The organism is Paenibacillus sp. FSL R7-0189 (assembly GCF_037969925.1).
Classification (GTDB): domain Bacteria; phylum Bacillota; class Bacilli; order Paenibacillales; family Paenibacillaceae; genus Paenibacillus_AQ; species Paenibacillus_AQ odorifer.
In genome coordinates this window covers 5363447-5478789 of record NZ_CP150223.1, presented here as the reverse complement: position 1 = coordinate 5478789, position 115343 = coordinate 5363447, and the positions used below count along the sequence as shown (strand labels likewise).

The following is a 115343-nucleotide window of genomic DNA, read 5'->3' as shown; positions in this document are numbered from 1 at the left end:
ACATCTCAGCCGCTCAGTTTCAAGACTTAGCCAGTCGTTCCCCGGAAAAGGCACTAAATACGCTCCACCCACGCCTCCTCGCAGAGAACGGGACTCTAACAGTTCAAAAGGCAGTAACGTATTACTTTTCTTATGAACAGCTTGGACAAGTGTACGTTTTTCCCTCTACATTCATATTTCCGCATCTGCTTGTTGGCTGGTACGAAGATACTTTATTTTTACCACTCACGGTGGATGTTCCCGGTCTTGCCTTTAGTGAAGGACCGCCGAGTGACCTGTTGCGCCAACTCAAAGCTTTAAGTGATGATACGCGGATGCGAATTCTGAAACTACTGTGGAAAAGTCCACATTGTACCAAGCAGCTTGCGCCAATATTGGGTATTTCTGAAGCTGCGGTCTCTAAACAGCTAAAACAACTAAGTGAAGCAGGATTTACCCAATCACAGCGAAAAGGGAATTATTTATTTTATTCAGTGAACAAAGAAGTCTTTGATAATCTTCTCGTTCTGCAAAGGCAGTACCTTGAACAATAAGGTTAATGAAAGGTGTGAGTACAGTTGTGGCATATCGCTATCGCAACTCTAAAAAGAAACCAAAAATCTAATCTTAGAGCCTTTCCCTGGACCTTTACATTCGGGCACATTATTGATGGAGTTTATCTAGTCATCATCTCTTATTTTTCTTATGTGTATCTAATCAATGGGGATATAGATTCAAAATTCGCTATCTATAGTGGCAGTGATGACTATCTGACCTATGTAATTATTGGAGGTATGCTCAGTATATTTTCCGTCAGTATGATGATGAATGTATCCAGGGCACTTATTACCGAATGGAGAGAAGGTACACTTGAGGCACTGTTGCTCTCCCCTTCAAGCCGGAGCGGTTATTTTCTAGGAAACGCAGTCCAGCAGTTGTATCGAAGCGGGGCGGAATTGCTGGTGGTTCTCTTCTTTGGCCTTTTGGCAGGACTTCGACTCCCCTCTGTCGATTTCATATCTGTCCTCGTGGGAATTTTGCTGTTTTTACTATCGTGTTATGCGATGGCGCTGGTGCTAGGAAGCATTATGCTTTATACAAGGGACACCTTCATTGTTCAAAATACTCTATTTACGATAACTGCTCTACTATGTGGATTTCAGTTTCCAAGGCAATACTTGCCTGACTACTTGCAGGCTATAGGTGAGATTTTCCCATTGACCTATGCACTACAACTGCTACGAGGCACGCTGCTAACTGGAGAATCAATAGAATTAATTGATGCATTGCCTATCATACTACTTAGTGTTGTATACATAACGGTTGGTCAATGGACAAATCGGCGCATAGAGCGCGGGTTGTTCGAACGTTTCTAAAACCTTGGAGGGTGAAAACCATTGATAAACATGCATGAAGTTACTAAAATTTACGAAAGCAAACATAGACTGGGCTGGTTCCGTTCGGAAAAAAGATCAGTGACTGCAGTGAAATCACTATCTTTAGATATCGCTGCGGGGGAAATCGTAGGTCTTCTCGGTCTAAATGGCGCTGGAAAAACCACTACAATCCGTATGCTCTCTACTCTCCTAGAGCCAACCTCAGGCAGTATTGAAGTCGATGGAATGTCACTGCACAAGAATCGACAGGCCATTCAGCAAAAAGTAAATATGATCGCCGGAGGAGAACGAATGTTGTACTGGCGACTCACTGGTAGAGAGAATCTTCAATACTTCGGTAAACTCTATGGAATGAACAGCCCTCAAATCGCTAGAGAAGCAGAACGTCTTCTGGAGGAAGTAGGTTTGACCCAAGCTGCTGACCAACCCGTTGAACAATATTCTAAAGGGATGAAGCAACGGCTGCAAATCGCCCGCGGACTTATCAACGATCCACAATACTTATTTCTAGATGAGCCCACACTTGGCCTTGATGCCCCCATTGCCAGGCAGCTTCGCGGTACGATAAGAAAGCTTGCACTGGACAGTGGAAAGGGTATCCTTCTGACCAGCCATTATTTGCAGGAGGTCGAAGAACTCTGTGATCGGGTTTATGTACTGAATCGAGGCGAGCTTCTGCTCTGTGACAAACCTGAGCGGATTGTCCATCAGGTTGCAGGCTCGCAAACTGCTCATTTAGAGGTTACAGGCTGGCATGAATCACTTCGTCCCAAGCTACTAGAGCATCTACGAACATATACTCAGCCTGCGGAATTAATGGGTGTCTGCGCAACAGAAAAACTCGAACTTCGAAATGATGGACTGCAGCGCATTTCTGTAAAGACACCTTCGGCTGATAGGATCATTACAGAGCTGCTGCCATGGACTACGGAGCATGGGCTTAGCATTAAAAGCTTCGCATCCGAAAAACCTAATTTGGAGGATGCGATTATCCTCCTTTCGGAAGGAAGGGTATCATGAACTTACATAGCTTATGGTTTACCCTTAGCGCGGAGATCACTAAGCAGCATCGAAATAGAGTTAAAGGACGCGCAGTGTTTTTTTCACTTCTACTCTGGCCGGCGCTCACCTTTTTAACCACCTACTTTACTATGCAGCCCTTTAGAACAGGAGTAGGATCAGCACTCTCAAAAGTAATACCAGATGGACGGATTCCCCTTTTTCTGCTGAGCGGATATCTCGTCTTTCAGTTATACTGGACGGTTGTGCAAGCCGCATGGTTATTCGAACAAGAACGTAAAGGGGGCACACTTGAGGTAGTGTTCCTAACCCCAGCGTCAAAAATGACCTTCCTGTATGGACGTTCCATATATTCACTATTTCACGGAATATGGAGGTTCGCTTGTTTCTCCATCCTGACTTTCATTTTTCTTGCGGATGCAACGACTGTTAACTGGGGCGCCTTATTGCCTGTATTAGTACTTATCATGATATCAGCGGTTATATGGGGAGCTTTGCTGTGTGCGATATCTCTATTCTCAAGGGATTCAGGGCTACTCTATTACATCTTTCAAGCACCAATGGAGCTGTTTGGTGGGGTTCGTATTCCACCAGCGGTATTCCCAGCATGGGCAACGGGCCTATCCCTTCTGTTTCCACTCACATATAGTCTGATTCTCGTGCGCGGGGCGTTATACGATAATATCGGGATTAGCTGGTGGTGGGCTCTCGGCGCTTTAATCGTAGGTAGTTCTTGTCTTGTCATTTGTACCCGCTATCTTCTGGTTAGGGCAGAACAACATGCAAGAGTAAAAGGGAATTGGACTTTATTCTAATTGTAAATGACCAAGTCTTTAACACATAGGACCTAAATGACGTTATTTGCCGGTTCTTAGCTTTTTCAGAAGTTTCGCGGACTCCAGTGACACTATTCCTTCAAAAAGGGCTCATATTGGGAGTTTTTAGGGCCGATAACTGCTATGCAGTCCGTTAGAATTCCAAATGGGAAAGAAGACTGTGTTTAAGGTCAGTGGTGTCCGAAAACTGTTTCTTACGCGCAAATGCTCCCTAACCACAAAAAACCCGGCAGACAAATCTGCCGGGTTTTTTCATATTTTATATGCTGGAGATAAACACATCTTATAAGTCAGGATGTTCGTGTTTTGCCTTGAGACGATTCCAACGGCGCTCAACTTCTTCTTCGAAGCTGTGCAAAGCTGGCTCATTCTCAGGTTTCAACAAGTGACGAGTTTTACCCATTGTCTTCAGCCATGCTGAGAGCTCGACACGTTTGCCCTTGTCTTCGGGATTATATGTGATATTCGTAGAACCATGCTCTACTTCATATAACGGGAAGAAGCAAGACTCAACAGCTAATGAAACGATGTTAGTGCCTTCCTTATCATCAGACATCCAGTTTAGCGGACATGCGATCAGGATTTTACCATACACCAAACCTTCGTTTTGTGCGTACCACTGTGCTTTTGCCGCTTTTTTCACCAGATCCTGCGGATAAGCCTCCGAACCCGTGAAGACATAAGGAATGTTAGTAGCCGCCATAATTTGTGCTGTATCTTTATGCTGAGTCACTTTACCTTGCTGCTGCTTGCCGATACTGGAGGTTGATGTACGATGACCCAGTGGTGTCGAATAGGACTGCTGTGCTCCAGTATTCATGTAACCCTCGTTATCGTACTCTACAATAATCATTTTGTGACCACGCAGCGCAGCTCCAATTGCCGGTCCCATCCCGATGTCCATACCGCCATCTCCGGTTACCATAACAAACGTAAAGTCCTCTTTAAGCCCTAGTCCATCCAGCTCACCGCGACGTTTGCGTTCCCAGAACATCTCTACGACACCGGACAAGGTAGCCGCTCCATTTTGGAAAAGATTATGGATAAACGTTGATTTATGGGAGGAATACGGGTACCCCGTAGTCGTTACCATGGCACAGCCTGTATGATAAAGTGCGACGATATCCCCTTCAATCCCTTTGAAGAAAGTCTCTAGTCCTGAGAAAATCCCACAACCCGGACACGCACCATGACCTGGGGAGAGCCGTTTAGGTTTCTTCGTCAAGCTGCGCAGCGGCGGAATCCGTACGCTTAATTTGCCCGTTGCTTCATCCTGTTTCACAGTGATCAAGCCTGTCTTCAGTGAGTCAAAGTCCATTGGCTTCAGAAGACGTTGTGGAGCTTTTTCTGGTGTACCCGGATTGTGGCCGTAATAATCAAATGGTATGTCTACTCGATCTGCAGCAACAGCATCAATTGCTAATTGGAAAAATGCATGACCATCTTCTGCGTAGAAGTCCTTACCACCCAAACCGTAAATACGGCTTATTACTTTAGTCGTAGTGTTGCCATATGTGAACAGGGCTGCCTTAATTTCATTGACCATGTTACCACCGTGTCCGCCAACAGAATCTGCGCGGTCACCAACGGTGATTGCTTTAACGTTTTTCAGCGCTTCAGCAATTTGCTTCTGTGGGAAAGGACGGATCATATTCGGCGAGATTGCACCGGCTTTGATTCCTTGCAAACGAAGCTGATCTACAACATCCTTAATAATCTCAGAGGCAGAATTCATCAAGAATACGGCTACTTCAGCATCTTCCATCCGATATTCCTCGATCATTGGATAATAACGTCCGGTTAACTCAGCAAATTCCTTCGCGATTTCTTCAAAAACTTCACCCGCATTGTACATAGCTACGGACTGTTGATAACGGTTGTTAATATAGTCAGGTTCGTTCATATAAGGGCCAACGGTTACCGGATTATTGCGGTCTAAAGTATCGGTGAAACCTGTTGGAGGTTGTGCTCCAACAAATTTATGAACATCCTCCCGATGAGTAAAGGCCTGTACGCGGCGCTTCTGGTGGGAAGTGAAATATCCATCTGAGGCCACCATTACCGGAAGACGAACTTTAGCATGTTCAGCAAGCTTCAATGCCATTAGATTCATATCATAAACAGATTGTGGATCCCGGCACATTAAAATTGGCCAACCTGTATTCAGGGCAAAATACAAATCAGAATGATCCCCGTGAATATTCAGCGGTCCAGAGATCGAACGGCAGATTAGATTCATAACCATAGGCATACGCGTACCAGCTTGTACAGGCAATTGCTCAAGCATGAACATATAACCTTGGGCACTGGTAGCATTAAATACACGTCCGCCAGCCGTTGAAGCGCCATAACAGATTCCAGCAGAGCTATGCTCGCCATCTGACGGAATCAGCATAATATCATGCTGGCCGTTCGCTTTCATCGTATCAAGAAATTGCGCTACTTCTGTCGATGGAGAAATCGGAAAATACCCCATTACATGATAATTAATCTGATGAGCAGCATAAGCTGCCATTTCATTGCCGGATTCATATAGGAATTTCTGCTCTACTTTAGCAGAGCCTACTTCTTTTTCATAATCTATTGCCACGTGTATTCCACCTTTCCTCCGTTAATTAGGCCTCAGTAACGAGATCAAAAATATGCCGGACCGTATGACTCTCTGCGTAGCCTTCTTCCTCACGTTCGCCAGACAAGGCAGTTGTAGGACAAGCTTCTACACATTTTAAACAGCCTTTACAGTATTGGTAATCAATACCTTGCAGGAACATTTGTGGACGCCCCTTCTTATCAGGCTGCTCATCCCAAACAAAACAGAGATCAGGACACACCGTATCGCACTGCGCACAATGAATACAATCCTCCTGCTTAAAATGAGGCAGCAAACCGGAGCGAGAAATGCTCAAGTTCTTTAAAAAGCTACTGCCAGGATTCGTAATGGTACCGCCGATAGGCTGTGTTTCATAACCCAATGCGGAAATATCAGACCGCACGAATTCAGGCATTGTCACGCCCGCAGGCAGTGGAAAATGCATAAACTTAACTTCATTAAATCCACGGTCGAAAGTAGTCAGCGCTGACTGTACTGCCTGTGGATACTTTTTGCCTAGTGATTTCTCTATAACGCCTTTCATAATTTCAGGGTCCAAGAAATCACACATCCGGAACAACGCGCCCAGCATCGCCATATTAACACGGTTTTTCTCATCTAAGGCGATAGTTGTAGCATCAACGACTGCAATAGTTCCTGCCATCATATTCAGGGAGGATTTCAATTCCTCCGGCGATTTTGCTGAGTTTACCAATACTGTGCTATGTTCATAAATTCCGCTAATTACGTTAACTGTCTTTGCTAGTGCTTCGTGAAATACCCCAACAACATGCGGGCGCTCAACCGGAGACGTGTCACGAATAGGTGTGTTCAAATCACAAAACCGGATATGCGCTTTTACCGCTGATCCCTTCTTCTCCGAACCATATGACGAAAAGCTGACCCCATTCATTCCAGCACCGACAACACCTGCTTCCGCAAGCATTTTACCAGCCAGGTTCGCACCCAACCCTCCAATTGACTCCAGACGAATCTCAAAAAATCCGAGCTCGTTCACTTTTGGTAACTGTACCACCGACATAGCCCCTTTCAGAATGTCATCTAGTATAATATCCTTTTGACTTTTTCAACGATTGTAACTTGATTTCGCAAGACGCGAAGTGACAAATCTTGCATTTTCCAAGTGTTGCCTAAGCTTATTTATCTACTTTCATTTAGCAATAAAATTAAAAATTAAGATGTTAAATTCATCACATTGTTCATGATAAATATCACACACCGATGAAAAATCACCTCTATTTCTGCAAATGTGTATCATTTATACTTTTCAACTAGTCCATTTCAGGATAAACTGATTCTTGGTGTAATTTTTTGAACCTACTTAGGAGGCATTAAATGTGAAGTCAAACGAAGCATCATTACAGAAAAAATTGCTTCCACGGCATATCAGCTTTATGGCGATGGGCGGCGTAATCGGTACGGGGATTTTCAAAGGAAGCTCTGAGACGATAAGCATTGCTGGACCAGGGGTTGTTCTCTCCTATGTATTGGCAGGCTTGCTGCTACTAGTCGTTATGGGTGCAATTGCCGAAATGGCCACGGTATACCCGAACAAAAATATGAAGGAATTCATTCGCGAAGCTTTTGGAGAACGGCTTTCCTTTATCGTGGGTTGGCTCTATTGCTTCATGTGGTTGACTGTCTGCGTGATCGAAGTGCTGGCGGCAGGAAGCTTCTTGCAATACTGGTTACCGGATGTTCCGTTATGGCTACTGAGTCTAGCAAGTGGTGCTTTAATTATTGGCATCAATATGATGAGTGTAAGCGGTTATGGAGAGACGGAGTTTTGGTTAGCAGGAATCAAAATAGCTATGATTATCATCTTTATTATCCTGGGAGCTGCATTATTGTTTGGGCTATTGCCTATGTCTGAAGGGACTCCCTATTTAAGTAATTTTACGGATTATGGCGGATTATTCCCACAAGGCTGGACACCTATCTTCTCTGCCCTTCTGGTCGTCATGTTCTCCTACGGCGGATCTGAGCTGATTGGACTAACTTTAACAGAAACTCAAGATGCAGAAAAAGTGTTGCCTAGAGTTGTCAAAAGCTTCATTTTGCGCGTTATTCTGTTCTATACGATTCCAATTCTGATCATCTGTGGGTTAATTCCTTGGAATCAGCTTAACGAGCATACCAGCCCCTTTGTGCAGGTTTTAGCAGCTACAGGACTTAAGGGTGCTGACCATGTTATGAACTTCATACTGATTACAGCTGTGCTCTCTGCTGCTAACTCCGGTATCTATGGCGCCACACGGATGTTGCACTCTTTGGCTTCACAGGGTGAAGCTCCACGTAGCTTAGCAAAGACCTCAGCAAAAGGTGTGCCGATCAACAGTCTTAAACTTTGCGCTATAGTTCTTTTTGTTGGTTCTATGTTAGCGTACTTCGCACAGGATGGACTTTTCCGGCTGCTGATGGCTGTTCCCGGCTTCGTAGTAAGCTTGGTATGGATCAGCATCTGTCTATCACAGCTGAAGCTGCGGAAAACCTATCCTAAAGAGCCAAGCTTTAAAGTGTGGGGGTTCCCTTATATAACGATTTTGACGCTTATCTGTTTGTCGGTTATTACGATTTCCTTCCTTTTCGACACTCAGAACCGGATCAGCATAGGCACATGTCTGGGCTTCCTGCTGATGCTTACCATCTGGTCATTCGCGAAATTCCGGAAGAAGAACTAAATTAAATTGCTCGCATTGACATGTAAGAAGGTGTATCCATTGTTCCACGCGATAGCGTAGAACGGGGATACACCTTTTCTTATGGGACCGTTGATTTGCCTACTCGCACCGGATTCGCCCCATTCTGCGGGATTTATACCGTTGATTTGCCCACTCGCACCGGATTCGCCTCATTCTGCGGGATTTATACCGTTAATTTGCCTACTCACACCGGATTCGGCTCATTCTACGGGATCTAAACCGTACATTTGCCTACTCGCAACGGATTCGCCACATTCTGCGGGAGATATACCGTAGATTTGCCCACTCACACCGGATTCGCCTCATTCTACGGGATTTATACCTTTGATTTACCTCCTCCCACCGGATTCGCCACATTCTACGGGATTTATACCGTTGATTTGCCTACTCGCACCGGATTCGTCCCGTTCTACGGTATATATACCGTTGATATGCCCACTCACACCGGATTCGGCTCATTCTACGGGATTTATACCGTAGATTTGCCTACTCGCACCGGACGAGCCACATTCTACGGGATTTATACCGTTGATTTATCTACTCGCAACGGATTCACCACATTCTACGGGATTTATACCGTAGATTTGCCTACTCGCACCGGATTCGCCCCGTTCTACGGGATTTATACCGTTGATTTGCCTACTCGAACCGGATTCGGCTCATTCTACGGGATTTATACCGTTGATTTACCTACTCACACCGGATTCGCCACATTCTACGGGATTTATGCCGTTGATTTGCCTACTCACACCGGATTCGCCACATTCTACGGGATTTATACCGTTGATTTGCCTACTCGCAACGGATTCGCCACATTCTGCGGGAGATATACCGTTGATTCGCCTACTCGCACCGGATTCGCCTCATTCTACGGGATTTATACCGTAGATTTGCCTACTCGCACCGGACGAGCCACATTCTACGGGATTTATACCGTAGATTTGCTCACTCACACCGTCGCCTCATTCTACGGGATTTATACCGTTGATTCGCCTACTCGCACCGGATGCGCCTCATTCTGCGGGATTTATACCGTTGATTCGCCTACTCGCACCGGATGCGCCTCATTCTGCGGGATTTATACCGTTGATTCGCCTACTCGCACCGGATGCGCCTCATTCTGCGGGATTTATACCGTTGATTCGCCTACTCGCACCGGATGCGCCTCATTCTGCGGGATTTACTTATTCTTTTGGGTTTATGGTAATTTGTCGATATACTTTAACTAGTGTTCTGCTGCACAAAATGCAACGAAAGCCAAATCAGATATACGCAGACAAGCTGGCTTAATATACTTTCAGAAATAAACTCGCGGCGTTCGAAGTTAACAAACGCAAGCTTCATCCAAACGTCGGCTTCACCCAAACGCAAAAAAGCACGGGAATCTAATCCTCCCGTGCTTCTTTCCATCGAAACTACAAAATCTACTCGATCTCCGGCTGAATATGCTCCGCGATCAATTGTTGCTTGTTGGTCCAGACCTTCTCACTCAGATTCACCCGGTACACCTCAGGATTGAGCTTACGCAGATATTCCGGCCAGAACAGATCCTTCTGCTCCCGATGGTAACGGCGAACTTCATTCAGATCCGGCAAAGTATAGACCTGGAAGCCGTTCACATAGATCGGCTCAAGCATAGGCAGCGCTTCATAGCGCTCCACATACTTGTGCATGTATGGATGCAGCGGATTAAACAGCTTCACCCGACCGCCGTTGCGCGGAGCTTCCTCTTCCGGGAAGCAGATATAATCTGCTAGCGCTTTGCCATTTTTCCCGATAATCCGGAATACGTCCTTGCTGCCTGGCGTGGATACTTTTTCAGGGTTAGAAGAAATCTTGATCGTCGGTACCATTTCTCCCGTTGCGGACTCAATTTCTACCAGCTTATAGACCCCACCCAAAGAGGGTTGATCCGAAGCCGTAATCAATTGTGTGCCTACGCCCCACGTGTCGATGGCTGCACCTTGCAGCTTCAGATCCATGATTGTATTCTCATCCAAATCATTGGATGCCACAATCTTCACATAATCGAGCCCAGCTTCATCCAGCATGTTCCGCGCCTGCCGGGATAGATAGGCTAAGTCACCGCTGTCTAAGCGGATACCGATCATCTTTTTACCTTGAGCTTCAAGCTTTTTGGCGGTTCTAATCGCATTCGGCACACCACTGCGCAACGTATCGAAGGTATCAACTAATAGTGTAACTTCATCAGGCATCACCTTGGCATAAGCATCAAAAGCTTCCTGCTCGCTGCTGAAGCTCTGAACCCAAGAATGCGCATGTGTACCTTTGGTAGGGATGCCAAACATTTTACCTGCTAGCATGTTAGAGGTTGCATCAAAGCCGCCGATATAAGCCGCTCTAGCGCCCCAGACCGCCGCATCCGCTTCTTGTGCCCGTCGGGTACCAAACTCCAGCAGAATATCATTCGGAGCCACCTGCTTAATTCGGGAAGCCTTCGTAGCGATCAGCGTCTGGTAGTTCATGAAGTTCAGAATGGCGGTCTCCACCAGCTGCGCTTCCATGATCGTCCCTTCCACACGGATTAGTGGCTCATCCGGAAAAATCAACGCCCCTTCTTTCATCGAATAAACGTTGCCCTGAAAATGAAATTGCAGCAATTCTTCCAAAAAAGCGGGAGCGTAATTTTCTTCTTGCTCCGACAAGTAACGGATATCATCTTCGGTGAAACGCAAACCGCCGATGTACCCAACGATACGCTCTAATCCTGCGAACACGGCATAGCCGTTTCCGAAAGGTAACTTGCGGAAATAAGCTTCAAATACAGCTTTTCGCTTATGGCTTCCATTCACCCAGTGAGCATACATCATATTGATCTGATATTTATCTGTATGTAGCGCAAGTTCTCTCTTCAAGTCCTCATCTCCTAATATCCACGTTGCTGTATGTGTATGTTTTTTATAGTATTATGCCTTAACAACGTCTGCTCCTAAACTTCCCCGGAAATGATTTAGTGCCCATTTATGTCCATCCGCGTTGAAGCTGGCGACCGCATCTTCGTGCACAGTAATAGTAAAACCTTTGTTATATGCATCCACCGCAGTGTGCAAAACACATATATCTGTACATACACCAATCAAATGAAGGTCAGTAATGCCACGTTCCCGCAGCTTGATCTCTAGATCGGTTCCACTAAAAGCGCTATATCGAGTTTTGTCCATCCAATAGATGGAATCCTGGTCAGCTTCATAAACAGTTTTCAGACTTCCATAAAGCTCCCGCCCCTCAGTCCCTCGTACATTGTGAGGTGGAAACAGTTTACTCTCAGGATGATAAGGATCATTGTCTTCATGTAAATCTACAGCCATTACAACATAATCGCCATTTTGGACAAACTCAGATGTTAATTGGCTGATTCTTGGCTCGATGTCGATTGCAGGCTGCCCAACCGGTAAATTCCCATTGACAAAATCATTGGTAAAGTCAATTACTATTAGTGCTCTCATGAGAATCGTCCCTCCCCTGATTTAAGACACTACGTATAAATGGACAACAATGGCTCGTGATCTGTAAACATATACAGCTGAGCCGGGCGTTGTGAGTATTGATTGGAGCTGAGTGCATTGCCCTCTTCATCTCTCACTTCTTTTAATATACCCTGACGGCTGCGTGTTGACGTGATTTTACGAATAAAATTTGGCTCTTTAAATTCCGGCACTACTGTCTGAATCACCTGATAAAGCTCACTTAGCGTAAAATGCCTAGGCAAAAACTGTCTTGCTATCGTTGTCTGCAGCATTTGCTGTTGGATACGTACGTATGCATCCTTTATGATTTCATGGTGGTCAAAAGCGAGCTCCAGTTCTTCTAACGCTTCCTGCAACGTAAATAAACCCACTTCACCCGCATCGTCGGAAGCTTGTCTTTGTTCCAGCATCCACTCTTCTACTAAGGCGAAAAAGGCATGGCTGATTATCCATCCCCGAGGGTCGCGGCCAGGTGTACTATAAACTCCAAGATATTCTAAGTGACCTCCATCGACACCGGTCTCTTCTTTCAGCTCACGAGTTGCAGCATCATAAATAGACTCATCTTCCTGACAGAATCCGCCTGGTAGAGCCCACATGCCTGCACATGGCCATTTTTTCCGTCTAATTAACATTACCTTCAATTCACGTAAAGGCAGCGTCTTAGTGACCGTCTTCCGTTCGCGTTTGGTCAGTGTAAACATTACAATGTCGGCCGGAACACCATCCGGTGTACGATATTTTTTGGCGTTATAGGTTAATTCCCCATTGTCGCTCATAATTGCCCCATCCTTTTCCGAAGCTGTAGTTTTACTTATTCGTATCTTTAAATGTACCAAACATGTTCTTCATAAATCAACAGCTAAATTCCATTATTTTACATTATCCTACAAAAAAGACGATATGAGAAACGACCTTGTCGTTGAATTATAAGGATTATGTATATTCTTGAATCTTACTTCTACCTCTTATATTGAAATAAAGGGACGGATCTGCATCCGCCCCCTGAACTGAGTGTGGGTTATCCGCATGTGGTCGGAGGCGCTTCGGTGCCGGCTTCCACATTTATTTTTTCCGAAACGGTATCTCTAATCACGGAAATTACTAGCTGGAGCAAATAATTAATATCGCTCTGGCTTTGCTGAAATTCATTGACGACAGGAATACCGTCGATCTCATCTTGCAGCACTTCAATTTCACGTTCAATTTTGGCGACCATATCTTTATTATTGAAACTTTCGAAGGCCACGATTTCTTTTTGTTTTTTCTTAATGGTTGCAATCAGTCCTTGCACACGCTCGTGATTAAGAATTTTTTGCTCCGCCTGCTGAAAATGGCGAACCTCTTCGCTGGTTGAGATTAATGACGCTAATTCTTTAGCTTTGCCCATAATATCCTCGCGAACGATCAGATCACGGGTATTATAAGTCTTCATTCCATATTTATTTAACCGTTGTTCTTCTGTACTCATTAGTCATCTCCCCATTCGTATGTGATTAATGAACAGCTGCGGCCTCAACCACAATATCCCCTTTAATGTACCATGTTTTGGTATCTGTAATTCTCACGTTTACAAATGTGCCGATAAGCTCCTTCGGACCTTCAAAATGGACCAGCTTGTTAGCGCGGGAACGGCCAGAAAGGACTTCGGAGTTATTCTTACTCTCCCCTTCTACCAGCACCTCTACAACTTCACCCAGCATCCGGTCATTAATGATCCGGCTGTTCTCCTTGATGAGATCATTTAATCTTTGCAGACGTTCACTCTTCACCGACATCGGTACATTATCTTCCATAGCGGCTGCTGGTGTACCCTCCCGCGGAGAATAAATGAACGTATATGCCATATCATACCCAACCTCACGCACAAGCGATAGGGTATCTTCAAATTGCTCATCAGTCTCCCCAGGGAAACCAACGATAATATCGGTACTTAATACAGCATTCGGCACACTTATCTTAATCTTACGCACTAATTCCAGGTAAGCTTCCCGGGTATATTTACGGCTCATTTTCTTAAGAACGGCAGTACTTCCCGATTGTACCGGCAGATGGATATGCTCCACCAAGTTGCCGCCTTTGCCTAGAACCTCAATCAATTTATCGTCAAAATCCCGCGGATGCGATGTCATGAAGCGAACGCGCGGAATATCAATCAGGCGCATATCATCCATCAGGTTACCGAAAGTGTAATCAATGTCTGTAAAATCTTTACCGTAAGCATTTACGTTCTGCCCCAGCAACGTTACTTCCTTGAAGCCTTGGCGGGCAAGCTCTCTCACCTCAGCGATAACGTCCTCTGGACGACGACTGCGTTCTTTACCGCGTGTAAACGGTACGATGCAATACGTGCAGAACTTATCACAGCCATACATAATGTTCACCCAAGCGCGCATGCCTTCCCGCTTCTTCGGCAAGTTCTCAATAATGTCGCCTTCTTTAGACCATACCTCAACCACAAGCTCTTTACTAAATACCGCTTCTTTAATGAGGTGTGGCAATCTGTGAATATTATGCGTACCGAAGATCATATCCACGAAGCCATGCTTTGACATAATCCGGTTGACTACGCCTTCCTCTTGGGACATGCAACCGCATACCCCTAACAACAGACCCGGCTTCTCGATCTTCAGGTTCTTAAGATGTCCTAGCTCTCCAAATACCTTATCCTCGGCGTTCTCCCGAATCGCACAAGTATTCAGCAAAATGAGATCCGCGTCATTACGGTCAGTGACACTGCGGTAGCCCATCTGTTCCAATAGGCCCTTCATCGTTTCCGTGTCATGCTCATTCATTTGGCAGCCATAAGTCGTTATATGATAATATTTGCCCACTCCGAAATTCTGCATTTCTTCAGGAATTTCGAAATCATAATGCACTTCTATTTCTTCCTTGCCGCGCCGTTTTCCTTCTTTATAGTCAGGCTGGCTATTAATTTGCACATTTCTTCCTTTAATCCGGTAAGTAACCTTACCTTCTTCTTCACTAATTACCTTTGCATCACTAAAATCAAAATATTTCGAATAATCCTTAGAACCCTTGCCGGATTTTAAGTCCGGTGAGTTGTGGTTCCCCTTTGTCATGCTGTTTTCACGTCCTCTATTGTTCAACAATTATTTTTATACTTTGCTAATTTAAAATTATAACATAATGCTGGCCTAACATAGAAGTGCCCGATCTATTAATGATGTAAAGGAGCGTTGCATATCGACAAAAAAATACCCCGCCAACGTTTGGCAGGGTCAAGTTCTATCATATTAAGGGGGGTATGCTACTATTATAAGCAGATACACTACTCTTGAAACAGTTACACAACCTCTTACCTAAAAAAATAGTCATTGTATATTCTGCTAGTTTTAGTAAAGAGTATTCGTCGCTTCAGGAGTAAATGGGATGATTTCGTCTATCGCTCCGCTTTGTACTTTGGCAGGCCAAGCTGGATCGCTAATAAGCGCTCTGCCCACTGCAACCAAATCAAACTCCTCCCGACCGAACCTTTCAGTTAACTCATCAATATTATCCTCAGGCTTCAGAGCTTTATCTTCTACGAAGAAATCGCTTTGCAGGCCAATAGAGCCCACTGTAATACACGGCTTCCCGGTAAGCTTCTTAGTCCAACCAGCTAAATTAAGATCAGAGCCAGCAAACTCAGGTTGACTGAAGCGACGGGTCGAGCAATGAAAGATATCTACACCCGCTTCGCTAAGCGGTGCTAGGAAACTCGCAAGTTCTTCTGAAGTCTTCGCCAGCTTCTCATCATACGCCCCCAACTTCCACTGGGAAAAGCGCAGCACGATTGGGAAGTCTGGTCCAACCGCTTGACGGCATGCTTTAATGATCTCGACAGCGAATGTTGTTCTTCCTACCAAATCGCCACCGTAACGATCGGTACGTTTATTCGTTCTATCCCAGAAGAACTGGTCTATCAGATACCCATGAGCGCCATGCAGCTCGATGCCATCAAAGCCAACGCTTTTGGCATTTGCCGCCGCTTGAGCGAAGGCTGTTACTAAACTTTCAACCTCTTCTGTGGTCAGCGGCTCTGTCACCGGCTCACCTGCTAAATTCAGACCCGAAGGGCCTACAGGAAGGGCTTCAACGTTAGGATACTCGCCGATTGTACGCGCCATCCCCACATGCCAAAGCTGCGGGATGATCTTGCCCCCAGCTGCATGAACCTCTTCCACAACCTTCTTCCAGCCTTCTAAAGATGCTTCTTCATGTATATTAGGAATATCTTGGTGACTGACAGCCGCTGGATGATTTACCGCAGTACCCTCAGTAACAATTAATCCCACTCCACCCTCTGCACGTCTACGATAATAAGCGGCAACATTGCTTCCCGGCACACCATTCGGAGACTGCGCGCGTGTCATCGGCGCCATTACAAATCGGTTCGACAGCGAAAGATTCCCCACTTGAAAAGGTGAAAATAGTTGCTCTGTATTCATATGTTACCTCCAATTTATTAATTGATTACTTTAAGTAAGCTTATTATCTACCCAAAAGATGGGAAATGCAAATTTTAAGAAAAAGACAAAAAAAACCGGACCTCGCAGAATCTACGAATGCCCGGTTTTCACCAAATTATAATGACTCTCTAGACTTCAAGAATCCCCGCTTTAGGTGTAACTCCAAATGCTTTAGCTAAATCCCATAGCTGTTGGTCTGTGATCTTTTGTTTGATTTCTCTACCGCCAATCAAGTTGTAGATCGTTGCAGCCTTTTCAACCGTTTCTACTAGACCAAAGGTAGCATCCATGGTGGAGCCCGTGCCAAAAATCCCATGCTGCGGCCAGATGACTAAACGGTGATCCTTCATTTTTTTGGCAGTCTCACGGCCGATCTCACTGCTGCCCGGAACAATCCACGGAATAACGCTGACCCCATCAGGGAAAACAACAAGGCACTCTGTGCACATTTCCCATAGTGTTTTGGTAAACTTTAGTTCGTCCAGATCATGCGTGAAGGTCATCGCGATAACATTTGTAGCATGTGTATGCAGCACGATACGGTGTGTGGGATCTACTTTCAAGCGTTCAATATGACTCATAAAATGCGAAGCGAGCTCACTCGTAGGAACTGCCCCATTCCGCAATCCCCACAATACTTCCACACTTTCGCCATTGCCGCTAACCCTTAACACACCCAGATTCGCTTCAGGGTCTTTAATCACATTTCTGAAATATTTGCCCGAACCTGTTACGATAAAATACTTGCCTGCTAATTCTTTTACCGGAAAGGTGAGTTTGATCGTGCGCAACGGCTCCAGTACATTAATATACTTAGCCACCTCATTCTCATCCAGCAAATAGCTGACATTCCCACCATTCAGTTCATCCCAGCCAAGCTCCCACATATGACGGGTGATCTCTGACATTTCCTGAATAAATGGAGCTTCACTGCTGGCAATATAACCTTTTGACTCTAACAAGGATGTACTCATAGTCTATTCTCTCCTTTGTATTTGCTGCTCTCCGTATCCACTTTTATCTTAAAGACAAAACGTCCTGTTCATAATTTTTCACTTCAGTAAGCCATTGCTCACGCACCGGTGTACCTTGTGATGCACAGTAGTAATCCCAGACCGCTCCAAACGGATACGATTTGAACTCTTCTACCAGAGCAAGACGTGAAGTATAATCCCCGGACTGCTCGATTTGCTTAAGTTCTTCCACGGGTTCCAGCATCGCACGCAGCAACGCCTTAATAGTGTTGCGGGTGCCAATGACCCATGCCGCGAGATGATTGATACTGCCATCAAAGAAATCCAATCCAATATTCGTACGAGGAAGTAAGTCCCCACGAACTAATTCACGGGCGATTTCCAGCAGCTCATCATCCATCGTTACCACATGGTCACTGTCCCAGCGGACAGGTCTGCTAACATGCAGCAGCAGCTGCTCACTGAACATCAGAATCGAAGATAATTTATTCGAAATCACTTCTGTAGGATGAAAATGTCCCGCATCCAGACAGATTGCTTTTCCATTTGTTAAACCATAACCCATATAGAATTCATGAGAGCCAACCACATAACTTTCAGAGCCAATTCCAAACAGTTTACTTTCCAAGGCATCCATATTATAAAGCGGATCTATTTCCTGACTAAAAATCTCATCCAGCGACTCTTTTAAACGTACTCTTGGAGCTAGCCGATCTACTGGCGTATCTTTATAACCATCTGGAATCCAAAAATTCGTCACACAAGGCTGACCCAGCTCCCGCCCAAAATGCTCAGCGATCGTACGTGAAGCTTTACAGTGTCTGATCCAGAAATCCCGAATCTCCGCGTCCGAATGACTGAGAGTGAATCCATCGGCTGCTTTCGGATGTGAGAAACAAGTAGGGTTAAAATCAAGCCCTAAGCCCTGCTCCTTCGCCCAATCCACCCAGGATTGAAAATGTCGTGGCTCTAGTTCATCCAAATCTACAGGTTCATCTGTATCTGCGTAAATAGCATGCAGGTTAACCTTATGTTTACCAGGAATAAGCGATAACGCCTTTTCTAAATCTTGACGTAGTTCATCTGGTGTACCCGCCCGGCCCGGATAACTTCCCGTTACCGCAATGCCCCCGCTTAGTTCTTTTCCCTTAAAAAGAAAACCTTTTACATCATCACCCTGCCAGCAATGTATGGAAATTTTTATTTGCGCGAGTCGCTCCAGCACTTTATCCACATCAATACCGTGGGCTGCGTATAGTTTTTTGGCTTCGTTATAGCTAGTGATAATGCTCTGATCCATGCTGTTTATCCTCCTAAAATAGTGCAATGTCTGTTTCGCTTAGATAAGCTCATTCACCTTGGACAGATGAAGACTTCTCCAGCGATTTAGAATGTTATCAAAATGCTTGATCGGCTGCGGAATGTAGGATGTTATTTCAAAAGATTGTTCGATAATAGCTCTTGCCTCAGTTATGTCTGCAATGGAATCTGCGCTAATCATCTGCACTACTATATTTCCTAGAGCAGTCGCTTCCGTTGGTCCAGCCTTTACTTCCCTGCCGATAACGTCAGCTGTTAGTTGGCATAAAAGCCGATTGTTCGCCCCTCCGCCGACAATTTGCAACCCCTCGATCCGACGTTCTGTCAGCTCCTCCAACTCTTCCAAATAAGTTAGATAGGATAACGCCAAGCTGTCAAAAACACAACGTGCTAACTGTCCAGGTGTCTCCGGAACGGGCTGCCCACTCTCCATACAGGCACTGCGGATTTCTTCTATCATGTTGGATGGATTTAGAAACCTTGGTGCATTACAAGGGATCAGGCTGCGAAACCCCTCTTCTCCCTGTGCAAGCTCTGCAAGCTCCGCAAAACTATAACAATTGTTCAGTAATCTGCGAACCTCTTGAATAAGCCATAAGCCCATTACATTTTTGAGGAATCTATAAGTTCCGTAGGCTCCCCACTCATTGGTGTAGTTAGCCTGCATGGCTTTTAGAGAATTTAGAGGCTCCGTTCTTTCTACACCGAGTAAAGACCAAGTTCCACTGCTGATATAAGCTGAGCCTTCTTGAAGTGGAGCACCTAGCACTGCAGAAGCCGTATCATGGGATGCCACACAGATCAGCTGGCATTCAGGCAGGTCATATTGTTGGATTAAAGCTTCGTCAAGAGGACCAACCACTACACCAGGCTCAGTTAATTTTGCAAATTGATCTTTCCTGATATTCAAAAATTCTAATAGGTCATCGTCAAAATCCCGGCTTTCCAGATTTAACAGCTGTGTTGTAGATGCAATCGTAACCTCGTTGATTTTGCGGCCAGTCAGTCGGTAATATAGATAATCTGGTACAAGTAAAATCTGATCCGCTTGCGCTAGCTCTTCTTCTTTATGAACATATAACTGATTCAAGGTATTGATGGATAACTGCTGGATTCCTGTCTTTTCATAGACGGTTTGTGGTGAAAGCTGCTGTGCCACCTGATCCACAGCCAGATCCGTTCTGCGGTCCCGGTAGGCGTATACTTCCTGAACACGATTCCCGTCCGCATCTACCAGCACATAATCTACACCCCATGTATCAATACCGAGCGTACAGGTAGTAATTCCATCGGTTTTAGCCTTCCGAAGCCCGATCATAATCTGCTCTACTAAATAATCAATGTCCCAGAAACAGGAACCCTCTTGTTCCGTAAAGCTATTGCTAAAGCGATGAAGCTCTTCTAAGGAAAGAATACCTTCTTGCAATATTCCGCGCACCAGCCGCCCACTTGAGGCACCGATGTCAACGGCGATGTGATTATTCATAAACAATCTCCTATGATAAGGGGTGATTTATAATATTTTTTTGAACAGTGTAATAACTTCTTCTTTAGTAGGAATAAAAGGGTTCCCTGGTGCACAAGCATCCTTCATCGAATTTTCAGCCAGAAGATCAAGATCTACTTCTTCTACGCCAAGCTCGGATAATTTGGCTGGAATCCCTACTTCTTTAGATAACGCCTTGATCGACTCAATTACGAAATCTGCGCATTGTTTATCTGTTTGGTTCTCTACATTTAATCCAATCGCTTTAGCAATGGATCTGAATTTCTCAGGCACATATTTGGCATTTTCTTCTTCCACAAAAGGCAGTAGCATCGCGTTACATACGCCGTGCGGCAGATCGTATACGCCGCCCAGCTGATGCGCCATCGCATGCACATAACCAAGCCCCGCATTATTGAAAGCCAATCCGCCAAGGAATATCGCGTATACCATCTGTTCACGCGCTTCGATATCATGGCCATTCTTCACAGTACGAGCCAGATTAGCAAAAATAAGCTCCACTGCGGCTAGTGCCGTAGCATCGGTTACCGGATATGCTCCCGGCGTCACCAGCGCTTCAATCGCATGAGTCAATGCATCCATACCCGTGGCCGCGGTAAGTGCAGCGGGTTTATCAACCATAAGCTCAGGATCGTTGACTGAAATCGTCGCAAGGCTGTTCTTATCTACCATAACCATCTTCACTTTGCGTTCTTCGTCTGTGATTACATAGTTAATGGTCACTTCAGCCGAAGTACCAGCAGTGGTATTCACGGCGACAATCGGCAGTGATTTATGCTTAGACTTGTGTACACCTTCATATTCTTTGATATGACCGCCATTTGTGGCAATGATACCAATGGCTTTGGCAGTATCCTGTGGTGATCCACCGCCAATGGAAATCAGATAATCACAATTCTGCGCTTTGAGATAATCAACGCCATCGTGGACATTTTTACAGGTCGGATTGGGTTTCACTTCATCATAGATGGCATATTCAATCCCCGCTTCGTCCAATACCGCCAGCAATTTACCAGCAATGCCACTTTTCATAAGGAATTTGTCCGTAACAACAAGCGCCTTTTTTAATTTAAGCTCTTGGATGTATGGACCAATCTCCTGCAAGCATCCCTTGCCCATAATATTGATCGATGGAACATAATACACATGCGTGCTCATGCTTGACCAGCCTCCTAAAGTTAATTTATCAACACCAAAGTTTTACACACAACTCTGCAAGCTAGAGCGTAGTATTCCGGCTGCAGCGCCTCAGGCTGGCCTCTGAATCGCAACTGGGCCGGCTCTGGTATCTTTCAAATCTAATTACCACTACAGGACTTATTTTCTCCTTCATCGTATTCCTCCAAATCTTTGTTGTCAACATTTTAAATATTATTTATGTTGTTTTTATTTGTTTTATATCCGTTTTGTGAATATTATTGGAAAACAAACATGATTTTACGTTGATTTTATTGCAAAACACAGATATTTGGAGCTATGATTAAGGAATATAAAGATTTCGGAAAGGTGATCCCTATGCTTGCAGCTGAAAGACGCAAAAAAATAATTGATCTTGTTCATCAGGATAAACGAGTATTAGTCTCTGATCTAAGCCGGATGTTTGAAGTTACAGAAGAGACGATACGCAGAGACTTGGAGAAGCTGGAGAAGGATGGCATTCTAAGCCGAACCTATGGCGGGGCCATGCTGAATCGTCACACGAACGAGGATTTGCCTTTTGTTACACGCAATGCGCTGAATACAGATATCAAACGGGGAATCGCTCTTAAGGCGCTAGATTTAATCAATGATGGAGATACGTTAATGGTGGATCCTAGCTCCACAGCCTTTGAGTTTCTAAAACTGCTTGGCAATAAAAACAATCTGACCATTATTACGAACTCGATTAATATTTTGCATGAGTTCTCGAATTCTGGAATGGATATCATCTCCACCGGAGGTTCTTTACGTTACCGATCCATGTCACTCGTGGGTCCTGTAGCACATGACACCATTCAAAGATACAATGTGGACACTGCGGTTATCAGTTGTAAAGGAATAGATATGGAGCGAGGCATCACAGATTCTAATGAACCGGAGTGTGAGCTCAAGAAATATATGCTACGTCAAGCTAACAAGGTCATACTCCTGGCCGATCACACCAAATTCGATAAGACCGCCTTTACGAAGCTGATCGAGCTTGGCCAAATCGACTTTTTGATCACAGACCGCCAGCCTTCTGAGGTTTGGTTGAAGCGCCTGAACAAAGAGAATATTGAGCTTCTCTATTAATCGGGCTCAAACGCCTTCGCAGCCCATTTAAAAATGCCGTTCCCCAATGAGTAATGGGTGACGGCATTTGTTGTATGGAGATGATTATCTTTTTGTATAAACCTGAGAGATTGGGACTACGTTGACTGTTGATTTGGGATTTTCGCGTTGCACTTGCGTTGTGGTTTTTTTCCTGCAAATATATATAAGCGCTGGTGGAAAATTCAGCAGCACCCACTTCGTGTGTAGGATCTCAAAATGCTGGCTCAACTCTGTTTTCATCCGCGGAAAATATTCATAGGTTATAAACCACCCTCCTTCTTTTAAAGAAGAAATGATCTGTTCCATAAACCTAGTGCGGTCTGGCTTCGAGAAATTCATCAAAGACAAACTACTCACGATACAATCCAGCTTCTCCAGACTGCTGTTATGAAGCGCAAGACGCAGCCGGAGACAATCGTTGTTGCAGAAACATCCGGGGAATTCCTCTCTTAACTGACTGCGAAAATCAGGATCTATTTCAAATAGAAGAACATTCATACCGGTCTTTTCTCCACGCGGAATAAACCTTGTGATTGCACCAGTCCCCGCACCCAACTCAGCCATAGAATGCACTTGGTTCCAAGGCACTGGATCAAGCAACGTCTGGGCCAGCCAATGTGAACTGGGAGTTACACTACCATATTGTCGGGGCGCATGCAGAAATTTATTTAGAAAATGAAGTCGCTCACGAATTCCACTTTGCATGAAATCTCCCCCTTACTTCCTAACTTACCCTTCTACCCCTAAAATATGTAAACTGCATTAAATTCGTACTCCATCTATACTTCCCATTATCTATTCCCCTTAAAATAAAAAGCCCAAATTTCTCCGCAACATAAATTGCGAGAAATTCGAGCTTGTAAACACTCAATTCAGAGTCGGCCAATCTTATTTAGTTTCCACAGCGTGTCCGCCGAACTCGTTCCGCAGTGCAGCAACTACTTTTCCAGTGAATGTGTCGGTCTCAAGGGAACGGTAACGCATCAATAACGCCATAGCGATAACCGGAGTCGCCGCTTGTAAATCAAAGGCGGTTTCAAGCGTCCATCTGCCTTCACCAGACGAATGCATAATGCCCTTAATCTCATCTAGTTTAGCGTCCTTCGAGAAGGCGCGTTCCACAAGTTCCATCAGCCACGAACGGATTACAGAGCCGTGATTCCACACCCGAGCTACTTCCTCAAAGTTGTAGTCAAATTCACTCTTTTCAAGAACCTCAAAACCTTCACCGATAGCAGCCATCATGCCGTATTCGATACCGTTATGCACCATTTTTAGAAAATGGCCGCTACCTGCTTTACCAGCATATAAAAAGCCGCTTTCTACAGCTGTATCACGGAAAATAGGCTCCACAACTTCCCAAGCTTCGGGATCTCCGCCAACCATGTAACAAGCGCCATTACGCGCCCCTTCCATACCGCCAGAGGTACCTGCATCCATAAAGTGAATTCCGTGCTCCTTCAATTCCTCATACCGACGAATCGATTCCTTATAATGCGAGTTTCCTGCTTCAATAACGATATCACCTTTAGACAACTGTGGAGTAAGTTCAGCGATTACAGAATCAACGACCTGATGCGGAACCATGATCCAAATGATTCTTGGTGTTTCCAATTGCTGTACCAATTCTGGAAGCGTTACTGCTCCACTAGCGCCTTTAGCTTTCATTTCTGCTACAGCAGGTGCATTCAGATCAAAAGCAACAACCTCATGTCCATGATCCAGCAAATTTTGACCCAAATTAAAACCCATTTTTCCTAACCCAACTAATCCTACTTTCATGTAAATTCCCTCCGATTTATAGATTCTTGTGATGTATTTTAGCTAAATTGGCAAAAAAAACAGGCAGGGGCTTAAGCCCCTGGCCGTATAGATTCCTGCGCTGCTGCAACTTCTGCTTGAGCGTCGAGAAGATCTGACTCCTGATCTGTATCATCAAACCACCAGCGGTCTTCACCCAAAAGCTCCATAGCCGCATCTGGACCATAAGAACCTGAAGCATAGGTATGAAGTGGCATTAGCCCCTCTTCCATAGCTTCCTGGATTGGTGTAACCCATTGCCATGACAGCTCGACTTCTTTCCAATGAGCGAAGAAAGTGGCGTCACCACGAAGTGCATCAAAGATCAGATTTTCGTAAGCTTCTGGTACGTCTGAAGTTCCGGCTTCATAAGTAGCGAGGACAGGTTCAAGTTTCCCTTTTTGCAGCTGATCCTTCGTATTCAACTGAAGCGTAATGGCTTCATTCGGACCGATCTCGATGATGAGTAGATTTGGAACGTCATTTCCTTTATTTTTGTTATTGTTATCATTAAACGGTTCTTTAAATTCTATAACAATTCTTGTTGATTTCTCTTTCATTCTCTTGCCGGTACGGATATAGAACGGAACTTCATTCCACAATGGATCATCTATAAACAAACGCGCTGCAATAAACGTCTCATTTTGTGAGGATTGGCTAATTCCTGGTTCATCTAAGTAGCCTGCAACAGATTTACCTTTAATTTCACCTTCAGCATATTGTCCGCGGACAACATATTGATTAACTTCGTCTTTACTTAGCGGAATGAGACGCTCCATGACATATCTTTTCTTCCCACGGATCTCTTCAGGTGTACTGCCTTTTGGAAGCTGCATCGCCATCATCATGAGCAATTGCAGCATATGGTTCTGGAACATATCACGAAGTGCCCCAGCTTTATCATAATAGCCTGCCCGTTCTTCAACGCCAACAATCTCACTCGCCGTAATTTGCACATTTGCGATATACCGATTTTTCCACAGTGCTCTAAGCACAGGATTTGAATATTTTAGAACTTCCAGATTCTGAACCATCGGTTTACCCAAGAAGTGGTCAATTCGGAAAATCTCCTCTTCAGTAAATACGGCATTCAAGCTGTCATTTAACTCTCTTGCTGTTTGCAAGTCTGTACCAAAAGGCTTTTCAATTATCAGACGCTTCCAGCCCTTCGTAGATCCCAGACCACTGGAGTGAATATTGGCGGCAATTTCCTTGAAAAACTCAGGACCCACCGATAAATAGAACATCCGATTCTCCGGAATGTTAAAAAATTGCTCACGACGTTTAACATGCTCCAGGAGCTTCAAATAATCCTCTGTATTACCTACATCTAGAACGCTATATTCAAAAGCTTCCAAGAAAACCTGCAACTGTGGAGATTCTACTGCCGGCTGTCTAGAAAATGTCTGCAAAGATTGCAGGACTTGCTTACGGAAAGCTTCAGTTGAAACTTCTCTTCTTCCTAATCCAATCACTGAGAGAGGACCTGAAATTTGACCATCTAAAAAGAGGTTATATAGTGCAGGATAGATTTTACGTTTTGCTAAATCTCCTGTAGCGCCAAAAAGCACAAATGTTGATGATTCCACTTTCATTCCTCCCGCTATTATATATTATTTATTAACTTACTTTTAATTACTAGCATACTCAGTAGAATCAATCATACGACTGATATTTTTATTCGTCAACCTCATTTCGACATTTACGAAAAGTTATTATTTTCACAAAGCTTCGAATTGGTAATTATGATTAATGTCACACCAATTATCTTATTGGATTATTCGTATTAATTTACTAGGAAATAATCCGCAAATAAGATAACAACCCGCTCCCAGCATGGCTTTTGGCGTTCTGACTTTACACACTCTGATTTAAAATTCTTCATCCAAAGCTGTTTACAACATAAACAAAATTCCCAGTCGCTTAAATAAGCTCATCCTTCCCCTGTGTTTCAAACTAACTTTAAGTAATAGAGTGGTTTGGTCTCGCGCGCCTTGATGAAGACTATGCGATTTGATTCCAAGTTTGGGAATTAAGCATAAAAAGTGACTGCTTCGAGGAATATTACTTGAGAATACTTCAAAGGAATTTTTGCTGAGCACATTGGAGTGACTTGGAGTCTGTGAAGAGAACGATTGGGGATGAGATGACGTTTGCAAAGAGTACCATTGGGGATAGGTTAATGTTGCTAAGAGTACCCTGTGAATGTCTTGAGTTTGCTAGGTGAACCATTGGGAATGTCCTGAAGTTTGCTAGGTGAACCGTGTGGATGTCTTGAAGTTTGCTAAGTGTGCGCTTTGGGGGATCACTTTAAAGTTCGCATAGAGCGTCTTTAGTTTCAGTTTGGAGTAACATTTATGTTTACCCGCATCTCCGGCTGCGGCGATATCGGACCTTGGAGTCCTTATACGTCGATTCGTACTCGTCTGCCGTGGCCTTATGTCCACACAACTATGGATCGGACTCAGGTGACATTATACGTCGATACTTACTCGTCTGTGGAGGCTACATGTTCTTGCCATCGATGGTCCTGACTCAGGAGACGTTATTTCGCAGATTTAGCCCATTTCGCCATGCTATTGGACTCAGATGCAGCTATTCGACCAAATGTACTCTTCTCTGGAGCAAAAAACTTGGCTATAAGAGCTATGTGGTCCGATACTTCTGAATAATGCTCCAAAAACTCTAAATAGCTGCGATACAGTCCGAACGGTGATGTAGTATCTTCAATCTTGACTAGTCCGGACTCAGATGACCATAAACATCGATTCATACTCGTCAACCTAGACTGTATGTCCACACTAACTATGGGTTCGGACTCAGATGACATTATACGTCGATTCGTTCTCGTATACGGAGGCTGCAAGTCCTCGCCATCGATAGTCCGGACTCAGGAGACGTTATTTCGCAGAGTTAGCTCATTTCGCCATGCTATCGGACTCAGATGCAGCTATTGAACCAAATCCACCCCTCTTTGGAGCAAATACTTGGCAATAAGAGCTATGCAGTCCGATACTTCTGAATAATACTCCAAAAAATCTAAATAGCTGCAATACAGTCCGAACGATGCTGTAGTTTCATCAATCTTGGCTAGTCCGGACTCAGGTGACCTCAAACGTCGATTCGTACTCGTCAGTTGAGGTTGCATGTCTTCACTAACTATGGGTTTGGACTCAGATGACGCTATACGTCGATTCGTTCTCGTATACGGACGCTGCAAGTACTCGCCATCGATAGCCCGGACTCAGGAGACGCTATTTCGCAGATTTAGCCCATTTCGCCATGCTATCGGACTCAGATGCAGCTACTCGACCAAAAAGTGACCTCAAACGTCGATTCGTTCTCGTATGCTAAGATTGCAAGTCTTCACCATCTAGGGATCGGACTCAGGAGACCTACACGTAGATATCTCGTCATCCCCATGGATCAATCAGATCCGGAAGTCCTTATATCGCAGATTCAAACCACCTCACATTAGACTAGTTACCTACCAAGTTTACAATGCATTTGTTTAGAGCCGGTACATTAAGTGTTATAGTTAATGAACATAAGATTTTTCATTCAGTTCACGAAAGGAAGGAGTATTTTCATGAATATGGAGCAATGGGAAAGAATTCGGACGGGACAGGGATTTATAGCTGCCTTGGATCAAAGTGGTGGCAGTACACCAAAAGCGCTGCTGCAATATGGTGTTGCAGAGGACAGTTACTCTAATGAAGATCAAATGTATGGGTTGGTTCACGAGATGAGAACGCGCATTATCAAGAGCCCTGCATTTGATTCAAAGCATATACTGGGTGCAATCTTATTTGAGAACACAATGGATCGTTCCATAGACGGGCAATATACTGCCGATTTTCTATGGGAGAAAAAAGGGATTGTGCCTTTCCTGAAAATCGATAAAGGGCTTGCCGACCCTGAAGACGGAGTACAACTAATGAAGCCTATTCCCGGCTTGAGTGATCTTCTGAAGCGGGCCAACGAACGTAACATCTTTGGTACAAAAATGCGCTCGGTGATTAAAGAGGCTAATCCTTCCGGTATCAAAAAGGTGGTTGAACAGCAGTTTGAAATCGGTAAGCAGATTTTAGCAGCGGGACTCGTACCTATTATAGAACCGGAAGTTGATATCCACAGTGCTGATAAAACGGCTTCAGAGAAGCTGCTAAAAGAAGAACTATCGGCCCAATTGTCTACGCTGGGCAAAGACGTGAAGGTCATGCTTAAGCTCTCCATCCCAACGGAGAATAATTTCTACCGCGAATTAGTGGATGATCCTCATGTTTTGCGAATTGTCGCTTTGTCCGGCGGTTACACACAAGCGGAGGCCAACGATAAGCTCGCCCATAATCAAGGACTGATCGCCAGCTTCTCACGTGCGTTATCACAGGGACTAAGCGCTGGGCAGTCAGAAGAAGAGTTTAACGCGCTCCTCTCCAAATCTGTAGAAGCGATTTATGCAGCCTCTATTAAATAAGATCCTCATTTAAACCAGACACATAAAAAGAGCTGTTTCCCTGACAGGTGTTCCCTGCTGGGTAGCAGCTCTTTTTTTATGATGAGAATTTACTTTAAAAGTCTAGAACTTTCAGATTAAACGCCATTTCATCTACTCATTCAGCCCACACAAGCATGCAATGGGTTTGTTAAAGTCCCTTACATCTTATCTAAGGACCACACCTGTACCTAAAACACATTAATCAACCAATTCTCTGTTGTTTCTTGGTACACCATCCATAATTCCTGTTTTTAATCCAGCGCATTTCATTACCCAATAATTTCTTGATCTTACGCAAAAAAGGCTTCCACCACGCAAGTACGCGAGGTAGAAACCTAATCGATTACTTCTATGTTATCTTAAATCGAAACCACGAGGATTAATGCAATTAAAGCTGGCAGTCCTTGCATAAATAAAATAGACTTTTTCACCGTCAGTCCGCCATATAACGCTGCCACTATAACAGTTGATAAGAAGAAGATTTCAATTTGATGGCCGAAATTTACATTCGGATGAACCAATCCCCAAATTAAACCTGCCGCCAAAAATCCATTGTATAACCCTTGGTTCGCTGCCAGTGTTTTAGAAGCATCCGCAACTTCCTGTGTCATTCCAAAGACTCGAAGCCCTTTTGGCTTTGACCAAGCGAACATTTCTAAATAAACAATATAGATATGTATTAACGCAACAACACCGACCATAATATTAGCTACCCATACCATCAAAATAACCACCTTAATTTAATTTGTGTACAATTTAATTGTATCACATTAAAACTCAAAAGTGTATACAACATCTCAAAAACAATTCGACACTAAAAAAGAATAGCCATAATCTTCAAAAAAAAGACTATCGCTATTCCATACGTAATGTTTTATGAAATTCTAAAATACTTTTGCAGCAATATAAACGGTTACGCTATTGTAAAAACCATAAAGAGAGCCATTGCTCCAGACGAAATTGCTAGGATCTGAAATTCCCGTATTTTGAGACGCTTGATGTCCATGTTTCTCTGACCATAGACCTGAGCTATTTTGAAGCATGAAGTGGTAATCAACGTTATCCTCAGGAATATCGACTTTACCATTACCATTTGAGTCGATCCATCCCACTCTTAGTGCAATTCGATGTTCATCGGAATTAATCGCTGCAGTTCGGCCCGGAAGTATCCGCCAACCCGGCTTAAAGTATAAAGGATTCGTATTGCCATCCTGAACTACAAGACCAGCAGTATAATACACGTTAGTAAAATAGGCAGGATCTCTGACATTTGAGACCCCGTCACCATCACCAGGGTTAATTGCCCCTGGAAATCTTAAGGCATAACCATAACAGTTAATCCCATAACTATTTTCGGCTGTATACGGCCACGCATGACCATAAGCGGAAGCTAGAGTTACTTGCGGAGCATCAGGTTCAAAAGTAGGTGTTATTAGCTCCGGTGCCAACAATTCATTATTAATAAGATTGTCATCTGCTGGGGGTACAAAGCTTGAAGACTCTTTGAGTTCTCCAACTGTAGTAACATTTCCTTGTGTGTCCACAATAATCGTATCGTCGCCCTTCCATTCTCCAACCCAAACCTTTTCCGGTCCAGAAGTTTGGACTTCTTTCAAATTACTTACGTCGACGTCGATTGGTGCGGCCATTGCAGCAGAGGACAGGGCCAGATTCAGTAAGAGCGTGCAGGTTATTGCGACTTTATAAGTCTTCTTCAAAATCACAAACATCCCTTTCTATGTAAGATAAGTAAAAATTAACATTTTATCCTAAAATAGAATATGAAGAATGTTATGGTTTTTCCAAACCCCTATAAAGCTTTATATTCAAAATAGTCAAAATAAGCCGGCTTCGCTTGCTGATCCAAATCCTGAGCACATACCCCGACATAGGAACCGGTAAAGCCAAGCTTGCCGCCATATTCATCCGAAAGCGTACCAAAATCTAAGGGAGTACAGACAGCTGTCCAATTCACCCCGTCTGATGAAGCATAAAACAACAGATCACGTCCATGAATATCCGCCTTCAGGTAATAACGATCCCAATCTTTCACAGATAGCTGCATAGAGGAAATCTCATCGTATTTGCCACCTCTACACAGCACAACTCCCAAACTAGTTCCACGAATCTCATCTGCGGTAACACGCAAATAATAGTAATCACTGTCATCATAATAGAGGACTAACCCAGCCATTTGCAGGAAGCTATCCGGCTCGAATTCCAGACAGGTTGTAGCTGAGCATTCAAAATGTTGAATCGGTCGGGCAATTAAACTCTGATCATGCAGTGAAGCTAATGACTCTCTGCCGCGCAGACGAAGAAAACCCGGACGTTCCTTCAAGCTAACCCAAGATTCATCAAAAGGCACACGCAAGCTTTGGTATGGAAATCCAAGAACCTCTCCATCAAATTCATCTCTGTTTGGCAGCTCCTCAAAAGTGAATATCGGCAGGTCAGGAGCCATGGTCTCCAATGCAGGCAGCTTCCCTCCGTGGGCCAATCGCAACCAGCCATCCTCTGTCCATTCACAGCGTTGAATAGCAGTTTCCCGGCCTAACGGATTCATCGTTGACGTTCTCGGAATCGGACGTGTGCATAAATGCGCCATGTACCAGTCCCCATTCTGAGTCTCTACGAGCGATCCGTGCCCTGCTTGCTGAAACGGGTAGGTCAGATCATGTGCCGTGGTCATAATCGGGAAATCCGGATCAGTCTCATAAGGACCTGTGAGGCTTCGGCTTCTAGCTAAGGTGACCATATGGTTGATGCCGGTGCCCCCTTCTGCTGTCAGCAAATAATAGTACCCATCCTTCTGGTACAATTGCGGACCTTCGGTCACTCCGATAGGTGTCCCTTTATAAATTTCATGGATAGGTCCCGTTAATTTGCCAGTCTCCGGGTCATATTGCTGCATAATGATGCCAGAGAAGTTATTGTGATTTTTACGGAAATCCCAACGCATATTAAGCAGCCATTTGGTCCCTTCCAGATCATGGAACAAAAATGGATCAAATCCGCTGCCATTAAGTCTAACCGGCTCACTCCACGGGCCCATGATATCCGTCGCTGTAATTAAATAATTATGCAGATCTTTATATACACTTTTGCGAGATTTCACATCTGTAAATAGCAGATAAAATACGCCTTGATCATAAGAAAGCGCTGGTGCCCAAATGGAACCAGAGCTTACGTTACCACGCAGATCTACTTGTGAGGCTTCTGTCAGCACACGTGAAATGGAATGCCAATGAACTAGATCCTTGGAATGATGGATTTCTACACCGGGAAACCATTCAAAAGTAGAGGTTGCGATATAATAATCATCCCCTACTCTAATAAAAGACGGATCTGGATGAAAACCCGCCAACACCGGATTAACAATTTTTTGCGTCATAATGTTACCCTCCACTACCGGATTTTTCATAGTTTAACGTATTTATTGTATCGCTTTCATAACGATTAAAGTTATAATGAGATATAAGAAAATGTTTGTATTTTGTCATCTTGGAGGGCCTATGAAGCAGCTGTTCGAACCTGTTGTTTTTGAAGAACATAAGACCTTGATTTGGGATTATAAAATATATACCGACGACTATTACAAAGGTTATTATCACTGGCATCAATGCTGTGAAGTCATGTTCGTGTATGGCGGACAGGGAAACGTTGTTGTGAATCAGCAGATGTACGATATCCGCAGGGGAATGTTATTCTTTTTCCAGCCCTATCAGCTGCACCGGATCTATTCTGAGGTTTCTCCCGAATGTCCTTTTGAACGAACTATCTTCTACATTGATCCACATGTTGCTGAACACCTGCTGGAGGGTTTTGCGAAAAGGAAGGCTTTATTCACAGCGCTTTGGCAAGGGAAAAATACACATTGTGCCTTTGATCTTAAGGATCACGTTGAGTCTGTGGAGTGGATTCTGGAGCAATATAATCACAATAAAAAAGTCAGTCTGACTGAGGATACCGAAGACATTTCACTGTTAATTCTTCAATTATTGAGCAATATAGGAACTGAAGATCAGCATGTATTCCAATCAGGAGAACGGCGAACCTTGCGCTATTCTGAGAAAATCATGAGTTTTATCGAAGAGCATTATCATGAGGAGGTTAATCTGGATCAGTTAGCTGAGGAGATTCACTTGTCCAAATCCTATATCTCCAGAATCTTTCATCAGGAAACCGGAGGAAGGCTTGTTGATTATCTGACTGCCCGCCGGATCAAACAGGCCTGCCGCTTGTTAGGAACGACAGACCTGCCTGTGGAGCAAATCGGAATCACTGTTGGTTTTCCAAATGCCTCATATTTCAATCAACTGTTCAAAAGAGTCCTAGGGACGACGCCATTAAAATATAGAAAAAGTAATTAAATCTAATCTACACAACCGTATTTTTTTCAGTAACGAAGAGTATATTTTTAGCAAAATGATTAATATCTATCAGCTCTGGGCGGGGGGCGTCCACCAGTTCACCATTGATCCTTAAATTGACAAAGGTCACATTTTCAACAGCTCTCTCTTCGTCATATCCATAAATTCGTGAAGGGTTGGCCGTCCCGCTATAGCTGATGTCGCGAAATGTAATGTTCCGGATGCTTGTCCCCGGCTCTGGATTGTAGTCCTTGTTATAGACCACCCGCATATCAATTAGCTGCCCCTGCTCAATACGCTCCACACGTATATTTTCATATAGAACATTACATACCCTATTTCGATCCCCGGCATTAATCGCCAGTGCCCCCCAATAGTTCTCTTGCGGTTCGTGATGATTCAAGATATCAATATTTGCAAAAACAATAGACTCGATGGTGTCTCCGTTCTGTTCATGGTCCCCATGTGTACCAATCATCAATGGATGAGCGACATCCGCCCACAGAATGGAATCACGAACGCTAATATTACGGGTATCCCCATAAAAATCCCATCTCGAGCCGTAAATAGCAATACAATCATCCGAATTACGCATAAAAACATCCTGGATCCTAACCTCGGAACTAGACATAATATCAATGCCATCAGACCACCCCCGAGTGCTAAACGATTTGAAATTATCAATCACAATCTGCTCAGACTGCCCGATGAAAATGCTGTAATGTGGCGGATCAATCACGGTAATACCTTCCACATTTATAGATCGTGAAAAAACAATTCGTATCCCTCGAAAGGCCGAGAATCGATGAAAATCCGCAAGATAAATTATACCGCGACCACGAATGGATACATCATGAACTCCCTCGCATACCAAGGAACCTACAAGCACTGAACCTCCCGCAAGATACACCGTGGTTTCCGAAGGGACCGGCAATACTGTTTCTTCTATATAATGTGTGCCTGGAGCGAAATAAAGCACCTTCCTTTTTTCACGAGGATCAGCAGCGGCATTATCCAGCAGCCGTAAAAGATCAGGTTTCCGGTGTATACCCGGTTGGACTACTAGGACATTAGCATCCTCTGGTTGAGGGGCATCCTTCTCCTTAGGGTTAGCAAATAAATGCAGATTTCGAAAAATATCACCGTTGATCTCAATCGATAACTTTTGCGGACTTGTTAGCTTAAACAAAATGGTATTTCCATGATATTCGTAAGAGATCCCTCGCGAAGCCGGAGCAATGTTCACACAATCAATCTCCGTATAAAGACAGGTGACTTCAACTTCTACTGTACCTTCCAGATCAAAATAAGCCATGGATGCAGGACGTACCTCATGCATATCTACCATAACCTCGTAAATAAACAAGCTATGCCATTCTCCTTCAGGCTGCCGTACTCTGACCTTATAATCCTCACGTCCCGGGATATCTTTAGGTGCTTTATATACTTGTAAATCATCCACTTTACCATCCTCCTGTTCATTTCGATTGTATCGCTTCCAACACCGATAAAGTTTTAATGTGTTATGCAGAAATGTTTGTATTTTGTCAGTTTTAGATTATAAGCCAACTTCAACATGACAATAATCAAACATTTCCTTATATCAAAACACAACTTTCCTGAGCTTTAGAAAGCTATACTCATAACATCCTAATTACACTGGAGGCAGTAATAATGAAAAACCTTTATTGGCAGGAGATCATGGGTAGACTCGATACAAAAGTAGAATGTATGATAAAGCAAATCGGTGATAAGTGCCCGCATTTCGCCGGAAAAGATGGCAAATTTGATGATATCGGTTCAGACTGGTGGACCACTGGGTTCTGGCCCGGACTCCTCTGGATCATGCATGATATGACCGGAAAAGACCTTTACAAGGAGGCCGCTTGGCATTGGGACGGTACCTTGGAGGAATGGTTTATTAAACCAACGGTTGAGATGCATCACGATGTGGGTTTCCAATTCCTTCCGACCGCTGTAATCAAACATACAATTACAGGTGACGAAGATGCCCTGCGCAGAGGAATTGAAGCGGCGAACTTCCTCGCTGCCCGCTATAATCCTGTAGGCAAATTCATCCGCGCATGGAATGAAGATAAATACGGCTGGGTAATTATCGACTGTATGTTAAATATCTCCCTGCTGTTTTGGGCCAGCAAAGTGACAGGTGATCCCCGCTATAAGCATATTGCAATTAGCCACGCCGAAACGACAATGCAATATGGCATACGTGAGGATGGATCCACCAAACATATTATTTCTTTTGACGCAGAGACAGGTGCTTATCTTGAGAATTTTGGCGGTCAAGGCTACTCGGCTGAATCCTCTTGGAGCCGAGGAACAGCTTGGGGATTGTACGGCTTTATCAATACTTATCGCCACACTGATGATGAACGTTTCCTGAACACTGCTAAGCGGATCGCACATTATTTCATCTCTGCTTTGCCTGAGGATCAAGTCCCTTATTGGGATTTCCGCCTAGAGGATGATACCCGGATGTTCCGAGATAGCTCCGCAGCCTCTATAGCCGCTTCAGGATTATTAGAGCTTGCAGATATCGTACCCTTAGGCGAAAAAAGTCTATATGCAAATGCAGCGGAGCGAATTCTGCGCTCACTGACGGAAAATTACGCAACCTGGGAGCTGCCGGAGCATGAAGCGATTTTATTGCACGGAACTGGCAGTGGCAATTCCTTCATTGATGTATCCCTGATCTATGGAGACTACTATTATATTGAGGCTATCGCTAAATTAAATGGCTGGAAACATCGGATATTTTAATTGCAGATAGTTAATTTAAACAACAAAAAGACACCTCTCTTGAGGTGTCTTTATATATTTCAGGCTATTCGTTCACCAGTGCCGCAGCACCCTCCAGCAGCATCAAGCCGCTGAGTTGAATACTCAGCTGAACCGGAAGCTCCGGTTTCACTTCCCAGGATGAACTGCATAGACCCAGTTGTTTATCCAGACCTTTTTCCCACAACTGCATTGCATTGGCCAATATAACCTCGCGAATACGGATATTTACAGGAGATATTTTACAGAGCTGAACCAAATAACGAATCAGAATGCCCTTGAACAATCCAGTATCATCAATGCCTTCATCAGGCAACATCAGATTAATTGGATCGCATAACCGATCAATACATGTATTAGCCGTTCGATTCGCATCTTCTAAGTAATGAACATCACCCGTATTCTTGTAAAGCTCTAGGCCAGCGCCTAGAAACACCCCCTGACAGTAAGTAAACTCCCAATCGTAATCGATCTGGCCATCCCCGAGTCTATTCATCCCATCCCACACAAAACCAGTCGTAGAATCCATCAAATATGTCTTGTTCCATTCATAGATACGGAGCGCCCACTCCAGATCCTCTTGCTTATGAAAAAGTTCATATAACCGGGCTGCAAGGATGACGGCAGGTGCATTGGCAGGTGTGTTTTTATAATCTAGCTGATCCTTCTTCCACGCCAGACCTCCACCCAACTGTTCATTCCAAGCCGTCTTAATATCCTCCCATAGATCAAGCACAGCATTTAAATAGGCTTCATGTCCTGTTACCCGATAAGCACGCAGCAACGCCAATGCTGTCCATTCCATATCATCATAGTAATTATGCTTGAAAGTCCCCCCGTTATAAGCTTGCAGACTCTGACTTATCTCCTTAAATCTCAAGGAATACACAGGATCTCCACTACGCTCATAACCATCTACTAAAATATCAATGACATGAGCCTGCCACCAATAATAAAAGTTTTCCCCCGCAACGTTGTACGCTCTGGGATACCATTGGTTCATGATCCCCGTCTCAGCATTATAATAATTACGTAGTAGACATTGTTGGAACCACTCGGACTTTTCCTGCCAACTGACTGCTTCTATGGCTTCCTTTGCTTGTGTCATTAAGAACTCACCTCAACCCTGTTCTTTAGTTAATTCAGCCATCTTCTCCAGCAGCTTGATCGCACTAAGCTGGGAGCTGAGCTGAATCACACCAGCGGAAGTCGAAGTCCAATCTGTGCCAAACAACACTTTATCCTCTGACTTTCCTTGTTCCCAGAGACATTCTGCATTCGCTCGCAGGAAATCTACAGCTTTAACTGCTGCGGAATCAGCTTTGACCCATTCAGCTGTATAGCGAATCAGGATTCCTTTAAACAGTCCCGCATCACCATTTCCTTCATCTGGCAGCACACCTCCCTGAGAGTCAGCAAGTTCATGGGCTGCGGCGGCAAAGGTCAGACGAGCATCCTCTAAATATTCCTGCTCTTTAGTGATACGGTACAGTTCAACTGCTGCGCCAATGAAAACACCTTGGTTGTAGGAGTATTTCCAATCTTTATCGATCTTTCCATCACCAGTGCGATTCATGCCATCCCATACAAAACCCGTTGCCGGATCTACTAGATGCTCTTTTTGCCATCTGTATATTTTTAACGCCCATTCAAGATTGCTGGCTTCACCAAAAGCTTGATACAAGCGTGCCGCAAGTATAGCTGCCGGTGCGTTGGCTGGTGTATTTTTATAATCCAACTGTGATTTCTGCCAAGCAATCCCACCGCCCATATGCTCGTTCCAGCCTGTCTGAATGTCATTCCATAAAAGAAGGGCTGTATCTTTATAACCTTCCACTCCTGTTGCTTGATAAGCACGAAGCCACGCGAGAGCCATCCATTCCATATCATCATACAACTCATTTGGCCACACACCACCATTTCGCTGAAGCAGACCTTCATGAAGTTCGGAAAGCCTTTCGGCATACCAGTTCTCTCTAGTCCGCTGTAGTCCATCTACCAATACATCCACAGCATGGGCCATCCACCAATAATGAAAAATCGTGTTGCAGTCTCCATTTGGACAAGGTGTTTCTATATTGTACATTTTGATCGCTTCATTCCAGAATAATAAATCCAATGCAGCTTGTGCTTGATTCGCCCGTTCCTCCCAAATCCCTATCTCCAATTGGTTCATATAGACTCTCTCCCTGGTTCGATTTTTATTGCATTAACCCTTAATACCACTGAAGGCTATCCCCTGTACAAAATAACGCTGAAGCGCTAAAAACAACACCAATATCGGCAAGATTGCTACTAGCGCACCAGCCATCATTGGACCGTAGTCTGTTTGAAAATTATAAGAAAAAGCTTGAAGTCCCATTTGAATCGTTGCTTTGTTGGGATCATTCAGCACAATCATTGGCCATAAGAAACTGTTCCAGCCCGCTTGGAAGGTAAAGATACTTAATGTAGCCAGCGCTGGTTTAGTCAACGGCAAATAAATCCGCCAAAATATTTTAAACTCTCCACAGCCTTCGATCCGGGCCATTTCCATCATGTCACTAGGTAAGGTGAGAAAGAATTGCCGCATAAAGAACACAGCAAAGGTTCCTGAAGCGCCCGGAAGAATAATCCCCCAGAATGAGTTCATCAGCCCGTTACCCCCGCTACCAAAAATATCATTGCCTCCAAAAAGAGGAATATGGCGCATAACATAAACCGTGGGGATCATCGTCACAATGCCTGGTATCATCATCGCCGCAAGCAGCACGCGGAATATTGGCTTATTGAGCTTAAAATTCAACTTTGCAAACGCGTATCCACTGATGGAACCAAAGAACAGATTCGCCAGTACACCCGCTACTGCAAGTACAAGCGAATTCCAGAAATAGAGCGCAAACGGAACCGTAGTAAATGCCTTACGATAGTGTTCTAAGGTCAAATGTGAAGGAAACCACCGGATGGGCATGGCGAATATCTCTTCGTCAGGCTTCAAGGATGTAAGAACACTCCAATAAAAAGGCAGAAACATTACGATGGCAATAACAATGCACACTATATAATAGATAGATTTACTTAAGCTTCTTTTTAATAACGAACTTCCGCTAGTATCCATACCTCTATCCCCCTTCTGCATGGCAAGCCCGGCTTATACAATGGACTCGTCCGCCTTTGTGATCCGCATGTTTATAAGTGAGAATATGAGAATCGCCACAGCAAGCACAAATGCTTGTGCAGACGCATACCCCATTTGCAATTGATTAAAGCCCTGCTGATAGATCAGATAAACCGGGGTCTTTGTCATATTCGCCGGACCACCCTGCGTCAGCACAAAAGCTTGGTCGAACAACTGCAACGCACCAATGATTGACATCGTACTGACAAGAAAGGTTGTTGGTCGCAGCTGCGGCCAAGTAATAAACCGGAAACAAGCCAGCTTATTAGCACCGTCCAGCCGTGCAGATTCGTACAAATAGTCAGGCACGCCTTGCAGACCTGCCAAGTAGATAATCATATTAGAACCTACCGACTGCCAGAGGGTAAGCATAATAATGGACAACATCGCCGTTCGTGTCTCGGATAACCAAGCCGGACCTGTAATCCCAACATAAGACAACAATCCGTTAACCAAACCAAATTCAGGATGCAAAAGCCAGATCCATACCGTAGCTGCAGCAACAGCGGATGTAAGGGTAGGCAGATAATTCAGTGTGCGGAACAACTTTACCCCACGCCAGGATCGACTAAGTAGAATCCCGAGGAGAAGCGAAATCAGAATATTAAATGGAACGAAAATGATGGAATACAGAAATACATTTCGGAATGTTTTCCATAACAAACTGTCCTCTATCAAACGGCGATAGTTATCAAAACCGATCCAATCGTTTCTACTAAGTACATCGTAGTTGGTAAAGCTTAAATATAGCGCCATTACCACGGGGATGACCGTGAAAACTGTAAACAGCAATACCGTGGGTGTAATAAACAGATAAGCCGTCCGCGCCTGATGTTTCTCTAGCTTTCTGATGGAAGCCATTTCAGCTACCCCCTCCTAAGCAAAAGGGAGGCGAAACCTCCCTTCACTTCAAATGTCTTACTTATTACTTACTACTTCATTATCCTTCAGCATTTTGTCGCCCTCTACTTGCGATTTCTTCAAGGTCTCATCAATGCTCATCTTGTTTTGCTGGTTAAGCTGCAAATTAGGGGCCAAAGCATCAGTCTCCATTACGGAATATCCAGGGTGGTTCGGACGAACCTTGGCGAACTCCAACGTTTCCAGAAACGGCTGCCACTTTGGATCATCCTTGAAAAATGGATCTTCCATCGATGGCTTATAACCCGGCAGGTTTAGACTCGTCTTTGCCCAGAGCAACGCGTTATCCTTGTTCGCTGTCCACCATTTGATGAACTCCCATGCCTCTTCTTTATGTTTGGAGCCTTCTGGAATCACTAGACCAAATCCCCCCATGACACTGCCTTTATCACCATTTGGTCCGGCCGGAGGAGGAACGATTCCATAATCCAGATCTTTACCATATTTGTTATAGGTGCTGAGCATCCACGGACCGGAATACAGCATAGCCACTTTACCTGTGACAAAAGCATCTTGCCCTTCACCAAGTCCAAGTTCGAACCCTACTTTATACACTTTGTCCTTATTCATTAGGCGATCCCAGAACTCAAGCACTTGCTTGCCCTGCTCATTATTAAAATTGGTCTTTCCATCCTCTGTAAGCATGGTGCCGCCAGCCTGTTGGAGATACATATTAAAAAGTCCCAAATCTCCCATGGAAAAACCTGCAGTCTCCAGTTTATTGCCATTCCATTTCGTTAGCTTCGTAGCCGCTGCCTCTAGCTCATCCCAAGTTGTTGGAGGCTGAAGTCCTGCCTCTGCGAGCAGCTTCTTATTATAGAAAAGAGCACGTGCATCTACTGTAAGCGGCAGCCCATATAATTTGTCATCGTATGAAAGCTCCCGTAGGGATTCACTGTAGAAATCATCTTCGGAAATTCCGTCACGCGTTAAGTATTCATCCACCGGATGCAGTACATTTTTCGGGGCATACAGCGAAGTTCTCCAACGGTCCCAAAACAGTACATCAGGAGTGCCGCCATTGGTCGCAGAAGTTAGGAATTTCGTGATCATATCCTGTTGCAGCACATATTTTACGTGAATTTTATCCTGCGATTTATTAAAAGCATCCACCATGGTCTCGAATTGCTTCTGCCCCTCACCGCCCCAATCTCCCCAGAAGGTAAGCTCTGTCTTTTTCCCGGTACTGCTCCCAGCTTTGCTTGTGTTTCCGGTCTCTTTGTCCGCAGATCCGTTATTACCACCGCAGCCCGCAGCTAGTGCAGTAGTCATTACCAAAACAATTGAGGTAACCAGCCATTTTTTCATGTTCTCTATCCCCTTTAGAGTCGATTATAAAAACCTTGTTGGTCTCAACCGCGCTTAATTTGCCTACCACAGCGCATGAGTACAAGCTCACAGAACATCATGTTTGCCCAAGAGAACCATGGACGTGTAAATTCATCAGGATTATCCACATGAAACCCTTCATGCATAAATCCAGTTCCAGCATCCGTCTTCTCCAGCAGCTGAAGTAAGGCTTCCTGTTCCTCAAAGCGGGTAGATGTCATTCCCTGCATCGCTAAAGCTATGGGCCAGATGTACCGATTTGGCGTATGCGGACTTCCAATGCCAGCAGCCGCTTTTCCTGCGAAAAAATAGGGATTAGTGCTACTTAAAATAAGTTCACGGGTATTTTTATAGATAGGATCATCAGCAGTCACATAACCCAAATAAGGGATGGAGAGAAGACTCGGTACATTTGCATCATCCATAATATTCACCTGTCCCAGACCATCTACTTCATAGGCATAGACCGCCCCAAACTCTGGATGTTCTACAATTCCATACTCACTTATTCCCTTATTGAGCTGGTCAGATAGTTTTCTAGCTTTCTTTTCCAGCTCCTGATCACCTAAAATCTCACGGGCAATTTCACACACATATCGTAAAACAACCACCGCGAACATATTGGCTGGAACCAAATACCCATATTCACAGGCATCGTCACTAGGACGAAATCCAGACCAAGTCATTCCGGTATAAGCCGTCAACGTCCCTTTGCCTTCTCGAGCTAACGTATCCGTGGGCGGACAGTTCATCCGTTGAAAAAGATATTTTGAATCGCGCTCATGGTTCTGTTCGGTAGTCCATAATGTTATGATTCTTTCTACGCCTGTTACAAACGACTCATTAAACTGACTAGTACGGCCCGAATTCTTCCAGAGCAGATAACTCAGTTGGATTGGATAACATAACGAATCAATTTCATATTTCCTTTCCCAGACTCCCGGGCTCATCTCCGTCAGATCCTCTTGGTGGCCATGCCCACTTTCTTCTTCATTGAATGCGTTAGCATATGGATCAAGCTGGATGTAAGTAAATTGTCTACGTACAAGTCCCTCAATCATGTCTGCAATTTCTTCATCTTCGGAGGCAAGGATTAAGAAAGGTCTGACCTGTGCGGCGGAATCCCGTAGCCACATCGCTGGAATATCTCCGGTAATAACAAAAGTGCTTCCGTTTGGCATTCGTTTTAAGGTTGTGTTCCAGGTGTTAGCCATACATTTCTCGAACATTTCGGCTAATTTCGGGCGATCACTCAGCTGTGCTTTTACGCTAGATGCCAGTTTATGCATCGACTCGGGTATTTCTCTAGTTGCTTTCAGTTATAATACCCCCTTTTTCTTTTTAACTTTGAAGCGCTTTCATTGATTAGTATATTGTCATGTAATTAGTATGTCAATATGTTTATTTTATTATAATAATATATCAATACACCTGTAATGATAAATATATATCTAAAACAATAAAAAAACCCATCCAAAAGGATAGGTTTTTATAACAACTAATATATGTTTAATTTGGAGAATAAGCCAAAAATCTATTCAGAGATGGATTGTTTAGCGGAGCTTGTGGATTCACCAGAAATCAACTCAGCTTCCAGCATTATCTTATTGGACACACTCTGCCCGTTCATAATTCGCAATACATTTTCTACTGCGAGCCGCCCCATCTCTTCTTCATTTTGCCGTAAATGGGTAAATGCATAACCCGAACCGAGTGGAGTTGGCGGACTATCAAAGCAAATGATCGAAATATCTTCTGGAATCCGTAGCCCAAGTCGTTGGACCGCTGTTCTAGCCAGCAGCGCAATATTATATTCCACAGCAAAAAGCGCCGTTATTGTTGGATTCTTTTGCAAATGAGAAATTAACCGTGAAATGTCATGTTCAATATTCTCATCGTTGAAGGAATCCGGTAGTGTTGAGGTCAAATCGCTGACCCACAATCCCTTGTCTACAGCTATTCCCCGTTCCGCATGCGCTTGAATAAATCCCTCTACCCGCTCTTCAAGAGCTGTGGTATCCGCTGGAGGTGGAGAGAGAAAGGAGATATGAGTATGCCCGAGATCAAATAAATACTCCGTACCTTTGAGTGCAGCCTGCATATTATCAGTACTGATCGATGCTGCTGCCACTCCTTTTAAATGGCGATCTACCAGAACTAGCGGGAACCGTCCTATCACCAATTTTAGAATCTCCGCATTAAAAAATTCGCCTTGAGCCGGAAAAATGATCAGACCATCTACACCTAAGCTGAGCAACTTCTGAATAGATTTCTCTTCGTTCTCCGGCACCCCAAACGTTCTTCTTAAAACCAGAAAACAATCATTGTCACGTGAAGCCTGCTCCATGCCATAAATTAAGCCTGTGCCATAGCTGTTGCCAAAGTCGGTAATAACCAGACCGATCGTCTTTTCCTCATGGTTAAAGGAATTGAAAACAGTTCCGTCGGAGACCGTCCCCGGAGATATCGCTGATTCCATGTAATCGACTGCTGGATCTGCCACAAATGAACCTCTCCCCGGTTTTCTCACAATTAATTGTTCCGCGGCGAGCATTTCCAGAGCTTTTTTACTCGTAATCCGACTAACATTATAGGCTTCAGCCAGTTCTTTCTCTGAGGGAACCCGTTCCCCTTGTCCGTAGGATTTATTAACGATAAGCTGCTTCACTTCATCAAATATTTTTTCATACATCGGTTTGGATGATGTTGTCTCACTCATGACTTTCGTTATCTCCTGACTCTAATTTTTTCATCTTATACATAATAATATATCATGATATATTAAGTTTGTCGACAGTTGTGCGGCTACAGCAAAAAAAGAGGGAGGAAGGATGTAAAGTGGAAAAATACAAAACTTCGTATATAAACAGAGATAACCCGTATTCAGTGAATGCTGGTTAAATAAAGGCTAAGTAATCGCTATAAATATCATTTCTACTATATTCTTAGATAATATCAAACCGTATTTCATCTAACAAGTTTTTACACTTTTGTCCATTTGTTCTTTTTTTATTCAAAAACAGCTAACACAGGTCTATCGTAAATTGCTGTTCAGAATATATAATAGAGACTATCTGGTATAGAAAGGAAGTTGAATAGTTAATGAAATTTAATGATTATCGCTATGAGCGCCCGGATGTAGAGAAGTTCAAACAGGATTTTAACAACCTGCTTAAAGATCTCAATGACACCGAGCCATTAGAAGTGCAAAAGGCTTCCGTTACCGCTATTAACAAGCTTCGCAATGAGTTTGACACCCTGCAGACATTGGTTAGCGTTCGCCATTCGATCAATACAACAGATGAATTCTACAAGGCTGAACAGGAATTCATGGACGAGATTGGTCCTATCGTTCAGGAATACATAACGGACTACTACAAAGCACTCGTCAATTCCAAATACAGAGCCGAATTCGAACAAGAATGGGGCACGCAGCTGCTTCAGCTTGCAGAAGTAGCTCTGCGTACTTTTAGTCCAGAAATCATCGAAGATTTACAATTGGAGAACAAACTCTCTACAGAATACGCTCAGCTTATCGCGTCCGCCAAGATTCCATTCGAAGGCGAAGAACGGACACTGACTCAGCTTACTCCATTTGAATTGTCCACGGACCGCGATATGCGCAAACGTGCTTCACAAGCCAGATATGATTTTATGTCTGAACATGAGAGTGACTTTGATCGAATCTATGACGAGCTAGTTAAAGTCCGTGACCGCATTGCTAAAAAGCTTGGTTACAGCAACTTTGTTGAGCTAGGTTATGACCGGATGATGCGTACCGATTATAACGCCGACATGGTAGCCAACTTCCGGAAACAAGTTCTGGAGCATATCGTACCCGTCTCCCAACAGCTTAAGAAACGGCAGACTGAACGCCTAGGTCTGGATGCCTTGAAGTTTTATGACGAGAACTTCAGCTTCAAGACTGGCAATGCCACTCCTAAAGGAGATCCTGACTGGATTGTAGCTAACGGATCCAAGATGTACAAAGAGCTCTCTCCGGAAACTGATGAATTTTTTACTTTTATGTTGGATAACAATCTAGTGGATTTAGTAAGTAAAAAAGGTAAGCAAGGCGGTGGCTATTGTACTTACTTCAGCCAATACCAAGCACCTTTTATCTTCTCAAATTTCAATGGAACCTCAGGGGATATTGATGTCTTGACCCATGAAGTGGGGCATGCCTTCCAGGTGTATGAAAGCCGAAATATTAATGTACCTGAATATGCTTTTCCTACTTATGAAGCCTGTGAGATCCATTCCATGAGCATGGAGTTTTTTGCTTGGCCATGGATGGAATTGTTCTTTGAAGAGGATGCAGACAAATACCGTTTCAATCATTTGGCAGATAGCCTTCAGTTTATTCCTTACGGAGTTACTGTAGATGAATTCCAGCATTTTGTTTACAGCAATCCTGAAGCAACCCCTGCTGAACGTAAGCAAGCATGGCGAGAAATCGAGAAAAAATATTTGCCGCACCGCAATTATGAAGGTAATGCTTATCTGGAACAAGGTGGATTTTGGCATAAGCAAGGCCATATCTTCGCCTCCCCGTTCTATTACATTGACTATACACTAGCACAGCTATGTGCCTTCCAGTTCTGGAAACGTTCAAATGAAGATTTTAAATCCGCTTGGAGTGATTATTTAGAATTATGTCAAGCTGGAGGAAGCAAATCCTTTATCAAGCTGGTTGAACTTGCGGGCCTGACTTCACCTTTTGAAGATGGCTGCATTAGTTCGGTCATTGGAGAGATTGAAAGCTGGTTAAACAGCATTAATGATAAAGAACTTTAATAATACCTTGCAGTACCGATAAAAAAGCAATCCCTGCTTCTTAGCTGGGATTGCTTTTTTTTCATATTAAGGTTATTTAGCGATAACGAATCAACAAGTCCAGTGGATAACGACCTGCATTACGGCCATACAAAGCTAGCCCGCCGTCCTCTGCTTGCAGCTCCAAACGGAAAACACGATTGCGATCCAGCTTCGCTGCTAACTGCCCCGGTACACTTGCCTTGCATAGGTAGCCATAAGATCCAGCCTCATCCAGCTTATTCGCTATTGGCTGATAATGCCAAGACAAAATCCCTCTGCTATCAGCCGGATCATCCGGTAAATAGAAAGAACCAATCCGCTGCCCATCCACCAGAACGTTCACTCGGGAAGGATGACGCTCTTCATCCGTCATATAATACGTATTCGGATTATATTCCACCCTCGCATCTGCCCCATGCATAAGATCAAGGCCCATATCATTAAGCTTCGTACCTTCAACATGCCGCGCCAGCAATCGTTTAGCACTTGCTTCGAAGATGATTTCGATCTCACCAATCATTGATTTATCTGCTGCATCTGGCAGTGTAACCTCGTATACATACTGACCTTGCCCAGCACCATTGATCTTAGATCCTTGGATAGCATCCCATTGATGCTTAAAGTTATGATCGGTATAAGCTCCCACTGGAATTTGAATAAATTCTCCTTCACCTTTAAACAATACAGTGTTATTACCGCCTCTTACATCAAAAGTAATGAAATTCCGCGTGATCGCTTCACCCTTCTCATTAATCAGAGAAACAGCAAGTATTGCAGCCGCCTCCTGACCAGGCATTGTAATGTTCAAAGAAGGAAGTATAGTGTTTCCAAAGTTATCCCATTTCACAGACATATGTCCACTTTGCGCAGTGACCCGAGTCCCCAAATTGTCGTACCACAGTTCCCATTTCAGCTTCAAATTATGACCGTGATAGCTGTCCGCGAAGCTGGAACCTAGCAAAGGTACTTTAACACTCTGCCCTGCTTCTACTGTCTGGCATGGAGGAGCATCTATCACGATAAAATCTGGGGAATGCAGATCCGCAATCGTCATCCCGGGAACAAAATCCCCATATCCAAAATCCTTATCGCTCCCGTCTAGCCGGTAATAACCATTGAACTCATTCGTAACATCACGGAATTCAGTAAATACGAATCCACATAGCTTATCATGCCGCCGGAATTCATTCATCATATAGCGGTAATGCCATGCCAAATCACTGTCCCCTGCACCACCTTCTATCCCCCACACATTACCGCATTCGCTGTTCATTAGAGGGGCATCAGACTGTACGTTGCCGCCAATACAGTTAAACTCCGATCCCGGGAATGTTTTATCTACAACCTCATTTAAGTGGGCTTGCAGCTGCTCGTAACCATTAATGTAAAAGTGCCATGTATTAATATCCGATTCCACATGATCATAATTACACGGCGAGTTATCCTCAACAATTCTAGTCGGATCAAGCTGCTTCGCCCAGCGATATTTCTCCCGCACCCATTCCTGTGTCTCTTTAAGATAACTACTCTGCTGCTGTACATCACTTGTGAGGCTAGCCTCCTGAGCATCTGTCTTCAAACCCCAGGTCTCGTTGAACATAACCCACGAAAAAATAGATGGATGATTATAATCTCGTTCAATCACCTCAAGGGCTTCTCTCTCATAGGAGGCTCTGGCCTTGTCATCCGGATTACCCCAGAAACAAGGCATATCTTCCATAACAAGAATGCCAAGCTTATCCGCCCAATACAGCTTACGGGGTTCTTCGGGCTTAATATGAATTCGCACCATGTTTAGCCCTAAACGTTTCATTAGATAAATTTCATCCCGCATGTCTTCATCCGTTGGATAGGTGAAAAACCCTGTCTTGTGATAGGACTGATCAAGAGTACCGTTCAAATATATCGGTTTACCATTTAAGGTGATCCACCGATAATCACGATCTTCAAAGCGGGCAGTCTGAATTTCGCGAATTCCGAAATAAGTGCTGACTGTATCTGTACCAAACGATCCACTAAGCTGCAATTCACCTTCATATAAATAAGGATTTTCTGGACTCCACAAATGCGGATTGGGAACATCGATAGACAGCTTACATTCGTTCACCCCTGCTATAAGCTGCAGCTTCTCTGTATGAACAACAGAATGATCAGCGAATTGCAGCGTAAACTCTGCCGAACCCGTTTCATGCGCAATTATTCTTGTAGTTACCTTCACCTGTCCATCTATACGGGTCACAAACTTTGCATCTTTCATATAAGTTTCGGGACGTGCTTCAAGCCATACAGGCTGCCAAATTCCACGGATTTCTCCATATCCTTGTTTGCCCCGCGCTTGATAAGCATGATCGAAATCCTCAGCTCTTACGACAATATTATTCTCACAATTAGCTGCCCAGTAAGGTGTAATATCAAATTCAAATGAACCATATCCACCTTGATGTGAACCTACATGTTCTCCATTTATCCACACATCACATGAATAATCTACTGCCCCAAAACGTAAAAACAATCGTGTTTGTTGGTCAACAGCCTGCCCATTCACGGTGCGGCGATACCAGCCTATTCCTTGTTGATCGCAGCCAATTCCGGATAAGGGACTTACCCAAGAAAAAGGTACAGTGATCATTGAGTCGTAAGCGATTTCAGGATTGGAGTACCATAACGCCTTCATACCTTCATTGTTCGGATCAAACTTAAATGACCATTGCCCATTCAAATTCATCCATTCATGACGTTGCCAATGTGGATGAGGGTGTTCAGAACGAGGAATCGCAAGTGTCTCAGAAGCTAATATAGAAGTTGTCATATGGCGAGCACAGCCTTTCAAAATAAGAAGTTGAGCCCATTTTAGCACCAGTATATGTTTTTCGCAATGTTTATTATGATTTTACAATACTCGTTCTTCATTGTACAATAACCTCAACCCATCCTATACGAAAAGGAACAAATATGATGAATGATATTTCACAAGAAACGATACGTTATCCCGCGTCACGCATTTTAGATGTAGCTAAAGCACTGTCTGGTGACGTTCGCGTCCGCATTCTTGAAGCCCTTGGAGAGAAGCCTATGAGTGTCAGTCAATTAGCTGAGACGTTAGGTGTAGCTCAGCCAACGATATCTATCAATGTGCAGACGTTAGAACAGGTTAATCTTATCTCGTCTACACAAGGTGCAAATCGCGAAAAAATCTGTGCGGTCACCTGTCGCTCTATTCAACTCGATCTCCCTTCAAAGCTAGGGGATGGGCTGCATCAAACTGAGGAAATACATATGCCCATCGGAATGTTCTCCCACTGCTCCATACAACCGTCCTGCGGGATGGCCGGAAAAGATGGTGGCGTCATTGGCTCCCAGGATGATCCAAGAGCATTCTACATGCCTGAACGAGTCGATGCCTCTCTCTTATGGTTCGCAGAAGCCGGTTATGTCGAATACTATTTTGCCAACCCCCTGCCTCCAGGCGTCGAGTTGGACGAAATCCGCATTTCGGCAGAAGTATGCTCAGAAGCCCCTTCATTTCGAGAGGATTGGGCCAGTGATATCAGCTTATCCATCAATGACCAGTTAGTCGGGACTTGGACCTGTCCCTCCGATTTCGGGAACCGCAAAGGGAAACTGACCCCTGAACGTTGGAGAAGTGGAACTGAATATGGAGCTCTTACTACATGGAGTGTCTCGGAATCGGGCAGCAGCTGTAATGGTTCTTTCTCATCTTCCACTACAATCAGCTCTTTAAAGCTGGCGTTTAATGAACCTATTCGTGTACGTTTTGAAATTCGGGAGGATGCACTCAATAAACGAGGACTAAATCTGTTCGGAAGTGGGTTCGGGGACTATGCCCAGGATATCATACTGGCGTTTGTACGACGTCCGAAATGAGGAAAAAGAGGCAGGAGTGCCTCGGAAGTGGATCCAATGTTCACCAGCATCAAGAAGAACATCAACAATGGATGCACACTTCCAGCCCTGACCAGATGGACCTCTCTATTTCATACCAGTAGAGACCTTATTTTGCTTCAACTTTTTTTAGATTCTCAGCGACTCTGAAGGTTACAATCTTGCTAATTAATTCATAAGGCATAGGCTTATCAATAGGGAATTGAACGGAACCTTTAGCACCTTTATAGCCTGATAATTCATCTTTAAAAGCATTAATTCCACTTGGAGTTGGATAGAATCCAATATGCTTGGGATAAGCAGCGAAATGCACCAAATTTCCGTGTAATGCAAAAGTAGGCATCTGATAGCTTATTTTTTCCTCTGCTTCCGGTGCCGCCTCTTTTATCACCTTTCTTAACGTATTAAGGATTTCCTGAACCTCAAGCGAAAACCCGGAAATATAGGCATTGATCGATTCATATGTGATTTTACTTTCATCCATGATATAACTCCTCTCTGGATCATCTCCACGATTTGCATAAATGTAGGGCCGCTAAAGCCTCAGCTTCAGTACTTTTGAACAACATTTTATCGCCTTGATTGCATTCGTAAATAAAATCATTCAGACTTTTGCTGTTATAGCTTGTAAATTCTCCTACGATAGCAACTCTCATCTGATAGTTTGTATATTTTTGTGCAATCTCACCAGCAACTCCAGACTTTAGCTCGAAAAAATCATCCGTAATCTGTTCCTTCCTCAGAAGCATTTTATCGCATCCTTGGTATTTCACATTCATCATTAAGTCTAAGGCATCCCTTACATTATTGATTATGATCTCCTCACCAGAGATTATAGCTACCGTTGAATCATTCTTATCATCCACTGTGATTTTCATTCAAGACTACTCCTTTTCCGCGAAGAATTTCTGCAACATTATGATTACTCTGCTTAATCGCAACCGACCATGCAGATTCACCACTTTTTATTTTAGCAGAAATGTCGGCGCCATGTTCGATTTACAACTCTATTAGTTCTACATTATCCGTATGAAAAGCAGCAGAATGTAAGGAAGTATAACCATCACTATCGAATATATTATTCTCCATATTCGCAAGGTGCGGATGAGCTTTCAGGATTTCTTTCAGCCATTCTGCATAGCCTGATTATGCTGTCTGAAATACATCATTAATGATTAATTATCGTATAAACGAGCTAAGCCATAAAAAGAAAAGAGGACTCGTTCAATGTTCTTTGAACGAATCCTCTAATGATCACAATTCTGGAGCTCAGTAGATTAGATTAAATCCGACTTTTCAAGTAGCCGCTTCACGATCTCTGCAACCTCAGCTCTGGTCATATCATCTTTCGGAGCAAGCCCTTTACTGCTTCTTCCCATGATAATGCCTGCCTGCAAAGTGTCAGTAACTCCACTGATTGCCCAGTTAGAAACCTTACTACTATCTGTAAATGGAGCTAACAAAACGTCAGCCGATTGAACAGAAAGCTTAGTCTGTAGCGCTGTAATTTTCATCGCTTTAGCAATAATTAACATCGCTTGTTCACGGGTAATATGTTCATCAGGGCGGAACATGCCATCTTCAAAACCATTGATTAATTGATAAGTAAATGCCGTGTTGATCGCACTGTTATACCAATCCGTGGTCTTTACATCTGAGAATGGTGTTGCAGCTTGTTCCATCTCAAGTCCCAGACCGCGTACAACAATCGCCGCAAACTCTGCACGGGTAATGGCTTGATCCGGAGTAAATTGACCACTACCTGTTCCCTCAATGACTAATCGGGAGCCCATATCGTTCACTGCCTCTTTTGCCCAGTGATTAGCTACATCACTAAATTCAAGCGGATGCCAGATTACGGAGTAAGTACCTCCGCTTAAGCTATTGATAGTAGCAAAATATTTGCCATCAATTACAACCACTTTAGTAGGAACATGGTGTACCGAACCTTCGGAATCAACGTACACTCCAGTTGTAATCTTGTTCGGGTCCATCCCTTCAGGAATGGCTATGGTACGTTTAACATACGTATTGAATTGGGAAAGTTCAATACTCTTATCTCCGTAGATACCTCTAGCCGTAAAATTAACTGGCGCGGAAACTAATGAGAAGGATCCTTTTTGCGCAGCTGCTTCTAAAGCTTTAACTTTATCGGCTGTAGGAGCACTAATTTCAATCTGTATCTTAATATCTTGCAAAGCTACCGACTTGCCGATTTGCTCGTTCAAAGCGTCAATATTAATTTGTTGAGCAGGCAGTGTAAATGTCGCATTTCCCGCTTTAATCTCAAGAATCGCTTGATTACCCTGCATATTTTTAACCATTTGTCCATTTAATTCGCCAACTATAACATCAGATTTACTATTTGCACCGATAGAAACTACTGTACCTTTACCTTCAGTGGCGAGCTTGTCCTCTAGCTTCTTCTGATCTAACACAATAGTGATTAACGTTTGCTCATTCCGTTTACCATTCGTTGCGGTTCCCACTGTTTCAGCTTTACCATTGATTAGAATGGAAGCAGCATTTACCACAGGTGCCGGAGTTGGTGATGGGGTTGGTGATGGGGTTGGTTGCGACGGAACAACAACATCACCACCAGATGGAGTGCTAGGAACAACTGCATTGGACTCAGCAGAGAATTCGCTGATGCCAGCTTTATTGATTGCCTGTACCGTGAAGGTATAGCTTGTTCCATTCGTCAAACCACTGATTGTCAGAGGACTTCCAGTTCCTGTAACCGTCAAACCTCCCGGATTAGCAGTTACAATATATCCTGTGATTTCGCTGCCTCCATCGTTCACCGGCGGGATAAAGGTGATGATTGCTTGACCATTCTCTGCAGTTGCAGTTACGGATGTTGGAATTCCAGGTGCTGTAACTGGTTTAACAGGTGCCTTCACAGTAACGGTTGTAGAAGCCGTATAACTACCATCTTTCGTCGTTACCGTTATGATGGCTGTTCCTTCACCAATCGGAGTTACTACTCCATAAACAACCTTAGCTACTGTCTCATCGCTCGAGCTCCAGATCACACCTTTATTTGTTGCATTAGCAGGAGCTACTGTCGCTTGTAGAGTTCCCTCGCCTTCACCCACCGTTAAGTTAAGTTCTGTCTGGTCTAAAGTCACCCCAGTTACGATAACGTCAGGTGGCTTAGGAGCGGCTACATTAACTGTGGTTGTAGCTGTAAAACTTCCATCTTTGGTCGTTACCTTGATAACCGCTGTACCCTCTCCAACCGGAGTTACTACTCCGTTCACTACGGTCGCTACAGTTTCATCGCTCGAGCTCCAGATCACGTCTTTATCTGTTGCATTCGCAGGCTCTATTGTTGCTTTTAGAATTCCATCAGCTTCACCAGCTGTTAAATTCAGTGTTTCCTGATCTAACTTCACTCCAGTTACGTCCACAACCGGCGGGATTGGAGCACTCACATTTACTACAGACGAAGCTGTAAAACTTCCATCTTTCGTCGTTACCGTAATAACCGCTGTACCCTCTCCAACCGGAGTTATTACTCCGTTCACAACGGTCGCGACTGTTTCATCGCTCGAGCTCCAGATCACGTCTTTATCCGTTGCATTGGCAGGCTCTATTGTTGCTTTTAGAATTCCATCAGCTTCACCAGCTGTTAAATTCAGTGTTTCCTGATCTAGCTTCACTCCAGTTACGTCCACAACCGGCGGGATTGGAGCACTCACACTAACTGTGGTTGTAGCTGTAAAACTTCCATCTTTGGTCGTTACCGTAATAACTGCTGTCCCCTCACCAACCGGAGTTACCACACCGTTCACAACGGTCGCAACTGTCTCATCACTCGAGCTCCAGATCACGTCTTTATCCGTTGCATTGGCAGGCTCTATTGTTGCTTTGAGGAGTCCATCAGCTTCACCAGCTGTTAAATCCAGTGTTTCCTGATCTAGCTTCACTCCAGTTACGTCCACAACGGGCGGGATTGGGGCACTCACATTTACTACAGACGAAGCAGTAAAACTTCCATCAGTAGTCGTTACCGTGATGATCGCTGTTCCAACGCCAACTGGAGTTACCACCCCGTTTACAACGGTTGCAATAGTCTCATCACTAGAGCTCCAATTTACTGTTTTGTTCGTGGCATCAGCAGGTGCTATTACGGCACTAAGCGTGTCTCCTGCTTCTCCTTCCGTTAAACTGAGTGATGGTTTATCCAGGGTCACTCCGGTTACGATTACATCCCCCGTATTGTTTACGGTCACATTAAAAGTGTAGGTGTTGCTTAATGCTCCATCACTTACCTTAACAGAAATCACACTGGTGCCAAAAGCATTCGCTGCGGGTGTTATTTCTAAAGTCCGTTGCTCACCACTTCCACTTATTTTCAGTCCATTATTCGGAATTAAGAGCGTATTCGAGGAAGTAGCTGATACTTGTAGGTCATCTCCATCCACATCGAGGACCTTAAAGGATCGTGAGACCGACTTGTTTTTATCGGTTGTAGTATTCCCCATAAAACCTGTGTCCTGCTTCCAGGTTGCCCCAGTAATTGTGCCGTTCTTAAGGGGAAGACCAGAGGTATTAATAGCGACATTCCCATCATTGCTATTCGCTAATTTATAGTTTAAAGCCAGATTAGGCTCCGAGCCTGTCAAGTCGACATTCATTTCTCGAACAATATCACTTTGGGTCTTGGCTTTACTCCAGAACCTCACGTCTCTCATTCCACCGTTATAATCTCCGTCCTGTCTCCACGTGCTTTTTCCAAGCCAGTTATTCGGACGTGCAACGTTTCCTACTGTACTTAAATCCATGGCCCCTTCTGCCTTAAGTACACCATCCCAATAAATCCGTCCCTTTTTCTGACTGTGATCATAAACAATTGCGACATGAACCCATTTAGAAATCGGGAAATCCTCAGTGACATTAATATCTCCCTTATTAGTGTAGGCAGTGAAATTCATCCGTTTACCGTTAAAACCTACAAAAATATTGTGGTTCTGCTCTGCGATCGATGATTCAAAAAATCTCATCCATGTCTGAAAAGCATCTACCTTCAAAAATCCTTCAACTGTAAAAGAATTCCCATAAATCCGTTGATCCGGGAAGGTCACATAATCCCCGTTACCGTCAAAACTAAGATAGTCCCCACCATTTAGTTCTGTCAGATAAGGTGCATCGTTCACTGGATTTACAGTAATTACGGCTATACCCGGATCTGAGCTGAACGCGGCAGATACTGTGGTATTCGCATTTTTTTGATAATTTTGATAACCGGATGCTGTTGTATCCCATAGCTTAAAGCTAATGGATGCCGTTCCGTTCCAGTCTTTCGCCGGGACAAAACGGATTTTCTCCGATTTCAGCAGCAGAAAAGCATTACTGTTCGACACCGGCTCGATATTATACCAAATTCGTCCCACCGTGTTGTAATACTGCCAGGCCCCTTTGGTATTATCTAAAGCTACTACAGCAATCCCTGTTGACGCTGGATCCGATACTTTTCCTGTCAAAAAGCTGGCTACCTCAACTCCTGCGTTGGAATAGTCATCTTCATTGATGGACGTTATTATAGCTGGGCTATTCTCGATCCAACCGAAACTAGCTTTTGCACTTATGATTGGAGTTTGCATAGGACCTACCCCCTGCACCACAAGTCCAGTACATAACGAAATACTAATGCCTATTTTCATAAATGATGGCTTCAAACTCTATTTCCCCCTCTAGCATAAATCATGTCCTTAATTCGACAATAATCGAGAGTATTATACAAAATTAAGATAAACAAAAAATAAACAAAAAAAGAACCCTCGATAGCCATCCTTTCGAAGGTTCCTTCCATTACAATAACTTCTGTTTCATTAACGCTTTAAGTTTAGGATCGGGTGTTGTTCCAAGCTCTTGCTGCAGCATCTCTTCCAATTGACCAAATTTCCGCTGTGCTTCATTCATTCGCCCTAATTCAATTAATAAGTTGATGATTTCATGATAGATGTCCTCTCGCAAGGAATCTAATTTTAATATTTCTCCAAAATAGTGCAGTGCTTGCTGCTGATTCTGCTCCAAATGAAATCTTGCAGCCAGCTCCAGCAATCCTATATATTCATGCTCGAGTCTGCGCGTCCTGCCACTGGCCCATTCATAGGCTTTTCCTTTGAGTAATGCTCCTGTGTATAAAACTTCTGCTTGAATCATCCATTCAACATGTCTTTCAGAGGTTTGCCTGATTTGCTTTAACAATCGCTCAAATTCATACAGATCACAATAAATGCTGCTTTCTACTACATGAATTTCATTCCTGCTAGCTTTTATATAATTGGCGCCGATTGCTTTTCGAATATAATACAGCGTCGAGTTCAGATTCTTCCACGCTTTTTCAGGCTCCAATCCGCTCCACAACGTGTCGATAATTTCCTCCCGGCTAACCGTCCCTTTACTAACCAGAAAAGCAAATAATTCTTCTGTTTTTGGACTTCTCAGCTTGATTAGCTCTCTGTTCTGCGTTCTGCGGTACACTTTTAAACCATTAAATAAAAAAACTTCTAACGTAGGCTCAGCCGTTGTATTTCGATTTATTTTTTTGAGTTTCTCTAACGTCTTAGACAACCGCTCCGCAGTTACAGGCTTCAAAAGATAATCCACTGCACTCAGGTCAAAAGCCTGCAGCGCATACTCATCAAATCCGGTTACAAAAACCACATCTATCGATTCATCCAATTCATGCAAAAGGCTAGAAAGCTTCATCCCATTCGTCTCAGGCATAGAAATATCCAAAAAAGCTACATCTATCGGATTGGCCTTCGCAAAAGCATAAGCTTCCGCAGGATTCAAAAACGTCTCATAGACATCAATCTCTCCGCTCTGCGATAAGATCCGCTTCAGGCGTTTTACCGATAACTCCTCATCATCTACAATAATCGCTCGCAGCATGCCTCAACCTCCCATCCGCTTAAGCTGCTGTATTGGAATTTCAAAAGATACCGTTGTGCCTAATCCTTCAGCACTTTGAATATGAATATTTTTTCCATATAATAGCTTGATGCGCTGACTGATATTCCACAGCCCCACCCCTCTTTTATCTACATCTGACTGCATTACTTCTTTCAATTTATGCTCACTCATTCCAGATCCATTATCCTCCACAATAAAGCTAATCACCGAATTCTCTAATTCTTTTACAGATATAATTACCGTGCCACCCCGCAAATTGGACATTAGGCCATGCCTTATTGCATTTTCGACCAAAGGCTGTAGAATCAGCGGAGGAATCCGGTAATCCGTATTCACTCTCACATCATATTCCACATTTAATCTGGCACCGAAGCGTGCTTTTTCAATATTGATATAAGCCTCTACCAGCTCAAGTTCATTCTCCAGACTCGTTAGTGAATCCAGTTGTTTGAAATCAAAGCTGCTTCGCAAATACTGGGACAGCTGCAGTGTCAACTCTTCGGCCTTCTCAGGTTCCTCCACACATAGTTCAGCAATTGAATTCAGAGCATTGTATAAGAAATGAGGTTTGATCTGGGATCGTAAAAAAGCAATTTCGGCGTCTTTGGCAGTCTTCACGGAAGCTCTCAATCGGGTCAGACTTTTAACACGTGCCATTAGCTCTTCAGCTTCAAAAGGTTTTCCCACATAGTCATTTGCACCGTTATCCATGGACATCTTCATATCGCTCACCCTGTTCTTGGCCGTCAGCATTAACACAGGCAGTTCAAAAGGAGTAAATCTCTCTCTAATCTTTTGCAGAACCTCGTAACCCGAAATGTCCGGCATGGTAATATCCAGTACCACCAGAAAAAAGTCTGTGTTTTTCGCTAGCTCCTCAAGTGCCATCTGCCCGCGATTGACAACCACAATAGAATATTTCTCTAGCTTAAACAGATTGATCATAGATTGCAGATTGGCAAAATCATCGTCCACTACTAAAATGGGCTCATTGATCTCGCCTTTGATATAAAGGGGATAACTACCATGGGAGAAACTTAATTCTTTATAAGAATGTGCCGCCTTAAGGGTTGGCCTCGAGATTGGCTTAACCGCTTTATCCCACCGTGGAAGTGTAAAAATAAACACCGAACCTTTTTCCACTGTAGATTCCACAGCTATGTTCCCACCGTGCAGTTCTACTAGCTTCTTAGTAATACTTAATCCGAGCCCTGTTCCACCATGACTATGAATCTCCGCCTCATCCACCTGCTCAAAAGCTTTGAAAATACGCTCCTGCATATCCGGTGAGATACCCAAACCTGTGTCTGCCACACGTACTTCCACCCACTCCTGAATAACTCTGGCACTAATCTCTATTTCACCCTGTTCCGTAAATTTAATCGCATTATCAACCAAGTTGTGGAAAATTTGAATCAGACGATTGCCATCTGCATTCACCATAGGAAAATTCGAAGCGACTCTGTTAACTAGCAGGATCGACTTTTCTCCGAGCAAAAAAGAATGAATACCAATGACGGAATCAACAACGGCTTTCAAATCCAGGTTGCTTTTGTATAATGTGATGTCTCCATACTTCATTTTGGAATAATCAAGTAGTTCATTTACCATATGTGTTAATCTTCTGCCGCTCCCTATTACGATCGCTAGATTCTGCGCTTGTTTTTCATTAACTGGACCCTCAACCCCATCCAGCAGCGTAGCTGTAATGTTCACTATGGCATTTAGAGGTGTTTTTAGTTCATGTGAGGTGTTGGAAAGGAATTCATCTTTAATTTTATCCAGCCCGATCAGCTGGTTTTTCATCTCGTCTATGGTATGGTAGGCTTCAAAAAAACGTAGAACAATCAGCACGATCATGATGATATTAAAAGCCACAATGTAAAACTGCCCGAGCCAAAGGTTCTCTTTTATAGAAAGAGCAAACAAAATAATGTCTATGGAATATAGATTAATAGCTAGAATCGCCATAAACATCAGCAGCAATTTGATTCTATTTACTTCTGCGCTTCTGATATACAGGGTGGCCACTCTACATAACATCCAAATTAACATCAGCTCATATAAAATAATCACATACGGATAAATGACCGTGTAAGAACGAATCGGCAGGATGGCGACCAGAATTATAAAGCTGCCTAAAACAATCGTTATGGCTTGAGTAAATTTTAAAGATATTATGCTTTTGTGCATTTGGTAAAAAAATATTGCGAGCACAATAAAGCAGGAGATGGAGCTTATATCCTTTACTTTGTAGAGCACTATGAACGAAAGTTTAGGGAAAAAGAGTAAGAGTGAACGCTCGCCGATCAACCCATGATATATCGCAAACAGCAAACAAATAGTAGCAAATACAAGTAAAGAGTAATCCTGCTTACGGTATAAGGACGCTGCCCCAAAGCAGATAAAAAAGATAAGGGCAAGTGTGCCTAAAATAGCAACGGTGCTAAATTCACGGGCCGTACTCTTCTGCTGAACCTCCATCATTGCTGCTTCCTCACCAAAGGATAAAGAAACCGGAATGCCCCCATTTACATAATCGAAGTTGGAGACTTGAATTATGATTTCTACATCTCCCTTATCAGACGAAAAAAGCCCAATCAGCGGGATATTCCCTGACCGATAATCAGCTTCATTAGCAGCAGGATTACCATCCTCAATAACTGACTGTCCATTAACAAAAATCCTGCTTGAAAAGCGGATATTAGTTTTTTTCAAGGCGAATACCCCGCTTACAGGCAGGTTTTTTAGAACCATCCGATAGGTGGCGGAACCGAAGGCGGGTAAAGGGCTTCCATTAACGATGTTGCCGTTCCACCGGGAGGGCACCTCCATCCAAGCTGTAGAATCAGGTATATCTGCGCTACCCGCCCTAAAATGCTCAGAAGTTAATAGCTGGTTCCAATAAAACTCCCATTCACCATCTAACTTGATAATCTTATCCTGTTCGTAATCCCAAGCCGCGAGATCCATGACTCCATGCTGCACTTGCAGGTGACTTCCTTGTTTATCGTGACCCATAAGAATGGATAGAGGAATCGCAGATAATAAAATTAAACCAATCAGATAGATAAGTAATGTCCTTTTGAGCATCGTATCGGCCCCTTTTATGGAAGAGTAAAGCTGCAGCAATCACCAGGGCCATCCTGCAACACGTGATGTAGAGTAAAAAGTTTAGATGAACATAGATAATTCTATAAAATTTTCTAATTTCCTTCACAATTCGACAAAGTAATAGGCCTTTATTAGGATTTTTTTCGGAAAAAGCGGGACTTGTATGAAAAGAGGGTCTGATATGACCATGATGAGTAGGATGACGGTGTGAGCACGATGAGTAGGACGACGGTATGAGCTTGATGAGTAGGACGACGGTATGAGCTTGATGAGTTTAATGACGAAATTAAAGGACCAGTTGGGCGACTTGTGCTACTTTGGCAACTCGAATGTATCTGCCGCGCGCATGCGGACTCAGGAGACCTTATTTGCTGAAAAATGAGGGTTTTGACACGCTATCGGACTCAGTTGCAACTATATGCTCATTACCACCCTTTTTTGAGTCGATATGCAGCTAATAAGAGCTATGCAGTCCGTAACTTTTGGAATACGAGCGAAAATGTACGAATAGCTGCAATACGGTCCGCAACGTTCGAAAATGAATAATGATATTGCGCAGAGCACGTAATCCATTTTTGCGGATCAGTAAGCATATGATGATCGTCCTAGAAAAGCCATGCGGCCGCGCAGGGGAAGAATCCGCTTTTAGAGTAACTATTAACTTCAGCAAATTTAGCTCGTTCACCATGCTAGCTTCCTTCATCTAAAACCTATTAGAATTCGTCATCTTTATACACAGTAACTCATTGAAGAAATCCTCAGCACTCGTTATAATAGCAACTATAGGTCGTGAAGAACACGCCGCTTTTATACAATCTCTATCCTGGGTTTAGCTCAGGAGGAATTGTATGGGAGCGGCTTTTTCTTTTTTCAAAAAATTACTTAAGGAGGATATACAAAATGTCCAGATTCGAACAGCAACTAGAGGAATGGTTACAGATCAACTTGGATAAGGAGAACAATCCCCGCAGACAGGAGCTTCTTGCAAAAGGGTTGGGCTATGGAACAGTCGAATTTCTGCGTGCGGTATGGTTTCCTGCTGTAGGAAACTTCAACTACTTGTTCCCCGAATGGAAAGTGCGCGATTTCAACAATGGTTATCGTTATCTTGATCTGGCCTATATGCCAGGTGGAGCAAAGGGTGGAATTGAGATTCAAGGCTACGGTCCACATGCTAGAGATCTTGATGTACGACGATTCAAAGATTTATGTAGACGCCATTCCTTATTATCGCTAGACGGTTGGACCTTCCTATCCATCGCCTATCCCTCAATCACGGACGAGCCTCAGCTATGTCAACAACTAGTACTGGCATTCATCGGCAAATTCATGGCTTCAGACGCGCCCTCTTCATTAACTTGGTTAGAAGCTGAAACACTTCGTTTCGCAAGACGTCTTCTGCGTCCTTTCACACCTGTTGAACTCACCCATCATCTTAGAGTCACTAATCGCCATGCCCGACGTGTTTTACATGAGTTAGTTGAACAGCAGCTACTAGAGATCGTCGGTGGAAAAGTACGCAATCGAACCTATCAGCTTAGAATGTGATGATTTGATTAGTTTGGTTTGATTAGTTTGGTTTGATTAACAAAGTTACGTTCGGACCGTATAGCTCTTATTTCCCAATTATCTTCGTTTTCGCCACGCTATCGGACTCAGTTGCAGCTATTTACTCAAAAACACTGCTTTGACCCAATTTTTTAGCTTCTTTAGAGCTATGCAGTCCGAAACTCACGGAAAATGAGCGAATTAGCTAAAATAGCTGCATTACGGTCCGTAATGGCAACTCTAGGGTCATACCAGCAAGGCTCATACAAAAAAATGATCATGAATCTAATCCGTTGCACCCCCGCATTGTCCTCCCAAAATCTAAGTCTTTTTCATTACCATCTATTACTATTACTAATCATTATTCAGAAAAAAAGTGCTCTGCTTAGTCCGTATTTTAATCAACGCTTGACCTTAGGTCTGACCTAAGGTTTATAGTTATTTTATCAAATAACTTACAGTTAGGAGCACCGCCCTTGAATCCGTACCTTACAATTGGCGAACTATCAAAACTTATGAATGTATCTATCCACCAGATTCGATATTTTGAAGAAAAAGAAATCCTGTTTCCATCCTATATAGACAATAATCAGTACCGGATGTACGGCATCGATGAGATCTATCAATTGGCACATATCCTGTTGCTCCGCAAATTAAACATCCCTGTCAGCACCATTAACCAAAGTATGAGTAAATCCGCAACGAATGACTACCAACTGCTGTTAGAGAAATCGTTAAACAAAATCAACTCACAAATAAACCAATTAATAATGCTGCAACAATTTATACAAAAGGTACTAAAAGAGCATGCAGATTATGGCAACATGAAGGGGGATTATCAAATTAAACATGTGGACAATCGTTATCTGAAAAAGTGGTTGGTGCTAGAGGATAACGAAACAATAACTGCACGAAGTTTATATGAAAAAAGACCGCAATACCATCATTTATTTGAAACAGATTTGCATTATGTATACGATTCTGAACAAGTAACCTTATGCTTTGAAACCATTGAAACCACTCCCGCCCCTGACATTGTTTTAGAAAAAGGGTGTTATCTCTATAAAGCATTTTTTGTAACAGACGATCAGGATGTAGATCATGAGATTGCCAAGCTGGAACACTTTTTAAATGGGCATCACTACATGGTATTGGGACCAATCATCATTTTGGAGAAATCGTACCTATCCATGTTTAACAACGACAAGCTTCATTATGAGCTTCAAATTCAAATCGAGCATGCCTTAGATGATACCACTAAATGAGTACAAACGAGGTTATCATCGCCCATTACCAGGAACAAGATCGTGAGGCTGTAAGCAGGCTTTTGGTAGATGCATTTCACGGGAAATTTCACTCTCTCCTCTCTCTCGAGGACAATGAAATTGCTGATCTACTTATAAGACTTTGGGAACAAGATTCTACTTCTTTATCATCCAAACAAATAATCGCTTATGAAAACGGAGAAGTGGTTGGCACTATCTACTTAAAATGGCAGGATACGCTCTCCCTTAAAAAAGGATCAATTAAACCACTGCATTCGACTCCCTTTTTGCAGCTATTCAAGAAATTTGGATGCTTAAATGTCTGTAAGTTAATCCTTGGGTTATATTTTCTGGATTATCAACCTAGAGCAAAAGAGTGTTATGTGGCTCATTTGGCTGTTCGGTCCAGTCACCGTAATAAGGGAATTGGCAAAGAGTTGCTGGGTTGGGCGGCGGATTTTGTCAACAGTCATTCTGAGGTTGAAAGATTAACGCTACATGTTGCTAACAATAATAAACGAGCCATTAATATGTACCAGCAGTTGAACTTTGAGATCCATAAATCTAACTATAGCGCGGTAAGACATTTACTTTTTAAAGAGCCTGTTTGGCATTACATGATAAGAAAAACATCGCTACAATCTGGGGGATCAATGAATGAAAAAGAAAATTAAGCTAACTGTCTGGATGATTACCATTTCGTTGTTGATTGCAGCGGTCCTGTTCGTACTACAGCAACATTCTTTTTCAATGACTGAGCAAAAAATTGAAATTGATACGCCTCAAGGTCAACTAACAGGAACCTTAGTTCTGCCCAAAAGCTACTCTGGAACCGTCGGACTGGTAGTTTTTGTTCATGGGGATGGCCCAGTTAATGATACTTACGATGATGGATATAAACCTTTGTGGGAAAAGCTCGCCTCTGCCGGATATGCTTCCTTATCTCTTAACAAACCGGGTATTGGGGGTTCCTCAGGGAACTGGCTAGAACAAAGCATGGAGGATAGAGCGCAAGAAACTATATATGCGATTAACTGGGCTAAAGCCTTACCTATGATTGATGCTCAAGCTATTGGTTTGTGGGGAGCAAGTCAGGCGGGCTGGGTGATTCCTAAGATTGTTGAAAAAGTGCCTGATCTCGCCTTCAGTATTCTTGTATCCCCCGCCATTCAATGGATTTCTCAAGGACAATACAATACCAGACAAGAGATGATTTTAGAAGGTTTTTCAGAACAGGAGATAAAAAAGAGAGAAGATTATAACGCGAAAATCCTACTGCTACTTAAAGAACAGGCGTCGTATGAAAGTTACTTGCGAATTGCACAATCGGACGATTTAATTTCCAAAGAAAAATGGGGGTTTTTCGCTAAAAATTATCAGTCTGATGCGAGCGGGGATTTAAAAAACTTCACTACGCCTGTCCATTTAGTTCTTGGCGGGCAAGATATAAATGTAGATGTTGAGGAAACCGAACGTGTTTACCGTGAAAAAATTCCTGAAAACCTACTCTCCGTCTTCTATATTCCTGATGCTGATCACTCCATGCTCTCAAAAAAGAATGCCTCATCACCATTTAGAACATATTTGACCGCTGTCTTTTTTCCACGACATATTGTTGTTGAGCCATATTTAGATGATTTGGTTCACTTTGTAAGCCAGTTTTAATCTGTTTGCCATCCATTATGCACTCTCGCCAGCTGAACTCCCTACGTTCGGACTGTATAGTCCTTATTTACTGAATTTCCTCGTTTTCGCCACGTTATCGGACTCAGTTGCAGCTATTTACTCAAAAACACTGCTCAGATCCACTTTTTTAGCTCATTAAGAACTATGCAGTGCGAAACTCAGGGAAAATGAGCGAATTAGCTGAAATAGCTGCGTTACGGTCCGTAACCACCACACGGAAAGTACTTAACAACAGCACAAGCCCATGTAAAAGATTTGATTTTTCCAGAAACTAAGCATTTTACAGAATACTTGCAACTATCACGAATGCACTCCATACGTTCGGACCGTATAGTCCTTATTTGCTGAATTTCCTCGTTTTCGCCACGCTATCGGACTCAGTTGTAGCTATTTACTCAAAAACACTGCTCTGATCCACTTTTTCTGCTCATTAAGAGCTATGCAGTCCGAAACTCAGGGAAAATGAGCGAATTAGCTGAAATAGCTGCGTTACGGTCCGTAACCACCACGCGGAAAGTACTTAACAACAGCACAAGCCCGCGTATTGGCTATGATTTCCCCAGAATCTACGTATCTTATAGAATACCTACGACTATCACCAATGCACTCCCTACGTTCGGACCGTATAGCCCTTATTTCCTGAATTCCCTCGTTTTCGCCACGTTATCGGACTCAGTTGCAGTTATTTACTCAAAAACACTCCTCAGATCCACTTTTTCGGCTCATTAAGAGCTATGCAGTCCGAAACTCAGGGAAAATGAGCGAATTAGCTGAAATAGCTGCACTACGGTCCGTAACTCCAATCGCGGGCGTAATTTTTGCTCAAACGGTTGTGAACCTCCACTGCGAGCATACTTATCGGCAGCTTAGGTTCACTAACGACAACCGAGTATGTAATTTTGACTCAAAAGGTCGCGGACTTCCACTGCAAGCATACTTACCGGCAGTTTCGGCACCCGTAACCACCATGCCAGTGTACTAACCACCAGCAACAGACTTCGAAAACTCCACGTAAGTAGCAGAAGCAAAGGCATAAACCGGGTGTCATTAACTCAGATTATCCCTCTCCTACTGCATAAACAGCGTTATATGGCGTATTGATTATAGCTGTACGCTTTAGTGATAACGTATAATTTCGGATGATCAAGCTTAGCTTTGGTCAAAATCGATCATATAAGGAGAGGTTTTAATCATTGAGAAAACAACAACGTTTGTTAGCCATGCTCGTAACCTTCCTGCTTTTGTGTTCCTCTTTTCCGTTATCGATGTTTGCAGAGGAAGCACCTGATCCTTATGAAGGAATGATTAACATTCAAAGTGAATGGCAAGGCAGCGTATTTGGTGATGTTGGGGGGCAAGACAAGATTACTGCGGCCAACTTTGGCATTACGGAGAACACGGATGGATCAGCAACACTGCGAAGCTCGAACGACAGAGGCAAAGTATCGGGCAGCACGGAAGGTATCGCTTATTACTTTAAAGAGGTTGATCCAAGTGTTAATTTTGAGTTAAAGGCAACGGCTCACGTGGATGCTTGGACAGCCAATAACCAAGTTTCCTTCGGAATAATGCTGCGCGGCAATGTGTGGGATAACCAATTCGGAGCCTACTCTGGAGATTATGTCGCCTTGGGTGCTTTGGATCAAGAAATGAAAGCGTTTCACAAATTGCAAAATACAAGCCTACAGAAACTTGGGTACGTGTTTGATAACACTAATCGCCCTGCCCAAGGAGAGAATTACGAATTAAGCATCAAAAAGACCGGAAATCTGTATATTGTCCGCATCGGCAATGAAACCAAAACGATCGAAAGCTTTGACGGCTCCATTCAATATGCGGGCCTTTATACCGCTAGAAATACTACGGTTACGTTCCGAAATATTCAATTCAGTCAAGAAGGTCAAATCGAGCTAGGACCTTGGGGCTTCAGCGCCTTCGGAGGCAATACTAGTCCAGCTAAGAACCCCGAACCTATAATTGAAAGTCCAACCTCTGTAACGATGACGACTTACGGCGGCAAAATCTCCAGCAGCGATGAGGGATTATCTTTTTATTCGAAAGAGATTCCTGTGGAAGCGAACTTTGAACTGAAAGCGACCGCTTCAGTGATTGCTTTTAATAGCAATAGCACTGTCAGCACACCTAACCAGAAATCCTTCGGTCTTATGCTCCGCGACAGTATTGGGACGAACGGAGATACAAGCACAACCACTTCTAACTATGCGGCGGTGGGTGCTTTGGATCAGGTAATGAAAGGTTTTTATAAAAAAGACACCCAAGTGAAGTTAAATCCTTTTAGCGATATCCAGGCTCCGTCCGCAGGAGCTGTATATTCGCTAAGTATTAAAAAATCAGGAGATACTTATCGATTAAGTGTGGGTGATCAGACCGAAATCATAACACTGGACGATACGTTCACAGATACTCTTTTTGCCGGAATTTATGTAGCTAGAGATGCAACTGTTACTTTCAGTGACATAGACATCCAGCTTGAATCCAAAATCGTAACCAGCTTAACCGCTGATACGAGCGCAATGACGAAAACCACTTATCTGGTTGGTGAACCCCTTGATTTGACTGGATTAGTCGTTAAGGCTATTTTTTCTGATGAGAGCGAGGCAGTTTTATCTTCTACGGATTATATTGTTACAGGCTTTGATAGCAGCAAGGTTGGAGAAAATATCATAACCATTAACTACAACGGTGCTTTCGTGAGCATTCCTTTGCAAATCGTTCCATTATCTATGACCTCATTATCAGTGAAGTATTATCCAGCTAAAACCGTATATTACCCAGGGGATACCTTCGATCCAGAAGGTCTTGTTCTTGTTGCCAATTATAACGACGGCTTCCTGACCAAAGAACTGACCAGTGATCTTTATTCCCTCTCCATTAACGGACAACCGATCAGCGATTTATTACCGTATCTATTTACGCAATCAGGCTCCACAGCGGTATCCGTTACTTCAACAGAGGCGCCGGCAATCACATCGACCTTTAATGTGGAAGTAAAAGCAGCGACGTTATCCGCTTTAGAAATTCGAAATGAACCTAAACAAACACTCTACTATATCGGGGACTCCCTCAAACTAGAAGGACTTGTGGTTTATGCTCATTACAGTGATGGTACACAGATTCGGCTGTTGAACAATGAATACAAAGTCTCTCCTCTCGACACCACGACATCTGGGGATAAAAAAATCACAATTACGCATAAAGGCTTAACAACCTCTTTTCAAGTTAAGGTCAACGTTAAAAAACTAGTAGGCATCGAAGTCACCAGCTATCCTAAAACTACCTTTTTTATTAACGAAAACTTTGACAGCAAAGATCTCTTCGTATCCAAAGTGTATGATAATTCAGATAGAGAGAAGCTAAACAGCTATACGCTCGACACTTCCAAGTTCAACAATCAGGCAGCTGGAGTGTATGAAATTGGCATACTCCCTACCGATTCTTCTATTATGCCCATTACGTATTCCGTTACAGTAAAAGAAAAGATGGATCCCGTTTGGAAAAGCATTCAATTCGGTCAGTCCACTTCAGCTACTAACAATCAGACGATTGTCAACGAGGATGGATCCGCCCAACTGATCGCTTTGGAAGGCGGCGGTAAAGTCACCGAAGATCATGACGGCATTACCTTCTATTACACCGAGCTAGATGCTGCGGAAGATAATTTCGTGCTGTCTGCGGATATCCAAGTGTTGGCTTTTGCAAAAAATCCATATGACGGGCAAGAATCTTTTGGCATTATGGCACGTGACGTCATCGGCACACAAGGAAATTCTAGCGTCTTTGCATCCAATATAGCTGCCATCGGTGGTTATAGCGGCGGGACGAAAAGCGATCTGGGCACACAGCTTTTTGTCCGTACGGGAGTTGAAAAAACGGATGGGACTGGCAGTAAAGGGATTCAAACCATCATGCTTCAAAAAGAACGTCCTGCACCTGCCAATACTGTTCCAGCAGCACCTTACCATTTAACCTTAGCAAAGACGAATAGTGGTTTTACAGGACAGCTCAATAATGGCCAACAAGCTATTCATTTCACACCAGACATTCTAAGCGTACAGGATTCAAAAATGTATGTCGGATTCTATGCTGCTCGTTTAGCCACAATTAATGTAAGCAATATTCAATTAACTGTCACTTCAGCAGCTACAGATTCTCCTAAAATAGAACCACCTGCGACTCCCGTCACACCTAGCTTAAATATACTTTCACTAAGTAAAACCTCAGATCCAGCTTACCAAATGATTGTGCGCTCTAATGTCAACGGAACGGTGACGTTGAAGCAAGGTTCTACGATCATCGCTCAGCATATCGAGGCAATATCTGGTAAACGTCTTTCTATTCCCACGAGACTTCTTGATCAAGGAGATACGAACTTCAGCATTACTTTTTTACCAGATGATACTCAGTATTTGACCTCTTATGAGAAGATCATCAGCAACTTTACCGTCACCCTAAAAAGTTATAACGAAGATGATGATATCTACGTATCCCCCACCGGATCAAGCTCCGGAGATGGAACAATCAATCTCCCACTTGATATCGATACTGCGATTGATTTCGTTAAACCAGGTCAGCATATTATTGTGCTTGAGGGTCGTTATGTGCGGAAATCACCACTTGAGATTAAAAAGTACAATGATGGCAAAGCCTCCGCCAAAAAGTATATAGAAGCAGCACCAGGAGCAAGACCTATCTTTGATTTTGACAAAAAAACAGAAGGCGTTCTCTTGAGCGGAAACTATTGGCATGTGAAAGGACTTGATTTCACTCGCTCAGCTGGGAATACCAAGGGCTTTACGGTGGGAGGCAATTATAACATCGTTGAAAATAGCCGTTTCTATGCGAATGGTGACACTGGTCTACAAATCAGCCGAACAGATGGTACCGCGATAGAACTCAGTGAATGGCCTTCCTACAACTTAATTCTCAACAGTACCTCCTTCTACAACCGTGATCCATCTGACAATAATGCCGATGGCTTTGCGGCAAAATTGACTGCGGGTGTTGGTAATATTTTTAGAGGTTGTCTGGCGCATAACAATATCGACGATGGCTGGGACTTATATACGAAAGCAGGCTCAGGTGCAATAGGTTCAGTGCTGATTGAGCACAGCGCCGCCTTCAACAATGGGTTCTTAACAGACGGAACCGTAGGTGCCGGTGATAAAAATGGCTTCAAGCTTGGTGGCGAAGGCATTCATGTCACACATACCATCCGCGATTCCATCGCCTTTGGTAATGGCGCTTATGGTTTTACAAGCAATAGTAATCCAGGTGTGATCGCCATCAACAACATCGGATTTAACAATACGCGTGGTAATATAAGCTTCACCACTTATGATCACATTACTACAGACTTTACGATTGACGGTTTCTTATCTTACCGAACTGCCAACATTGCAAAAGACCAATATCCAGCTTCTTTAGCTGCGGACAATAATTTCATGTTTGACGGTACGCGATCGGCGAATAAATCAGGTTTAGAACTGAGCGATTCTAACTTTGTCAGCTTAAATCCTGTAGTCAATTACTCTCGGGATGCTGACGGGAATATAATCTGGGGCGATTTCTTGAAGTTCATTCCTTTGGATGGACCGGAACCAAGTCCGACGGCTTCTCCGAGTCCGACGGCTTCTCCGAGCCCAACGGCTTCTCCAAGTCCGACGGCCTCACCGAGTCCGACTGTTTCTCCGAGTCCGACCGCTTCTCCAAGTCCGACCGCTTCTCCAAGTCCGACGGCTGCCGCGAGCTCAGGCAGTTCCGGATCATCGGTTGGAGATTCGGCCACTACTATACTCCATTTGGACGGTAGCGTAAGGATTGAGATACCTACTACTATGAATGGAGAAAAAGCTAGCGCAATATTGACTGAATCTTCCTTACAAAAGATTATGGCTTTAGCCAAACCTAATTCCGCAGGCCACAAAATCCTAAGAATTCAGCTCGCAGAGGAACAATCGTCAAATGTTGGCTCATTTGAAGTCACTCTCCCTGCCGCAGCATTTCTTGTTGGAGCATCCACATTGCAGCTGGAGATCAATACATCACTAGCTACCTTTGTACTTCCGGATAATCTATTCCCGACGAAGACACTGGACAATGTGAAGACGGTTACCTTGCTCCTCAAGCCTGTCGATACAACAGGAAGTTTAAAGAAGCAATTGGGTGAAAGTTTGCTTATTGATTACGAGTTACTTTTGGATGGTACAACAGTTCAATTAGAGAGTTTAAATTCGGCCATACAAATTGGGCTTCCTTATCCAGCTGCTGTAGTTCCATTGAACAACGCCTTTATTGTAGTGTGGAACGTCAATGCGCACGGAGTCATCCAACCGGTAGTAGGCGGGAATTATGATTCAGATAAGAAGCAAGCTATTTTCTCAACAACAAATTCATCTGGGCAATATGCCGCCGTCTACAATCACAAAACGTTCAGGGACATATCTGATTCTCATTGGGCGAAGTTTATTGTAGAAGTACTAACATCAAAAGGGGTCATTAATGGTGTAACAGAAACAGAGTTTAGGCCCGACCAGACTGTTACACGTGCAGATTTCGCACTTTTATTGGTTAGAGCTTTAGGTCTATCTGCAGCAGAAGGAAATAGCTTTGCTGATGTGTCACCTAACGATTATTTTTATGAGGGACTTATGACAGCTCAGAAATTAGGGGTCGTTACGGGCCAAACCGACGGCCTTTACCACCCTCATGACTCCATCTCCAGACAAGAAATGTTTGTTATGGCAGCTAGGGCATTGAAGGCTGCTGAGGTATGGGAATCGAATACGACCGCTTCCTCCCCCTCTGCATTAGACAGCTACACTGACTATAATCAAATTTCTAATTATGCGGCAAATGATATTGCGGCGCTGGTATCAGCAGGTCTTATTAAAGGAGACTCTCAGCAGCAGCTTACACCAACTGCCCATTCCACACGTGCCGAAGCCGCCATGCTGATTTACAGAATTATGATGCAAAAATAAAAAAAAGAACTCCAAGACCACTATACTCGTGGTTTTGGAGTTCTTTTTATTCTCTTCCCTCCCCCCTTTAAGTCTTCTAGTTCATTTCCTTATCAGGAGGATTGGAAACCCGATACCCTTTCGGCGATTGATGGGTGATTTTCTGGAAATTCCGATGAAATGACCGTAAGTTACTATAGCCGCAAAGGTTGGCAACTTCACCAATAGTCAGATTCGAGTTTTTTAATATATAACATGCGTGTGAGATCCGATAGTGATTCAAGTAATCTGTGAAGGGTATTTTCATCAGCTGGACAAACAGCTTTGATAAATACGGGTAATCATATTGCAGATGTTTTGCTACAGCTTTTAATGTGCAATCGGCAGAATAATTTTGTTCTACAAAAAGCAGGATTTTATAGAGCACCTTTGTTTGCGGGGACTGTTTGACCGGAGCAAATGATGTCTGACAGATCAACCCCGCGCATACACCATACAGGAAACTTTTCTGGCTATAAATCGAATCCAGCTTTGAACAATCAGGTTCATTCACAGCATGGAGGACATTGTCAGTTGGAATAAAGCTTTTATAATTCATGTGAAAATCACCTATCAATTCTGTGGAAAAAAGGATCACCATAATCTCCGAAAAATCAATCGTCTCAAATTCATGCATCTGATTAGGAAAAATAAAAACCAGATCATTTTTCTGCACCTGATAGCTTTTCCCATCAATGGTGATAGATAACTGCCCGTCGTTGACATAAATAATCTCAAATGCCCGATGAAAATGAAGTGGAAAATGATAGTTTTTCAAGGGAATGAGTTTAAAGTAATCTTTTTCGCCGACACCATGTTTTTCAAAAAAGGGCCACAAGTAGATTCTCCTTCACGAAAACACTAATTTTGTCTTAAAGTGTACTATATAAAGTATAGAACTAACAACGTTATTTCCTATAATATTGGATAAAGTCAACCAAGCGGAGGTTATAGGACAATGGAATATCACGTATCAAAAACTGGTTCAGATCAAGGTCAAGGTACTCAACATGATCCTTTTTTAACCATCAATAAAGCGGCTTCAGCAGCTGTGGCTGGGGACAAGATTATCGTTCATGAAGGGATATATCGCGAATGGGTAAAACCGAGATACAAAGGATTAAGCGAACAAAGAAGAATTATTTATCAAGCCGCTGAAGACGAGCAGGTTGTCATAAAAGGCTCTGAACATATACAAGATTGGCAGCAGGTTGAGAATCATATTTGGAAAGTGATCTTGCCGAACACGTTTTTTGGCAGCTTTAATCCGTATGTTGAGGAAGTGTCTGGCGATTGGCTCGTCACTATAGAGGAGACAAGACACTTAGGCGATGTATATCTAAATGGCATGTCTTTTTATGAGGTCAGTCAGTATGATCAACTGGCAGCTCCCGTCGAAAAGCTGGAGTTCAAGGATCTCTGGACACATGAGATGGTTCCGGTCCAAAATCCAAAACAGACGACCTATGTTTGGTTTGCCAAAGTAAGCCCTGACCACACCACGATTTACGCTAATTTCCAAGGTGCCAACCCGAACAAAGAACTGGTAGAAATCAATGTACGCAGATCTTGTTTCTACCCTGAAGAAACCGGGATTGATTATATTACTGTAAAAGGTTTTGAAATGGCGCATGCGGCAACACCTTGGGCACCTCCAACGGCAGACCAGCCCGGACTGCTGGGCACTAACTGGAGCAAAGGCTGGATTATTGAAAATAATATCATTCACGATGCCAAATGCAGCGCTATCAGTATCGGCAAAGAAGCTTCCACAGGCCATAATTACCGTACCATTCGAAAAGACAAACCCGGATATCAATATCAGCTTGAATCCGTCTTTACTGCTGAGCGTCAGGGCTGGAGCAAAGAATCGATCGGTTCACATCTTATCCGCCATAATACCATTTATGATTGCGGCCAAAATGCCATCGTCGGCCACTTAGGTTGTATTTTCAGCGAAATTCATCATAACCATATTTACAACATTGCGATAAAACGGGAATTCTGGGGCCACGAAATTGCCGGGATCAAGCTTCACGCACCGATCGATACTCACATCCACCATAACCGGATTCACGATTGTACTTTAGGTTTATGGCTGGATTGGCAGACCCAAGGGACAAGAATCAGTAAAAATCTGTTCTATCAAAATCACCGGGATTTGTTTATAGAAGTAAGCCATGGCCCCTACATTGTTGACCATAATATCTTGACAGCTAAACATGCTTTGGAGAATGTAGCCCAAGGTGGAGCCTATATCAACAATCTGATCGGCGGCAGGATGGTTCATCGTAAGGTACTAAACCGGTCCACGCAATATCATCTTCCGCATAGTACAAAAATTGCCGGTTTCTCACTTATTTATGGTGGGGACGATCGGTTCTACAACAATATCATTGTTGGAAAAGACGGATGGACAGGCGTGGGAACATCACATTTCAATAACTACACCACCTCTTTGGCGGAGTATATCGAGAATGTCCATAAGTTACACGGTGATCTTGAGGAGTTTGAACTCGCTGAACAGCCTATGTTCATTAATAACAACGCTTATTTAAACGGTGCTGAGCCTTTCGAAAGAGAGAATGTAAAGCTGGTTGAGGAAAGCTTTGGTCCAGACTTCTTTATTGTAGATCAAGGAGATGAAGGATTCCTTTCTATTGATCTGCCTGAAAGCTTCGTTAACTTCTTAGGTGAGGTACATTCAACTGAGACTTTGCCGCGGGTGCGCATCGTGGATGCCGAGTTTGAGAATCCGGATGGCAGCAATATAATTCTGGATACAGATTTTCTGGATAACAAGAAAGAGAATAAAAGCACTTTAGGACCTCTTACACTTTTGAATAAGGGCAAAAATTATATTAAAGTGTGGTGATCGGTAAAGCAGGTGGCTAGTCCACCTGCTTTTTCATTGCTATAATTGAGTCTGCTATTTAATATCCTTAATCTTTTGAATAGATACTTCGTTTTGTTCTATTAGGATCTGATATTCAACAATCTCTCCTGCTTTAAATTCTTCCTTAAATTCTTTACTGACCGAGTAATTATCTTTCGGATTGAGTGTAACCTTAAATAAATGCTTTCCATTATCTATGGGGAACTTTGCTACCCCACCATGCTTAATATTACTGTCGATCAAAGAGTTAATTTGAACGTCATTTCCTTCATCAACGGTAACAACTACACTTTTTAAAAATAACGGACTGTTATTCGTAATCAGCAAGTTATATTCTTGATCATCAGTTACATCTACATCTGTATTATTGGATATATCGGCATTGTTTTTTTCGCAACCCGATAACAGGACGATAAACAAAACGAATAAAGATACGTATTTTTTTCTAGACAAAATGTTCTCCTCTCCATTCCTATAATCTTTTCTTGTGAAAATCTTAACATGTTCTAGAAGTTTTATGGGAAATATTTGAAGGCTTTAGCTAAAATGATACACTCTAATAAATAAGGGTAGCCCCGTTGGCTACTCCTTTCTGAATGGCCATTTACCTATATATTGTCGTAACCTTGGAATCGGTTCACTATTTTGCTGTTGACTTTGACCTTAGGGTAAGGTGTTAAGTAGATCTAGAACCAAACATCGATGTTTTAGCTTGGAAGCTTAATTCAAACGAAAAAAGGAGATGACTTTTTGCTGTCGATTGGAGAATTCTCGAAGATATGCGAAGTTTCTACGAAGACGCTTCGATATTATGATGAGATCGGATTAATTCATCCCGAAGAGATTAACCCTGAGAACGGTTACAGGTATTACTCCATCAAACAACTTAAAAAAATGCTTTTTATCAATCGTCTGAAAGGTTATTGTTTCTCGCTGGAAGAAATCAAAGACATTTTACAATGGGAACAGGATCGTTCAGAAGAGAAGCTCTACTCAGCCCTTAATCTCAAGAAAAAAGAAATACAGGAGAAAATAAGTTCTTATGAATACACCTTAAAACAAATCAATATTGATGTATTAAATTTGGAGAAAGGTATCCCCATGATGTCCTACCTGAATGAGATAAAAGTAGAGCTTGTTGAAACTCAGCCTATGAATATTCTTTTTACGCGTCAGATGTTGAGCAGTGATGACTATGCGCTAGGTTATGGACATTATTTTAGCGGGCTATATGAAAAAATCGCCACTGAAAAACTCACTTTGCTCGGTACGCCAATAACATTTTATCACAGCCATGAATATAATCCAGCCGGAAATGATACAGAGTTTGCTCTCCCCATAAAAGAGGTTGTAAAAGGTACAAGAGATTTGCCTGATGCTCTTTGTGCGAGATCTGTTCTTAAAGGCGCCTATTCAGAATTGACCTCGGTCTATGCAAAGCTGAGAGAATGGATAGAAAATGAAGGTTATGAAATGGTGAATTCGCCCTATGAAATATATGTAACGGACCCGATACAAGCCGCTGTGCCTGAGGATCTGGTTACCGAGGTCTATTTTCCAGTAAAGAAAAAAAATTCATAAAGGAGTTACTTTCATGCTCAAAAACAATTATCCAACTTCAGATTGGCAAATCTCAGCCCCCGCAAACTTGGGAATGGATGCTGATATGCTTTCAGAACTAGAATCAAGGATCAAATCCGAGTATAGCAATATCAACGGGATTGTTGTGATAAGAAGTGGAACTATCGCTTATGAAAAATATTATAATGGCGCTGGCCCGAATGACACACATCATGTGGCCTCTGTAACAAAAAGTATCATATCCGCGCTCATAGGCATTGCCATAGATGCTGGCTTTATTAACAATGCAGATCAAAAGGTACTGGAGTTTTTCCCGGACTATGTTCCAAACGCTGCTCAAGATCCGCAAAAACAAGAAATCACCTTGCACCATCTCCTTACGATGACCGCACCTTATGCTTTTGCAGATTGGCACGAACCGCTGGAGCAAATGTGTATGCAGCCTGACTGGGTAAAATATACGCTGGATATGCTAGGCCAACAAGGAATAATTGGGGATTTCAAATATTCTACCGCTGGAGCACATCTGCTTTCTGCCATCATCACGCGCAGCACTGGACAGAGTGCCCGTGAGTTCGCCAACGAACGTTTATTTAAACCTATCGGAATGAATGAAATCCCGGATTATGAGATGAGCTCATTTGGGTTCGATGATTTGTTTGGGGTAAATGTGAAGGGGTGGGTGGAAGACCCAAATCGTATCACCACAGGAGGATGGGGACTTACGTTGTCTCCACGCGATATGGCGCGTTTTGGTTTATTATATTTGAACCGTGGACAATGGGAGCAAAATCAGATCATTTCGGAGACATGGATTGAGGAATCAACAGCGATGAACCCTAATCATTACGGTTACTTGTGGTGGCTACGCGAAGAAGACGGGGTTTACACCTACTCAGCGTTAGGTGATGGTGGTAATGTCATTTGCTGCATTCCAGAAAAGGATCTTGTCGTAACCATCGCCTCAGAATTCACACTTCAGCCTCGTGACCGCTGGCCTCTGATTAAGGAGTGTATTATTCCGTCTGTAGTAGAGTAAAGAAGATAAAAAACATGCTGGTTGCCCCTTCATTCACAACTAGGAGAGCAACCAGCTGTCTACACTCTAAATCATATTGCTACAAGGAAAAATAATATCACCTTCGTTGCTGCTTACATCAAAAAATCCAACTTTATGTTTTATAGCCAACTCCCGCATCGCCGTATAAGCTTCGTCAGCTACGGAATACGCAAAAGCCGCATAGATGACGGATGAGCCAAGCGAGTAGTCAGTTAACCGGTTATCCGTTCCGGCTTCCTCCATCGCCTCAAAAATCTCGTCCTCTACATTCATATTAGGAAATTGCTCAGACAACTCACTATAAAAGCGTTGCAGCGCCTCCGATAAAACCGATGGATCGTTATAGGCATGGTCTTCCGACCACTGCAATTGCTGCTCATACCACTCCATAAACGCTGCTCTCTCTTGCGGTGCTTTAGACGTCTCAAATGCCATCAAATCATAGCTCATTTAAAATCCTCCTCTAACCCACCCTAATCGTGCATTTTCAGTTCCTATAAATTGTTGGGCTGTCTTGATTATATATTAAAAATCATCAGACCCGTACTATAGAATCATGATACTTACTCACCCGTTAAATATCATGTGAGCTCCGGTGTATCTACAAAAGTAACCACTGGCTCCATTACGCCATGTAGTTCGAATAAGATAAGCTCGTTATCACCTTGACGCAGAAGCGGCGCTGGTAAGTATAGTGTTTTAGTTGGACCCTGCTCCCAGTAGCGCCCTAAATTAAAGCCGTTTATGAAAACCTGACCTTTACTCCATCCGTCCAGCCGCAAAAAAGTATCCTCAGGCTTACTGACTTGAAAGCCCCCCCGGTAAAAAGTAGGCTGCTGACGTTGCTCGCAATCTATCGGTGTGAATGATAATCCCTTAAGATTGGTTAAAGGCAAAGAATGAATGGTCCAATCATGCAGGAATTGATAGCCGAGTCTAACGCCACAGGTTATGCCTTTTGGATCACAAAGCAGCGGGCCATAATTTACACGCCCCATATTCTCCACAAGGATGTCGATCTGCAGTCCCTCCGTTGGAACCTCTAATGGAATTCCTCGCGGATCCCAGCGTTCAACTGTACCGACAAAGGCCCCATTCGCGAATACAAGCGCACGATCACGTACTTCTTGAAGGACGAGCTCCGTACTGCTGCGGGGTCCACTGATCCTCGTCGAATATAAGATGAACCCATGATTCTGACCCAGTTTCTCCATTGGCTCGGGACATGCTCTATGTTCTGGGGTAGACAAAACGTCTAACTGAGTGAACAGTGGTGCTGCTTCTGTCATCAACACTTTACCATAAGCTTGTGACTTTAAAAACGGCGGTAATTCCAGTGGCGGTAACGTTACGTATTTCTCAATTATTTTTCGTGCTGCATAGAATTTTGCAGTTGGCTTACCGGATTCGTCCAGCAGCGTATCATAATCGTAGCTGGTTACGATGGGCTCATATTTGTCAAAAAGATTTGCCCCATTCATAAATCCAAAATTCGTCCCCCCATGGAACATATAGAAGTTAACAGAGGCTCCTAAAGCCAGCATTTCATCCAAAGTCTCCGCTACTTCAGATTCGGGGCGTGTATTATGCGGTTTCATCCAGTGGTCAAACCATCCATTCCAGAATTCCATACACATCAACGGTCCCGTAGGCTGATATTCACGTAGTTTAGCAAAGGCTTCCTTTGCCCGTGAACCAAAATTCACAGTGGCGAACACTCCGTCAATCATACCGCCTTGGAGCATATGATCTTCAGCTCCATCTGAAGTAAACAGCAGAACGTCCATGCCGCGGGCGATCATTCCTGCTTTTAGATCATTCAGGTAAGTCTTATCACTACCAAAGCTTCCATATTCGTTCTCTACTTGAAGGGCAAGCACAGGCCCACCGTTAGTGCTTAACAAGGGCCGCAGACGTGGAAGCAACTCATCGAAATAGGCATCCAACTTAGATAAATAGACGTTATCATTACAACGCAGTTGTATGTTATTGTCCGCAAGTAACCAAGCTGGCAATCCACCGAATTCCCATTCCGCACAAATATAAGGACTTGGCCGCAAAATCACGTGCAAACCAAGCTCTCCGGCAAGTCTAACGAAAGCCTCGATGTCAGCAAATCCAGCAAAATTGAAGTTCCCCTCCTCTGGTTCGTGTAAATTCCAAGGAATATAGGTTTCAACAGTATTCAATCCACAAGCCTTCAGCTTCAGCAAACGATCCTGCCAATATTCCGGAACGATCCGGAAATAATGAAGCGCACCAGAAAGCAACCGGATGGGTTGTTCGTCCAATATAAAATGATCCCCTGATATGGATAACTTCCGCATATAATTTCTCCTCCAACATTGAGATAGACTATTTAATTATAGGTAATAAAAATATCAACCCATATGGACGATTCTAATGAAATATATGGAGAATTCATTGGTTGCTAGGGGCTTTTGTGATGCTATACACTATATTCATAGGGGGTTATTACGGATGTCAAAAAGAACTCATATTTGGTTAATTACCACAGATCAAATGCGCGCGGACGCACTAGGTATCGAAAACGCTTCCGTACTGACACCTGAACTTGACCAGCTTGCTTCGGAAGGCACACTCTTCACTGGCGCTTACTGCGCTAGTCCCGTTTGCACGCCTTCACGTTCTTCCATTTTTACAGGCAGGTATCCGCATGTTCATGGTGCCTGGAACATCGGTACCACACTCAGAGAAGACGAACTTACCTTATGCGATCATTTAAAGAAAGCGGATTATAAAACCATCGGTATAGGAAAGATGCATTTCCGCCCTCAGATGAAGGGGAACTTTTCACAAGAATATGAAGAGCCTGCTTATCGTGACCGCGGAAGAGCTTCCGATGGAACGTACTACGGATTTGATGAACATCATATTACGGAAGACAATTGTATCGGGGAATATATGGAGTGGCTTAGACAGCGTAACCCTGAAGTGGCAGAGCGTTTCAGGAAGGACCATTACAGAGCTTCTAATGCTCAAAACGATGTGTGGGAGAGCGAACTCCCTCCGGAGCTGCATCAGACTTATTGGATTGCTGAACGGAGTATCGATGCTATCCTCGCCCACAAAACCGAGCAACCGCTATTTTTATGGACCAGTTTCGTCGATCCACATCACCCCTTTGACCCTCCAAAAGCTTACGCGGATATGTACGCTGACACTGACATTCCATCTCCAGCCAGAGAAGCAGATGACGTGCATCTTCGTCCTCCACATCTGCTGCGTCAGAGTCAGGGAGGATATTGGCCTGGTGGCGGTGAGGAGCATTCTCTTGATGAAGCGCATATGAAACGGCTCACCGGAAATTATTATGCGATGATTACCTTCATTGATGCGCAGATCGGACGTATTATAAAAGCTTGGCGTCAAAAAGAAATGTACGATGATGTAGTCATCCTCTTTACCAGCGATCATGGAGAACTGCTCGGTGACCATGGACTAATTTACAAGGGGCCATGGTTTTATGAAGGGTTAACACGAATCCCGATGATCGTACGCGGTCCTGGGATTGCTTCCGGGCAACGGGTCCCTGCTTTGATGGAACATGTTGATATTGTCCCCACACTGCTTGCAGCCGCAGGTCTCAAAACTCCCTACGGAATTCAAGGTGTGTCACAGATGGAGGTGCTGGCTGGAAGAGAGTCCCATGTGCGCAATTCTGCCCTGACCGCTTATATTGCTCATGACCGCGGCATTAACGCTAAGTGTTTGCGTACAACACGTTATAAGCTGGTGATTTTCGCAGGTGAGACCTACGGCGAATTGTATGATTTGAAAGAGGATCCTCATGAAAACTCCAATCGTTTTGAAGATCCCGATTATAGTGATATTCGCCATTCGATGGTTGAATTGCTCGTCCATCGAATGATTCAAGATCAGGACCCTTTGCCTAAACGCCGGAGTAGCTGGTAAATTCACTAACCTTTCTTTATATCCGTAACAGACGTAGGGCAACCTGTGAGTTCTGGTTGCCCTATGTTATGATTATTTCCCCAATTGGGATGCCTTTAGAATATGAGATATTGGGCGTCCGGCAATCCATTCGCCGTTGTTTACAAACCCTTCCTCTCGTCCCTCCAGCTCGTGAATAAGACGCTCTCTCCACTCTTTTATACGCTCAAATTTATCAGTACAGCCTATCGCATTAATCTTCTCTGAGGGGTCTGCCGCTAGATCAAAATACTGCTCTTCCCCTGTCTGAGAATACCAAATAAATTTCTCTCTTCCATCCGTTAAGAAGTGGTGGGACTTTTCTCCATAGGCTTGTTCCCCATGAATATAAGATCGCCATAATGTCTGATCTCCCCTGCACAGCGGCAACACACTTTGCCCTTCTACTGGAACTGGTATTTGGACGCCAGCAGCTTCAAGAAATGTGGGCATAATATCGCGAAGCTCTACAATGGAATCAGGCCGGGAGCCTGCAAGAAGTCCAAGCGTTTCTCCCGGATCAAACACTATGAAAGGAATCTTAGCACTTCCTTCATAAGGAAGAGATTTGCGGAAGTAATGGTGATCCCCCATCATTTCACCATGATCAGAAGTAAATAGAATCAAAGTTTCATTTAAAACTCCATACTCCTGCAGCCCATTGATCAACCTCCCAATTTGGTCGTCAAGATGCGTAATTAGCGCGTAATACGCCGCACGGGCACGATCCAATCTGCGCTTTGGCAAATTAGTGAACGAAGAAGTTGGATCCTTAGCTCCGTTTAAGGCCGCACTCTCGTCCACCCAGTCTCCGATTGGAGGATCGGGAAATTCCAAGTCCTTGTACATATCCAGATAACATTGTGGCGGATCCAATGGGGAATGCGGGCGAACGAAGGAAGACCATAAGAAAAATGGTTTCCCAGGGTCCCTTCTTCGCAAAAAGTCTAGCGACTCGGTCACGCACCAATTCGTGGGATGCATCGCTTCCGGCAAGTGCCAGGGGCGGGCAACCGTTGAGGCGTTGCAATCAAGGCCTAAATCAGTGATATCCGAGTTAGCATTAGTTTGTCTTCGCAGCCACTGCAAATAATCATCCACTTGATCATAGTGTTCATCCTGTAACGTTTTGCTCTTATCCCGATTGTAGTGAAGATATCCATCATGAAGCACCACATTATGGAATCCACATAGATTACGTGCAGGATACACATGCATCTTGCCAACACACTGCGTATGATAACCAGCTTGAGCAAGCTCTCCGGCAATCGTATGGGCGTAATTCCATTCAACCTTATCCCGATAACCAACCCGCCCATGTGATCTTTGCCCCATTCCTGTCATGATAGCAGCCCTGGCGGGAATACAACTGGGGGTAGCCGAGTAAGCGTGCTCAAATAAGATCCCCCTTGATGCCAGAGCGTCCAGGTTGGGTGTCTCAACGACGGGATGTCCCATAATGCTCAGGCAATCAAAACGCATCTGATCTACGGTGATAAGCAAAAGGTTGGGCTGCTTTGTGCCCTTTTGATGGTCCAGATTAGTATCAATCATAACCTCACCCCCTCCTTAAACCCCAGCGATCACGGATGGTGTTGCAATCGTGTGCCATAAATTCGCACTTATCGTCCTGGGGTCGCCCTCGTCAACAAGACCGTCGAACGTCAGAAGCTCCTCTTCTAATTCAGCAATCTGCTCCACGTTCCCTTCGACATAACGATTGTTTCGATGAATCGCCGTTCTGATTCTCTCAAGCATTCCTCCCATACGAAGATCAAAAACATCAAGACCAAATACCTTATTTTCCAGCTCCCATTGCACTCGATAGTCGTCCATGAATTGTCTGGCCAAATCAGATAATTGTGGCAAAGTCACCTTGGCAAAGTGAGCCAATTCCTCTAAATTCCCCCGATGATAAGCGTCGCGTATAGAAATCCCGATTTCGCTCTTTATTTCGAGCAAGCGACACAAGCTGGCTTGTACAGAGAATAAGGATTGCCAAGGCGAATTGCGAGTGATCGCCTGTTCGAGCTTTTCTGCACTTTGCTGATAATGCTTCGAATACGCGTTAGGAATAACATGTCGATCAAACAAACCACACAAAATATCTTGATAAAGCAAGTATTTAGCCGGATTGATAGAACATCCCCCCGGAGCCGAATTACCCGGAACCAGGTTGGCCGCATCAAGTGCCATAAAGTCATCATAATTGCCTTGCACACAGCTGCTGAATCTTTCTTTGACATGGTTCTCCACGAAACATCCCGTGTAGCTCAGCTCCGCCCAAAGTTGAAGGGTAGGAAGAACCGAGAAAACGGAAGCTTCAGCGCCATTATCTCCCCATGCGGTAATCAACACTTCTTGAATTCCATGCTTAACACAGCTATCATGAGCCAGCAGACTGACATGGCGACTGAATTCATTGTTTGGCGCGAAGCCCATCCATTTCCAAGCACCACCTGCAAATCCAATATGATCATTCAGCTGCTTATGTTTGCTTAACATCCCGTCGTATTTCTCCTGCGTTTCCGAATAATAATCCCAGTAGATCAAGGTAACATCTTCAGGAATCAGCTTTACAATATCAGGGCTAATTGGACTTTCAGCATCGTAATATTCTCCGGAACTGGCCAGACGGAAAAACATGTCGCTCCACATCATCGTCTGGAAAGCATATTTTCTGGCGATCTCCATAACAGTGCTAAAGTGTTTTAACATTAATGAAGATCGATCCTGATACCCATGCTTATCCAGGTATTTACCAAGTCCCATCATATGAGCTTCGTCCATCCCGATATTTATGCGGCGACTGCTTACATGAGCCGACATAAAAGCAAACATTCGATCAATTAACTCATAGGTTCTGGGATCATCAATAAGGAGAATATCCTGGAAATCCACAAGCGGTGCATGTGCCTGCCATTTCAATGCTTGGCCGAGATGGGCCAGGGTCTGAATACAAGGAACCAGTTCTATGCCAAATAACGCGGCATACTGATCCAGCTCCCGAATTTGATCTCCTGTATATCGGCCTCGCAAATAGCCGAAATAAGGGTATCCCTCCAGTTCGTAGGTGTCTTCCGTATACAACTGAACCGTTGAATATCCCATAACCGCTAAACGCCGGATCAATTCCTTATATCCTTCATAGTTAAGAACCGCATTTCGCGAACAGTCTACCATGAAGCCTAACTGTTCATAAACCGGCCGTTCATTAATTTCAACTCGTTCTCCACGGCGTACGTTCTCAAGAAATCGGCTGAGTGCCCGGATCAACTGATGTTCCTGTCCATACGCAATGGTGACCTGAGCCTCATCGTAAGATATTCGAAAGCCCTTCCCTTGCTTAATACAATTCACTGGTATCCCTGAGCGTTCCATTCGTATACTCAATATTCCCGCTACTTCTGAAACTGCTGCTAACTGTTTCTCGGTTAATCCCGTCAAGTGAATGCTAAGTTTCATAAACTTTACCCTCCCAATCTTATAAGTCTGCGGTCAGTAGCGCCGCACAGTCTAAACCATACTTCAAATAATTAAACGGAAGATCCGGGCTACTTCCGCCCGGATCTTCTCTATCCATCCATTATTCAATACCTTGTTCCATGGCCTTCTCATTTACTTCCTCTATCATTTTATCAAGGCCTTTAGCCTTATAATCGTTCACAATGCTATTCCAGTAACTCTCAACGGGTTCTTTGGAAAGCATGATCTTAAGCAAATCATCATGGTCAAGCACAGTAAATTTATCCTTTGTTGGGGTGGACATATAAGTTAACCGAATGTCGTATTCTGGCACCTTTGTATTGTTCTGAATCCAGTCGATGTAATCGACAGCTTCTTTGCGGATTCCTTCGTTAGCAATCGTCGGGTTATCCATGTTATAGCTATCTGAAGTTTCATAAGCCACCAAATTCTTCAGAAATCTGCTAGCTGGATACTTCTCATTTAACGAACCCTTTTCAATGACAACCTTCTGCCCATTTTCGAGCTTATAATCTACACCTTCGATGCCATAAGTCAACAGATCCTTGCCTTCAGGAGACAACACATAATCATAGAGTGCCATGATGCGATCCATCTTTTTATCGTCAATCTTATTGCTGAAATAGCTTTCTGACCAGTATGTTTTAAAGATAGCGTGTGAACGTTCACCATCAGGACCGATAAGCGGCTTGAGCGCCTTCACGCTCTCCGTCATATCCTTATCCGGATAAGCTGTTTTCCAGCGTTTTTCATACATATCGCTATTTAAATTTATGAAACCTCCACCGCTCAGGAGAGCAGCTGCTTTGCCTGCTACGAAATTGTCATAGGACTCTGCTGGTTTAACAAGCGCGATGTCTGGATCGATCAATCCTTTTTCGTACATATTCTTCATGTTTTGCAGCGCTGGCAGCGCATTTTTAGAGAATACAGCAGGGATAAACTTTCCATCCTCTTTGATCCATTTAAAATCACTGCCGCTTCCATCACTAGTAGCAACCGGGTTGCCATACAACCAGAAGAATCCGCCCAGCATCTTGGTAGTTGTCGTCGTAAGACCAGTAACATGCTTGCCTTCCGGATCCGACTTTACGATTGCATCAAGCATGGCTTCAAACTCTTGCCATGTCTCTGGTTCTTTGGTGATCCCAGCCTTTTGAGCAAGATCCCAACGATAGAAAACCATACGGTCCAGTGCACTCCAATCGACACTCGGGAACATCCGGCGAGGTACAGTATAATACTTTCCATCTACTCCTAATCCTTTAATATCTGGCGATTCGAAGTATTTTGCAAGATTCGGATACTTTGAAAGATCCGGGAGCGCTTTAACAACGCCTTGATTCACCCATTTGCGCTGATATTGTGTACCGACGGCGTCGATCGCGAAAATGTCTGGCAATTGGCCGGAGGCGGCCCACATTTGAATCTTCTGGGTATAGTCATCCCAAGACAAATTGACAGGTTTTAGTGTGATGTTGAATTTCTCCAACACTTGTTTAGCGATCGGGTCCTTTTCGAGGTTAGCAATCTCGGCATCCGCATCCCAAAACCCAAGAGAAATAGTCATTGGATCCTTGTAAGGATTATCAGTGGAGTTAGAAGAATTCGGAGATGTTTCACCGTTTGAACCAGCCTGCCCTTTGCCGTTATTGCCTCCACCGCAAGCCGTGAGTACTGAAGCCAACAAAGTTATACATAATGCCAATGTCATTATTTTCTTTCTATGCATGCTTGAAACCTCCCTTTATACTATTTTAGGATAGAATCAATCTATTTAAAATCTTTCTTATCCTTTTATTGAACCCACCATAATGCCTTTATTAAAATGCTTCTGCAGGAACGGATAAACAACAATAATCGGAATACTCGAAACTACAATCGCTGCCATTTGAAGTGCAGGTGTGTAGACCTTCCCCGTCTGCTCCTGCTCGGCCATCGTTTGTGCCATTTGGCTTAGCAAGGAATTCGAAGTAATAAGTGTCTCCCGTAGATAAATCTGAAGGGGTGCTTTTGCCGCGTCACTGATAAAAATTAATGCATACCACCATTCATTCCATCTTTCCACAGCATAGAACAAAGCAAAAGTCGCCATGAATGGAGCAGAAATTGGAATAATGATTTTGAAAAGAATGTACAGATCATTCGCCCCATCCAGCTTAGCCGATTCTTCCAAGCTTTCTGGAATGGTATTGAAATAGTTTTTCATAATGATTAGATAAAACGTATTGAGACCCGCAGGGATGATCATGACGAGTATATTGTTTACGAATCCTAGATCTTTAACGACTAAGTAAAAAGGAATTAAACCGCCATTGAAAAACATAGTGAACAAGATCAAGCTAAGCATTATGTTTCTGCCGGGCATACCCCGCTTGGATAATGCGTAAGCTCCCGCCACAGAGATTGTCATGCTGAACAACACGCCAACCACTGTTACGATGACAGAATTAAAGATGGAAGTCCAAAACTTCATATCCTGAAGCAAAAGCTTGTAAGCGGACAGGTCAAACGAAAGCGGAAAAATATAAAAGTCGCTTTTACTAATCGCTTCGAACTTTGCCACAGAGATAATAAGAACATTATAGAAGGGAAAAAATGTTACTATTGCTAGGAGCCCCAGCACCACGAATGCGACGATATCGAAAACACTCCACTTTTTTCTCTTTTTAACCGTTATGTCGGTCACTTGCTTCTCCCCTTTTCCTGCAGATTAATACAGTCCTTCCTCGCCCATCTTCTTAGCGAACGTATTGGCCGCCCATAAAAGGATTAGGCTGATAATGGACTTTACGACACCCACGGCGGTCATATATCCAAAGTCTCCTCCAATCGTGAATGAAGTCCGATAAATGTAAGTATCGATCGTGTCGGCAACCGAATATACCGGCGAACTATACAGGTTGAAAATTTGCTCGAAGCTCGAACCTTGGGTTAGTAGTTGTCCAACTTGAAGGATTAGCAGGACTGCGACTGTACTTTTCAAACCCGGCCATGCGATGTTTAGCAAACGGCGAAACCGGTTCGCTCCGTCTACTTCAGCCGCTTCAAACAGCTCAGGATTGATCCCTGCCAGAGCCGCCAGGTAAATGATTGAATCCCAACCGATCTCTCGCCACACATGCGTGATATACAGAACGGGTCTGAATGCACTTTCATCGACAAGAGGAGAATTCGGATCTCCACCAAACAGCATGATGATCTGGTTATAAATCCCGTCTTTGCTTAAAATATTGATAATAATCCCCGACAGTACAACCCACGATATAAAATGCGGGAACGTCAGGATCGTCTGAAAAAACCGCTTCATTTTTGTCCTGGAAAACTCATATAAAACAATCGCCAGGATAATGGGCATCGGGAAATGAGTGACCAGCTTCATCAAGCTGATAATGACCGTATTCCAAAACGCCTTGCGAAAATCGGGGTCGGTCAGCAGCGTTTGAAAATTCTCCAATCCAACCCAAGGACTGCCCAGAATCCCCTCACTGTAATTAAATGTTTTGAACGCTAGCGTTACACCGTACATGGGAGCATAGCTGAAGAGGGCGTACCAGATTAACACCGGTAGAACCATAAGGTAAAAATACTTGTACTGTAAAATCGTTTTCCCTAAACTTTGCTTTGGAGCAAGAGTTTTTAAGCTTCGCTTAGGCGTTCGAGCGGTTACAGAATCAGCCAATCTTCTCCCCACCTTTCTGTATGAGATTGTTATGCTTGTAAGCGATTTATATGGTAAATTATATCGGGAGTGTAAATTCTCTTGTATAGAGAATACAACTCCGGTCATGTGGATTTTTCACACCTTGGCGGGTGACCTTCCCGTGACTCGTAATATCGGACATAGTGAGCGTAAGATAGTCCATACCCCCCTTGGTCCACAATCGCTAGGATAAATCTAAGAGCTCTATAAAGAAAGGGGGATTCACTTATGCGTTCAGTGATTATTGCAGATGATGAGAAGTGGATTGTAGAAGGAATTAAAGCAGGAGTGAATTGGAAGAAATACGGCTTTGAAGTAATCGGCGATGCCGAAAACGGGCAAGAAGCCCTTCAATTAATTCAATCGCTTCGCCCCACCCTTGTTCTAACAGATATCAAGATGCCTGTTATGAATGGACTAGAGCTCATTCAACGTGGCAAGGCCATCGCACCTGATACGATCTTTATCGTACTCAGCGGACATGCCGAGTTCGCTTATGCACAAAAAGCGATGAATTATGGTACTTTCGGATATTGTCTCAAACCCTTTGAAATCGAAGAAATTGAAGGAATGCTCAACCGAATAGCCCAGCAACACGATTCCAAGACAGTTAAAGAACAACCTATCCACGACTTCGAACTTTATGAAGCGGTTTGTTCCGGAGATCTTGAACGAATTAACTTATGGTTGGATGAGAAGAAAATACCCTTGTCGAAAGATACCCCTCATATCCCCATTGTTATCCAAGGGTTAAGTTCACCTGTAGATGTCGGGCAGTTCTCTTCCCTGGTCTTCCCAATGAGCCGCCGTAGGTATGGATACTTATTAGAAGAGTGCCAATACGAAGTCTTCCTCCAGGGTCTTGAACAAACAGAAGTTGTACAAGAGTGCGGAGTCGGGATCGGTCCTCCTATTTCGGATATACAACAATTGGATGCATCTTTAGAGTCCGCCTCTCATGCTGCTTTCAGTATGTTCACAACGGGGATGCCCGGATGTTACCGGGTGAATCCACAGCAGGAAATACCGATCGACGAGAAACTCAAAGAGATTTCCCGGATTCTTCATAATAAAGACCGGCTCGGTTTCATAGCAGCCATGGAATCGATAAAGAAATTATTCAAAGAGGGAACGTTCACCATTAAAGAAGCCTATTTGCTCTATACATCGATCCTCTACTTATTTCCTCGGGAAGGGACTCGGGTTAGCGGCCGTTTTTTTGAAGGATATGAACAGCTCTATTATCGGTACGGCACGGCTGAAGCTATGATCGATGATCTGATTCTTATGACACTTGATATTTTTATGAACAGAAACGAATCTGATATTTCACGAATCTCAAACCACAAAGTCAAAGAAATCATGTTATACATCCGCAACCATTTCAATCAAGAAATTTCGATCCAGCATTTAGCCAATCAGTTTTTTTTAAGTCCAAATTATTTATGCCAATTATTCAAAAAAGAGGTCGGCGAGACCATCATCGAACATATCAGTCGTTTACGAATTGAATACGCTTGTAAAACGCTGATCGAAACCAACCTTTCCATTTACCAAATCGGTGAGAAATGCGGTTTTCAGGATTATTTCTATTTCACACGAATTTTTAAACGGCATCTCAAAATGACACCTACACAATATAGGGAACAAAACAATGAAGACATTTAAGAGACTATCCATCCGAACTCAGGTTTTGCTATTCGGGTTATTTATTGTTGCCATTATCCCAATCATCGTTTCACGAGTCTACCAACTATCAAGCGAAACTATCATTAATCAAAATACGCAATACAATACAGAGCTGGTCTCCCTCCTCAAGCAACGGATTTCTGACAACTATGCCAACGTTTCTTCCATGATGATGAATGTGGGTTACGATTCGACCGTCCAAAAGTTCCTAGTCGAGAATGATAAGCTTCGAGTCTACGATCTATCCCAAAAAGTTGAAGGATTGTTGAGCATCGCCCGAAATATGAACACGGATATCTTAGATATTATTGTTATCGGCAGCTCAAACACACGTATTTCCTTAGCAGGAAGAACAAAATATGCTATCGATCTTATGAAAACAGCTGAGGAGGATGGAATCGTTCATTATCGCGGATACAGTCCTCCAGACAAAGTCATCGACAAGAGAAAACTGCTTTTCGGGATGAACATCTTCGCTTCAGGTGACACGTCCCTATATGGTGAAAAAATTGGCTATCTCGCAGTTATTGTAGATATGAAGGCCATTCAAACTGAAATTTCTGAGTATCCCCGATTGGTCGGAACCAGCTTTTTTATGATGGATGATAAAGGCATGATCTACTCTAATAGCAATGAGCCGGAGGATATGCTCCAGCAGTTTCAAACTCGGGCAACTGGAAGGGATGGAGAGTCCATCGTCGAGACCGTTCATGGAAAGAAATATGCAATTCAGTCCTTTAGCTTACCGGAGATCTCTGGAAAAATCATAACCGCTGTTCCTGTCCATAATTTAATGAAAGAACTGGAGAAATTGAAGAAGGTCAGCTATGCTCTTCTAGCCTTAATCTTGCTGGTCGTCTCTATCCCCTATTCTGTGCTTATGATGAATCTCTTAAGACCGTTGTCTAGGCTTATGCGCTATATGAATCAATTAAAGGGCGGAAGTCTGGGGATATTGAACAACAAGGTCGATTTAAAGGGCTATGCTGAGATTGAAATCATCTCTCGACAGTTCAACGATATGACCACACGGATCCACGATTTGACGGACCAATTAATCGATGCTTCAACTCAACTTTATCTGACCGATCTGGAAAAGCAGCGGGCGGAATATTCGTATTTACAAAGTCAAATTAATCCGCATTTCTTAAGCAATACTTTAGATACAATCAAGGGCGTTGCGATCGTAAAAGGAAATCGGGATATCTTCGAGATGACTACCGCCTTAAGCACAATGCTCAAGTACAGCATCAAAGGCAAAGAGGAGGTAACTCTTGGGGAAGAGCTGAAAATCGCGGAATCTTGTGTGAGGATTTACCAAGGCCGTTTCCCGGACAAATTTACTTACAAGCTGTTGTGTCCCCAGGAATGGTTACACATTCCCGTGCCTAAAATGATCCTTCAACCTATTGTTGAAAATGCGCTTGGTCATGGGCTTGAGGCACAAGGACAAGGAATTTTGCTGATCTCCGTAGAGAAAAACGAAGCGGGGCTGCTTGAAATCGTGGTAGAAGATAATGGTGTAGGCATCGATACAACAAGACTGGAACAACTTACGGAGTTGCTGGCTGGTAAGAATATAGAATCAGGAGATCATATCGGTCTCCTAAATGTCAATAATCGTCTAAATCTTAAGTATGGCGATCCTTGCGGCGTTCTGCTGTATAGTAAGGAGGGTAGCGGGACGAAGACCGTTTTGAGGCTTCCCGGATCTTTAATAGATCCACAAAAAGCGAGAACATAAATAGGGAGGTTGCCCATTCAGGGCAACCTCCATTTCATATGTCTTTCATTCGCCGCATTTACTAGGATATTATTAAGCAGCCTATAAGGATGAGCTCAGATACTCTTTGGCATGGTAGGGTCCACCTTCCATAAGTACCGTCCATAATGGATCGATATCACAATCCATGGAGCCCATCATATTATCATGCCATTCATTCAACAGATAGACAGCCTCCATACAAACGTCTTTACGCACTTCGGCAAGATTATGTTGTTCATAAGGATCATGCTTCAAATCAAAAAGCATTTCTTGCGGGAATCCATGGTGTCCGTCATGATAGGTACGTATATATAACCAATCCGCAAACCGAACGCTGCGTTGACACACATGCGCACATTGTGAGATTACGAGATACTCACGCCCTCCCAAATCCCCCTCCAGAATGGTACCTGCATAACTTTCACCATCCCAAGAAGCAGCCGCTTTCAAATTCAAAAGGCTTGCTAATGTAGGTCCTAGATCAAGGTGATAATGTAGCCCCTCCTCCACGATTCCCTTCTTGCCCCCTGGCCAGCGAACAATCATCGGAATACGGCAAGTCGCCTCGTCTGCTGTGCCATGTTCGGAGTAAATTCCTAGTTCACCCAGACTCTCTCCATGATCCGCAGAGATCAAGATAGCCGTATCTTCCATCACGCCAAGTTCTCTCAGCTTAGAAAAAACTTTTCCGAGATGCTCGTCCAGATACTTAACTCCAGCATCATAGTTGTCAAAGATAACACGCAGGTCATCACGGTTCTCTATCTCCTGCTGATGCCTGAAATGCTGCTGATAATGCGATTTCGCGAGCGCATTCATATCTTCAATACTATGCTGCCCCTTCTTATTTCGGTGAAGCTCAAACACGTCTTCCGTGATCCAATCGGGTAAAGGCTCCTTCTCGAACGGATTACCATAGCTCTCAGGTGTACGATAAGGTGTATGCGGATCCCAGAAATTCAGGTGCAGAAACCAATTTTCGGACTCCCCATTATCCTCAAGCCATTTAAGTGCCACTGGAAGCACCTGCTCTGCCGTCTCATGCCCTCTGCCACCAACATTAAACACTTCTTGGAACCCGGCGTTAAAGGTCCAAGCCGAGTGTCGTTCGGAGAAGGTGCTGATCGATGCAGTTTTCATCGCCGCTTGCCTTAATATAGCCGGAAGGCTCTCCATCCCCAACCGGTCATTGAATTCACGTTTTGCTCCTTCTCTACGCATATCAGCAGCGGTTCCGCCATGCCCTACAATCCCATTATGAATGCCAAATCGCCCCGACATTAAAGCAGAACGAGACGGCAGGCAAGGAGCATCTGAACAATAGTAGTTGGTAAAGGTGACACCTTCTTTTGCGATTGAATCGATATTCGGGGAGGTATTCCGATGATAGCCATAACATCCCAGATGGTCCGGGCGAAGCGAATCCAAATCCAAATACAAGATTCTCATGAGTTATTCCCTGCCTTTCCTTTTCATCGAAATGGTTACGCTCGATTCGGGCAGCTTAGAATGATCTGCTCATGCTTATAAGAGTAAATGAATATGGAAAGCTCCGCTATGGAGTAGCGATGTTTGTTTTTGTAAATTCGATACTTTTCCGGTACTCTGCCGGCCCCTTACCGTATTCGCCACGAAATACCTTGCTGAAGTGTGAAGCATCATAATAACCACATCTCTGGGAGATATGCTCGATTGTATAATCCGTATATTCCAGCATTTGTTTAGCTTGCTGCAGCCGCAATTTTCGCAGCATTTGCATGGGTGTCAGTTTATATATTTTCTGAAATGCCCGGCTAAAATAAACAGGATTCATATGATAGAGCTTGGAAAGCTCCTCTCTACTAATCTCCTGATCAAGCCTCTCCTCCATATATTGCAACGCTTCATTAAAGCGGTCCGTGATAAAGGGATCTCGTGAAGAACGTCGCCCGCCAAGCTTGGTACTCTCCATAATTTCATAAAGAAGAAAAAATGCCAATGAACCAACCTGAACATTCCTGAAATCATCTTCCTCCTGCAACCACAGGCTCCGCAACTCGTCAAACCTTCGCTCATATTCGCTTCGATCCCGGACCCGAATCACCTTGCCTAAAGGGAATAACTTAAAGAAGTCATCTCCGTCTTTAACTTTAGCGTTAATATTAAACAGATAATGTACACCATCCGTTTTGGAGATCACATTAAAAGGCTCGTTAGGACGGTGGATCATCACATCTCCGGCAGAAGCAACATATTCTCCTTCGGAGGATGTCGTCAATACCTCACCTTTTTGGATATAAGAGACGGTATAACAAGACTGGACATAATCGAACAGGATCCGCTTCTGATATTGAATCTTTAGGACGTCCAGCACGTTGATGTCAAACTGACTATGGATGATAGAGGACAAGGAAGTTCCTCCTTCTTATGTAGTAGTCGTAAAAGTGCTTTAACTTGTATAATCAGCCGTACATCGAAAGCCAATATTTCCGGCAGAGCTGTCTGGAGTATTTTTGCTTCTAGCCGCCACCCGATAACGGTTGCAGTAAGATTTATGGCACAAATATGATCCTCCGCGCATCGATCTTGCGACACCACTTACTGGACCTTTCGGATTCACGGATTCGGAAGATAAATGATAGTCCTTAGTAAACCAATCCGCGCACCATTCCCACACGTTTCCTGACATATTATAAAGACCATAGCCGTTAGGCAGATAGGAACTTACAGGTGCGGTACCTGCAAAACCATCGCTGGCATGATTTTTATCGGGAAACTTTCCCTGCCATATATTACAGCGATGCTCTCCGCCTGGTTTTAATTCATCCCCCCAAGGATACCGTTTCTGAACCAGTCCTCCTCGTGCGGCATACTCCCACTCCGCTTCCGTAGGCAGACGTTTACCAGCCCAGCGACAATATGCATCCGCATCATGCCATGATAGGTGAATAGCCGGATGATCAAGTCGTTCATCTACATGGGAATCCGGACCTTCAGGATGACACCAATCCGCTCCCTCCACCACCCACCACCAGGGGGTTTGAGTGGCTACTTGGGTCACCTTTTTCCCTGTCTCCATGGAAACAAAAGAATGAAACACGTAAGACCATCCAAAACGTTCCGCATCTGTAACATAGTTTGTTTCCTTGATAAAAGCAGCAAACTGCTTGTTCGTAACCGCCGTTACATCCATCAAAAAGGAAGATAAGGTAACCTTCCTAGTCGGCCCTTCTCCATCTGCGGGGAACCCTTCCTTATCATCCGTCCCCATAAGAAAAGTGCCTCCAGGGATAAGGATCATGTCCGAGAAATCTTTTTCCCCTGTTACTCCTTGAACCGTTGTGTTCTCCTTACAAACATCAATAGATTCTTGTTTCGCGACTTGATTTCGACTAGCTGAACAACATGCCCGTATATTCTCTGACATGATTTACCTCCAATCTGGAATCGTCCCGGCTCTGTCTAAAAAAAAGCTACCCCAAGAATGCCAGAAGCAACGATAATGGTGAGCGGATGCAGCTTATATTTCATTAAACCATAAAGTGCAGCGAATACAATGATCAACATGCCAAGGGTCTGCCAAGTAATAAAAGCATGTTCCACGCTATTTAAGCCAAAACGAATCGCAGCATAGGCAATCAAGCCTGTAATCACTGGCCGCAAACCATAAAATAACGTTTTAATCCATTGACTATCCCTCACCCGATAAAAGAAGACAGAAATAACAATGATGATTAAAAATGAGGGCAGAACCATGCCTAATGTTGACACAATCGCTCCTTCCATTCCGGCTATACGATATCCGATTAAGGTTGCACTGTTCGTCGCAACAGGACCAGGTGACATCCCTGCGATGGAAACTACCTCTTGAAATTCCCCTTCGGATAACCAACCCCCAGCCATGGCTTCATGCTGAATCATCGGAATGATGGCGTACCCTCCTCCAAAAGACAGAAGACCTATTTTTATAAAAGTGAAAAATAAATTCCAAATCACATCGCTTCCCCCTAGATGTAATACTCCGGATAATTCGATTCTTCATCAGAAGCTTTCAAGGACTCCTTCTCCGTTCGAACTTGGAGCCCTAAGAGCTGTTTAATTTGCAGATATACAAACCCAATACATAAACCAACTGCAATCACGTAAATGGGATTAATTCCGAAAACCAGTAAAACAACCGGTATAACTAACGCCGTAACTGCGGTAGTCTTGTCAATTATAGCGTTCTTGGCCATTCGATATGCAGCTACTAGGATCAAAGCAATAACAGCACCATTAATCCCTTTCATAGCGGCAATGACTTTTGGTTGGTCGGCCAGTTGGGAGTACACGGCGCTAAGCAAACAAACAATGATAAAGGTCGGAATCGTTATCCCTGCGATTGCAGCAATCGCCCCCGTCACACCAGCAAGACGATAACCAATGAATGCCGCTGCATTTACACCTACACCACCAGGTGCAGCCCCAGCTAAAGATAGAATTTCATCCATCTCTTCTTCACCCAGCCATTTTCGTTTAGCGGAAATTTCCCCTTCGATCATAGGGATCATCGCATAACCTCCCCCGAAGGTTACTGGACCAATTCGAACAAATACCCAAAACAACTGAAACAGTAGACTTATCCTCAGGTCTGTATTCGGTATCATATTTGTTTTCATAGTTGTTCTCATGGAATCCACCCTTTTATAATCTGTCGTAATTTCATTATATCACTTTTTCCCAAAATGGAATTAAGTTTTTTGAACGGTAAAATACAACCAAGGGTTTATGAGTTATACTATATTCATGTTAATAAATACAAACTATATAAAAAACGATCTTACAAGTTCATCCTATATATAGCTTGGAGGTATATCGTGGAAAAGCGCTCGACACAAATTCCATCACCAAAAAAACTCCTATACGACCGAATCGCCGAACAAGGCACTGTTTCCAAGTTAGATCTTCTACAGACATTTTCACTTACCAAAAGCACAATGACGCGGATATTGGATGAGATGACCGAAGAAAGCTTGCTGATAGAAAGCGGATTTGGAGAATCTAGCGGAGGCAGAAGACCTATTTTATACCAGATCAATCCTTTCTACGGTTATATAATCGGTTTAGAGATTTCCAGGGTGTATTCTTCTCTTGGTTTATTTGATATGCAAATGAACCCAAAATCAATTGTTCACTGGCGAATGGATCAGGCATTCACACCTGAAAGATTTATAGATCATATCAGTAATCAAATACGCGCTTTCCTTCGGGACCATCAGTTAGTGGACAGTCAAATCATCGGGATAGGAATAGGGGCTGTGGGGCCACTTGATCGGGAACATGGCTTGATCCTAAAGCCGCTGCACTTCCCTTCTTCGGGCTGGAACAATCTTCCGATTTGCAAATTGGTGGAGGAACGGACGGGGTTCAAAGCTTGGTTGGACAACGGTGCCAATTCCGCATTGCTTGGGGAACGATGGTCTATCCGTCACGCAAACATTCAGCATATGCTTTATGTACATGCTGGAGCAGGACTCCGCTATGCGATGATGTCGCATGGAAGTATTGTTCATGGCACAATGGATATGGAAGATGCCATTGGTCAAATGATCATCCAGACAGATGGACCCCGATTAAATCATGACGGGAACTACGGGGCTCTGGAAGCATTTGTATCTGTGCAGGCCATAGAACAAAGTGCACGCTCGGAGGCGAAAATGGACAACGATCTGATCCTCCAAAGATATAAAGTGGCGCCTGAGAAGCTGACTTATGATGTATTGGTACAAGCCTTTAGAGACGGTAATCCACATGCGCGTGAATTATTTACCCAAGCTGCCAGCCATTTCGGGATCGGGCTCGCTAACGTTATCAACCTGTTTCATCCAGAGACCATCATTCTAGGCGGTGCGCTCATTCACTCTCACGAGTTGTTTTTCCAAACAGCGGTGGAGGTGGCACAGAGAAACACTTACCGTTATCCTGAATACCAACCTCACTTCTCCCTAGGTATATTAAAAGAAGAAGCTGTGGTGACGGGTGCGGCAATAATGGCGAGAAATCATATGGTTCTATAGCATAACAAAAAGGTTGTTTCCAATCCTTTGCATGACTGTTGGGACAACCTTATCTAGTCAAAGCTATAATGCCTGACAGCAATTTTTGAATTTCTTCCCGCTTCCGCAGAGACATGGATCATTTCGACCTGGAAGTGGTTTTGCACTTTTCCTGTACTCCAGCATCCGCTCCGATCTAAGTCGGTTCGCCAGTAATAACATGCGTTCATAGGCGTGTGAGTAGAACATTTTGTAACTATGGCAGAAATAATCAACCTCAGTCCGATCATTAACATCAAGCCAATTCCGGTTGCGCGGACATCCCCCATTGCAAAAGCTAAGGTACTCACACTTATAGCATGATTCATTCATATTGGGCTTCATTAACAAAAAATCATCATATACTGGGCTGGTTAGCAGCGCTTTCAGGTCAGTTTGGCCGATATTTCCTAGCCTATGCTCTTCATCAATAAAGAAATCGCAAGGGTAGGCATCCCCGTTCGTTTCAAGCACCATCATCTTCGGGCAACATGAGTTGTGAACGCATAACTCTGCCTCACGATGCATGAATACAAGAAGCATATTCTCAAAAATACGAATAGGAAGCTCTGGATACCCACCGTTGTACCAAAGGTCAAATGTACGGCATAAAAAGACTCCATATTGTTCAGGTGTAATTCGGAAACGTCCCGCTACATCACTTTTCTGAGAAACAAAATCCATGCAGGGGATAAACTGAATATTCGGAAAGGTATGTTCTAGATAAAATGCCATCAACTCCTCTGGTTTCGTCACGTTATCTTCATGAATCACCGTTAGAATACTATACTCCACACCCTCATTCTGTAAATGACGAATCCCACGCATAACTAGACTATAACTGCCTTTCCCCGAACCCGTTACACGATGAGCATCATGAATAGGCTCTGGGCCATCCAGACTAATCCCAACCAAAAAGTTATACCGTTTAAAAAATTTCGCCCATTTCTCATGGATAAGCGTTCCATTGGTCTGCAGTGCATTACTGATCATCGTATGAGGCGGAGCGTACTTAGCTTGAAATGAAATCACTTGTTCAAAATACGAAAGTCCGGCCAATAATGGCTCCCCACCCTGCCAAGAGAAAGTCGCTATCCCTGATGATCTTTTCATGTACTGAGCGATAAACCGCTCCAGAAGCTCCGTATCCATCACCCGGATCGGTTGCTGAGGATGTCCCCCGGCTGTACTGTAATAGCAATAATCACAGGCTAGATTACAATCCTCTGAGACGGTTTTCCACATGACATGAAGGGTCTCCTGCTTAGAGGTTTGTATACATGCAGTCATACGATTCTGCCCCTCCTATGTAATACTATCTTTGTAGAACCTAATTCCTATTTGTTCAATTAAATCATAGATCTGCAAGTCAACGATGAGTAAAACATCATAGCTGGTCGAATAACTGGGCATAAAAAAGCTGCACTCCCCATTGTCCGTTGGAACAAAGCAATAAGGGTGTGCAGTTTCTTTGTGGATGAGTCTAACTAACGGTAGTTAGAGACTAAGTCTTATTAATTACGGACGTATTCTCTATTTGCTGTTTCCAACATGGATTTCCAATCCGCAAACTTCGTCTCCCTAACAACATGACGATCAAAGAGTTCATCAGGTATGTCAGCAACATCTTCTTCTGTCTTTACTTGAAAGTTCCCTTTGGTTACAAACTCATCGAAACTTTTGTAATTGGAATACTTACTCATAAACGCTTCATTAAACAATTTCTCGAAAGAGATGTGATTGGGATCTTCTTGATACGTTTTCTGTCCTTGTAACTCATTCATCAATTCTTCCATGGTCATTGGTTTTTGTCTTCTCAAATTACCACTCCTAATTTTCTGTTATAGTTGTAGAATATCATGTTAATCCATAAATCACACGAATCCTAAGCTTACCATAATTTTGACGATTTCACCTTTCAAATTTCACTTAATATGCAAATAGTCTGCCTCTATACTTAAAATACAACAAAAAACCTTCCTTATTCATAAGGAAGGCTTCTTATTATTAGGACAATTTCACCAGGCTGTAGTTTTTCTTACCCTTACGGATAATGATAAAACGTCCGCCGATGGCTTCGCTGGCTGTAACTTCAAATGCTACATCGCTAACTTTTTCACCGTTCATGGAAATTGCGCCTTTGGTGATGTCTTCACGCGCTTGACGTTTGGATGGCTCAATTCCTAGATCTACCAGCCACTCCACGATATTTTTGGACTCCAATGTCGTTTCGTAGGTCGGCATTTCCTTGAAGCCTTGCTCGATCTCGTCAGCGGTCAGAGATTTAATATCTCCACTGAACAGAGCGGCAGTAATGCGTTTAGCCTGCTCCAGCAATTCCTCACCATGCACGAATCTGGTCATTTCTTCAGCCAGTGTTATTTGCGCTTCACGTTTATGCGGTTCGGTTTGCACCTTTTCTGCTAGTGCATCAATTTGCTTTTTAGAGAGGAATGTAAAGTACTTCAGGTATTTCACAACATCACGGTCATCTGTATTTGCCCAGAACTGGTAGAATTCAAAAGCTGTCGTTTTGTTCGGATCCAACCAAATGGCTCCACCAGCTGTTTTACCGAATTTTGTACCATCGGCTTTCAGCATAAGCGGGATGGTAAGTCCGAATGCCACCGCTTCAGAACCTTCTTTTTTACGAATCAGATCTAAGCCACTTGTGATGTTCCCCCATTGGTCAGAACCACCGATTTGCAGCTGCACATCTTCATGCTGGAACAGGTGCAGGTAGTCCAGGGATTGCAGGATTTGGTAGGAGAATTCCGTAAAGGAAATTCCGCTGTCCAATCTGCTCGCTACAACATCCTTGGCAAGCATCGAATTGATACTGAAGTTTTTACCATAGTCACGCAAAAATTCGATAACATTGATTTTATGCGTCCAATCGTAGTTGTTCACCATGCGGATTTGATTGTCGCCATCAGTCACGAACAATTTTTTCATTTGTGCTGTAAGTGCATCAACGTTGGCTTGGACTTGCTCCAGCGTTTGCAAAGAGCGCTCGGATTGACGTCCACTTGGATCACCGATCGTTCCCGTAGCCCCACCAATTAGAATAACCGGACGATGTCCTGCCAGCTGGAATCTTTTGAGCACCATGAACGGAATCAAGTGGCCAATATGCATACTGTCACCAGTTGGATCTACACCGCAGTACAGGGATACCGATTTTTGATTGGTCAGTTCTCTAAGCCCTTCGGCATCTGTTTGTTGATTGATGGCATCGCGCCATTCTAGTTCGTCGATAATATTCATTGCCTTACACCCCTCAAAATTAGTAGTTATCCTATAATGAAACATCAGTCCGCCAAGCGGAAACGGCTTTGCCCTCCTGATTAGGACGGTACCGTTTCAGCGAGAAATATAAGGATCATTGATGAAGTGAACCCTATAAATCCTTATATTTAAAAACAAAAAAATCGTCCCCTTGTCTATTGTAGACATAGGGACGATTGAATAACCGTGTTACCACCCAGATTGCACCCATGAAACGCTTATGCTCAAGCATACCATTGATACCACTCTTGACGAGATATCGTTCGCCATTCCGCTCGGTGTTACCCGAGATACTCCAAAGTGTAATTCGCAAGCTTAGTGTGTACCGGGTTTCATCAACCCCCGGCTTTCTGGAACAGGGACTAAGTTACTACTGGGCTCCTTCAACGTATATCGTATATAAGATTACAGCCAGTATAGTGAAATAATTCTTTTATGTCAACTATCTTCAGCAGAGAATGCCGTCACACACTTCTACTGTAAAGCGCTACTAGGCATTTCCACTTTTTTTCTGATACAATTACGAAAAAAGAGGTGAACGAATCCGCATGCTAGATCCTATCGATAACCATATTTTGATGCGGCTGGCCCAAAACAGCAGAATTTCCTATACTGATCTAGCTAAAGAAGTCAGTTTATCAAGTGTCGCGGTGAAAGACCGTATTGATCGGCTAGTCAATCAAGGGATTATTGAACAGTTCTCGATTGTCATCAGTGCCGAAAAGTTAGGAAAGAAAATCTCCGCCTACCTGGAACTTGAAGTAGAACCTGCTCATTTGAATCATATCGTCGACGCATTAAAAGAAAACGAACGTGTAGCTGTATTATACGAAATGACAGGACCTTGTATTCTGCATATTCACATCTTAGTTGAGAATCTTGAAGAGATGGAACGGTTTATGCATGAATCAATCTATTGTCTGGATGGACTGGTACGTGTAGAAAACCAAATTTTATTGAAACGCCACAAAAATCAAGACGGCTTAAATATATAAGAAAAAGAACCGCCTATAAAGACGGTTCTTTTCTCATCTGGATTTTTATTAGAATTATCAAATAATTGCTATTTCGTCCTACTCTGTCTTAGCCAGCTTAGCTTTATAAAAGTTCACGAAATATTCGCTGACCACAACCTTCTCATTCACAACACTTAATGGGGCTACAAGCTTCACTGTCTCTCCGTTGTAAATTCCCGTTGTCGCTCCAACCTTCATCTCCAGTACATTACCATTGTAGCTCAGCGTAACTGTCTTAGTGGCTGGCTGCCAGCCAACCTTTGCTCCAAAGTTCTCAAAACTGCTCCGTAAAACCACGGGCTTGCGCTCGGAATCGCCGAATTGACCTTTATCAATTAAGGCGTGAACGCCCCAGTTTCCATCCACCACTTGTGTAATTCCAAAATCAGCTGACACCGACATCAGAGAGTACGCTTCATCTTCGCTCAATTCCATTCCAGCCATTAAAAAATCTTTTGTTTTATGAGCGGTATCCTTCATTGCTTTGTCGATGGACGAGTTGTTGAAGATATCCGTCTGAGCACTAGCCCCCAGCTCCTCCAAATAATTAGCGTAGCTGAATCCATGCACGACCCACTCGTTCTCATTTTCAAGTAATGGGAAGTTTAAACCTTTCAGCTTGTTGTTAAGCGATGTTTTTTTATGAAGAATAACTTGTATATCCCCAGTGACCGATGTCTCAATCGCAGTACCGTTAATCTCCGAATCGCCTTGACCGGCATGCGGGTCACCGATCGACAGTAGTGCACCAGCTACGGATACAGGATAATACATCGTTGCACCTTCGGTAATCCGCCAATCATCTACGTTACCGCCGTTGTAAGAAGGTGGAACGGAGTCAACAACATCCGCTTCTTTCGGCGCCACACCCATTGTACCAAAGTGGAGACGCACCGGAATTTTCACACCTTTTAGCACATCGAAATTCTTATCAATCGTTTTATGGTCAACGATAACACCCGGGTAGTCAATTGTCGGGTGCACTTGACCATCCGGATCGGTTTGCACAGACCATTTGTAGTTATATACAGCTGTTGCATAATCTGTTCCACCCTCCGTATCCATCTCATAGATGGTTACTACCTCACGCTTTTTCGGCTCCTCCACCATATCTCCGTATAGATAACCCCAGTTCGCCGCGGCATTCACGCCATATGTTTTTCCAGCGTATTGTTCATTTCCATTAGGTCTCAGCTTCATGTCCAGAATCTTCACTTCCAGCACATCCCCTGGTTCAGCACCTTCTACTGCGATGGGACCCGTCATAATATGTACGCCTGGCCCGCGGAGCGCTTCGTTCTTCTCCCCTTCAATCCAGTGGAAAATATCCTCCACTCCCGCATCTCCTTTAATCATCCGCTCGTAATCATCACCAGAGTGATGTGTAATAGCCTCAACCGTTACGATGTCTCCCGAATGTACAGTCAGAGCTGGATCTCCCTTACCAATATTCCCCCATCGAACAGTCTCCGAATTCGCCTTCAGAACATGGGTTTTTGGCTTATACGCATCATTCGATGTGTTAGCATACATGACAATGGATAACGAATTCACCACTAAAAACATGGATAACGTGAGGCCTACATTACGAATTATTTGTTTTTTCATACGAAAATCCTCCATTCCTCTAATCAGTGTTAGTTTTTATAACATTTGGTGTTTCTGAGTATAACAGACGACCTGAGGATTAACAATATAAATATTTTCACGAAGTTTGGTTTAAATAATAAATAGGAAGTAGTCTTTCTCTTGAATTATCCAAGTTAACTCCATAATAAAAAACGCCAACACTTATTAGCCCATAGTGTTTGACGTTTGATTATCCAGTCTAAAGTGATGCACTAATTTTATTTTTGATCAGTAATACTTCTTGTAGCCCGGGTTACAATCCGCTTTGTTTCCTTGGTACCTGATAGGTTCAACCATTCATCACAAATTTGCTGTACCCATGCCGGATTGCTTTTGCTAGCATCATTTAACCAATTGCTTACAGAATCCTGAACGTATTTTGCCGGATCAGAGTTAAGCGGTTCTAATAGCGGTAGGGCAATCGCTGGATTTTCTTTGAGCGCTGTAATATGCTTTGCCCATACCCCATGTGGACGCGTCAATTCGACCGCAAATCTCCTAATATTCGCGTCCTGGTCATGAACCCAAACCTTTAACGATTCAATGGACGCTTCCAGCTCGGCAATGACTGATTCCCTCAAAGCCATCCAAGAAATCTCACGCACCCCAAAATGACCATCCGCTGCAAAAGGACGGATTGCTGTTAGTTTTTGAACTAGACTCCATTGATGATTCTGCCCCACGATATAAGCAGCCCAGCAGCGAACACTATCGGAGTAATGATAAGCTAACACAGCAAATAGTCGGGAACGTTCCAGCTGTGATTTACAGTCAAATAGAAGCTGCCACTCACGTGAAATCACCGGGATGAGCTTCATGATTTTCTTTTCCGATAACGCATTCAGCCTTTGTAAAATTGGTTTAGCTTCCTGTTCAAAACCTAGCTCACTTAGTACATTTTCCAGCAATATAAGATGATCCACAGCAAGCCATTCCGTTAAATTCACGGTCTGTAAATATCCTTTATTCAGCAGTTCTACAATCTCAACGGGAATTTCAGTAACCTTCCGAGCGCCCTTCCTGTGTTCCATGGAAATCGTCCCTTCACTATGATTTGAGAGCTTAAATCACCTTCATGTCATAGCTAGGATACCGTTGTTTCTAAAAATGAAGCTGTAATCTCGTTTACAACTCAATAGCTAAGTTATATTTCTTTCCAAGATCTTGTCTCGCTGGATATAGATAGTTCTGAACCCTGTCCGAATAACTTCAGCTTTCACCAATTCTTGTAGTGCCACTGTTACAGCCTCTCTGCTGGCCCCAATTAAATTAGCGATTTCTTGATGCGATAGAGGAACATTAATTTTGTAACAATTATCCTTATGCTCAACCCCATGCTGATCCACTAACTTTAAAAGAACGCACAATATTTTATCATGCAAATTTCCGATGGCTAGATTTTGCGTTAACTGACTCATACTTTTTATGCGGTCGCTCAATACTTGCAATAATGACATCATAAACCTAGGCCGGTGAGAGATGAATTCTTCAAACCTTCCAGGATCAATTGTGCAGATATGGCTTTCCTCAATCGTTTCAATATAATGTTCCTTCGTTCCAAAAGAAATCACACCCATTTCACCAAAAACATTGCCTTCATTAAGGATATCCGATGTAAATTGCTTACCGTTTGCATTTAATTGGTATAAACGAACCTTCCCTTTTTTCACAAAAAACAGTCCTTCAGAAAAGGTTGACGGTGTTTGGATATATGTATTTTTGGGGACTACTGTTATTCGCGTTAATTCTTCCATTTCAATTAGATCTTCCAGTCCTAACGATTGAAGCAAATTGAATTGAGATAAATAATGAATTTTATCCATTGCCCCTCCTGTATAAAACGTTATTCATTTCTTCAGTATACCTTACAAAAAAAGCCACGTCCTAAGGACGCAGCTTACTAAATTACCGATTACTTGCTTCCCAGCGCGCTACTTCTTCCCGAACACGTGGGGCCACTTCGGTGCCCAGCAGTCTAATCGCCTGCATAACATCCTCATGAGGCATCGTGCCGTGCGGCACATGTAAAAAGAATCGCGTAATTCCCACATGCTTGCGCAGATGAATGATTTTATTAGCAACAGTTTCTGGATCACCTACGTAAAGGGCGCCATCTAAGCTGCACGCTGCATCATAATCTGCACGATGGTACGGAGGTGTTCCTTTTTCCTTCGCCCGCACATTGGTCCGGGCATGCGTTGAAGGGAAAAATTTCTCCAGCGCTAACTGATTAGTCTCCGCTATAAACCCGTGTGAATGCGAAGCGATTGGATATTTTGAAATATCACGCCCGGCTTCAGCTGCTGCTTTTTTGTAAAGCTGCACATGTGACGCATAATCCAGCGGTAGAACATTCCCTATAATCGCTAAAACAAAAGGCAAACCTAGTGATCCTGTGCGGATCGCAGACTCTGGACTTCCTGCACTCCCGATCCAAATCGGTAAAGGATCTTGAACCGGACGCGGGTAAATCCCCAAATTTTCTATAGCTGCTCGGTGTTTGCCTTTCCAGGTCACTTTTTCTGACTTTTGGATGGCTAATAACAATTCCAGCTTCTCATTGAACAGTTCTTCATAATCCTTCAGATCATATCCGAATAGAGGAAAAGACTCTGTAAACGAACCCCGGCCGATCATAATCTCCGCACGTCCGTTCGAAATTCCATCCAGCGTTGCAAAGTCCTGAAACACACGCACCGGATCGGCTGAAGACAGGATCATTACAGCACTGCTCAACCGGATCTTAGTAGTCAACGAAGCAGCTGCAGCCAGTACAACCGCAGGTGAAGATGCCGCATAATCATGCCGATGATGCTCACCTACTCCGTATACATCTAATCCCACCTCTTCGGCAAGTACAATTTCCTCCACTACTTCACGTAGTCGTTCTGCATGACTTATTGTCTCACCCGTTTGGACATCAGGTGTGGTCTCGACAAATGTACTTACTCCAAGTTCCACTATTCATTTCCTCCTAATATTCTGCACGATGCATTATTCTCTGGATGTAAAAAACCATAAAGGGACTACCTAATTATTCTAACTAATTTAGTTCCCTTCGACTATAATCGAAGTTCATCTAATTAGATCCCCCTCACTATAGATCGGACTGAGGAGCCGTTATTTTAATAATTTCATTCATTTTGCTAAATTATCGGACTTAGATGCAGCTATTCGTGTAAAGTAGCTTCCATAATGTGTGTTTTTATGGAAATAAGCGCAATACAGTCCGAAACTATCGTAAAATCAACTAAAAAGTGAAAATAGCTGCAATACGGTCCGAACAAACAAAACCTCGTGTGAACTGACTACAATACAACAATTATACTGGGACTTTGCCGCCAATGTGCCAGAGTGTAGCTAATGTTAGGTAACGACGAAGTTAGTTTAATTGCATCTACCGCAAACGCACAGTGTAGCTAATGCGAGGTTACGACGAAGTTTGTTTAATTGTATTTTGTGCAACTATATACGCTTTGAAGGTAGCCTTTGTGGATTTAGTTGCACTCTGTACACTTAAATACGAGCATTTGCCTCAATATGGCGGGATTCTAGAATAATAGTTGTAAAATATGCAATTAAACTGCCCCAAAGCTGCGAGCATAAGAGCTTAATTGTACTTTTTACAACTATTTTGCTTTTTTAATGAGAATTGAGAGGATGCTGCTAGTGCGATGTAATTAGCAATGTAATTAGCGAAGTAATCGCAATAAATGCAAAAACAAAAAAAGACCACTAATCACCTAAACACAGACGATTAGCGGCCGGTCAAGTTCAAGCTAGTTTGCATTCCCAATACTCGGAGTTATCGGCTTATCCAGCGATTTCGGTGGTTTGCTTGGGTTTATCCCTACACCGATCCGACCGAATACATACGCTCCGCCAGGAATTCGATTCGCTAAATTCATTATAAGTGCCGAGCCTACCACACAACCAACAAATTGCAGCAGAACACTGAATAGCCCAAGGTTTTGCAACCCGAATGAAACTGGAAGCTTGACGAATATAGCCAATAGCAAAGGATGAAGCAAGTATATGCCAAAAGAGTATCTGCTGCTCCATTCCAGTACACGTGGCACTTTCTTCATTTTCGATGCCACGGAGAAGAGCAGCAAAATCATGCTTAAGGCGAATAGAAGCATATCAATTCTTTTGGAGCTATGCGCCGTTATCCAGCCTTGACTATTCACGAACAGCACAAGCGCACCTGTCAGAACCGGGAGCGTGTATACGGCTATGCGGAACTTTTTTAATTTTTCCCGGAACCACAGCTCATTTCGTCCCAAGTAATAGGCTACTGTAAAGTAAAAAATCCAACCAGGTGCGAAAATCCAGTACATTTTATCCCAGAAATAATGGGCGGCAGCCGTATCTGCGGGCGTAGTAAAGTTGAAGAAACCCAAATAGATAACGTTAATAAGGAACGATACGATTAGAATATTGCGGGGGTTAAGCCGCTTCGCATACGTCTGAAACCAGAGGAATAAAGCATAAAACTGAAAGATAATCAGTATAAAATAGCCATGGAAATCTCCAATCAGCAAATGACGCCAGAGGTAATACCAAAAAGCCTGCAGCAAAGGAATGCCGTCACTACCCGACATCTCCAATCCTTTTAGTCCTGCATACAAGGTCCCGAAAAAAAAGTAAGGCAATAAAATATACTTGATTCTTTTCTCCCAAAATCTCGCTGGAATTTCATTGGGATAGGCAAATGACAACACGAATTGGGAGATAAATACGAATACAGGTGTGCCAAACGTTAGCAGTAAACCCACCGATTCTACCCAAGGTGTATTTCCATCGTCATAAACCCGATAAAGAGCATGCAGCAGGGCTATACTTAAGCAGGCTACACTACGAAGAACGAACATTTCCGAGTTCATTTTGCGTTCCATGCGGAGTGCCCCTTTCAATGGGTGCTTTTAATGATCTACTGCGCTTCCTACACTTAAGCGGTCAGTAATTGTTTTTTCCAGCCCGGTATGAAAGTTATGGTTAGGGAACCAAGACAATAATTCCTGGGCTTTTTGATTGTTTAAATAGCTATGGAGAATATCCCCCGGACGAGGATCCGCATAGGTTGTCAGGAAATCCCGACCCGTGATGTCCCCTAATATCCGAACCATCGTATTTATCGAGGTTGGTATTCCGCAGCTAATATTCATCGTCTCATTATTCACTCTGCCGTCGGTCTGAACCGCATCAACGAACGCCTGCGCCACATCCTCCACATAGACGAAATCTCTAGTCTGCTCACCGTCCCCATAGATAACGAGATCCTCCCCTTGCTTTATACGATCCAGAAAAACGGAAACAACGCCAGCTTCCCCATGTGAACTTTGCCTTGGCCCATATACATTAGCGAGACGCAGTATCGTATATTTTAGCCCATGTAAGCTGGCAAACATCCGAATATATGACTCTGGTACACTTTTGGATACACCATAGCAGGACTCGGGATTTAAGGGATGCTGCTCATCAATGCTCAAATATTCCGGGTTCCCATAAACCGCTGCCGATGAGGCATAAACTAGCTTTTGAACCTGATGGATCTCGCACATGCGCAGTACATTCAGCGTGCCAACAATATTCACATTCGCATCAAATAACGGGTTCCGCTGTGATTCTCTGACGTCGATCTGTGCAGCCAGATGAATGACTGCATTTGGCTTTTCAAGGTTAAACACCTCATGCAAAGTCTCATCCCGAATATCGTACTTATACAAAACCGCAGCAGGATTCATATAAGTCAGACCGGAGGCTCCGGATACATTATCTACAATTACAGTTTCTATGCCCTTTTTTATTAGCCGATCAACCACATGGGACCCAATAAAGCCTAACCCCCCAGTTACCAATACCTTCAAAATAAAAAACTCCTTTCGCCCGCTAAGAGTGATCTTTGTACCGTGCATTCCCCGAAAAATTCACATAAAATACAAAATCAAAGTATAAAGGAGTGAAGTATATGGCTACTGCCCCTATTCCAGACAGCTCGGTGACTACGTCCATCCTTTCTGATGGTGCGGTCACATCTATTAAATTAGACCCTGAGACTAACGGTTATGTGAACGTCCGATCGTACGGCGCTGTAGGAAACGGTATCAAGGACGATACAGTAGCGATTCAAAATGCTATCAATGCGGGAAACGCCAAAAACAAAGTAGTAATCTTTCCTCCTGGTGTATATAAGGTATCTTCGGGACGCATGCGTAACCCCTCCGTCCTCGACTGGTGGTGTCTTCGAATTCCGGCCAAAACGAATTTAAGCTTTGAAGCCGGCTCCAAACTTGTGCTTGCCCCGAATCCACCCTCAGACACTAGGGTTCTAGTCATCTTAAATGCCTCAAATATTACAATCGCGGGCACCCTTGAAATTGATGGAAGTGCATCGACTGTTAAAACAGCCGTCAACGATCAGCTTCACGGCTTGTTCATTTCTTCTTCGCAAAATATAACGATAGAGTCAGTGTACTCTCACGATTGCTATGGGGATAATATCTTCGTTGGGGGGACAGAAGAAATCCCCACCGTTAATGTGCACATCGGATATGCACGCTGTGAGACTGCTGGACGAAAGAACTTTGTGGTCCATTTTGTAGACCAGCTTCATGTCAACAGAGCAGTCCTGAATAATAGCCGCGGTGGCGCACCGGGTTTTACTGGCGCTAACTCTCTCGATCTTGAACCCGACGTCTTTAAAGGAACGCGCAGCTTTTATCAGCGATTCGACTCCTTGACTACCATTGGTTTCGGTAACGATCTATCAGCAGGGCTTACAGATGCTATCGCTAGACTCTGGACACTCGACATCGGTTCACTAGATATGCGTGTAAGCGGATCGGTAAGTCCAGCCTTACTGTCCTATGGACTGACGCTGAAAATCAATCATTTGGCTATCCGCTCCACCGATCATAAAGCTAACTTCGGTCTACAGACGATCTATTCACAATTTATTGATATCGCTAGCGCCAAGTTCGATGGCATCGGAGGCCCTGCGATCTATGCAGCGTTTAATGCTGCCGGAGGTAAACCAAGGTTGCATATCGGTTCGTTAGGAATGTACGGCTCGGGTTCCACCTTAGCAAGTGGTGTCCGAATCGACGGAGGAGATCTTTATGTGGGGACGATGGATGCACAGGACTTAACGGGCAGTACTTTGCATTTATTCACAACGGAGTCTGACGTCATGGCTACTGTCGACAATATGATCGTCCGCAATAGCGGAACCAATCAGGTAGTGCTAGTCTCTTCTTACGGTGCAGCTAAACCGTCTCTGCGCCTCAATAATGTAGCTGTGTTCGATACCCGGGCAGTGAAAGTAAAGCGAATTCTAGAATTCGAAACACTAATCGGTATGCAAGGCACATCACTAGGTACCTTGTATAATCCTTATTCGCTTCCTGAATGGTTCTCGACCTACGGTAACTTCAAACGGGCCATTCGCCTCACTGGCGGGGCAGTGTTGCCCGCGGTGTTCATAGTGGAGGGTTCGCCCGAGGGAGTCGTAACCGCCCCAGTTGGCAGTCTGGCCATGCGAACGGATGGCACGGCACAAGCCACTTTGTATGTGAAGGAAAGCGGATCAGCTGCCAGCGGATGGAAGGCTAAATAAGATGAATCAACGGTATTGGTTACATGTCTCTATCGCATAAATGACACGTTCCAAATCCTCATCCGATAAAGAGCTTCCAGAAGGCAGGCAGACACCTGTTGAAAATAAGTTATCTGATACACTGTATTCCTCACTGTAAGGATAGTAGTAATTGCTCTCGAACAAGGGTTGTAAATGTAGCGGTTTCCATACAGGTCTAGCTTCGATATTGTGCTGTTCCAGACATGACAGAAGTTGTCGTGAAGAGAACCCCGCCACTTCTTCATCGATGGTCAGCGCACTCAACCAGTGCGTGCTGCGACAATTGCGTGCTTCCGGCATAAAACGAAGACCCGGTATGGAACCTAAACGTTCCCTATATCGCCGGCCAATAGATCTGCGCCGTTCAACTCGCTCTTCAAGCAGTTCTAATTGACCGCGTCCTATAGCTGCCAACAGGTTGCTTAACCGATAGTTGTATCCCATTTCGGAATGTTGATAATGAGGGGCAGTGTCTCGGGCTTGCGTAGACCAGAAGCGCGCCTGTTTTAAGGCTTCGGTATCGTCGGATACGAGCATGCCCCCACCTGAGGTTGTAATAATCTTATTTCCGTTGAAAGAATAGATTCCGAATTGGCCCCAGGTTCCGCTGGCCTTGCCTTGATAGAAAGCACCTAATGATTCGGCAGCATCTTCAATCAAGGTAATTCCATATCGGTCAGCTATTTCTACAATGGGCTCCATATCTGCGCTTTGTCCGTATAAATTGACGACAACAGCCGCTTTTGGCAGCAGTCCTTTGTCATTCAAATCTTGGCAGGCCCGCTGAAAAGCTAGCGGACACATGTTCCAGGTCTCAGGCTCTGAATCGACAAATACGGGGGTGGCCCCCAAATATAAAATAGGATTGGCGCTAGCAACGAACGTGAGCGTTGAACAGATCACGTAATCTCCTTGTGTGACACCGGCTAGACGAAGTGCGAGATGAATCGCCGCCGTGCCAGAGCTTAACGCTAGTGCACCCTTTGATCCTGTGTAGGCGGCCATCTCCCGCTCGAACGCATCGACTTGCGGACCAATAGGAGCAATCCAACCAGAGTGTATCGCCTCCTCCATGTAGACCTGCTCACGTCCACTAATATGCGGCGGGGATAACAAGATTCGTGGCAGAATGCTCGTTTGACGAATGCTCATGCGAAGCTCCTTTCTCCATTTGGACCGATTTCTCCAGATGGAATACATATCATATCGAGATCTGGATGCCGATAGAGCGGAAAGTAACTTCCTGATACTCTAGTGTCACAAAAGGATATGATCCGCTCATACAACTCTGGAAAAAAAATTCGTTTACCTAAGTAATAGTCAAGGGGTTCCAGTTGTGTCGCGAATCTATGCTTGAATTGAAATAAGTCGTCATTCCCCTTATATCCCCCGCCAAGATGAAAACGTTCAAAGCCATTTTCCATCCCCCACCTGGCTGCTGCGTGAATTAGCAATTTGGTAGGTGACCACTGCAGATAGGCGCGATCCCAACCACATAGGTGATAATGCATCCACGGTCGTTCATGTAACACGATGCTGGTTGCCACCGTTTTCTCCCCAACCATAGCTTCGAATAGCTCTACTCTCCCCTCAAGTAGATAACTAGTATCTTCTATAAATTTTTTGGGGAAATAATAAAAAGAATCCGCCTGTAAATCATTTAGTGTTCCGTAATACAATTCACTGAAGGACTCAATACGATCTTTCAGATTGGAGTTCCGAATTGTAAAGGGCGCAGACTTTATTTTGTGAATATTCCGTTTATGATTGCTGCCATAATTCCGGATAAGCTCTGCCTCCGAACCCACAGTCAAATCAATATAAATTGTATTTCTATTCCACTCGGTAGTAAGCCCGCTTTGATATTCCGTAGCGTTGCCTATTAAGGGATGAAATCTCACAAACTCAGTCATGATCTTTTTCTCTCTACAGTAATCCGTGAACGTTTCACTGAATTGCCGGTACAGCTCACTTCGTTCGGCTCCTGGAGGGAGATTCGATATCGGTCCCCCGTATCCATAAGGTGTACTAATGTCGTACCAATCACCTTCAAGCCCCAGTTGGATTACAGCAGGAAGATGGCTTATGGAACGAAGCAAGTAAGGATAAATGATGAGCTGGTCTCCCTGCTTGAATACAAACAGCTCTGCCTGCTGGTGCTCTCCGTCCTCAAACAGCCGAAAAAACGCTGAGGAGAAATAGATATCCTTCGTCTCTAACTGGTTCAAATAGGCATCCCATTCCTCTGAACTAGAGCTGCCTAGCACGATGAAGTTACTCATACAACACCTCTTGATTCTCCAATATTTTGATCATACGTATACTTTCAGTGCTTAAGATTAGCTCGGGGTCTCGCTCACGCAAATAAGCATCTGAAGAAAGCAACAGCAGCCTTTTCTCCCGGTCTAAATCCATTAATACGTCTGTCAAAAGATTGCAGCCACTCCACCCTCCACTTTGCAGCTGGATACGATAATACTGTTCACCTAACCGGCCCACTACTGAAGTCTCTTCCTTCGTTCTAATCTTAAGAGAAGAGAATCCATACTTTTGATGATGTGCTTCTGCCATCGGGTAATCATCTATGATGTACGCCAATGCTTCTCTATCCCTATCAATCGATGGAGCCAAATCTCTTACATACCAGTAAGTCCGGCCTTCCTCTGCAAAACCAAGCCGCAAATACCAAGCATGAGCTTGCGCATTCCACGAAAATACATCAAGTGCCAGCTTCGAAATGCCATCCTTTTGGGCTAACGTCTCCCCGTACGCCATAAGCTTGCCGCCGATGCCGTCTTTTCGATAAGCTGCGTCCACATTCAAGTTATTCAGAACCAGCATCTGCTCCATTCTTCTCCATTCAGCGAATCCAATAAGAAGATCTTCAGAATAGGCACCAATCAGCAGTGTTGCTGAATGGCTTCCGCATTTACATGCTGCTTTCAAATATTCGGGATAACCGCCACAGGCGAATATGGTTTGATTGTAGACCGACTCTGGCAAGTTGCTCTGTAAGAGCCGGCATGCAAGGTGAATATCATCTTCCTGAAGCGGACTAAACCGCAAATTCATGCCGACCCCTCCTTTTGGTTCATTCTGTACTCATCGAGCGGCAGACTATGCTCACCCGGATTGGCCACAACGTCATCTTGGCGGATCACCTTCAGCACAGTTTTGCATAAGATCAACGCATCTAATCTAAAGCTCAGCTTCTCAACATAGGTCACGTCATAGGAAAGCCGCTGTTTCCACTCCGAAGTATTACGTCCAGATACCTGCGCCAATCCCGTGATTCCGGGTCTTACAGTGAATCGCAGCCGCTCCCGTTCAGAGTAATGCGGGCTATAACGGATGAGCAAAGGTCTTGGTCCAATCAGGCTCATTTCTCCCTTCACAACATTTACTAGTTGCGGCAGCTCATCCAGACTCAGCTTTCGAATCAATCCGCCGAATTTGATATAACGCCGAGCATCCGATAACGGCTGGCCCTGCGCATCATACATTTCAGCCATGGTTCGAAACTTGTAGATGTAGAAGGGTCTTTCTCCCATTCCCGGCCGCTGCTGCTTGAACAAAATAGGACTTCCCAACTTTATCCGAATCAGCAACGCCACTACAGCCATGACCGGACTAAACACACCTAACATAAAGATCGCTCCCACCAAATCGAAGCCCCGCTTCATATGGCGATACATGGTAGTCATCCCCCCGCCTTTCTCTTATTCCGTAAAAAGACGTTCTGTGAGTGACTTTACCTCTTCCGAATTAGCACTCCAGTAATACACTTTAGTTCGGACGAGCGGATCTAGAGCAGAGCTGTTATGGCCAG

The 115343-nt window shown here is 43.7% G+C and carries 90 protein-coding genes (2 of these 90 running past the window's edge); 27 read left to right on the top strand and 63 right to left on the bottom strand.

The window, feature by feature from the left end; translation table 11 throughout:
- The 4 genes in view from MKY63_RS23945 to MKY63_RS23930 are tightly spaced (at most 30 nt apart) and all read left to right on the top strand, a layout consistent with a single transcriptional unit that may run on beyond the window.
- A protein-coding gene (locus MKY63_RS23945; protein WP_076103968.1) for a metalloregulator ArsR/SmtB family transcription factor crosses the window boundary here: on the top strand, nucleotides 1-533 show its 3' portion. Its footprint begins 505 nt before the window's first position; the window shows 533 of its 1038 coding nt (coding positions 506-1038); the start codon falls outside the window, past its left edge; its stop codon occupies nucleotides 531-533.
- Between the two features lie 24 nt (nucleotides 534-557).
- Nucleotides 558-1355 carry an ABC transporter permease gene (locus MKY63_RS23940; protein ID WP_339810036.1) on the top strand — a complete coding sequence of 266 codons (798 nt, stop codon included), beginning with the start codon at nucleotides 558-560 and terminating at the stop codon, nucleotides 1353-1355.
- 30 nt (nucleotides 1356-1385) lie between these two features.
- On the top strand, nucleotides 1386-2396 hold the full coding sequence (locus MKY63_RS23935) for an ABC transporter ATP-binding protein (protein WP_038574550.1): 1011 nt from the start codon (nucleotides 1386-1388) through the stop codon (nucleotides 2394-2396).
- On the top strand, nucleotides 2393-3211 hold the full coding sequence (locus MKY63_RS23930; RefSeq protein WP_339810034.1) for an ABC transporter permease: 819 nt from the start codon (nucleotides 2393-2395) through the stop codon (nucleotides 3209-3211). Before MKY63_RS23935 ends, MKY63_RS23930 begins: the two co-directional genes overlap by 4 nt.
- Nucleotides 3212-3515: 304 nt before the next feature.
- Here the strand turns inward: MKY63_RS23930 and MKY63_RS23925 are convergent, their stop codons facing one another.
- Together MKY63_RS23925 and MKY63_RS23920 are read right to left on the bottom strand one after the other, a co-directional pair.
- On the bottom strand, nucleotides 3516-5822 hold the full coding sequence (locus tag MKY63_RS23925) for a thiamine pyrophosphate-dependent enzyme (RefSeq protein WP_036688045.1): 2307 nt from the start codon (nucleotides 5820-5822) through the stop codon (nucleotides 3516-3518).
- A gap of 25 nt (nucleotides 5823-5847) precedes the next feature.
- Entirely contained in the window at nucleotides 5848-6858 is a 1011-nt protein-coding gene (locus MKY63_RS23920; RefSeq protein WP_038571642.1) for a 2-oxoacid:acceptor oxidoreductase family protein, read from the bottom strand.
- 322 nt (nucleotides 6859-7180) lie between these two features.
- On the opposite strand from MKY63_RS23920, the gene MKY63_RS23915 reads away from it, so the two are divergent.
- The 3 genes from MKY63_RS23915 to MKY63_RS23905 all read left to right on the top strand — a co-directional run bounded on the left by MKY63_RS23915 (nucleotide 7181) and on the right by MKY63_RS23905 (nucleotide 9774).
- Nucleotides 7181-8524, top strand: a complete 1344-nt coding sequence (locus tag MKY63_RS23915; protein WP_036688050.1) for an amino acid permease — start codon at nucleotides 7181-7183, stop codon at nucleotides 8522-8524.
- A gap of 95 nt (nucleotides 8525-8619) precedes the next feature.
- Complete coding sequence (locus MKY63_RS23910; RefSeq protein WP_339810030.1) at nucleotides 8620-8763, top strand: hypothetical protein; 144 nt, start codon at nucleotides 8620-8622, stop codon at nucleotides 8761-8763.
- A 9-nt stretch (nucleotides 8764-8772) separates the two neighbouring features.
- Entirely contained in the window at nucleotides 8773-9774 is a 1002-nt protein-coding gene (locus tag MKY63_RS23905; protein WP_339810027.1) for a hypothetical protein, read from the top strand.
- A 195-nt stretch (nucleotides 9775-9969) separates the two neighbouring features.
- Here MKY63_RS23905 and MKY63_RS23900 read toward each other — a convergent pair whose 3' ends face one another.
- The 10 genes from MKY63_RS23900 to MKY63_RS23855 form a co-directional block, all read right to left on the bottom strand.
- The gene (locus tag MKY63_RS23900; RefSeq protein ID WP_051491564.1) at nucleotides 9970-11376 is read right to left on the bottom strand and encodes a nicotinate phosphoribosyltransferase; all 1407 of its coding nucleotides are present in this window, start codon (nucleotides 11374-11376) and stop codon (nucleotides 9970-9972) included.
- A 96-nt stretch (nucleotides 11377-11472) separates the two neighbouring features.
- A complete protein-coding gene (locus MKY63_RS23895; RefSeq protein WP_076100056.1) occupies nucleotides 11473-12012 on the bottom strand; it encodes an isochorismatase family cysteine hydrolase in 540 nt (179 codons plus the stop codon).
- A 29-nt stretch (nucleotides 12013-12041) separates the two neighbouring features.
- Nucleotides 12042-12812 (bottom strand): NUDIX domain-containing protein, encoded by a 771-nt coding sequence (locus MKY63_RS23890; protein WP_036688055.1) that lies wholly within the window; start codon nucleotides 12810-12812, stop codon nucleotides 12042-12044.
- Nucleotides 12813-13054: 242 nt separating this feature from the next.
- Nucleotides 13055-13504, bottom strand: coding sequence for a YlbF family regulator (locus MKY63_RS23885; RefSeq protein ID WP_036688057.1), 450 nt, complete (start codon nucleotides 13502-13504; stop codon nucleotides 13055-13057).
- Between the two features lie 25 nt (nucleotides 13505-13529).
- On the bottom strand, nucleotides 13530-15116 hold the full coding sequence (gene miaB / locus MKY63_RS23880) for a tRNA (N6-isopentenyl adenosine(37)-C2)-methylthiotransferase MiaB (protein WP_076275413.1): 1587 nt from the start codon (nucleotides 15114-15116) through the stop codon (nucleotides 13530-13532).
- A gap of 273 nt (nucleotides 15117-15389) precedes the next feature.
- Nucleotides 15390-16484, bottom strand: coding sequence for an NADH:flavin oxidoreductase (locus tag MKY63_RS23875; RefSeq protein ID WP_076275412.1), 1095 nt, complete (start codon nucleotides 16482-16484; stop codon nucleotides 15390-15392).
- A gap of 149 nt (nucleotides 16485-16633) precedes the next feature.
- Complete coding sequence (rhaD, locus tag MKY63_RS23870; RefSeq protein WP_036688060.1) at nucleotides 16634-17479, bottom strand: rhamnulose-1-phosphate aldolase; 846 nt, start codon at nucleotides 17477-17479, stop codon at nucleotides 16634-16636.
- A gap of 43 nt (nucleotides 17480-17522) precedes the next feature.
- Complete coding sequence (gene rhaA, locus MKY63_RS23865) at nucleotides 17523-18779, bottom strand: L-rhamnose isomerase (protein ID WP_076275411.1); 1257 nt, start codon at nucleotides 18777-18779, stop codon at nucleotides 17523-17525.
- 39 nt (nucleotides 18780-18818) lie between these two features.
- On the bottom strand, nucleotides 18819-20285 hold the full coding sequence (rhaB, locus tag MKY63_RS23860; RefSeq protein ID WP_339810023.1) for a rhamnulokinase: 1467 nt from the start codon (nucleotides 20283-20285) through the stop codon (nucleotides 18819-18821).
- Nucleotides 20286-20312: 27 nt separating this feature from the next.
- Nucleotides 20313-21464: an iron-containing alcohol dehydrogenase gene (locus MKY63_RS23855; protein WP_076184475.1), complete on the bottom strand. Its 1152-nt coding sequence runs from the start codon at nucleotides 21462-21464 to the stop codon at nucleotides 20313-20315.
- A gap of 357 nt (nucleotides 21465-21821) precedes the next feature.
- On the opposite strand from MKY63_RS23855, the gene MKY63_RS23850 reads away from it, so the two are divergent.
- Nucleotides 21822-22577, top strand: a complete 756-nt coding sequence (locus MKY63_RS23850) for a DeoR/GlpR family DNA-binding transcription regulator (RefSeq protein WP_076100077.1) — start codon at nucleotides 21822-21824, stop codon at nucleotides 22575-22577.
- 84 nt (nucleotides 22578-22661) lie between these two features.
- On the opposite strand, the gene MKY63_RS23845 is transcribed toward MKY63_RS23850, so the two are convergent.
- The 4 genes from MKY63_RS23845 to MKY63_RS23830 form a co-directional block, all read right to left on the bottom strand.
- On the bottom strand, nucleotides 22662-23303 hold the full coding sequence (locus MKY63_RS23845) for a methyltransferase (RefSeq protein WP_076194673.1): 642 nt from the start codon (nucleotides 23301-23303) through the stop codon (nucleotides 22662-22664).
- Nucleotides 23304-23486: 183 nt separating this feature from the next.
- Complete coding sequence (gene gnd, locus MKY63_RS23840) at nucleotides 23487-24380, bottom strand: phosphogluconate dehydrogenase (NAD(+)-dependent, decarboxylating) (RefSeq protein WP_339810019.1); 894 nt, start codon at nucleotides 24378-24380, stop codon at nucleotides 23487-23489.
- 71 nt (nucleotides 24381-24451) lie between these two features.
- Nucleotides 24452-25987 (bottom strand): glucose-6-phosphate dehydrogenase, encoded by a 1536-nt coding sequence (zwf, locus tag MKY63_RS23835; protein ID WP_076278115.1) that lies wholly within the window; start codon nucleotides 25985-25987, stop codon nucleotides 24452-24454.
- Nucleotides 25988-26943: 956 nt separating this feature from the next.
- A complete protein-coding gene (locus MKY63_RS23830; RefSeq protein ID WP_339810017.1) occupies nucleotides 26944-27171 on the bottom strand; it encodes a hypothetical protein in 228 nt (75 codons plus the stop codon).
- Between the two features lie 816 nt (nucleotides 27172-27987).
- On the opposite strand from MKY63_RS23830, the gene MKY63_RS23825 reads away from it, so the two are divergent.
- Nucleotides 27988-28875, top strand: a complete 888-nt coding sequence (locus MKY63_RS23825) for a fructose bisphosphate aldolase (RefSeq protein ID WP_076144711.1) — start codon at nucleotides 27988-27990, stop codon at nucleotides 28873-28875.
- A gap of 380 nt (nucleotides 28876-29255) precedes the next feature.
- Here the strand turns inward: MKY63_RS23825 and MKY63_RS23820 are convergent, their stop codons facing one another.
- The 3 genes from MKY63_RS23820 to MKY63_RS23810 all read right to left on the bottom strand — a co-directional run bounded on the left by MKY63_RS23820 (nucleotide 29256) and on the right by MKY63_RS23810 (nucleotide 32290).
- Nucleotides 29256-29618 (bottom strand): DUF1304 domain-containing protein, encoded by a 363-nt coding sequence (locus MKY63_RS23820; RefSeq protein WP_076128270.1) that lies wholly within the window; start codon nucleotides 29616-29618, stop codon nucleotides 29256-29258.
- Nucleotides 29619-29780: 162 nt separating this feature from the next.
- On the bottom strand, nucleotides 29781-30614 hold the full coding sequence (locus MKY63_RS23815) for a hypothetical protein (protein WP_339810013.1): 834 nt from the start codon (nucleotides 30612-30614) through the stop codon (nucleotides 29781-29783).
- Nucleotides 30615-30706: 92 nt separating this feature from the next.
- Entirely contained in the window at nucleotides 30707-32290 is a 1584-nt protein-coding gene (locus MKY63_RS23810; RefSeq protein WP_339810012.1) for a glycoside hydrolase family 43 protein, read from the bottom strand.
- A 121-nt stretch (nucleotides 32291-32411) separates the two neighbouring features.
- On the opposite strand from MKY63_RS23810, the gene MKY63_RS23805 reads away from it, so the two are divergent.
- Complete coding sequence (locus MKY63_RS23805) at nucleotides 32412-33269, top strand: AraC family transcriptional regulator (RefSeq protein WP_076128265.1); 858 nt, start codon at nucleotides 32412-32414, stop codon at nucleotides 33267-33269.
- 7 nt (nucleotides 33270-33276) lie between these two features.
- Here MKY63_RS23805 and MKY63_RS23800 read toward each other — a convergent pair whose 3' ends face one another.
- Nucleotides 33277-34731: a glycosyl hydrolase family 28 protein gene (locus tag MKY63_RS23800; protein WP_339810009.1), complete on the bottom strand. Its 1455-nt coding sequence runs from the start codon at nucleotides 34729-34731 to the stop codon at nucleotides 33277-33279.
- Between the two features lie 212 nt (nucleotides 34732-34943).
- On the opposite strand from MKY63_RS23800, the gene MKY63_RS23795 reads away from it, so the two are divergent.
- Nucleotides 34944-36050 (top strand): glycoside hydrolase family 88 protein, encoded by a 1107-nt coding sequence (locus tag MKY63_RS23795; protein ID WP_339810007.1) that lies wholly within the window; start codon nucleotides 34944-34946, stop codon nucleotides 36048-36050.
- Between the two features lie 64 nt (nucleotides 36051-36114).
- Here the strand turns inward: MKY63_RS23795 and MKY63_RS23790 are convergent, their stop codons facing one another.
- From MKY63_RS23790 to MKY63_RS23760, 7 genes are all read right to left on the bottom strand, one after another.
- On the bottom strand, nucleotides 36115-37176 hold the full coding sequence (locus MKY63_RS23790; RefSeq protein ID WP_339810006.1) for a glycoside hydrolase family 76 protein: 1062 nt from the start codon (nucleotides 37174-37176) through the stop codon (nucleotides 36115-36117).
- Nucleotides 37177-37188: 12 nt separating this feature from the next.
- On the bottom strand, nucleotides 37189-38244 hold the full coding sequence (locus MKY63_RS23785; protein WP_339810003.1) for a glycoside hydrolase family 76 protein: 1056 nt from the start codon (nucleotides 38242-38244) through the stop codon (nucleotides 37189-37191).
- A gap of 33 nt (nucleotides 38245-38277) precedes the next feature.
- Nucleotides 38278-39165, bottom strand: coding sequence for a carbohydrate ABC transporter permease (locus MKY63_RS23780; RefSeq protein WP_036688085.1), 888 nt, complete (start codon nucleotides 39163-39165; stop codon nucleotides 38278-38280).
- A gap of 33 nt (nucleotides 39166-39198) precedes the next feature.
- Nucleotides 39199-40086 (bottom strand): sugar ABC transporter permease, encoded by an 888-nt coding sequence (locus tag MKY63_RS23775; protein WP_339809999.1) that lies wholly within the window; start codon nucleotides 40084-40086, stop codon nucleotides 39199-39201.
- 57 nt (nucleotides 40087-40143) lie between these two features.
- Nucleotides 40144-41454: an ABC transporter substrate-binding protein gene (locus tag MKY63_RS23770; RefSeq protein WP_339809996.1), complete on the bottom strand. Its 1311-nt coding sequence runs from the start codon at nucleotides 41452-41454 to the stop codon at nucleotides 40144-40146.
- Nucleotides 41455-41498: 44 nt separating this feature from the next.
- A complete protein-coding gene (locus MKY63_RS23765; protein ID WP_339809994.1) occupies nucleotides 41499-42764 on the bottom strand; it encodes a glycoside hydrolase family 125 protein in 1266 nt (421 codons plus the stop codon).
- 245 nt (nucleotides 42765-43009) lie between these two features.
- Nucleotides 43010-44194, bottom strand: coding sequence for a GntR family transcriptional regulator (locus tag MKY63_RS23760; RefSeq protein ID WP_076200730.1), 1185 nt, complete (start codon nucleotides 44192-44194; stop codon nucleotides 43010-43012).
- A 383-nt stretch (nucleotides 44195-44577) separates the two neighbouring features.
- Between MKY63_RS23760 and MKY63_RS23755 the strand changes: the two genes are divergently transcribed.
- Nucleotides 44578-46272 carry a M3 family oligoendopeptidase gene (locus tag MKY63_RS23755; protein WP_076184489.1) on the top strand — a complete coding sequence of 565 codons (1695 nt, stop codon included), beginning with the start codon at nucleotides 44578-44580 and terminating at the stop codon, nucleotides 46270-46272.
- Nucleotides 46273-46348: 76 nt separating this feature from the next.
- Here the strand turns inward: MKY63_RS23755 and MKY63_RS23750 are convergent, their stop codons facing one another.
- Complete coding sequence (locus MKY63_RS23750; protein ID WP_339809990.1) at nucleotides 46349-49102, bottom strand: sugar-binding domain-containing protein; 2754 nt, start codon at nucleotides 49100-49102, stop codon at nucleotides 46349-46351.
- A gap of 143 nt (nucleotides 49103-49245) precedes the next feature.
- Here MKY63_RS23750 and MKY63_RS23745 point away from each other — a divergent pair, with 143 nt between their 5' ends.
- Nucleotides 49246-50178, top strand: coding sequence for a helix-turn-helix domain-containing protein (locus tag MKY63_RS23745; protein ID WP_254857042.1), 933 nt, complete (start codon nucleotides 49246-49248; stop codon nucleotides 50176-50178).
- A 127-nt stretch (nucleotides 50179-50305) separates the two neighbouring features.
- On the opposite strand, the gene MKY63_RS23740 is transcribed toward MKY63_RS23745, so the two are convergent.
- The 6 genes from MKY63_RS23740 to MKY63_RS23715 form a co-directional block, all read right to left on the bottom strand.
- Nucleotides 50306-50680: a DUF1801 domain-containing protein gene (locus tag MKY63_RS23740; RefSeq protein WP_339809986.1), complete on the bottom strand. Its 375-nt coding sequence runs from the start codon at nucleotides 50678-50680 to the stop codon at nucleotides 50306-50308.
- 19 nt (nucleotides 50681-50699) lie between these two features.
- The gene (locus tag MKY63_RS23735; protein ID WP_076128242.1) at nucleotides 50700-51074 is read right to left on the bottom strand and encodes a DUF4180 domain-containing protein; all 375 of its coding nucleotides are present in this window, start codon (nucleotides 51072-51074) and stop codon (nucleotides 50700-50702) included.
- A gap of 399 nt (nucleotides 51075-51473) precedes the next feature.
- A complete protein-coding gene (locus MKY63_RS23730; RefSeq protein ID WP_339809984.1) occupies nucleotides 51474-55880 on the bottom strand; it encodes an Ig-like domain-containing protein in 4407 nt (1468 codons plus the stop codon).
- A 133-nt stretch (nucleotides 55881-56013) separates the two neighbouring features.
- Nucleotides 56014-57102, bottom strand: coding sequence for a response regulator (locus MKY63_RS23725; protein WP_339809982.1), 1089 nt, complete (start codon nucleotides 57100-57102; stop codon nucleotides 56014-56016).
- A gap of 3 nt (nucleotides 57103-57105) precedes the next feature.
- Complete coding sequence (locus MKY63_RS23720; RefSeq protein ID WP_339809980.1) at nucleotides 57106-60216, bottom strand: ATP-binding protein; 3111 nt, start codon at nucleotides 60214-60216, stop codon at nucleotides 57106-57108.
- 475 nt (nucleotides 60217-60691) lie between these two features.
- Nucleotides 60692-60925, bottom strand: a complete 234-nt coding sequence (locus tag MKY63_RS23715) for a hypothetical protein (protein WP_339809977.1) — start codon at nucleotides 60923-60925, stop codon at nucleotides 60692-60694.
- Between the two features lie 212 nt (nucleotides 60926-61137).
- Here MKY63_RS23715 and MKY63_RS23710 point away from each other — a divergent pair, with 212 nt between their 5' ends.
- Nucleotides 61138-61785, top strand: a complete 648-nt coding sequence (locus MKY63_RS23710; RefSeq protein WP_339809974.1) for a transcriptional regulator — start codon at nucleotides 61138-61140, stop codon at nucleotides 61783-61785.
- 167 nt (nucleotides 61786-61952) lie between these two features.
- On the opposite strand, the gene MKY63_RS23705 is transcribed toward MKY63_RS23710, so the two are convergent.
- Nucleotides 61953-62084, bottom strand: a complete 132-nt coding sequence (locus MKY63_RS23705) for a hypothetical protein (protein WP_339809971.1) — start codon at nucleotides 62082-62084, stop codon at nucleotides 61953-61955.
- 177 nt (nucleotides 62085-62261) lie between these two features.
- Here MKY63_RS23705 and MKY63_RS23700 point away from each other — a divergent pair, with 177 nt between their 5' ends.
- The 4 genes from MKY63_RS23700 to MKY63_RS23685 all read left to right on the top strand — a co-directional run bounded on the left by MKY63_RS23700 (nucleotide 62262) and on the right by MKY63_RS23685 (nucleotide 71737).
- Nucleotides 62262-63050: a MerR family transcriptional regulator gene (locus MKY63_RS23700; RefSeq protein ID WP_339809968.1), complete on the top strand. Its 789-nt coding sequence runs from the start codon at nucleotides 62262-62264 to the stop codon at nucleotides 63048-63050.
- Nucleotides 63047-63724: an N-acetyltransferase gene (locus MKY63_RS23695; RefSeq protein WP_248548777.1), complete on the top strand. Its 678-nt coding sequence runs from the start codon at nucleotides 63047-63049 to the stop codon at nucleotides 63722-63724. The genes MKY63_RS23700 and MKY63_RS23695 overlap by 4 nt, the downstream gene beginning before the upstream one ends.
- Entirely contained in the window at nucleotides 63708-64715 is a 1008-nt protein-coding gene (locus MKY63_RS23690; protein WP_339809964.1) for an alpha/beta hydrolase, read from the top strand. The genes MKY63_RS23695 and MKY63_RS23690 overlap by 17 nt, the downstream gene beginning before the upstream one ends.
- A gap of 1214 nt (nucleotides 64716-65929) precedes the next feature.
- On the top strand, nucleotides 65930-71737 hold the full coding sequence (locus MKY63_RS23685) for a bacterial Ig-like domain-containing protein (RefSeq protein WP_339809962.1): 5808 nt from the start codon (nucleotides 65930-65932) through the stop codon (nucleotides 71735-71737).
- 76 nt (nucleotides 71738-71813) lie between these two features.
- Here the strand turns inward: MKY63_RS23685 and MKY63_RS23680 are convergent, their stop codons facing one another.
- The gene (locus MKY63_RS23680; protein ID WP_339809959.1) at nucleotides 71814-72593 is read right to left on the bottom strand and encodes an AraC family transcriptional regulator; all 780 of its coding nucleotides are present in this window, start codon (nucleotides 72591-72593) and stop codon (nucleotides 71814-71816) included.
- Nucleotides 72594-72713: 120 nt separating this feature from the next.
- On the opposite strand from MKY63_RS23680, the gene MKY63_RS23675 reads away from it, so the two are divergent.
- Nucleotides 72714-74630, top strand: coding sequence for a right-handed parallel beta-helix repeat-containing protein (locus tag MKY63_RS23675; RefSeq protein WP_339809957.1), 1917 nt, complete (start codon nucleotides 72714-72716; stop codon nucleotides 74628-74630).
- Between the two features lie 54 nt (nucleotides 74631-74684).
- On the opposite strand, the gene MKY63_RS23670 is transcribed toward MKY63_RS23675, so the two are convergent.
- Nucleotides 74685-75104, bottom strand: a complete 420-nt coding sequence (locus MKY63_RS23670; RefSeq protein WP_036688177.1) for a hypothetical protein — start codon at nucleotides 75102-75104, stop codon at nucleotides 74685-74687.
- Between the two features lie 297 nt (nucleotides 75105-75401).
- Here MKY63_RS23670 and MKY63_RS23665 point away from each other — a divergent pair, with 297 nt between their 5' ends.
- Together MKY63_RS23665 and MKY63_RS23660 are read left to right on the top strand one after the other, a co-directional pair.
- Nucleotides 75402-76232: a MerR family transcriptional regulator gene (locus MKY63_RS23665; RefSeq protein WP_339809954.1), complete on the top strand. Its 831-nt coding sequence runs from the start codon at nucleotides 75402-75404 to the stop codon at nucleotides 76230-76232.
- A 13-nt stretch (nucleotides 76233-76245) separates the two neighbouring features.
- Nucleotides 76246-77271, top strand: a complete 1026-nt coding sequence (locus tag MKY63_RS23660; RefSeq protein WP_339809952.1) for a serine hydrolase — start codon at nucleotides 76246-76248, stop codon at nucleotides 77269-77271.
- Between the two features lie 66 nt (nucleotides 77272-77337).
- Here the strand turns inward: MKY63_RS23660 and MKY63_RS23655 are convergent, their stop codons facing one another.
- Nucleotides 77338-77742, bottom strand: a complete 405-nt coding sequence (locus MKY63_RS23655) for a hypothetical protein (RefSeq protein ID WP_339809949.1) — start codon at nucleotides 77740-77742, stop codon at nucleotides 77338-77340.
- Between the two features lie 131 nt (nucleotides 77743-77873).
- Complete coding sequence (locus tag MKY63_RS23650; RefSeq protein WP_339809947.1) at nucleotides 77874-79619, bottom strand: beta-galactosidase family protein; 1746 nt, start codon at nucleotides 79617-79619, stop codon at nucleotides 77874-77876.
- 154 nt (nucleotides 79620-79773) lie between these two features.
- Here MKY63_RS23650 and MKY63_RS23645 point away from each other — a divergent pair, with 154 nt between their 5' ends.
- On the top strand, nucleotides 79774-81228 hold the full coding sequence (locus tag MKY63_RS23645; protein WP_339809945.1) for a sulfatase-like hydrolase/transferase: 1455 nt from the start codon (nucleotides 79774-79776) through the stop codon (nucleotides 81226-81228).
- Nucleotides 81229-81300: 72 nt separating this feature from the next.
- Here MKY63_RS23645 and MKY63_RS23640 read toward each other — a convergent pair whose 3' ends face one another.
- From MKY63_RS23640 to MKY63_RS23620, 5 genes are all read right to left on the bottom strand, one after another.
- Nucleotides 81301-82800 (bottom strand): arylsulfatase, encoded by a 1500-nt coding sequence (locus MKY63_RS23640; RefSeq protein ID WP_076146426.1) that lies wholly within the window; start codon nucleotides 82798-82800, stop codon nucleotides 81301-81303.
- A 15-nt stretch (nucleotides 82801-82815) separates the two neighbouring features.
- Nucleotides 82816-84711 carry a family 20 glycosylhydrolase gene (locus MKY63_RS23635; protein ID WP_339809942.1) on the bottom strand — a complete coding sequence of 632 codons (1896 nt, stop codon included), beginning with the start codon at nucleotides 84709-84711 and terminating at the stop codon, nucleotides 82816-82818.
- 121 nt (nucleotides 84712-84832) lie between these two features.
- Nucleotides 84833-86464, bottom strand: coding sequence for an extracellular solute-binding protein (locus MKY63_RS23630; RefSeq protein ID WP_339809937.1), 1632 nt, complete (start codon nucleotides 86462-86464; stop codon nucleotides 84833-84835).
- Between the two features lie 57 nt (nucleotides 86465-86521).
- Nucleotides 86522-87421: a carbohydrate ABC transporter permease gene (locus tag MKY63_RS23625; RefSeq protein ID WP_051491567.1), complete on the bottom strand. Its 900-nt coding sequence runs from the start codon at nucleotides 87419-87421 to the stop codon at nucleotides 86522-86524.
- 24 nt (nucleotides 87422-87445) lie between these two features.
- Nucleotides 87446-88414: an ABC transporter permease subunit gene (locus MKY63_RS23620; protein ID WP_036688194.1), complete on the bottom strand. Its 969-nt coding sequence runs from the start codon at nucleotides 88412-88414 to the stop codon at nucleotides 87446-87448.
- Between the two features lie 249 nt (nucleotides 88415-88663).
- Between MKY63_RS23620 and MKY63_RS23615 the strand changes: the two genes are divergently transcribed.
- Together MKY63_RS23615 and MKY63_RS23610 are read left to right on the top strand one after the other, a co-directional pair.
- The gene (locus MKY63_RS23615; protein ID WP_036688196.1) at nucleotides 88664-90103 is read left to right on the top strand and encodes a response regulator; all 1440 of its coding nucleotides are present in this window, start codon (nucleotides 88664-88666) and stop codon (nucleotides 90101-90103) included.
- The gene (locus tag MKY63_RS23610; RefSeq protein ID WP_036688197.1) at nucleotides 90090-91868 is read left to right on the top strand and encodes a histidine kinase; all 1779 of its coding nucleotides are present in this window, start codon (nucleotides 90090-90092) and stop codon (nucleotides 91866-91868) included. The genes MKY63_RS23615 and MKY63_RS23610 overlap by 14 nt, the downstream gene beginning before the upstream one ends.
- A gap of 81 nt (nucleotides 91869-91949) precedes the next feature.
- Here MKY63_RS23610 and MKY63_RS23605 read toward each other — a convergent pair whose 3' ends face one another.
- The 5 genes from MKY63_RS23605 to MKY63_RS23585 all read right to left on the bottom strand — a co-directional run bounded on the left by MKY63_RS23605 (nucleotide 91950) and on the right by MKY63_RS23585 (nucleotide 96418).
- Nucleotides 91950-93338, bottom strand: coding sequence for a sulfatase (locus MKY63_RS23605; RefSeq protein ID WP_036688200.1), 1389 nt, complete (start codon nucleotides 93336-93338; stop codon nucleotides 91950-91952).
- 106 nt (nucleotides 93339-93444) lie between these two features.
- Nucleotides 93445-94278, bottom strand: a complete 834-nt coding sequence (locus MKY63_RS23600) for an AraC family transcriptional regulator (RefSeq protein ID WP_036688203.1) — start codon at nucleotides 94276-94278, stop codon at nucleotides 93445-93447.
- Between the two features lie 39 nt (nucleotides 94279-94317).
- On the bottom strand, nucleotides 94318-95295 hold the full coding sequence (locus MKY63_RS23595; RefSeq protein WP_038571739.1) for a formylglycine-generating enzyme family protein: 978 nt from the start codon (nucleotides 95293-95295) through the stop codon (nucleotides 94318-94320).
- 35 nt (nucleotides 95296-95330) lie between these two features.
- On the bottom strand, nucleotides 95331-95864 hold the full coding sequence (locus tag MKY63_RS23590) for a chromate transporter (RefSeq protein WP_036688207.1): 534 nt from the start codon (nucleotides 95862-95864) through the stop codon (nucleotides 95331-95333).
- 11 nt (nucleotides 95865-95875) lie between these two features.
- Complete coding sequence (locus tag MKY63_RS23585; RefSeq protein WP_235219560.1) at nucleotides 95876-96418, bottom strand: chromate transporter; 543 nt, start codon at nucleotides 96416-96418, stop codon at nucleotides 95876-95878.
- A gap of 306 nt (nucleotides 96419-96724) precedes the next feature.
- On the opposite strand from MKY63_RS23585, the gene MKY63_RS23580 reads away from it, so the two are divergent.
- Nucleotides 96725-97924, top strand: a complete 1200-nt coding sequence (locus MKY63_RS23580) for an ROK family protein (RefSeq protein ID WP_036688209.1) — start codon at nucleotides 96725-96727, stop codon at nucleotides 97922-97924.
- 63 nt (nucleotides 97925-97987) lie between these two features.
- Here MKY63_RS23580 and MKY63_RS23575 read toward each other — a convergent pair whose 3' ends face one another.
- From MKY63_RS23575 to tyrS, 3 genes are all read right to left on the bottom strand, one after another.
- The gene (locus MKY63_RS23575; protein WP_038571746.1) at nucleotides 97988-99232 is read right to left on the bottom strand and encodes an anaerobic sulfatase maturase; all 1245 of its coding nucleotides are present in this window, start codon (nucleotides 99230-99232) and stop codon (nucleotides 97988-97990) included.
- 224 nt (nucleotides 99233-99456) lie between these two features.
- Nucleotides 99457-99744: a hypothetical protein gene (locus MKY63_RS23570; protein WP_036688213.1), complete on the bottom strand. Its 288-nt coding sequence runs from the start codon at nucleotides 99742-99744 to the stop codon at nucleotides 99457-99459.
- A gap of 205 nt (nucleotides 99745-99949) precedes the next feature.
- The gene (gene tyrS / locus MKY63_RS23565; protein WP_339809932.1) at nucleotides 99950-101209 is read right to left on the bottom strand and encodes a tyrosine--tRNA ligase; all 1260 of its coding nucleotides are present in this window, start codon (nucleotides 101207-101209) and stop codon (nucleotides 99950-99952) included.
- Nucleotides 101210-101778: 569 nt separating this feature from the next.
- Here tyrS and MKY63_RS23560 point away from each other — a divergent pair.
- Nucleotides 101779-102225 carry an Lrp/AsnC family transcriptional regulator gene (locus MKY63_RS23560; RefSeq protein WP_339809931.1) on the top strand — a complete coding sequence of 149 codons (447 nt, stop codon included), beginning with the start codon at nucleotides 101779-101781 and terminating at the stop codon, nucleotides 102223-102225.
- Between the two features lie 78 nt (nucleotides 102226-102303).
- On the opposite strand, the gene MKY63_RS23555 is transcribed toward MKY63_RS23560, so the two are convergent.
- The 6 genes from MKY63_RS23555 to MKY63_RS23530 all read right to left on the bottom strand — a co-directional run bounded on the left by MKY63_RS23555 (nucleotide 102304) and on the right by MKY63_RS23530 (nucleotide 109745).
- Nucleotides 102304-103854: an acetamidase/formamidase family protein gene (locus tag MKY63_RS23555; protein ID WP_339809929.1), complete on the bottom strand. Its 1551-nt coding sequence runs from the start codon at nucleotides 103852-103854 to the stop codon at nucleotides 102304-102306.
- Nucleotides 103855-104093: 239 nt separating this feature from the next.
- A complete protein-coding gene (locus tag MKY63_RS23550) occupies nucleotides 104094-104906 on the bottom strand; it encodes a DNA alkylation repair protein (protein WP_339809928.1) in 813 nt (270 codons plus the stop codon).
- Nucleotides 104907-105014: 108 nt separating this feature from the next.
- A complete protein-coding gene (locus MKY63_RS23545; protein WP_339809927.1) occupies nucleotides 105015-105698 on the bottom strand; it encodes a Crp/Fnr family transcriptional regulator in 684 nt (227 codons plus the stop codon).
- 82 nt (nucleotides 105699-105780) lie between these two features.
- Nucleotides 105781-106836, bottom strand: coding sequence for an Atu2307/SP_0267 family LLM class monooxygenase (locus tag MKY63_RS23540; RefSeq protein ID WP_036688226.1), 1056 nt, complete (start codon nucleotides 106834-106836; stop codon nucleotides 105781-105783).
- Between the two features lie 818 nt (nucleotides 106837-107654).
- A complete protein-coding gene (locus tag MKY63_RS23535) occupies nucleotides 107655-108773 on the bottom strand; it encodes an acyltransferase family protein (protein WP_339809925.1) in 1119 nt (372 codons plus the stop codon).
- A gap of 27 nt (nucleotides 108774-108800) precedes the next feature.
- Nucleotides 108801-109745: an NAD-dependent epimerase/dehydratase family protein gene (locus MKY63_RS23530; protein ID WP_076274773.1), complete on the bottom strand. Its 945-nt coding sequence runs from the start codon at nucleotides 109743-109745 to the stop codon at nucleotides 108801-108803.
- Nucleotides 109746-109846: 101 nt separating this feature from the next.
- Between MKY63_RS23530 and MKY63_RS23525 the strand changes: the two genes are divergently transcribed.
- Nucleotides 109847-111493 carry a glycosyl hydrolase family 28-related protein gene (locus MKY63_RS23525; protein ID WP_076274772.1) on the top strand — a complete coding sequence of 549 codons (1647 nt, stop codon included), beginning with the start codon at nucleotides 109847-109849 and terminating at the stop codon, nucleotides 111491-111493.
- Nucleotides 111494-111499: 6 nt separating this feature from the next.
- On the opposite strand, the gene MKY63_RS23520 is transcribed toward MKY63_RS23525, so the two are convergent.
- The 5 genes in view from MKY63_RS23520 to MKY63_RS23500 are tightly spaced (at most 24 nt apart) and all read right to left on the bottom strand, a layout consistent with a single transcriptional unit that may run on beyond the window.
- The gene (locus MKY63_RS23520) at nucleotides 111500-112666 is read right to left on the bottom strand and encodes a DegT/DnrJ/EryC1/StrS family aminotransferase (RefSeq protein WP_076098957.1); all 1167 of its coding nucleotides are present in this window, start codon (nucleotides 112664-112666) and stop codon (nucleotides 111500-111502) included.
- A complete protein-coding gene (locus MKY63_RS23515) occupies nucleotides 112663-113796 on the bottom strand; it encodes a GNAT family N-acetyltransferase (RefSeq protein WP_076274771.1) in 1134 nt (377 codons plus the stop codon). Before MKY63_RS23515 ends, MKY63_RS23520 begins: the two co-directional genes overlap by 4 nt.
- Nucleotides 113789-114586 (bottom strand): GNAT family N-acetyltransferase, encoded by a 798-nt coding sequence (locus MKY63_RS23510; protein ID WP_076274770.1) that lies wholly within the window; start codon nucleotides 114584-114586, stop codon nucleotides 113789-113791. The genes MKY63_RS23515 and MKY63_RS23510 overlap by 8 nt, the downstream gene beginning before the upstream one ends.
- Nucleotides 114583-115209: a sugar transferase gene (locus tag MKY63_RS23505; RefSeq protein WP_063829847.1), complete on the bottom strand. Its 627-nt coding sequence runs from the start codon at nucleotides 115207-115209 to the stop codon at nucleotides 114583-114585. Before MKY63_RS23505 ends, MKY63_RS23510 begins: the two co-directional genes overlap by 4 nt.
- Before the next feature lie 24 nt (nucleotides 115210-115233).
- Nucleotides 115234-115343: the 3' end of an LCP family protein gene (locus MKY63_RS23500; protein WP_339809920.1), read on the bottom strand. The gene runs 1009 nt beyond the window's last position; the window shows 110 of its 1119 coding nt (coding positions 1010-1119); the start codon falls outside the window, past its right edge; the stop codon is at nucleotides 115234-115236.

Excerpts from the sequence above, each read along its gene's own strand:
- MKY63_RS23820 (WP_076128270.1), bottom strand. The coding sequence starts at position 29,618 with ATGGTATGGGTAGCTAATATTATGGTCGGTGTTGTTGCGTTAATACAT.
- MKY63_RS23585 (WP_235219560.1), bottom strand. The coding sequence starts at position 96,418 with ATGATCCCTATGATCGAAGGGGAAATTTCCGCTAAACGAAAATGGCTG.
- MKY63_RS23725 (WP_339809982.1), bottom strand. The coding sequence starts at position 57,102 with ATGCTGCGAGCGATTATTGTAGATGATGAGGAGTTATCGGTAAAACGC.
- MKY63_RS23550 (WP_339809928.1), bottom strand. The coding sequence starts at position 104,906 with ATGGAACACAGGAAGGGCGCTCGGAAGGTTACTGAAATTCCCGTTGAG.
- MKY63_RS23775 (WP_339809999.1), bottom strand. The coding sequence starts at position 40,086 with ATGGCTTCCATCAGAAAGCTAGAGAAACATCAGGCGCGGACGGCTTAT.
- MKY63_RS23575 (WP_038571746.1), bottom strand. The coding sequence starts at position 99,232 with ATGACTGCATGTATACAAACCTCTAAGCAGGAGACCCTTCATGTCATG.
- MKY63_RS23655 (WP_339809949.1), bottom strand. The coding sequence starts at position 77,742 with ATGAGCTATGATTTGATGGCATTTGAGACGTCTAAAGCACCGCAAGAG.
- MKY63_RS23510 (WP_076274770.1), bottom strand. The coding sequence starts at position 114,586 with ATGAATTTGCGGTTTAGTCCGCTTCAGGAAGATGATATTCACCTTGCA.
- MKY63_RS23615 (WP_036688196.1), top strand. The coding sequence starts at position 88,664 with ATGCGTTCAGTGATTATTGCAGATGATGAGAAGTGGATTGTAGAAGGA.
- MKY63_RS23605 (WP_036688200.1), bottom strand. The coding sequence starts at position 93,338 with ATGAGAATCTTGTATTTGGATTTGGATTCGCTTCGCCCGGACCATCTG.
- MKY63_RS23610 (WP_036688197.1), top strand. The coding sequence starts at position 90,090 with ATGAAGACATTTAAGAGACTATCCATCCGAACTCAGGTTTTGCTATTC.
- MKY63_RS23515 (WP_076274771.1), bottom strand. The coding sequence starts at position 113,796 with ATGAGTAACTTCATCGTGCTAGGCAGCTCTAGTTCAGAGGAATGGGAT.
- MKY63_RS23855 (WP_076184475.1), bottom strand. The coding sequence starts at position 21,464 with ATGAGCACGCATGTGTATTATGTTCCATCGATCAATATTATGGGCAAG.
- MKY63_RS23765 (WP_339809994.1), bottom strand. The coding sequence starts at position 42,764 with ATGCATAAACTGGCATCTAGCGTAAAAGCACAGCTGAGTGATCGCCCG.
- MKY63_RS23830 (WP_339810017.1), bottom strand. The coding sequence starts at position 27,171 with ATGAATCGATGTTTATGGTCATCTGAGTCCGGACTAGTCAAGATTGAA.
- MKY63_RS23875 (WP_076275412.1), bottom strand. The coding sequence starts at position 16,484 with ATGAATACAGAGCAACTATTTTCACCTTTTCAAGTGGGGAATCTTTCG.
- MKY63_RS23755 (WP_076184489.1), top strand. The coding sequence starts at position 44,578 with ATGAAATTTAATGATTATCGCTATGAGCGCCCGGATGTAGAGAAGTTC.
- MKY63_RS23770 (WP_339809996.1), bottom strand. The coding sequence starts at position 41,454 with ATGAAAAAATGGCTGGTTACCTCAATTGTTTTGGTAATGACTACTGCA.
- MKY63_RS23805 (WP_076128265.1), top strand. The coding sequence starts at position 32,412 with ATGAAGCAGCTGTTCGAACCTGTTGTTTTTGAAGAACATAAGACCTTG.
- MKY63_RS23935 (WP_038574550.1), top strand. The coding sequence starts at position 1,386 with ATGCATGAAGTTACTAAAATTTACGAAAGCAAACATAGACTGGGCTGG.
- MKY63_RS23560 (WP_339809931.1), top strand. The coding sequence starts at position 101,779 with ATGCTAGATCCTATCGATAACCATATTTTGATGCGGCTGGCCCAAAAC.
- MKY63_RS23640 (WP_076146426.1), bottom strand. The coding sequence starts at position 82,800 with ATGATTGATACTAATCTGGACCATCAAAAGGGCACAAAGCAGCCCAAC.
- MKY63_RS23845 (WP_076194673.1), bottom strand. The coding sequence starts at position 23,303 with ATGCAAAGTGGAATTCGTGAGCGACTTCATTTTCTAAATAAATTTCTG.
- MKY63_RS23885 (WP_036688057.1), bottom strand. The coding sequence starts at position 13,504 with ATGAGTACAGAAGAACAACGGTTAAATAAATATGGAATGAAGACTTAT.
- MKY63_RS23850 (WP_076100077.1), top strand. The coding sequence starts at position 21,822 with ATGCTTGCAGCTGAAAGACGCAAAAAAATAATTGATCTTGTTCATCAG.
- MKY63_RS23785 (WP_339810003.1), bottom strand. The coding sequence starts at position 38,244 with ATGAACCAATTGGAGATAGGGATTTGGGAGGAACGGGCGAATCAAGCA.
- MKY63_RS23645 (WP_339809945.1), top strand. The coding sequence starts at position 79,774 with ATGTCAAAAAGAACTCATATTTGGTTAATTACCACAGATCAAATGCGC.
- miaB (WP_076275413.1), bottom strand. The coding sequence starts at position 15,116 with ATGACAAAGGGGAACCACAACTCACCGGACTTAAAATCCGGCAAGGGT.
- MKY63_RS23630 (WP_339809937.1), bottom strand. The coding sequence starts at position 86,464 with ATGCATAGAAAGAAAATAATGACATTGGCATTATGTATAACTTTGTTG.
- MKY63_RS23660 (WP_339809952.1), top strand. The coding sequence starts at position 76,246 with ATGCTCAAAAACAATTATCCAACTTCAGATTGGCAAATCTCAGCCCCC.
- MKY63_RS23890 (WP_036688055.1), bottom strand. The coding sequence starts at position 12,812 with ATGAGCGACAATGGGGAATTAACCTATAACGCCAAAAAATATCGTACA.
- MKY63_RS23650 (WP_339809947.1), bottom strand. The coding sequence starts at position 79,619 with ATGCGGAAGTTATCCATATCAGGGGATCATTTTATATTGGACGAACAA.
- tyrS (WP_339809932.1), bottom strand. The coding sequence starts at position 101,209 with ATGAATATTATCGACGAACTAGAATGGCGCGATGCCATCAATCAACAA.
- MKY63_RS23505 (WP_063829847.1), bottom strand. The coding sequence starts at position 115,209 with ATGTATCGCCATATGAAGCGGGGCTTCGATTTGGTGGGAGCGATCTTT.
- rhaB (WP_339810023.1), bottom strand. The coding sequence starts at position 20,285 with ATGAATAATCACATCGCCGTTGACATCGGTGCCTCAAGTGGGCGGCTG.
- MKY63_RS23780 (WP_036688085.1), bottom strand. The coding sequence starts at position 39,165 with ATGGATACTAGCGGAAGTTCGTTATTAAAAAGAAGCTTAAGTAAATCT.
- MKY63_RS23745 (WP_254857042.1), top strand. The coding sequence starts at position 49,246 with ATGATGAATGATATTTCACAAGAAACGATACGTTATCCCGCGTCACGC.
- gnd (WP_339810019.1), bottom strand. The coding sequence starts at position 24,380 with ATGAAAGTAGGATTAGTTGGGTTAGGAAAAATGGGTTTTAATTTGGGT.
- MKY63_RS23715 (WP_339809977.1), bottom strand. The coding sequence starts at position 60,925 with ATGGTGAACGAGCTAAATTTGCTGAAGTTAATAGTTACTCTAAAAGCG.
- MKY63_RS23740 (WP_339809986.1), bottom strand. The coding sequence starts at position 50,680 with ATGGATGAAAGTAAAATCACATATGAATCGATCAATGCCTATATTTCC.
- MKY63_RS23795 (WP_339810007.1), top strand. The coding sequence starts at position 34,944 with ATGAAAAACCTTTATTGGCAGGAGATCATGGGTAGACTCGATACAAAA.
- MKY63_RS23525 (WP_076274772.1), top strand. The coding sequence starts at position 109,847 with ATGGCTACTGCCCCTATTCCAGACAGCTCGGTGACTACGTCCATCCTT.
- MKY63_RS23535 (WP_339809925.1), bottom strand. The coding sequence starts at position 108,773 with ATGGAACGCAAAATGAACTCGGAAATGTTCGTTCTTCGTAGTGTAGCC.
- MKY63_RS23545 (WP_339809927.1), bottom strand. The coding sequence starts at position 105,698 with ATGGATAAAATTCATTATTTATCTCAATTCAATTTGCTTCAATCGTTA.
- MKY63_RS23595 (WP_038571739.1), bottom strand. The coding sequence starts at position 95,295 with ATGTCAGAGAATATACGGGCATGTTGTTCAGCTAGTCGAAATCAAGTC.
- MKY63_RS23735 (WP_076128242.1), bottom strand. The coding sequence starts at position 51,074 with ATGAAAATCACAGTGGATGATAAGAATGATTCAACGGTAGCTATAATC.
- MKY63_RS23900 (WP_051491564.1), bottom strand. The coding sequence starts at position 11,376 with ATGATGTATGCTCACTGGGTGAATGGAAGCCATAAGCGAAAAGCTGTA.
- MKY63_RS23720 (WP_339809980.1), bottom strand. The coding sequence starts at position 60,216 with ATGCTCAAAAGGACATTACTTATCTATCTGATTGGTTTAATTTTATTA.
- MKY63_RS23760 (WP_076200730.1), bottom strand. The coding sequence starts at position 44,194 with ATGAGTGAGACAACATCATCCAAACCGATGTATGAAAAAATATTTGAT.
- MKY63_RS23695 (WP_248548777.1), top strand. The coding sequence starts at position 63,047 with ATGAGTACAAACGAGGTTATCATCGCCCATTACCAGGAACAAGATCGT.
- MKY63_RS23810 (WP_339810012.1), bottom strand. The coding sequence starts at position 32,290 with ATGACGCAAAAAATTGTTAATCCGGTGTTGGCGGGTTTTCATCCAGAT.
- rhaA (WP_076275411.1), bottom strand. The coding sequence starts at position 18,779 with ATGGATCAGAGCATTATCACTAGCTATAACGAAGCCAAAAAACTATAC.
- MKY63_RS23520 (WP_076098957.1), bottom strand. The coding sequence starts at position 112,666 with ATGAGCATTCGTCAAACGAGCATTCTGCCACGAATCTTGTTATCCCCG.
- MKY63_RS23790 (WP_339810006.1), bottom strand. The coding sequence starts at position 37,176 with ATGACACAAGCAAAGGAAGCCATAGAAGCAGTCAGTTGGCAGGAAAAG.
- MKY63_RS23710 (WP_339809974.1), top strand. The coding sequence starts at position 61,138 with ATGTCCAGATTCGAACAGCAACTAGAGGAATGGTTACAGATCAACTTG.
- MKY63_RS23635 (WP_339809942.1), bottom strand. The coding sequence starts at position 84,711 with ATGAAACTTAGCATTCACTTGACGGGATTAACCGAGAAACAGTTAGCA.
- MKY63_RS23825 (WP_076144711.1), top strand. The coding sequence starts at position 27,988 with ATGAATATGGAGCAATGGGAAAGAATTCGGACGGGACAGGGATTTATA.
- MKY63_RS23555 (WP_339809929.1), bottom strand. The coding sequence starts at position 103,854 with ATGAAAAAACAAATAATTCGTAATGTAGGCCTCACGTTATCCATGTTT.
- rhaD (WP_036688060.1), bottom strand. The coding sequence starts at position 17,479 with ATGAGTACATCCTTGTTAGAGTCAAAAGGTTATATTGCCAGCAGTGAA.
- MKY63_RS23690 (WP_339809964.1), top strand. The coding sequence starts at position 63,708 with ATGAAAAAGAAAATTAAGCTAACTGTCTGGATGATTACCATTTCGTTG.
- MKY63_RS23895 (WP_076100056.1), bottom strand. The coding sequence starts at position 12,012 with ATGAGAGCACTAATAGTAATTGACTTTACCAATGATTTTGTCAATGGG.
- MKY63_RS23675 (WP_339809957.1), top strand. The coding sequence starts at position 72,714 with ATGGAATATCACGTATCAAAAACTGGTTCAGATCAAGGTCAAGGTACT.
- MKY63_RS23930 (WP_339810034.1), top strand. The coding sequence starts at position 2,393 with ATGAACTTACATAGCTTATGGTTTACCCTTAGCGCGGAGATCACTAAG.
- MKY63_RS23750 (WP_339809990.1), bottom strand. The coding sequence starts at position 49,102 with ATGACAACTTCTATATTAGCTTCTGAGACACTTGCGATTCCTCGTTCT.
- MKY63_RS23570 (WP_036688213.1), bottom strand. The coding sequence starts at position 99,744 with ATGACCATGGAAGAATTGATGAATGAGTTACAAGGACAGAAAACGTAT.